We start from the raw sequence: 114878 nt of genomic DNA on the forward strand, positions 1-114878 counted from the left end.
CCTTGCGCAGCACTTCGGTGCGGATCGGGACATCGGATAGCAGGCGTTCGCTGCGGGTGGCGGTGCTGACCTTGACCTGCACGCGGTCCAGCTCGGTCGGCTTCGAGGTGGCGGCCAGTGCAGGCAGCGGCAGGGTCAGGGCAATGGCGGCGGCCAGGGGCAGCCGATGGAAGAGGGGCGTGGCAACGGGCATGAGGGCGTCGTCCTTGGGAGAAGAAAGGCGGCGAGGGCGACCTGGCTGACGCATATGAAAGCAGCGGCTTATGAATATAGCAAGTGCTATATAACGAAGCCGAGGCAATTGCGATTGGGGCGCCAGTCGAGTCAGATCATGCTTGTGTTATAACATTACATAAAAAGACCGCAACCCTGCCGGTGGTCATGTCCATAGGATGGAGTTGCCGTATAGGCGCGGTCGGATCGTCAGCCGCGACGGAATGCGGCGGGGGTACGGGCGCCGACGATGATCATGCGGATCATCGTGGAAATCTGTTCGACCAGTTCCGGATCCTTCTCCGGCGGCAGGTCCATGGCGGTGGCACCCATCGCGAAGACCAGCCGGGTGATGGCCTTGGCCACCAGTTCGGGGGCATGCAGCACGGCGCCATCCAGCGCGGCCAGGCGCACCAGGTCGTGCTGCAGCTCTTCCTCGAAGTAGTGCAGCTCACGCTCGACCGCGTGCTTGAAGTCGTCCGAACCGACCGCGCCTTCGCGCAGCAGTACGTGCAGCAGCTTGTCGTCGGCGCGCAGCTGCTCCATGAAGGTCTCCACCGAGACCCGTACCACGCTGGTGGCGGTGGAGGTGGCGCGCTGGCGGGCCTCGCCGATGATGGTGCGCAGCGAACGGCCGGCTGCATCGATCAGCGCCACGGCCAGTTCGTCCATGTCGCGGAACTGCCGGTAGAAGCTGTTCGGCGCAATGCCGGCCTCACGTGCCACTTCGCGCAGGCTGAGCGTGGACAGGCTGCGGTGCGGCCCGATCAGTTTCAGGGCGGCGGCCAGCAGATCCTCGCGGGTCACCGTACGGCGGGCCGGGCTGTTGGCATCTTCGGGCGTCGACAAGGCGGTGGCGGCGGCCATGGGGGTTCCGGTAGGGCGAGGCTGAATCATACCCAATCCGGTTCAATATACACATGTATACACAGGTGTATGTGCGCCCGTATAGTTCACTCATGAGCGCTGTCGTCCGTCCGTCCCTGTTCTCTCCGTACCGCTGGGTGTCGCCGTCGCTGTTCGATTTCTGGGCGGGCCAGCTCAATCCCCTGTGGACCCTGCGCGAGCCGGTGGCCCGCCTGGTCCGCCGCGAGCCGGCTGGCGAGGGCGCGGCGACCCTGGTCCTGCGCACCAACCGGCACTGGGCCGGCATGCGCGCCGGCCAGCACGTTAACCTCGGCGTCGAGATTGAAGGACGCCTGTGCCAGCGCAGCTACAGCCCCACCGCACTGGGTCGGCGCGAGCTGGCGATCACCGTCAAGGCGATCGACGGCGGCCGGGTCAGCCAGCATCTGGTCAACCATGCACAGCCGGGCGAACTGTTCCGCCTCGATGCCGCCTTCGGCGAGTTCCAGATGCCGGCCGCGGCGCCGGTGCTGCTGCTGGCTGCCGGCAGTGGCATCACGCCGATGCGCAGCCTGTTGCGCGACGCCTGCCAGCGGCCGCTGGCAGCACCGGTGGACCTGTTCTACTGGGAGCGCACTGCTGCCCATCTGCAGTTCCGTGATGAACTGCGGGCGCTGGCTGCGGCACATCCGAACCTGCGCGTGCATCTGCTGGCCACCCGCGAGGGTGAGGCGCCGGCCGCGCGAATTGATACCCATGATCTGCAGGTGGCCGGTGATGACACGCCGCTTGCGCAGCGCCATGTGCTGGCTTGCGGCCCGGACGGCTTCGTTGCCGCTGCGCGCGAACGCCTGGCGCACCAGGTGGCCGGCTTCCAGGCCGAAGCCTTCACCCCGCCGGCGCCGCTGCGCGATGCCAGCAGCGAAGGAGAGGTGTCGCTGACGCTTGCGCGCAGTGGCCGCCAGCTGAGCGTGCCGCGTGGCCGCTCGCTGCTGGAAAGCCTGGAAGCGCATGGCATCAAGCCCAAGCACGGTTGCCGCATGGGCATCTGCAACACCTGCACCTGTGATCGCGTCAGTGGCGCCACCCGCCACCTTCGCACCGGCGACCTGCAGTCCGAAACGGCACAGCCGGTGCGGATCTGCGTGAGCGCACCGACCACCGACCTGACTCTGGATCTCTGAGGACGCCTGCCATGACCCGCGCTACCGACCGTGCCCTGAGCACCGCCGAGATGCATGCCTTCGGTGAGGAACTCGATGCGATCCGCGACCGTGTGATCGGCAGCCTCGGCGCCTCCGATACCCGCTACATCCGCCGTGTGGCTGCCGCCGTGCGATGGTTCGGCGTGGGTGGCCGTGGCCTGCTGTTCCTGGCAGCATTCTCGCCGCTGTTCTGGATGCCGCTGCTGTGGCCGGCCGCGATCACTGGCACGCTGCTGCTGGCGTTGTCGAAGATCCTGGAGAACATGGAGCTGGGCCACAACGTCATGCACGGCCAGTTCGACTGGACCGGCGACCCCAAGCTCAATGGCAACACCTACGAGTGGGATATCGTTGCCACCGCCGACAACTGGCGCAAGACCCACAATTTCCGCCACCACACCTATACCAACGTGCGTGGCATGGACGATGACATCGGCTACGGCCTGCTGCGCATCTTCCCGGAACAGCGCTGGAAGCCGTTCTACCTGCTGCAGCCGATCATCGCGCCGATCTTCGCGCTGCTGTTCCAGTGGGGCGTGGCCGCGCAGGACCTGCGCCTGGGCCGTTGGCTGAAGGGCCGCATCAGTGGCCGTGCGATGTGGATGCAGACCCGCCCGGTGGCGCGGAAAATGGCCCGCCAGGTGCTGAAGGACTACGTGTTCTTCCCGCTGCTGGCCGGCCCGTTCTTCCTCACCGTGATGCTGGGCAACATGGTGGCCAACGGCCTGCGCAACATCTGGACCTACGTGATCATCTTCTGCGGCCACTTCACCGCAGAGTCGGAAACCTTCCCGAAGGAATGCCTGCGCAATGAATCGCGCGGTCACTGGTACCTGCGCCAGCTGCGCGGTTCGTCCAACATCAGCGGCGGCTTCCTGATCAATGTGCTGTCGGGCAACCTCAGCCACCAGATCGAGCACCACTTCTACCCGGACCTGCCGGCCAACCGCTATGCGGCCATTGCCAAGGAAGTGAAGGACATCTGCCGCCGTTACGGCCAGCACTACAACAACGGCTCGCTGCCGCGCCAGTTCGGCCAGGTGGTCTGGCGCATCCTGCGCCACGCGTTCCCCAGCAAGCCGCGCCGCCTGCCGATGCCGGACATCATGTCCGCACCGGCATCGGCCAACGCGGGCTGATCGACTCAGCCCGCCTTCGCCAGGGCCGCCTGTTCGCGGTCCAGGCGGCGCAGGAACACCTGCATTTCCTTGTGTGCCTGCTGGTCACCCTTGCTGCCGGCCACGCTCAAGCCGCGTTGCCATGCTTCGCGCGCCGCCAGCGGCTGGCCACTGGCCAGCCAGGCTTTGCCCAGCAGCTTCCACGCCGCGGAATACTGCGGATCAAGCACCACGCACCGGCCCAGATGGGTGGCCGCGCGCACCGGGTTCCCCGCATCCAGCCAACCCTTGCCCAGGCCGAAGCGCAGCAGCGCGCCGTCCTTGCCGTTGGCAAGCATGCATTCCAGGGCTTCGATGTTCATCCGCGCACCTCCACCAGCAATTCGGTGGGGCCGGGCTGGAAGCGGCCACGATGGAACAGCAGCGGCGCGCCGCCGTTCTCGTGCACTTCGATGATGCGGCCAGCCAGCAGCAGATGATCACCCACCGGCCACTGTGCGTGGCGGGTACAGGTGAGATGGGCGACCGCACCGGCGATGCGTGGTGGGGCATCCTCGTCATCATCCAGCAATGCCAGGCCGTCGAAGCGGTTGCGGACCTGCGGATCGGCAAAGCGCCGGGCCAGCGCTTCCTGGTCGGCCGCCAGCACGCTGATCGCAAAGCGGGTGGCGCGCTGGAAGGTGGACAGGCTCTGCGCATGCAACGCCAGGTTCCACAGCACCAGTGGCGGCTGCAATGACACCGGCACGAACGAATTGATGGTCAGGCCGATGGGTTTGCCCTGCGCATCGCGCGTGCAGACGATTGCCACGCCGGTAGGAAAGTGACCGAGCAGCCGCCGCAGGGCCCGCGGCGGCATCTCGACCGACGGCACCGGGGCCGGGGCGGGGAAAACCCCCGCCCACGGCCCGGCGTACGGCAGCGTTTCGCCGCTCATGAGGCCCTGGCCTGGCGGTAGCGCCGGCCGACCTCGGCCCAGTTGATGATGTTGAAGAACGCACCGATGTAGTCCGGGCGACGGTTCTGGTAGTGCAGGTAGTAGGCGTGTTCCCAGACATCCAGTGCGAGGATCGGGGTGTTGCCGGACAGGCCCACGGCCGCACCCATCAGCGGGCTGTCCTGGTTGGCGCTGCTTTCCACCTGCAGGCGACCATCGCGATCGCTGGTCAGCCAGGCCCAGCCGCTGCCGAAGCGGGTCTGCGCCGCCTTGGTGAAGGCCTCCTTGAAAGCATCGAAACCGCCGAGGTCACGGTCGATGGCGGCGGCCAGTTCGTCATCGGGCGCACCACCGTTGGTGCTGAGCACGGTCCAGAACAGGCTGTGGTTGGCGTGGCCACCGCCGTTGTTGCGGATGGCGCCGCGCTGCGCCTCGGGCACGGCATCGAGGTTGGCGATCAGCGCCTCGACCGGCTGCTCGGCGATGCCGGCCTGCTCGATGGCGGCGTTGAGGTTGTTGACGTAGGCCTGGTGGTGCTTGCTGTGGTGGATCTCCATCGTGCGCGCATCGAAATGCGGCTCGAGGGCGTCATAGGCATAGGGAAGCGGGGGAAGCGAGTACGACATCGAAGCAATCTCCGTGGGGAAGGCCAGAGAGGCTGGCCGTGGGGAGATCGTTATCGCACCTCAACATTGGTTGAGGTCAAGGGGAAGGATTGAAATGCGTGAAAGGGAGCAAGAGCGACGTTGTAGTGCCGGCCACTGGCCGGCAATCAGCGAAGGTCGGGTTGGCGGCCAGCGGCCGGCACTACGAGAACCCGCTTTTCGAACCTCACCGGCGCGCTGATGTGTTGCCCGCGCTCGCAGGAAACCGTCGGGTGGCGGGGGAAGGGGCTGGCCGGGACACGCCGTAAACCCATCCTTGGGGGCTCGATGGCGCCATCCATGGCGCCAACGGTCCCGGCCAGCCCCTTCCCCCGCCACAACCGATATCAACAAAAGCGCCGGCAGACGAACCCGCCGCCAGCGCCTTCATCAACTCAACTCAACCAATCCTTGCACGCGCCATCTACCTGATCGCCGCACGCCTGCTGCATCCGCTGCTGCAACCGCGCCAGCGTCTCCGCGCCCTGGTGCTTGCCGCTCCACGCCTTCAACTGCCCGGCCAGGCGCTCGAAGCGTTGGCGGGTGCGCTGGTGGTAGCCCGACGGCTGTGCCTCCAGCTCGGCGATCAGCGAGGCGGTCGCCTGCTCGATGCGTGGTGCATCGTTCGGTGCCAGCTTCAGCAGGCCTTCCACGTACAGCACGCCCCACTGCACGCGGGTGGCCGGGCCCTGCGCACCGTCGTAGGCACGCTTCAACCACTCCAGCGCACCGGCGGTGTCGCCGCGCTGCTCGGCCAGTTCGGCCAGCTCGGGCATGTAGTAGTACGGCTGTTCGCTGCGCTTCAGTTCCGCCAGCAACAGCGACTCGGCGCCTGCGTCGTCGCCGACCTGGCGTAGTGCGTAGACCGCGCTGCTGATCGTGGCCTGGCGCGCATGCGCATCGGTGGCGGCAGCGTCGGCAGCAGCCACGCGCTGCTTGACCCGATCAACCAGGGCCGCGGGCAATGCGCCCTTCGGCTGCTGCAGGCGGGCCAGCGACACTTCGGTCAACGCACGCGACAATGCGTCGTCGGCGCGGTCGCCGCGCTCGGCGTCTGCCCGCTCCAATGCCACCAGCAGCTGCTGTCCCAGCGTGTTGCTGGTGGCCGGCCCGGCACTGGCCTGCTTGACCAGCTGCACGCCTGCATAGCCCAGCAACTCACGGTTGCGGCGGACTTCGGCGGGCTGCGCCAGCACGGCCTGCAGCAGCTCGCGTACTTCGGTGGGCGAGGCATCGGGCTTTTCGGCCGTTGCCGAGGCCAGCAGAGCGAAGCGGCGCTGCAGGGCAGCGTCGGGTGCGGCCTTGGACAACTGGCGCAGCACATCCTCGCTGCTGCGCTCGCCGGCCAGGCGGTTGGCGTCCACTTCCCAGCCGTAGTCGCCCAGCACCTGCCAGTCTTCTGCGGCCAGTCGGTCCGGCGTTGCCAACGCGGTGGCCAAGGTGGCGGCAACAGCACCGCGGCGGCCTGCGGCGACGGTCAGTGCCCGGGTCAGTTCGGTGGCATCATTGCCGCCGGCCACGCGGGTGATTTCGTTGCGCTTTGGGTCCAGCACGATCAGGGTCGGATAGCCGCGTACGCCGAAGCGCTCACCCCAGGCTTGCGCACCTTCCTCGTCGCCATCCAGGTAGACGGGAACGAATTTGCTGGTCAGCGCGATGAAGGCCGGGTCCTTGAACAGGCCCGCCTTGAGCTGGTTGCACGGTGGGCACCAGACGGCGCCCCAGTACAGCAGCACCGGCTTGCCGCTGTCGGCGGCCTCGGCGAAGGCATCATCGACATCGCCCTGGCGCCAGGCGATTGCCTTGGCCGGCGCGGGCACCTCGGCGGAGTTGGCGATGGAGACCGGGGCCGGGGTGCAGGCGCTCAGCGCCGAAGCCAGCAGCAACATAGAAAGCGCGACGCGCATCGGCAGCATCTCGAAGGGCAGGGTGACAGGCCATTGTAGGAACGGCCGGGGAGCCTGCTGATTCAGTTTGCTTATGACGGGCGTGCCGCAGGGCATGACGCCCGCCGGGCATTGGCCGGCGGATGCCTTCAGGCCGCTGCCCGCACCATCTGCTGATACACCAGCCCATTGAACTCGCCGACGTCGCCGTCCAGCACGAAGCCATAGCGCAGGTAGGTTGGCACTGCATTGAGTGAGGCGCGCACGGTCAGGACCGGCTCGCGCACCTGCGGGAGCACCGCGTCGAACAAAGCATGGCCGATGCCCTGGCCCTGGTAGCCGGGATCGACGAACAGCATCGCCAGGTGCCGGCCTTCCTTCAGTTCGATCACGCCGACGACGCGGCCGTCCTGCTCGGCCACCAGGATGTGGTTGTCGCCCTGCAGGCGCGCGCCGAACGCTTCGGCCGCGGCGACGCTGCCGAAGGTGGCGATGCCGGCCGCGCTGAGCGAAGGTGCGACCGCCGCAGTGAAGGCAGCCAGGCACACCGTGCTGATCGCGGGCAGGTCATCGACGTGGGCAGGGCGGATCGTCGGCATGCAGTGTTCTTCCGGTGGTGGGCGGCGCGTCATCGTTGCCCCATGCCTGCACGCTAAGCTGGCGGCATGAGTGATTTCAATCCCGCGTACGCTGCCTTGTTTCCGCAGCAGGGTCTGAGCCTGGGCCTGATGACGCCCGTGGCGTCGCATGGGTTGGCCGATCCACGTGAGGCGCGACGTATCGCGCGACTGGCCGATGACCTGGGCTTTGCCGCGTTGTGGACGCGCGACGTGCCGCTGATGGTGCCGCAGGGTCCGGACGCGACAACGAGCGCGTTGGACGACCCGTTCCTGTGGCTGGGCATGCTGGCTGCGGCGACCGAGCGCATCGTGGTCGGCAGCGCGGCCATCGTGCTGCCATTGCGCCATCCGCTGCAGGTGGCGAAGTCGGCCTTGAGCCTGGACCGGATCAGCGACGGCCGCTTCGTGCTGGGCCTCGGGTCTGGCGATCGGCCGGAAGAGTTCGCGGCATTCGGCGAATACCTGGAGGGCAGGGCGGCGACGTTCCGTGAGCGCTGGACCTTGTTGCGCGCGGCGTTGTCACCTGAGGCTGAAGAAAGGGCCGAGGTACTGCAGGTAACCGGTGGCTTCGACGTGCTGCCGGCCCCGGCCACGCGCATTCCGATGCTGGTGGTGGGCACTGCGCGGCAGAGCCTGCAGTGGATCGCACGGGAAGCCGAAGGCTGGGCCACCTATCACCGCGAAGAGGCCGCGCAGGAAGGGCGCATCGGCCTGTGGCAACAGGCGCAGGCGCAAGGCGCTGGGCCAGGCAAGCCGTTCGTGCAGTCGATGTTGCTGGATCTGCAGGCCGATCCGCAGGCACCGCCCGAGCCGCTGCCACTGGGCCTGAAGGTCGGCCGCGACGGCTTGCGTGACTACCTGCTGCGCGTGCATGCGCAGGGCGTGGGGCACGTGATGTTCAACCTGGTCGACAACGGGAGGCCGATGGACGCGGTGCTGCGTGAGATCGGGGAGCACGTTCTGCCATACACGCTCCGGTAGGTGTCCACCTTGGTGGACACGCTCCAGCAGTCGAGCACGGCTCGACTCTACATGGCGTTCGCATCTGCGTATCATTCGCATTTGATATCCCGATGCCGGAGCCCCGCGTGACCCAACGTTCCCCCATGCCCCCGACCGGACGCCTGTTCGCCGCGGTCGCTTTCATCGAGGCCGTGACCTGGGCCGGCCTGCTCATCGGCATGTGGATGAAGTACGGCCCCATGACCAACGTGGCGCTGGTGAAGCTGTTCGGGCCCCTGCACGGCGCGGCCTTCCTGGTGTACGTGGCGGTCACGCTGTTTGCGGCGGTGCGCCTGCGCTGGCCGTGGTGGGCCAGTGCCCTGGCCCTGCTGGCGGCCATCCCGCCGTTGGTGACGCTGCCGCTGGAGTGGTGGTTCAAGCGCCGTGGCCTGCTGGGCCTGCGTGCGATGCGCTGAACCCACTGTTGCATGCCCATTCAAGAGAATGGGTATCAAATGCAAATACGAGCCGTTATCATTTGAGGGTGGCATCCGGTCCTGAGTGGGGCGGGTGCCGGGCGGGGCGTGCAGACGCGCCCGGCCAATCCTTTCCTGTTACGGCTGGTGTTTCATGCACGCACGTCCCGTCGTTCCCGGCTTGCCGGCGCTGGTGTTGGCTGCCCTGATCGGCACCATGGCGATGATGTCCTTCGTCGCTGTGATCGGCCCGGTGGTCCGCATGCTCGGCCTGTCCGAGTGGCATGCCGGCCTGTCGGTCACCGCCGCAGGCGTGCTGTGGATGCTGGCCGCGCGCCCCTGGGGCCAGCTCAGCGACCGCATCGGCCGCAAACGCGTGCTGATGCTGGCGATGAGCGCCTACACCGTCGTCTATATCGCGCTGGCGGTGTTCATCGATGTCGCCCTGCAGGCAGTGCCGCCGGTGCTGGTGTCAGTGCTGGTGCTGGTCGGTGCGCGTGGCCTGATCGGCCTGTTCTACGCGGCTGTGCCTCCTACCGCAGCGGCGCTGATCGCCGACAGGGCACCCACCGGACAGCGTGCAAAATTCCTCGCCCGCCTGGGCAGTGCCAACGCGCTGGGCATGGTGCTCGGCCCGGCCGCCGCGGGCTGGCTGGCCTATACGAATCTGTCGCTGGCGCTGTACGTGGCCGCGCTGCTGCCGTTGCTGGCACTGGCATTGCTGGCCTGGCGCCTGCCGGCTACACCGCCCGTGGTGGGCGCGTCCGCACAGCGCCGCACGCCGATGAGCCGCCTCGACGCGCGCCTGTGCCTGCCGCAGCTGGCAGCGTTCATCGCCATGGTCTCGGTGACTATCGCGCAGGTCACGGTCGGCTTCTTCGCAATTGATCGCCTGGGTCTGGATGCGGCGACCGGCGCGCGCATGGCCGGCATTGCACTCACCGCCGTTGGCGTCGGCCTGATCCTGGCGCAGGCGCTGGTGATGAAGCTGGAGGTGCATCCACGTCGCTGGATCGTCCTCGGCGCTCTCATTTCCGGCATCGGCTTCACTTCGGTGGCGGGCGTGCAGCAGGCCTGGCAATTGCCTGCGGCGTATGCGCTGGCTGCGTTCGGCATGGGCTTCGTATTCCCCTCGTTCCAGGCGCTGGCCGCCGATGCGGTAGAGGCGCACGAGCAGGGCGCCGCCGCAGGCACCGTGGCGGCCGCGCAAGGGCTGGGCATGGTGGCCGGGCCGATGCTCGGCACGCTGTTGTATCGCGGCGGGCCAAGCCTGCCTTACCTGCTGGTGGGCGCGCTGCTGCTGTTGCTGTGCGCGCTGGCCGCAGCGCATCGGATGAAGGAGACCCCATGAACGATTCCCTGATGCAGGGCGCGTGGCCGGAGGCTGCGCCAGCACCACAGGAGAGCACCGACGACGCGTCGCTGTTCCTGCTGCAGCATGCCGGCCAGCACGTGCACGCCCGCGGTTGCCGCGCCACGTTGCCAGCCGGTGCACTGGCGACGTTGGCAGAACGCGTTTCGGAGTTCTTTGCCCAGCAGCGTGGCGGCCCGGGCCTGCTGGTTGGCGCGGTGCCGTTCGAGCCGCGTGCCGACGATGCGCTGTACCAGCCCGAGCGCCTGCTGCCGGCGCTGGCACTGCAGCCGCAGGCCGCACCGCCGCTGGCCGGCGCCCTGCGGGCCGAACCTGTGCCGCAGGACTATGCCGCTGCAGTCGCTGCGGCAGTGCAGGCCTTGCGTGCGCCCGAGCAGAACCTGCATAAGGTGGTGCTGGCGCGCAGCCTGCTGGCACGCACCCGCCAGGCGCTTTCTCCGGACGTGCTGCTGGCACGCCTGGGCGCGGATCCGTCGGTGGCGACCTACGCGGTGCCGCTTCCGGTGGAGCTGGGCCAGGCACCGGCCTGGCTGGTCGGTGCGACGCCGGAGCTGCTGCTGCGCAAGCGCGGCGCCGAACTGTTGTCGCATCCGTTGGCGGGTTCCGCGCGGCGCAGTGCCGATGCCGCCGAGGACGGGCGTGCGGCGCAGGCGCTGCTGGCCTCGACCAAGGACCACGACGAGCACCGCCACGTGGTCGAAGCCATCGTCGAAGGCCTGGCACCGTACTGCAGCCACATCGATGCACAGCCGCGCCCGGTGCTGCATGCCACCGCCAGCATGTGGCACCTCGGCACCCGCATCCACGCCACCCTGAAGGATCCGCAGACATCGGCGGCCGAGCTGTTGGCACAGCTGCATCCCACGCCGGCGGTCTGCGGTACGCCGCGGTTGGCGGCGCTGCAGCGCATCCGCGAGCTGGAACCTGTACCGCGTGGCTTCTATGCCGGCGCCGTGGGTTGGTTGGACGCGCAGGGTGACGGCGACTGGTACGTGGCGATCCGCTGCGCGCGCCTGCAGGGCACGCAACTGCGCCTGTATGCCGGTGCCGGCATCGTCGCCGAGTCGCACCCCGAGGCCGAGGTGGCTGAAACCGCAGCGAAGTTCGCTGCCCTGTCGAACGCGCTGGGTGTCCATGAATCCGCGCCCGCCATCGAGCCTGCCGCATGAATGCTTCCGTTGAATCCTCCCGCCTGCCACTGCAGCAGGTGTGGCCCGACGCGCTGGTGGCGCGCTATCGCGAGGCCGGTCACTGGCGTGGCGAGACCTTCCCGGCGTTCCTGCGCGACCGTGCAGAACGCTATGCCGATGACATCGCGGTGGTCGCCGGCGACGTCCGCCTGAGCTATGCACAGCTGTGGCACGAGGCCGGGCGGATCGGCGCCGGCCTGTTGGCGCTGGGCCTGCAGCCAGGGGGGCGGGTGCTGGTGCAGCTGGGCAACACGGCAGGCTTCATCACCACGGTCTGTGGCCTGTTCCGTGCCGGGCTGGTGCCGGTGTACGCGTTGCCGGCGCACCGCATCACCGAGCTGGTGCACTTCGCCAGCAAGGCCGAAGCCAGTGCCTACATCACCACGGCACTGCACGACGGCTTCGATCACCGCGGGCTGGCGCGGGCGCTGCAGGCCGAGGTCCCGGCGGTTCGCCATGTGGTGATCGACGGCGATGCGGCGGAGTTCGTCGCGCTGGAGGCGCTGCAGGGCGATCGCAGCCAGCTGCCGGTCGATCCGGACCCGCAATCGGTAGCGTTCCTGCAGATTTCCGGAGGCAGCACCGGGCTGTCCAAGCTGATTCCGCGTACCCACGACGACTACATCTACTCGTTCCGCGCCAGCAATGACCTCTGCGGCATAGACCGCGACAGCGTCTACCTGGTCGCGCTGCCGGCTGCGCACAACTTCCCGATGAGCTCGCCCGGCTTCTTCGGCGCGCTGTACGCCGGTGCCCGCGTGGTGCTCAGCCCCGGCCCCGGACCGGATGCGGCCTTCCCGCTGATCGCACGGGAGCGGGTGACCTGCTGTGGCCTGGTGCCGCCGCTGGCGTTGCTGTGGGCGCAGGCCGCCGCCACCAGCAGGCATGACCTGTCCAGCCTGCAGGTACTGCAGGTGGGCGGCGCCAAGCTGGTGCCGGAAGCCGCGCGGCGGGTGATCGACGGCCTCGGCTGTACCTTGCAGCAGGTATTCGGCATGGCCGAAGGGCTGGTGAACTACACCCGCCTGGATGATCCGGAAGAACTGATCGTGGCCTGCCAGGGGCGACCGATCAGTCCGGATGATGAAGTGCGCGTGGTCGATGACCATGACCAGCCGGTGGCCGAGGGCGAGGTGGGGCATCTACTCACCCGTGGCCCGTACACCATCCGTGGCTACCACAACGATGCGGTGGCCAATGCGCGCTCGTTCACCGACGACGGCTTCTATCGCACCGGCGACCGTGTGCAGCAGCTGCCCGGTGGCTATCTGGTGGTACAGGGCCGTGCGGGTGACCACATCAACCGCGCTGGCGAGAAGATCTCCGCTGAGGAGATCGAGGACCACCTGCTGGCGCACCCGGGTGTGTTCGACGCCGCCGTGGTCTCCATTCCCGATGAGTATCTGGGCGAGCGCAGCTGTGCGTTCGTGATCGCGCAGGGCGAACCGTTCAAGGCCCAGGCACTGAAGGCCTGGATGCGCGGGCGCGGCCTGGCGGCGTTCAAGGTGCCCGACCAGGTCGTGTTCGTCGACAGTTTCGATACCACTGCGGTCGGCAAGATCAGCCGCCGCGAACTGCGCGCGCAATTGCGTGCGCGTCATCTGCAACAGACAGGAGGAACGCGCTGATGGCGCTGCCCCGTATTACCGACTATCCCTTGCCGACTGCCGCCGAACTGCCGCAGGCGCGTGGCCCGTGGCGCCCGCAGCGCGATCGTGTGGCTTTGCTGGTGCACGACATGCAGTGCTACTTCCTGGCGGCATTCGACGCCGGCAGCACGCCCTTGCGGCCGGCGGTGGACAACATCGTGCGCCTGCTGGCGCACTGCCGCGCGCACGGCATTCCGGTGTTCTACACCGCCCAGCATGGCGACCAGGATCGCCGTGACCGTGGCCTGCAGGCCGATCTGTGGGGGCCGGGCATGCGCCGCAGCGCCGACCACGAACCGATCATCGAGGCGCTGGCACCGCAGCCAGGCGAGCACGTGCTGGTGAAGCACCGCTACAGCGCCTTCCAGCGCAGCAACCTGGAGACGCTGATGCGGGTACGCGGGCGCGACCAGCTGCTGGTGACCGGCGTGTACGCCCATATCGGCTGTACCGCGACCGTGGTCGAGGCCTTCCAGCGTGACATCGAGGCTTTCATCGCCGCTGACGCGGTGGCGGACTTCTCGCGTGCCGATCACGATCAGGCGCTGCACTGGATCGCACGCACCAGCGGGGTGCCGATGACCACCGACCAGCTGCTGGAGGTGCTGTGATGGCTGCCACGGGTGAGGTGCTGGATCTGGAGCGGATGCGTGCCGATGTGGCGCGCGTGCTGGAGTGCACGCCGGCCGAGATCGGTGACGACGACAACCTGATCGACCTGGACCTGGATTCGATGCGCATGCTCGGCCTGGTCCTGGCCTGGGGCAACACCGGTCTGCCGCTGGAGTTCTCGCAGTTGGCCGAACACACCACGCTGCGCCAGTGGTGGAACGTGGTGCAGACGCTGCAGGCCGCGCAGAACGCATGAACGCCGCCGCGCTGGCCACGCCGGTGGCATTGACCGAGGCCCAGGCGGGACTGTGGTTCGCACAGCGGCTGGCACCGGACAACCCGTCATTCAATACCGCGCACGCGGTGTGGATCGATGGCCCGCTGGACGTGGCCGCGTTCGTCGCAGCGGCAGACCAGGCTGCAGGCGAGGCCCAGGCCTTAGCACTGCGCTTTGCCGAAGGGGCCGATGGCCAGCCGCTGCAGTGGCATGACCCCGCACACGTGCCGTTGCTTTCGGTGCGGGATGTGTCCACCGAGGCGGATCCCGCCGCTGCGGCACGCAACCTGATGCACGCCGACCGGCTGAACCCGGTCGATCCCACCCGCGACCGGATCAGTCAGCAGATGCTGCTTGAGCTGGGCGGGCAGCGCTGGGTCTGGTACCTGCGGGTGCATCATCTGGCCACCGATGGTTACGGCATGGCGCTGTTCACTGATCGCGTGTGCGCGTTGTATGCCGGTCGTACCGGTGAGCCACTGCCGGGGCTGACTGGCGTGCTGGCCGATGATGCGGCCTATCGCGCCGACCCGCGCCGCACGCAGGCCGGGCAATGGTGGCGCGAGCACATGCAGGGCGCACCGGCGGGCGTCGGCCTGGCCGGTACGCTCGCGGCCAGTGACGACGCGCTGCGCTGGGTGCAGCCGCTCGATGCGGCATTCCGTGAGCAGTTGCTGCAGGCATCGGTACGTTGGTTGCAGCCCTGGCCGGACGTGCTGGCCGCGTTGTCGGCCGAGTACCTTCGGCGGATGAGCGCGGCCGATGAAGTGGTGCTGGGCGTGCCCTACATGGGCCGGCTCGGCAACGCGTCGGCGCGGGTACCGGCGATGGTGATGAATGTGTTGCCGCTGCGCGTGGCCGCCGGCGAGGGCAGCGTCGAAACCTTTACCCGCAGCCTGGGCCGGCAGCTCAGCCAGGGCCGCAAGCACGGCCGCTACCGCGGCGAGCAACTGCGCCGGGACTTGGGCCTGGTCGGCGCGCAGCAGCGCCTGCACGGCCCCCTGGTGAATGTGCAGCCGTTCTACAAGCCGCTGGCCCTGCCAGGCGTGCAGGCCACGCTGGAGGTGCTGTGCACCGGGCCGGTGGATGATCTGACGCTGGGCTTCCGTGGCGATGGCCAGGCGCTGCTGGATCTGGAGATCGAGGCCAATCCCGCGCTGTACAGTCGCGAGGATGTCGAGGCGCACGCGGCGCGGCTGCTGCATTTCGTGTCCTCGGCACTGCAGGCTGACGATATCGCAGCCGTACCTCTGGCGACGACCGACGAGGTGCAGCAGGTGCTGCACGATTTCAATGCCACCGCGCACGCCCTGCCGGAGACGACCCTGGTCGAGCTGCTGCAGCAGGGCATGGATCGGGACCCGCACGCGCCGGCACTGGTGTTCGGCGACACTACGCTGGACTACGCAACGCTGGAAGCGCGTAGCTTCGCGCTGGCGGCACAGCTGCGGACAATGGATGTCGGCCCGGGCAGCGTGGTGGCGGTGGCATTGCCGCGCTCGCTGGAGCTGGTGATCGCTCTGGTCGCGGTGCTGCGAGCAGGCGCGGCCTACCTTCCGCTGGACCTGGCCCATCCCGATGAGCGGCTGGCACGTATTTTCGCGTCGGCACAGCCGGTGTGCGTACTGGCTGCGGCGGACGTATCGGCGCGCGTGGCCGGCGTACCGGTGCTCGCGCCGGAGCAGTGGACTGCGCTGAGTTTTGCCGCACCGTGGGCCGATCCGGCACCTGACGATGCGGCCTACGTGATCTATACCTCCGGCTCGACTGGCGAGCCCAAGGGCGTGGTCATCGAACACCGTGCCATCGTCAACCGCCTGCTGTGGATGCGCGAGCACTACGACATCCGCGCCGATGACCGCGTGCTGCAGAAGACCCCGGCCACCTTCGACGTCTCGGTCTGGGAGTTCTTCCTGCCGCTGCTGTGCGGGGCCACGCTGGTGGTCGCCGGGCCGGACGCGCATCGCGATCCCACTGAACTGGCGCGGCTGATCCGCGAGCATGGCATCACCACGGCGCATTTCGTGCCATCGATGTTGGATGCCTTCCTCGCTGCACCGGCCTCCGAAGGGCTGCAGCTGCGACGGGTGTTCACCAGTGGCGAGGCGCTGGATGCTTCGTCCCGCGACCGCTTCCACGCGCGTGTGCACGCCGAGCTGCACAACCTGTATGGCCCGACCGAAGCTGCGGTGGACGTCAGCTACTGGCCGGCGTCGGCGCAGGATCGTTCGCGGCCGGTGCCGATCGGGTTCCCGGTCTGGAACACCCGCCTGTACGTGCTGGACGCCCGGATGCAGCCGGTGCCGGTGGGCGTGCCCGGTGACCTGTACCTGGGTGGCGTCCAGCTGGCGCGTGGCTATCTCGGTCGCGATGATCTGACCACCGAGCGCTTCCTTGCCGATCCCTTCCTGACGGGCGAGCGCATCTACCGCACCGGCGACGTAGCACGCTGGCGCCGCGATGGTGCGGTCGAGTATCTCGGCCGCAGCGACCACCAGGTGAAACTGCGCGGCCTGCGCATCGAGCTGGGCGAGATCGAGGCGGCACTGCGCGAGCTGCCTGGCATGGAGCGGGCGGAAGTGCTGCTGCGCCAGGATGCTCCCGGCGAAGTGCGTCTGGTGGCGTATCTGCCGACCGCGCTTGCCGATGCCATAACGCTGCGCAGCCACCTGGCCACGCGCGTGCCGGACTATATGGTGCCCTCGGCGTTTGTCGGCGTGGACCACTGGCCGGTGACCGCCAACGGCAAGCTCGACCGCAACGCGTTGCCGAAGCCTCCGCAACTTGAAGTTGCCGGCTTGGCGCCGCGCACGCCGTTGGAACAGGAGCTGGCGTTGTTGTTCGCCCAGGCGCTTGGGCGTGAGGCGCCGGTGGCAGTGGATGCAGATTTCTTCAGTCTCGGCGGTGATTCGCTGTCGGCGGTGCACCTGCTGCTGGCGATCGAGCAGCGCTGGCGCTGTGATCTGGGTCTGGGTGCCTTGTTTGCGCAGCCCACCGTGGCCGCACTGGCGGTTCGTATTGCCGAGCCTCCCGCGCTGGCCGATCACGCACTGGGGCCGGTGATCGCATTGGCCGCAACCGACGCCGCCGGGCCCACGCCGCTGTTCGTGCTGCATCCGGCCGGGGGGATCGCCTGGAACTACCGCACCCTGGCCCGGGCACTGCAGCCGGCACGCCCGGTGTACGGCCTGCAGTCGCCGGCACTGGACGCCCGGCAGCCGCTGCCGAGCAGCATCGAGACGATGGCCAACGACTACGTACAGCGCGTGGTCGCATTGCAGCCAAAGGGGCCGGTGCACCTGCTGGGCTGGTCGGTGGGGGGCATCCTCGCCCAGGCGATGGCAGTGCGCCTGCATGAAATCGGTCGCGACGTCGGCGAGCTGGTGCTGCTGGACGCGTATCCCAGCGAGTGCTGGCGGGCCGAACCGGAACCCGATCCCATCGCCGCATTGCGGGCATTGCTGGCGATTGCCGGCCACGATCCGGATGCGCATCCGGAACTCGACAGCCGTGAACGCATTCTGGGGTTCCTGCGCCGTGGCGGCAGTGCACTCGGCAGCCTGCCGGATGTGGTGCTCGATGGCGTGGTGCGCGCGGTGACCGGCACCAATCGACTGATCCGCGAACATATTCACCAACCGTTCGACGGCACGCTGGTGCACGTCCGTGCTGGTCGGGATCATCAAGCGCGGCCACAGCTGCAATCGACGTTGTGGCGGACCCACGCGCGCAGGGTGCAGGCGCTGGAACTGCCGTTCCTGCACGCCGAACTGACCGGCCGCGATGCGGTGGCGCAGCTGGCGCCGTGGTTGTCGGCGCGGCTGCGCCACTGGGATGAGCAACAGGAGATCGCAACATGCAGTTGACCGGTTTCGACGGCCGCGTGGCGTTGGTTACGGGTGCATCCGGCGGCATCGGCGAGGCGTTGGTACGGCTGTTGGCCGAGGCCGGCTGCACGGTGGTGGCGACCGATCGCGAGACGCCGCGCGTGGCCGATACCCGGGTGAAGTCGCTCGCACTCGATGTAACCGACAGCGCCGCCGTGGACGCCTTGGTGGATCAGGTCGAGTCCAGCATCGGGCCGATCATGCTGGCCGCCAGCGTGGCCGGCGTACTGCATGTGGGCGGCGTCACCGGGACCACCGACGACGACTGGCGCCGGGTGTTTGCAGTCAATGCCGATGGCGTGTTCCATGTCGGAAGGGCGTTGGCGCGGGTGATGTCACCGCGTCGGCAGGGCGCGATCGTTACCGTCAGCTCGAATGCGGCCGGTGTACCAAGGCACGGCATGGCGGCCTATGCGGCCTCCAAGGCCGCCGCCACGATGTTTTCTCGCTGCCTCGGGCTGGAACTGGCGCCGCTGGGCATCCGCTGCAACATCGTGGCCCCGGGTTCAACACTGACCCCGATGCAGACCGGCATGTGGCTGGACGAGCATGGTGCCGAGCGGGTGATCGCTGGCAACCTTGAAACCTACAAGGCCGGCATTCCGCTGCGCAAGCTGGCCACCCCGGAGGACATCGCGCACTCGGTGATGTTCCTGCTCTCCGAACAGGCCGGGCATGTGGCGATGAGCGACCTGTATGTGGACGGCGGCGCCACCCTGCGTGGGTGAGCTTTTGTAGAGCCGAGCCCATGCTCGGCTGTTCCTTCAGAGATACGGATGCCTGAAGGAAAAGCAGCCGAGCATGGGCTCGGCCCTACAACAAACAGCGGGTTGATCCGGTAGCGGCGGGCCAAGCCCGGCGACGATTCAAGGCAGGGTCAGGCGGTACACCAGCACGCGGTTGTCGTTGTCGTACGGGCTGTCGCAGGCCTGGCCCTGCATGCGGCAGTGGCGGGCGATGAAGTCGTTGTCGTTGCCGATCAGCAGCAGTACGTCGTTCGGGTGCTGCGGGTCCAGCGCCGGCACCACGTCCATGGCTTCCCACTTCTCTGACAGCAGTCCGGCATGTGGGCCGCGCTTTGTGTCCAGGTCCAGCCCGGCACGGGCCAACTGCGGGCGGTCCAGCAGGTTCAGCAGTTCGTCGCTGCGTGCTGGCATGATCTCCGGCTTCAGCGCGGTGTCGGTCGGGTCGGCCAGAACCGAGGCCGTGCCGGTTTCATAAGCACTTTCGGCCAGGTTGGTGGCATCGGCCACATCGACCAGCAGCACCGACTTGTAGACGATCGGGTCATCGCCGTCCTTGCCCAGCCCGTTTCCGTCGCGGGCCAGCAGCAGGAAGCGATGGCCGTCCAGCGCGCGCAGCTCGCTCTGCGCCGCGGTTCGGTCCAGCTTGCCCTTGCCGTCGTGCGCGTAGGCAGGCAAAGCCATCACGTAATGGCCGATCGGCTGCTGTGGCGTTGGCGAGGCCGTCACGTCGTAGACCAGCACGCGGGTGTTGATGCGGCCCGCCGCGTTGCCCTGCGCGCTGTCCTGTAGCGTCGCGCTCTGCAGGGCGACGAACAGGCGGCTGCCGTCGGGTGACAGGCCCATGCCTTCCACGCCCTGGTTGTTGCGTCGGCCGGTCTGCGGTGGTGCCAGCGAACCGAACGCCGGCTTGCCGTCGCGCTGCGGACGGATCGCGGGTGGTGCCACGATCACACCCTGCACCTGGCCCTGCGCATCGAAGTAGTAGACGTTGGCGGTGTACTCGTCGCCGATATAGAAGTGGCCATCTGCGGTGAACTGCAGTGACTCAGCATCCAGCGAGACCTTGCCCGCACCGGCGCCGCTGGCCGGCGAAGGCAGCACCACCTGGCGCTGAGTGACCGTGTGGTCGCCCGGGTCGGCACCGGTGAACGGCTGCCCGTTGAAATCCTTCAGTACCACGCCCTTGTCGGGCACCATCGCCAGCGTGCCAAGCTCGGGCTCTCCCGGGGTAACGTCGATACGCAGCTGCATGCGCTCGACGCGGCCGGCGTAGTCGTAGAACAGGCCGGCCTCGGGATCGTTGCGGCCACGGTCGGGCAGGGTCCACAGCACACCCTCGTAGCCGTTGGCGGTCCGTTTCCAGCTGCCGGGCTGCACCGCCAGCGACGAGAACGAGCCCAGCGTGTCGCCGAGGAAATCCACCGTGCCCGCGGGCAACCGCCCGGCGGCGACCAGACCTTTATCCACGTAAGTACGACCGCCTAACTGCAATGTGCGTGGCGGTGCGCCAGCGGCCTCGTGCGGAGCGGAGTATCCGCTGGCGGAGAGGGTGGCCAGCAGCAGGGCACTAGCAAGCATCGGTGGACTCCAGGCCGTCGATCAGAAGCGAAGGTCGATGGTACCGAACACCTGGCGCGGCGCCGAGGCATGGAACACGTACAGCTTTCCGGCCGGATCGCTGGGCGCGAACACGCTCGAATCCAGGTTGCTGGCGTAGCGCTTGTTGGTCAGGTTGGTCACGTTGAACGACAGGCGCATGCCCTTGGCGAAGCCGACCTGGCCGAAGTCGTAGCCGCCGGCCAGATCGAACACGGTGAAGCCGCCGAAACCCTGGTCGTTGGTGTAGGTGTAGAAGCGCTCGCCGGTGTACTTTCCGCGCAGGCTGGCGAACCAGCCGCTGTCGCGCCAGGTGATCTCGGTGGCCAGCAGCTGCTTGGGCGTATCGGTCTGGATCCTGCCCTTGATCTGCTGCTCGACACCCGCCTGCACGTAGTTGGAGGCATAGGTCGAGCGGTTCAGCGAGGCCGAGGTGTACCAGCTGAAGTGCTCGTTCGGGGTCCACAGCACGGTCAGCTCGGCGCCGCGGCTGTCGACGCCACCGACGTTGTAGAAACGGTTGCCGCAGGTCGGGCCGACCGGCTGGCGCGAGTCGCAGGGGTTGTACTGCAGCAGGCGATTGTCGAAGCGCACGCTGTAGGCCGCGATCGAGGCCTGCACGGTATCGGTGACGAAACGGTAGCCGGCTTCCAGCGAGCGCGACTCTTCCGGCTTCAGGTTGCCCTGCGCATTCCAGGTGGCCTGGCTGACCGCCTGCGGGCCCAGCTTGAAACCGCCCTGGAACATGGCAATGTTCTCGGCGTAACTTGCGAACACTTCGTGGTGCTCGGCCAGGCGGAAGTTGGCGCCGATGCTGGGCAGGAAATTCTTGCTGGCCTTCAGCGAGCCGGTAGCGAACTGGTTGTTGGATGCAGGCGAGATTGGCGTCTTCGCGTCGCCCGGCAGCGCCTGTGCATCGGAGGTGGCATGCGGGCTCTTGGCGCCGAACTCCAGGGTCAGGCGATCATCGAGCAGGCGCCAGGTGTCCTTCAGGAAGAACTGATGGGTCTTCCAGCGCGTGCGCTGGGCGAACACGCCGACGTCGGAGGGCAGGGTGTTCATGCCACTCAGGTCGCGCGGGCCATCCACGGCGGTCTGGTAGCGCTCGGCACTGCTGGTGTTGCGCTCGTACCAGACGCCGCCTTCGATGCGATGTGCACCCAGCTCCCAGTCGAACGACAGCGTGCCGCCATCGCGGTCGATGGTGTAGATGGTGTTGCGGAAGATGATTGGAATCTCCTGCGCCGTGCCCTTGTTCGACCACGCGCCACTGTTCCAGTTGTGGCCTTCGCCGCGATCGTCGTGGTGGTAGGCCAGGGCACGCAGGCTGAAGCCATCGGCCAGGAAGAAATCGCCGGCCAGGTAGTACAGGTTGTCATCGCGCAGGATCTGCCCGGCGGTGAACGCACCGTCGGCATCCTTGTCCGGGCCGCTGCTGTCGCACTTCTTCGCGTTGAAGCTGGCGGTATTGCAGTAGGCCTTGGCCACGGCCTTGTTCCAGTCCGGCGCATAGCCGCCCCAGTCCCAGCCCAGCCCGCGCGACATCTCGTCCTTGGACAGGTAGAAGTAGTCCGCCTGGGTAGTGCGCGAGGTATCGACGAAGCCGGTGATCTGGCCGCGGCCGAAGTTCCACACGCCCTTGGCGTTGAACTGCTTGGTGGTGGATCTGTTGTAGGCGGTCTGGTCGTTCCACAGATCGGAGACGGCATTCATGCCGGAGATATAGCCGGAGAAACCGTTGTACTCGCCGCTGTCCACACGCACGAAGGTGCGGCGGTTGGCATCGCTGCCGAAGGTCTGCACCACGCGGCCGCCGAGTTCCTGGGCCGGGCGGTCGGAGGTGTACGAGATGGTGCCACCGAGGTTGCTGGTGGACGGCGTGCCGAGGCTGCCGATACCCACGGCCAGTTCGGCGCCGGCCATGTTCTCGCTGATCAGCGCACGGTTGATGGTCAGGCCGTTGTAGTTGTTGTACGCGCCATCGCCCAGCGGCACGCCATCCAGCGTGTAGCCGAGGCGGGTGGAGTTGAAGCCACGCAGGCTGAGGGTCATCGACTGCTCGTTGGTGCCCAGCGCATCGGCCGACTGCGCGTTGACGCCCGGCAGCAGGTTCAGGGTCTTCTGCAGGCTGGTACCCGGCGGCAGGATGTCGAGGTTCTCGCGGGTGATGCGCTGCACCTGGCGCGCTTCACCGCTGCCGATCACCGAAACCGCGTCGAGGTCGGTGGCGGACGTGCCATGGGAGGTCGGGGCAGCATCCTGCGCCCAGGCCGCGGGAGCAAGCGCGATCGACAGCGCGGCGGCCAACAAAGTCTTCGTCATGTTGCAGACACTCAGGCAGGCACGAGCCACCGCGCTGGCGCGGAGCTCATGGAATTGAAAAGGGGAGACAAGCGATGCGACTGCAGGCGCTGCACGCGCCGTGGGCCCACGTGAAAATGGTGCGCTAGACAGATGACTGTCTGGTGACACCGCTACACGCGTGGCATGCCGGAGCATGCATTGATATATGCCAACCTTGGTTGGCATGCGCGGCGTCGTTGGTGGAACGCCAACCAAGGTTGGCGTCTACGGGGGCGCCGAACGAGGTCGGCGTCACTGTGCGATCAACCCGCGTTGCGCGGCTTGCGCGTGCGCTTCGGCTTTGCGGTGTCACCACTGCTCACGGCACCGTCCTGCAGCGCCTGCAGCCAGGACAGGGTGTCCACGTAGTCGATGAAATGGCGCAGGTAACCTGGGCTGGTGGCCTGCATCGTGTCCAGCATGCGCTGCACCAGCACCGCCGAGTTCAGCGGGCCGCCGTCAGCCGGAGCCTCGGCGCGCAGCGAGCGGCGCACCTGCAGTTCGCTGCGCAGTTCCGACCACTCGCGCTGTACCTGCTGCAGCATCGGCACCCGCGGGTAATGCGGCAGCGAGCGCGACCCCGCATCGAGGTCGCGCACCAGTGCGCGTAGTCCCTCCAGTGCGGGCGGCTTACTTGGCATCCGGGGCCTTGGGCTTGGGAATCGGCGCGATCTCCACGCGACGGTTGCGTGCGCGTCCTTCCTCATTGGCATTGGAACTGACCGGCTGCTCGCTGCCGAACGCGGCGGCGAACACGGCGTCAGCCGGTACGCCATCGGCAATCAGGGTACGGGTCACGGTCAGCGAACGTTGCGCGGACAGCTCCCAGTTGTCGGCGAAGCGGCGGTTGCCTTCGCGCACCGGCGCATCATCGGTGAAGCCGCTGACCATGAGGATTTCTTCGCGACTGCCCAGATAGGCGGCCAGCGGTGTCGCCAGGCTGCGCAGCAGCTCCTGGCCTTCCGGCTGCAGCTGGTCGGAGTTGAGCGCGAACAACACGCTGCCGCTGATGCCGATGCGGCCATCAACCAGCGTCACACGACCGGCAGCCAGCGGGCCAGCCAGTGCCTGTTCGAGCGTCTGCAGGCGCTTGGCTTCGGCCTGGCGCTGCTTCACTTCTTGGTCCAACCGCTGCGACAGCTCCAGCTGCACCGCGACCACACCCACCAGGATCAGCACGAACGCACCCAGCAGCACCGACATCAGGTCGCCGAAGGCGGCCCAGATCGGGGCGTGTGAGCCGCCATCGACCTCCAGCTCGTCGCTCATGCGCTGCCGGCCTTGCCGCGGCGCGTGGCCAGCTGCTGCAGTTCTTCCATCACCTGCTTCTGCGACAGCAGGCTGAGGTCGACCACCTCGCGCGCCTGCGCCACGTAGTAGGCCAGCTGCTCATCGCTGCGGGCCAGCGAGGCATCCAGAGCGCCGCCAATCTGTTCCAGGCGGCCGGAAAGCTCGGTGGAGGCACTGCCGAACTGCGCGACCGCCTCACCAAAGGTGCTGGCCAACTGGCCCACTTCACCGGCGCTGCCGTTGAGCGCTGCGGCGATGCCGTCCAGCTTCCCGGTCTCGGCGGCGATATGGTCGGTGAAGCGGTTGCCGACGCGCTCCAGCAGCTCGGCCGAACCGCCGACCAGCGCGTCCACGGCGGTGCGCTGTTCGTGCGAGGCATGGTTGATCGCATCGAGCAGGGTCTGCACGGTGGCCAGCAGGCGACCGCGTTCTTCCAGCATTGCGTTGTCACGCACCAGGCTTTCAGAGAGCGTGCTGCGCAGTTCGTTGATGACGTCGGCAGCGGCCTTCGGCGCGGCTGCCGCGGTCTGCAGCAGGGTGGAGACTTCGGCCAGCGTTGCGCTGGCCTGTGCACGACCGTTCTCGCCGATCTGCTGTGCGGTCGCCGCCAGCGTGTCGCAGACCTGCTGCTGCTGCGCAGCCAGGCGCTCGCCATTGGCCTGCAGGCGCTCGGCCAGCTCGGCGGAAACGTGCTGCAAGGCATCGCTCCAGCGTTGCAGGCGCTGTTCGTCGCCGGCCTGCAGCTGCGCATGCAGCGCGGCGTGGGCTTGCTGCAGTTCGGCGCTGACCGCGTCCCAGCGCGCCTGGCGCTGCTGTTCGCGAGTGTCCAGGCAGGCCTGCAGTTCGGCGTGCGCAGCTGCGGCGGCAGCCTGGGCGGCCTGCCACTGCTGCGAGCGCTGCTGTTCGTGGTCCTGCAGCAACGACTGGCTGGCGTCGTGACGCTGCTCCAGTGCCCGCAGCAATGCCTGCGCATGCTCGTCCAGCTGCTGGCCGGCCGCCAGCAGCGCCTGCTGCTGGCGCTCGACCAGCGCGCTGTTCAGTGCCTGCTGCTGCTCGATGGCGGCGCGCCAGGCCTCGGCGTTGCCGTTGGCATCGACCTGCAGGCGCTCGCCGATGCGCGCGACCAGTGCTTCGGCCTGCGTGCCCTGGCCATCGCTGAAGGCCTGCAGGTGCTGGCGCAGATCGTCCACCAGGGCCTGCTGTGCCTGGCTCTGTTCACTCACGACCTTGGCCCAGCTGGCTTCGGTCGCAACGCGGCTGCGCTCGAAACCGTCGCTCAGGCCAGCCAGCTGCTCCTGCACGGCCTGCTCGACGCGGGCGTGCAGTGCTTCGCTGTGACGGGCCAGGCCAGCCAGCGTGGTCTCGGCCATCGGCTGCAGCGCACCGCCGATGGCGGCGGCGCTGGCTTCGGCGCCTTCGCGCAGCGACTGCTGCAGCGAGACCGCCAGACGCTCCTGCAGCGCCTGGCTCTGGGTCAGGAATTCGGCCTGGCCGGCCAGCAGGCGCTCGTTGGCGGCCGTGCTGTGCTGTTCAAAGGTCTGTGTCATCGCCTGCAGGCGGTCGACCAGTGCCGGCAGTGCGGCGGACTGTGCCTGCAGCAGGCGCAGCGACTCGGCGCGCTGCCAGGCCTGCGAGTAGGGATGCAGGTCGCCTGCAATGGCCCGGTCCAGCTGCTGCACGGCCTGCAGCCGATCCCGACGCAGCAGCGCCGCCAGCAGGCCGAGCATGGCCGAGCTGGCCACACCGGCGATCGAGGTACCGAATGCCACCGCCAGGCCCTGCACCGGCGAGGCCAGCGAGCCGCGGATGGCGGCCATGTCGGTCGCGCTCTGCAGGGCCAGTCCGGTGCCACGCAGCGTGTCCATCATGCCCAGCAGGGTACCGAGCATGCCCAGCAGCACCAGCAGGCCGACCAGGTAAGGGGTCAGCACCGGTGCGGGCAGGGCGGTGCGCTCGCCCTCCACGCGCAGGCGCACGGCGTTGCGCAGGCCTACCGGCACGCGCTCCAGCCAGGGGGCGAGGCTTTCCTTCGCGCTGGACAGGTCGTTCAGTGCGGCGCGCAGGCCGTTGCTGGCCTTGCGGTAGCGGTACAGCTCCACGCCACCGGCGATGTAGCAGGCCGCGATGATCGCCGCCACCGCTGCACCCAGCGGATGCACCGAAACGTAGCCAATGCCGATCCAGCACACGGCCAGCAGGCCGACAAGGAAGACAACGACATGGAAAGCAGTTCTGGACATGGTGTTCCGGTCAGTGGGAGCGCAGGGCGTCTTGCAGCCCTTCGATCGGGTGGAAGCGCAGCTGCAGCTCGGCGAGCAGCAGCGTGCGCATGTCATGGCGGAAGGCCGTGCGCCAGCCGGGCTGGCCGTGCACGCGTTCAAATCGGGCGCCGAGCACGGCCGGCGCAGTGGCCAGCAGGCTGTGCTCGCGCGGGGTGAGGGTCTGTTCCATCACCGCATCGACCTCGGCCAGCCGCGCCAGCTCGGGCGAAACCTGCACCAGCTGGTCGCGCAGGCGGCCGCGCAGGCGGCCCGTGGCGGTCTGGATGGCCTGCTGCAGTACCCGGTAGCGCTGGCGCAGCGAGGCGAAGTTGGGTGCGGCGGCAGCTTCGGCCAGGTCCAGCAGGCGCTCGGCCTCGGCATCCTCACTGATCGAGGCGAGCAGGCTGGCGTGCGCCTGGGCGCAGTCGGCCAGTACATCCCCAACCGCTTCGGCGGCTTCACCGGGCTCGGGCAGGCGTCCGCCGAGCGCCCCGGACAGGGCCACGGCACGGCTCCAGTCCACCCACTGGCCGAGGCGATCGGTCAGGGCGGGACTGGTGGCCGGCATCGCGCCGTCGCTGAGACGGGCGAGCAGGCGGAGGAACTCCGGTCCACCCAGGACCGGCTGCGCTGCGTTCGCCATCAAGGGGTGAGGGGCCAAAAACCATTGATTTTACAACCAGATGACCCCGGCTGGATGAAGGCGGGGCGGGGCGGGGGCGCCCGCAGGCGCGACAAGGCTTAGAATGTCCGGCTGCACCCATCCCGTTCGACCCCTGGAGTTCCCCAATGACCGTTGCGCAGTTCTACCCGATCGGCACCCCCGGACAGCCCTGGGGCGACGCGGAACGCGCACAGTGGCGGGCCCGCCAGCAGCGCCGGCGCAGCTACCACGACGACGTGGTGGCCGCGCTCGAGCGCCTGGACGACAGCTTCGATGTGATCCAGTACGGCCAGCTGGACTATGCGCCGGACCATTACCCGCTGTTCGCCGTGGTCAACCACGACTGGAACCCGGCGCTGCCGACCGCGCTGATCACCGGTGGCGTGCATGGCTACGAGACCAGCGGCGTGCACGGTGCCCTGCAGTTCCTGGAGCAGCAGGCGGAGCGTTACCTGGGCCGGCTGAACCTGATCGTGGCGCCGTGCGTCAGCCCGTGGGGCTACGAGCGCATCCAGCGCTGGAACCCGGACGCCATCGACCCCAACCGCAGCTTCCGTGACGGCGGCCAGATCGTGGAAGCCGCCGCCCTGATGGCCTGGGTGGCCGAGCGCAAGCCGAACCTGCTGGTGCACCTGGACCTGCACGAGACCACCGACAGCGACCTGCACGAGTTCGATCCGGCGCGTTGTGCCCGCGACGGCAAGCCATTCGAGCGCGACACCATTCCGGATGGTTTCTACGTGATCGGCAACAGCGAAGATCCGCAGGCCGAGTTCCAGAAGGCATTGATCACCGCCGTGGCCCCGGTCACCCATATCGCCCCGGCCGATGCCGAAGGCAACCTGGTCGGCCTGCCGCTGCAGTCGCCGGGCGTGGTCTGGGGTGAATCGCGTTCGATCGGCGCCTGCGCCGGCTTCACCGACGCGCGCTTTGCCACCACCACCGAGGTCTACCCGGACAGCCCGCGCACCAACCCGCAGGAATGCAACGACGCCCAGGTGGCGGCGGTGTGTGCGGGCCTGGATTTCGCCCTGGCGGCGCAGTAGCGCGCCACGTTCCGGGCAGCGACCGGCATCAGCCGGCGCCTTTCTTTGGCCGGTGAGGTGGCCACAGCCGGCGAAGCCGACGCGCGGCAACCTGCGAACACATCCAGATCGTGCTGGTACACCCCGCTGTTGACCGCGAACAGGCCCAGCAGCGAGTGGAAGAGGTTGTCGTGGCTGTGCGCCCGGTGCAGGGCATTCTGGTGCAGGCAGGCCAGGTCCAGGCCTGCGTTGCGGCTGAATTCCGGTGAGAACCACATCACCATCGGCACCTGGGTCTGCTCGCGCGGGGCGATGAAGTAGGGCGTGCCGTGCAGGTACATCCCGCGTTCGCCCAGCGACTCGCCATGGTCGGACACATAGATCAGTGCGACATCACGCTGGTCCGCATAGCCCTGCAGCAGGTCGATGGCCTTGCCCAGCAGGTGGTCGGTGTGGACCAGAGTGTTGTCGTAGGTGTTGACCAGCGCCTCGTTGCTGCAATGCTGGATCTGGTTGCTGTCGCAGGTCGGGCTGAAAGCCCGCGACGCTGCGGGATACCGTTCAAAGTAGGTCGGCCCATGACTGCCGAGCTGATGCAGCACGATCAGGGCGTCGCCGTTGATGGCATCGATGCGTGCGCCCAACTGGTGCAGCAGCACGTCGTCGTAGCAGGTGCCGTCGGCGTTGACGCACTGGCCGGCCACCTTCAGCGCAGGCATGTCCTCGGTCGGTACGCGTTCGCACACGCCCTTGCAGCCGCCGTTGTTGTTGTTGCGCCAGAGCACGCTGATGCCGGTGCGCTGCAGGATGTCGAGCACGTTCTCCTCGGTTGCGGCGCGCACGTCGTCGTACTGGCCTCGGGTCATCTGCGAGAACATGCACGGCACCGAGATGGCCGTGGCGGTCCCGCATGAGGAGACATCATTGAAGCTGATGACGCCTTCCTTGCGCGAGAGCCGGGGATTGGTCGCGCGTGGGTAGCCGTTGAGCTGGAAGTTCTGTGATCGCGCGGTCTCGCCGACGACCAGGATCACCAGCTTCGGGCGCGGGCCCGGCGCGCGCCGTGCGTCCATGCCAATCGCGCGCAGCGGTTGCTGGCGGGTGCTGTAGAGGCTCTTCAGGTAACCGTGGGTATGCCGCACCACGTTCAACGGCAGCACCTGGTCGCGGATGTAGCGGTTGTTGCGAAGCAATGACGAATAGTCCTTGTAGAACGCAAAGCCGATCGCCAGCAGCACCATCATGGATACCAGGACGTTGACTGGCCACACCAGGAACGAACGTATCGAGCCCGCCCCGCTGGCGGTGCGCACCAGGGCCAGCCCGGTCGCGGGCAGCCCGCCCAGCGCCAGCAGGGTCAACAGCAGTGGCAGCGACAGATAGGCGTTCAGTTCAGCCTGGTTGGTCTCGAACACGTTCTGCACCATGCTGCGATCGATCAGCACGTTGTAGTGCAGCATGAAGTAGCTGCAGGCGGCGCTGACGACAACGAGCAGCACCAGCAGCGGCCTGCGCAGGAACGGCAGTGCCAGCAGTGGCGTCAGCAGCAGGTTGAACAGGCAGAAAAGCACCACCGGCAAGCTGGCCAGGAACAGCACGCTGCGCAGGCTGTTGAGGTCGATCAGCCCCCACAGCGTCTTCCAGAGGGCGATGTTTCCAATCGTGGTGAAGAACAGTGCGGTGGCCCAGACCAGAACGATCGGATGGGGCCGTGGAAAACGGCGGCGTTGACGCACGAGCAGGTTCCGTGGAGCGGGAGTGCGCGCAGTATCGAAACCGCTTTATCAGGAAGTTGTCAGGTTGGGCGGACTAGCCCAGCAGGATCACGCCCCACACCGCGCCCACCATCAACAGTGCGGTGGTCTGCGCGGCGCTGCCCATGTCCTTGGCGTTCTTGGACAGTGGATGCTGTTCCAGTGAGATGCGATCGACCACTGCTTCGATCGCCGAGTTGAGCAGTTCCACCACCAGGCTGATGAAGCAGACCGCCAGCACCAGCGCCCGTTCGAGCTTGCTGATGTCCAGTACGAACGCTGCAGTGATCAACAGCGCGTGCAGGAGCAGCAGCTGGCGGAATGCCGCCTCGCCACGAAAGGTAGCGATGAATCCGTCTCGCGAATGGATCAGGGTGTGGAAGATGCGGCCCAGGCCGGTCTTGCCATGCGGGTACTTGCCGCTGTCCTTGGGGTGCTGCATGCCGTTTCCGCCGTGAAGTGAGCAATCCCCAGCATGTGCACGCGCGTGTCAGGAAACCGTCAGGCGGGCCATTCCAGGCTGAACCGGCATCCCTGCTGCGAGGAGTGCACCGTCATCCTCCAGCCCAGGTGCTCGACGATGCGCTGCACGATGGACAGCCCCAGTCCCTCGCCATTGTGCGGGCTGCCGGGCACGAAGCGCTGGAACTGCTGTGGGTCGATACTTGAGGGCAGGCCGGGTCCGGTGTCGGCGACGGTGAGTGCGGTGTCGTGGAGGGTGATCCTCACTTCGCCCCTTTCGGTGTACTGGCAGGCGTTGCGCAGCAGGTTCCAGATCACGCTGTGCGCCAGATCTGCGTTGGTGTCCAGCACGGCGTCATGCCGGGCATCAAACGCAACGATCACCGGCTTGCCGGAAATCCACGGTTGGCAGCGCTCCATGCAGGATTCGATCAATGGGCGCAGGGCCACCTTGTTGCGCGGCACGGAGCCGGGGGTACGTGAGAGCAGCAGCAGGCAGGACAGCTGGCGCTGCATCTCCTGGGTAGTGCGCAGGATACGCTCCGCGCTGGGGACCAGGTGGCTGTCGGACGGAAGCTGGCAGGCAAGGGTTTCCGCAGCGCCGCCGATGATGGCCAAGGGCGTGCGCAGCTCATGGCTGGCATCGCCGCTGAAGCATTGCTCGCGATGCAGGAACCGTTCGAGCTCATCACTGTGCCGGGCGAAGGCACGGGCGAGTACACCGATCTCGTCGCGGGCGTCCTGACAGGGAAAGGGCTTCCGCCCGCTCTGCACGGCATCGGCCAACTGCGTGATGGGCGCGATGACGTGCGATGCCACCCTGCGACCGATCAGGAAGGCGCCGAGCACGCAGATCGAAATGACCACCGCGGCAAAGGCATTGATCAGGTGTTCCAGGTAGCCATAGGGTGCAGCGTCCTGCAGCAGGTAGTAGCGCTGGCCGCCACTGTCGAACACACGCAGGTGCCACTCGTCGGGTCCTGCTTCGCCGTGGTAGCCCAGGCCGTACTGGCGCAGCACCATCGGCACGCTATGGCTGTCGTACAGCTGGCTGCCCGGGGGCAGGGCGGTGCGCTCGCCACGGGCCAGTGCTGCCTGCAGCTTGTGCACGGCACTGTCCTGGGTCCGGGCGATGACCGCGGCCCTGACCTGGTCGTAGTCCACCTGTTCGGCCAGGACGATGAAGCCCATCGCGCCGGCCATCAGCAGCACGAACGAAATCGTGATGCGGGTACGCAGGGCCAGGCGGCGGTAGAGAGCGGCAGGGGTCACGCCGGCATGCGCCAGCCGACGCTGTGCACCGTGGCGATCAACGTGGTGTCGAAGCTGCGGTCCACCTGCAGGCGCAGCTCATGGATGTGGGTACGCAGCGCGCCGCTGTCCGGTGGCTCGTCGCCCCAGACCAGGTATTCCATCTCCTGCTTGCGCACCACGGCAGGGGCCGCGCGTACCAGGCACATCAGCAGTTTGTGCGACGTAGGCGTCAGCGCGATGCAGCGCCCCTGTCGCCAGGCCTGCGGCGAGCGCGTATCTACCTGCAAGTCCTTCCACGCCAGTACGCTGTCGACCTGACGGCCCTGGGCGCGTCGCACCAGGGCCTTGATCCGCGCATCCAGTTCCTTCAGCGAGAACGGTTTGACCAGGTAGTCATCGGCGCCGAGAGCGAGGCCCTGCACGCGGTCCTCGACCGGATCGCGCGCGGTCAGCATCAGGATCGGCACCGGGTTCTGGAATTCCCGGCGCAGCTTTCGGCACAGCGTCATGCCATCCAGGCGCGGGAGCATCAGGTCCAGCAGGATGGCGTCGTAGTCGTGCTGCGTGGCCCGGCGCAGGCCGCTGGCACCGTCGCGGGCGTCGTCCAGCACGTAGCCGATAGGCTCAAAGAAAGCGTACAGGTTGGCTACGAGCTCGGGGTTGTCTTCGATGATCAGCAGGCGGGTCATGGCGTGCGTCCTTGCGCGTGGCCGAACTGTGCCCGATCCCTGACTGATTGCCAATGCGCATGCTGAATGGTTCGCGGCCTGGGTTCGGCCGCGTCAAGCGACGTTCAATCGGCCGGCATCTTCGGAAACGAACTGCCAGCCGATATCTTCCGGTTTGTCCGAAAAGAACAGGCTCATGTAGGTCGGCTTGTCCTTGTTGATCAACGAGGTGCGGAACGATTCGACCACCTGTTCGATGGCATTCACATCAGCCGATGATGGGCGCTGGCTTGCGTGGGCCGGCAGGCCTGCGGCGAGGCACGCAGCGAGAAGCGCGTTCTGGATTCCGGTGGCTCGCATCGTTCATGACGGCCTTCGTAGGGTGGAAGCGCCACCGGGGCCCCGGCTACAGGGCCCCGGCGCGCTCCGCATTCAACGATGCAGCGCGTCGATGATCAAGCCGGTCGCGATCTCCACCAACAGGTACTCGGTGTCGGACTGGCGCACCCAACGCTGGCCGCGACCCGGATTGCGCAGGTCATAACGCGCGTAATCGTCCACCCAGTAGCGGCGGTCCACTTCGGCCCAGGGCAGGCGGTCGCCACGACGCCAGGCCTTCTTCTGCCAGCCGGGCGGCGGCGCATCACGGTTGTGCGGGCCGCCGGCATGCGGCGGCGGGCCGTTGCCGCGGGCGTGATGCGGCGGGTCAGCGAAGGCGGGGGCCGCAGCCAACGCGGTGGCGGTGGTCAAAGCGATGGCAAGCAAACGTGTGGTCTTCATGGAAGTGCCTCCGTCATGGCCGCAGCATGCGGCGCTGTGGCGGGAATATAGGGCAGTCAGTGTGAATGAATACGGGTTTGGGAGGCACTTTTCTGAACAGACGGCGCGGCCTGCAGCCGCTGCCAGGCAACGGGTCACTGGACCCCGCTCGGGGCTGAATCTGTTGCAGCCCAGCCTCCACCCAACGACAGGAAAAGATCCATCTGCCGGTCAATGCGCTCCGCGCGCGAGACGGCCAATGCGGACTCCGCATCTGCCAGCGCGGCCTGGGCCGAAAGCAGGTCGAGAAAATCGATCCTGCCGAAACGGTAGAGCTGCTGCGCCTGCCCGGCGGCCCGCGCTGCATCCCCACGCGCCTGCGCCAGGCTGCGCTCGCGTTCAAGCTCCTGCGTGCAGGCAGAAAGCGCGGTCTCGGTCTGGCGCAGTGCCTGCAGCACGACGCCGTCAAAGGACGCGAGCGCGGTATCTGCATTGGCACCTGCCGCTGCGACGCGGGCCTTGGCCACGCGGCGGTTGGGCCAGTGCCATGACAGCACGGGACCGATGCTCGCACCGAAGCCGTCGGCCGACAGCAGATGCGCCGGTGTGCCGGCCACGCCCGAAGAGGCGCCCAAGGTGATCTGCGGATAGAGACCCGCCGTCTCGACACCGATCATTGTAGTCGCGGCGGCCAGGCTGCGTTCGGCTGCGCGTACGTCGGGGCGCCGCTGGAGCAGTTGCCAACCATCACCGACCGGCAGCGCCTGCTCCAGCTCCGGGGGGCCTGGGCAGGCTTCGGCCTCCCTGGGATAGTCCGCCGGGAGCCTGCCCATCAATGCGGCCAGTTCGAACAGTGCGGCCTGGCGTTCCGCCAGCAGGTGCGGTATCCCCGCCGCGCTGCGGTTGACGGCGGCACCGGCACGGCTGACATCGAAGTCCGTTCCGCGCCCTCCGGCAGCCAGGCGTCGGGTTGCCTCCAGCGTGGCGCGCTGTATCGCCAGCACCTGCCGGGTCGCAGCGAGCGTGTAATTGCTTGTGCAGATCTGGAGATAGGCACGGGTGACGGCAGCAGCGACGACCACGCGGACCTGGTCGCGTGCCGCAGCGACGGCCTCGGCGTCCGCGTTGGCGGCTTCGTTGCCGCGGCGGATGCCGCCTGCAAGATCCAGTGGATAGGAGAGGTGAAGGCCCAGCGCATACGACTGCGGCGCGGCCGACGCCTGGGTGTAGCCACCGGCATGGGTGAGCGTGCCCGATGCATCCACGTCGGCTTGCACGGCACCGCGCGCGCGGTACTCCAGCACGGTTGCGCTGGCGCGCCGAAGGTTGGCATCGGCGGCGCGCAGGTCGGTATTGGCCGCCAGTGCTTCGCGTACGTAGGCGTCAAGCCGGGGGTCGCCGTACAGGTGCCACCATTGATCTGGTGGCGCGTCCTGGCTGAACGATGCCTCCTGGCCCGAGACGAACGCCCGCGCCACCTGGGGGGAGGCCGCGACCGCATTCGCAGGCAGGTGATAGTCGGGGCCGGATACGCAGGCCGTCATGGGCAGCAGCAGGGCAAGCAGCCCACCGCGTAGTGTTCGCACGCTCACTTGCAGGCTCCCGGTGCCGAGGGTGTGATGGTCACACTCGCAGTGCGACCCACGATCAGGCGGGTATCCGACGGCGCATCATCGATGCGGATGCGTACCGGGATGCGCTGCGCCAGCCTCACCCAGGTATAAGTTGGCGCCACGGCGGGCAGCAGGTTGTGTGTGCTTGAGCGCTGATCGTCGGCAATGCCGGCGGCGATGGTATCCACGTGTCCGCGGACGTCGTGGTTGTCGCCCATCAGCCGGGCCACGGCGGCATCGCCCTCGGTGATGCAGGCCAGTTTGGTTTCCTCGAAGTAGCCCTCGATACGCAGGCTGCCGGTGTCGATCAGCGCCAGTGCCTGCGCACCGGGTTGCAGGTAGTCGCCCGCGTGCAGGTCGAGGTTGGTGATGATGCCATCGGTGGTTGCGCGCACCTCGGTGCGTTGCACGTTGAGCTGGGCAACGCGCTGTTCGGCCCGTGCCTGCGCCAGCGCGGCCAGCTCGGTATCGACCTTGGCGGCATTGCGTTCGCGGGTTTCCGAAGCGACCAGGTTGCCAAGTGCGTTGTCCCGCGCCGATTCGCGGCGGGCCAGCGCCAGCGTGGCATGCGCGCTCCTGACCGCCGCGTCTGCCTTCTCCAGCGTGGCGGCGAAGCGTGGCTGGTCCAGCACCAGCAGCAGCTGGCCGGCACTGACCCGCTGGTTGTCGTGCACCAGCACCTGGGTGACCAGCCCCCCCATGTCCGACGCAACGCGCACCACATCGGCGCGCACCCGCCCATCCCGCGTCCACGGGCGCATTTCGTAACGATTCCAGAGGGAGAACGCGGCAATGGCGGCAAGCGCACACACGCCCAGCGTTGCGCTCCAGCGCCCGATGACAGCAAGCAGGTCTTTCATTTCATTTCTCGAGCAGGGGCGAGAGCCGGATCATCAGCTCCGCCAGGATCACGAACAGGGACAGGCCCACCAGCGGCCGCGCGGCGAACAACCGGTACAGGCCGAGGCTGGCGAGCAGACGTGAGGTCAGCATCGACAGCACCAGCGCGGCGGCGGCCACGGCGAGCAGGCCGGGAATGAGCACGCCATCAATGGAAAGATCAGAGAGCATGCGGTCAGTGCTGATGGGTGAGCGGTGAGGCCAGCAGGTCGCGGCGCAACCCGCTGAGCAGGTGCAGCAGATACCCTCGATCGGCCTCGGCGATGGCTGTTGCGGCCTCGCGCATGCAGTCCAACAACTTCAGAAGATGGGCATCGACACTGCGTGGCGCGTGGGCGCGAACCCTGAAATGTGCGGCGACGCGTTCGACCAGCGCCGCGTGTAGCGCCCGAACGTGCGGGGTGTCCAGGTACTTGTCCAGTGTGCGGAGTTGGCTGGATGCATGTGCCGCACGAACGTCCGCAAACAATGCCCGCAGCTCGTGTACTGCGCTGGAACGGCCCTGCAACCTGGGAGCGAGCAGCCCGATTCGATCCAGCATGCGGCTGAGCCAGGCGCGGGTCACATCACCTCGTCCGGCGGCGTGTCGTGCGATATCCCGACGGATCGAATGCTCCAACCGTGCGCGGTTGCGGCCCGCGTCGGCGGTCTGGAACAGCTGCATGCTGCACAGTGCCACCGTCGTACCCACGAACAGCGCAACGCTGTTGTTGAGTGCGCCGACGATGTTGACCGTTTTGGTCGCGCCCAGGCCTGCGATGATCGGGAAGGTCAGTACCACGCCCAGGGCGGCCATGATGAAGGGCGGCCGGGCTAGGAACGATCCGCACAGCAGCAGCACCGGCGCGAGCGCGGCAATCAGGCCGGTGATATCGGACAACGTGGGGAAGATCAGTAGACCGTAGAGCAGGCCGACGGCCACGCCGATGCACGATCCCACCAGGTAGCGCATGACATGCGGTGCCGGCGCTTCGATCGTGCCGAACAGCACGCACGCCGTGCCGATGATGGATACCGCCGTGGCGCCCTCCGACCAGCCGGTGACGATCCACAGAACGCAGCTCAGCAGGATGCCGGCGAACGCGCCGAGCGCGCTGCGCAGGGCAAGCCGATGATCCCGGTGAAGTACCGCACCCTGCACATGTCGCGCAAGGCGGGCAGGCACATGCCGACGCCAGTCGGGACGGGCAGTGTGCAGTTGCGCCTGCAGCACGCGGCAGTCGGCGTGGGCGAGGTCGAGCTCGGCCTGTTGCGCGGCGAGGCCGGCCTGCAGCAGATCGCGCCAGCCCGTTGCATCCATCGCGCCGGCCTGTGGTGAACGCAGCCGGTCGATGGAATCTTCCACCGCGCTGGACAGCATCAGGACGTCCAGCATCCGGTCGTGCAGGGCGCGCAGGATCTGCACCTGCGCCACGCCGTGGGCGCTGTCGTAGGGCAGGTGGATCGACAGCACATGCAGCTCGAGCAGGTCGGCGGCCACTTTCGAGCGGTCCGTCGCCAGTACCGTGTCCGATGCACCGGCGCGCATGTCCCGTGTCCATCGTTCCGCATCATCCAGCACGGCAGCAACCCGTGCGTGCACGCGCATCGAGACCCGGCGCGGCAGCACCAGCGCATGTACCAGCGTTGCGGCCAGGATGCCGATGGCGATTTCCTGCACCCGCGTGATGGCAATGGTGAACACGTCTCCCGGCACCATCACCGCAGGAAACCCGATCAGGCTGGTGGTATAGCCGGCCAGCAGGAACGCATAGGCACGTGGCGTGCGGTCGAGCATCGCCAGATACAGGCACAGCGCCATCCACGTGGCGAGTGCGGTGCTCAGCACCAGGGGGGCATTGGCGAAACGTGGCACCAGCACGACGGTGGCGACGGCCCCGCCCACGGTACCGAGCAGGCGGAACAGGCCGCGGCTGAGCGTTGCCCCGGAAAAGGGCTGTGACACCAGATAGACCGTGCCGATCACCCAGAACGGGCGATTCAGGCCGACCCTCAGAGAGACATACAGCCCCAGCGACGCGGCGAGCAGGCATTTGAGCGAGAACAGCACCGCCTCCTGGTCGGTCCTGAGGGCAGGGCTTTTCAACCGGGCGAATGCCTGGAACAGGTGGGGAAGAAAAGGTGTGGGGAGGTGCATGCGGGTCATGCTAGTGATCGGCCGCACTGGCGAATTTCGCTACAATGACAACCAATCGCTAAAACCGGTCAATGTGAGAATGGCTCGCATTTCGCTCCCCGGCTTTGACCTGGACCCGGACGAGACCGATCGCCCGGCGGTCGCCAGCCGCCTGCAGGTGGCCGAGCACGACGCGGAGATTCCCGTACATGAGCATCGCAAGGGCCAGCTCATTCTTGCGCTGCATGGGGCGGTGACCTGCGAAGTGGCCAGCGCGTTGTGGATCGTGCCGCCCCAGTGTGGCGTCTGGATTCCGGGTGGCATGCCGCACAGCAATCGCGCCACCGCCAACGCGCGCCTGTGCTATCTGTTCGTCGAGCCCGGCATCGTCGATCTGCCCATGCAGTGCGTGACGCTGGCGATCTCCCCGATGCTGCGGGAGATGATCCTGCACCTGGCCGACGCGCCGCTGGACTACCCGCATGGCAGCCACACCGACCGGCTGGCGCGGGTGTTGCTGGACGAGCTGGTACAGATGCCTGCCGAGCACCTGTCGTTGCCGGTCAGCCATCACCCGAAGGTGCGTGCATTGGCTGCGGCATTGTCGGCTGATCCGGCAGACCGCAGCACCATCAGCCAGTGGGCCGTGCGCCTGGCCCTGGGCGAGCGCACGCTGACCCGGTTGATTGAGCGAGAAACGGGCTTGTCCTTCGGACGCTGGCGGCAGCAGCTGCACCTGCTCATCGCCATTCGTGAACTCGCCGCGGGCGCACCGGTACAACGCGTTTCCGAGACGCTGGGCTATGAGTCGGTGACGGCCTTCATCACGATGTTCAAGAAAGGGCTTGGCCTTTCCCCGGCGCGGTACTTTGCCGTGCGGCTGCGCGGGCAGTAGCGGGGAACAATGGGGGAAGCCGTTGCCCGGAACGGCTACTTCGAGGTGTCGGAGACCGATGGAATCGCGGCCACCACCGCAGCAGGATCCTCGCGCTGGAGGGTGTGGCCGGTTGCCAGGTAGCGGTGCGAGCCGCGCGTGAATCCCGAGAAGAGCAGGGCGCGTGCGGCAGATTGTGCTGGTAGTGATGTGAGCTATGAACACGGACTCCCTGTAGAAGAAGTCATGGGAGCCCGGCGTAGGCCGCTGAATGGCCACGGATGCTTGAATCTGTGACCGGTTACGCGGCTCCACACTTGAACGTGCAAGCGTCTTCAACGATAAAGGCGGCATGTAGCACTGCCGCATACCGGACCAGGGACGATCCGAAGCATGACGCGGGGAACACCTTCGCGTTCTCGTTCCCGCCGGCGCTGTGTTCGTCCAGGAAGGAGAACAGGGATGTTGGAACGACTGAAGACCATTTCGTGTGCCGTGCTGGCGATTGTTGCCGTTGGCTGCATTGCGCCGGCTGTTGTACAGGCGCAGGAAAGCAAGATCACCTGGCGTATTTCCCAGCCCGGCGGCGACGCGACCCAGTACAAAACCCAGCAGGCGGCGGTGGCCGGCATCAAGAATCTGCCGGCGCCCAGCCCCTTCCCGCCGGAGTTCCAGTTCGGCTGGCAGTACGTCGACAAGATCAAGTCGAAAGTCGTGGACTTGAACGGAAATACGTCGATTACCTACTGGATGGGAAAGACGCAGCCCTCCGACCCTGACTGGACTTACTACGGCGCGGGTGATGGTGGCTTCTTGTCCGAAGAGGAAGTGCTGGAAGCGCTCATTGCAGACTTGCAGGACATCAATCCCCAGTGTCCTGGGGAAACTGCTGTGCCGGAAGGAGAATGGGGCCCAACTGCTCCAGGGATGGACGGAATTTCGGAGGTCAGGGAGTACCGGGTCACCGGCATGCTGGGCAGCAATTCGGCGGAGTCTCCGTGCGTGCCCTTCGACGCAGGAACGACAGGGCTTGCTCGCATGCGACGCTTGAACTGCCCGATCCCCTTCACGCAGTGGTCCAACACACACAACGCCTGCGTCAGCGAAGAATTCGTTGCAACCATTACCTCGAAGTCGCAGAAGTGCGACAAGGACGGCGGCAACGGTAGCTGCCCCATGTCCCGCAACGATGCAGCGGCGAACATGAGTCCGATTCCCGACAAGGACCCGGCCTCCAACGGCGGTACCTGCGACGGCAATGTCGGCAACCCATGTGATGTCAAAACGGGCGAGAAGTACGAGATCGCGCCGGACTTCGATCTGGGCTGGATCGCGCTGACGCGCTTCTATCACTCCGGCATCTCCACCTCATCCGGTGGCGTCGGTTATGGCTGGACCCATTCGCTGGGCGCCCACCTGGCACTGGATGGCGTTGACAGTGTGGGCATCATTGAAAGCACTGGTTTCCAGCGTGCATTCAAGAAGATCGGGCAAGCCTATGAGGCGGACGACGACAGTGGCGATCGTCTGGTCCAGAACGGCAACTGGACACTGTACACGGCCGATTCCATCTCTACCTTCGGCGCGGACGGGCGTCTTGCCGCCAAGCGCTTCGCGGATGGCACGTCGCTGACCTACATCTATGACGACAGCGACCGCCTTGCAGCCGTCACCCACAGCAGTGGCCGCACGCTCGAGTTCGTTTACCAGTCCAACGACTATGAGGCGCTGATCAGTTCGGTGCTGGTCGAAGGCATTCCGCTCGCCACTTATACCTACACGCCGCAGAACCAGGTCGCCACGGTGACCTATGCTGGTGGTGGTGTGCGGACGTATCACTACGAGAACCAGGACTTCCCCCAGCACCTGACCGGCATCACCGCCGAGGACGGTCGCCGCTACAGCACCTTCACCTACGATTCCATCGGTCGTGTGATCTCCAGTCAGCATGCCGGCGGTGCCGATGGCGTGACGCTGGCCTACAGCCCCAATGGCGGTGCGGTGGTGACCGACGCGCTGGGGCGGCAGACCGACTACACCCTGACACCCGGAGGCGATAGCGCTCCGTCGCGCAAGGTGACCGGCCTGACGGATTCGCAGGGAACCGTCAGCCGAACCTACTACGACCAGAGTGTCGACTTCCGCCGGCGTCTGAATACCTACACCGATCGCCGCGGCATCCAGACCAAGCACACCTATGCGCAGGGCACCGATCCGGTGAGCGGTCGTGCCGTCAGCATCCATACCGTGACCGAAGCGGTCGGCTTTCCCGAGCAGCGTGTGGTGACCACGGCGCGCGACGTCGAAACCAATGCGGTACTGACCACCCGGATCGGTAGCCGCGAAACCCGCACGGCCTTCAATTCCCGACGCCAGCCGACGGCCAACACCGTGACCGACACCGCTTCCGGTCAGACGCGCATCACCAACTACACGTACTGCGAAGCCGCTGATGTGGCAGCGGCAGGCAGCTGCCCGGTGGAGGGGCTGCTGAAGAGTGTGGATGGCCCGCGCACGGATGTGGCCGATGCCGTTACCTATGCCTATTACTCGGCGGATGATGCAGGGTGCGCGACGGGAGGTGCCTGCACCTATCGCAAGGGCGACCTGCGCAGCGTGACCAATGCGCTGGGCCAGACGGTCGAGACTCTGGCCTACGACGCTTTCGGACGGCCGTTGTCGGTCAAGGATGCCAACGGCGTGGTCACCGACTACACCTACCATGCTCGCGGCTGGCCAACCTCGGTCACCGTACGTGGCGCGACCACTGCCGAGAATCGGGTCACCCAGATCAGCTACTGGCCGACCGGCCAGGTGCAACAGATCACCGAGCCCGACGGCAGCAGCGTTTCCTATGTCTACGATGCGGCGCTGCGCTTGACCGATATCGAGGACAACGCGGGCAACACGATTCACTACACGCTGGACAATGCCGGCAATCGCCTCAAGGAAGACACGCTCGATGCAGGCGGTACCCTGCGCCGTACCCTCGCACGGACGTTCAACACACTCGGCCAGCTGACCGCACTGAAGGACGCAGGCAACCACGCTACCGGCTTTGCCTACGATGCTAACGGCAACCCGCAGACCGTGACCGACGCCCTGCAGCGCGTGACCAGCCAGCAGTACGACCCGCTGAACCGCCTGGCCCAGACCTTGCAGGACGTGGGTGGCGTGGCCGCCGAGATCCGCAGCCAGTACAACGCGCTGGACCAGGTCACCCAGGTCACTGACCCGAAGGGCCTGCATACCACCTACGCCTACAACGGATTCGGTGACCTGACCGGGCAGGTCAGCCCGGACAGTGGCGCCAGCAGCTTCACCGTGGACGCCGCCGGCAACCGCAAGACGGCCACCGATGCACGCGGCATCACTGCCACCTATCACTACGATGCACTCAACCGCCTGATCGGCATCGCCTACCCGGACCCCAATCTGGACGTGGGCTACAGCTATGACGTGGCGCCGGCCGCCTGTGCCGCCGACGAGCGCTTTGCCAAGGGCCGCCTGGGGCAGGTGCTGCACGCCAATGGCAGCACCCAGTACTGCCATGACCGCTTCGGCCAGGTCACCCGCAAGGTGCAGACCGTCAATGGTGTGGCCAGCACCCTGCGCTATGCCTACAGCAAGACGGGTCGCTTGACCGCGTTGACCTACCCCGACGGCAGCGTGGCCGACTACGTGCGCGATACCCAGGGCCGCATCAGCCAGATCGGCCTGACCCGCCCCGGCCAGGCGCGCCAGATCGTGGTGAACAACGTGACCTATGCGGCCTTCGGCCCGGCGACCGGCTGGACCTATGGCAATGGCCGCCAGCTGCAGCGTCCGCTGGACCTGGACTATCGCCCGCAAGCGGTGCATGACCCGGCTGCAGGCGGCCTGTCGCTGGGCTATGGCTATGATCCGGTCGGCTCGATCACTGAGCTGAAGAATGGCGCAGGCTCGACGGTGCTGGCCAAGTACGCCTACGACACGCTGGGCCGACTGACCCAGACCCAGGACGGCGCGACCGGCACGCCGATTGAAACCTATGCCTATGACGCCACCGGCAATCGCACTGCGCTGACCACCTCAGCAGGCACCGCCAGCTACACCTATCCCGCAACCAGCCACCGGCTGACCGCCGTGGATGGCGAGGCGCGCAACCATGACGCGGTGGGCAACACCACCAGCATCGGCGGCAAGACGTTCACCTACAACGATGCCAACCGCATGAACGCCGTGAAGCAGGGCGATGCCGTGCTGGAAAGTTATGCCTACAACCACCGCGGCGAGCGCGTGCTGCGCACCCCAGCCGGTGGTGCGGCTCAGATCACCCTGTACGACGAGGCCGGGCAGTGGCTCGGTAACTACTCGGCCACGGGCCAGGCGCAGCAGCAGGCCATCTGGCTGGACAACTATCCGGTGGCGCTGATCAACACGCCGGCTACCGGCGTGCCGGAGCTGGCCTACGTGCAGCCGGATCATCTGGGCACGCCGCGCGTGGTGATCGACCCGGTGCGGAATGTCTCGATATGGGAGTGGAGCAACAAGAGCGAGGTGTTCGGCAACCAGATTCCGAGTCTTGATCCGGATGGCGATGGTGTGGCGTTCGAGTTGGCGCTGCGCTTCGCCGGGCAGCAGGCGACGGATGCGAGTGGGCTGTTCTACAACTATCGGAGGGAATACGACCCGGCAGTGGGGCGGTATACCCAGAGCGATCCGATTGGGTTGATGGGTGGACTGAACTCGTTCGCGTATGGAAGCGGAGATCCCACTGGCCGTGTCGATTCGCTAGGCTTGGCCGATAAAAAATACATACCTCAGGCCGTACCTGTTTCACCGGAGTTGCAGGCGGTCGGAAATCGGCTCCAGAGGCTGGCAAACCAAGCAGCGTCCACCATCGACGCCACCTGTGGATGGCGTTGCTCACTGCCTTGGATACGCGGAACGCTCATCCATAGTGAGTTCAAGCGCCTGGTGGATACCACATGCCCGACGTCTCAGTATGCGACTGAGGTGAGCTACGCTGGCCGTAGGGTTGTTAGGTATGGGTACCCGGGGTCCTCACGGGCGGACGCTGTGTACGGCCCAGTTGATGCACCTCAAGCCATCTTCGATCTGAAGACTGGTTGGGCTTACATCTCCTGGGATCAGTACAATAAGTACGTCAAGAATCTCCCCGAGGGAACTCTCGTGGTGGAACTTAAGCCTGAAGGCCGTTGATAAGATGAACAAGCGATACATTTGCAGCCTTCTGCGGAAAAGGTCCGGCCTGATCGGCGGGTCAAGCGGATATTTTTTCCGAAGTGACTATGACTATGTGGCACAAGGAATTGTTCTGGAGTTCGTCCCAAGGGGGCTCTATGTATGGAATTTTGTATTTCCATTGTTTGACTCCTTTGGGCCGCATCTTTCCTACAGCAGCCGAATCGCGGATCGGCCGTTTATCGGAAGGGATCAAATGGCAGACGATGATGTGGTTGAGAGCATTCTTTCATCGATCGAGCTGCGAAACGTTATTGAAGCGAAGTCTTCAATGACCTTGATGGAATTTGCATCATTTCTCGAGACGCGGGGCTTGAGAGGTGCTCACGCTCATATCAATCATGCAACTGCATTGGCGCTATTGGGGAAGACGGATCTAGCGCTGAAGTTGCTGAAGGAACTAGTCCCGGCGTTGGATGATCATGATCTGAAACTTTGCGATTCTCTAATAGTGGCCCTGAATCTTGGAGTTGAGGCGGTCAAATCGATGCTGGACGTGGTGAAGGAGAAGAATGTTAAGAAGCTGGGCGGCGCCTGATCCAAAGGTTAATCGTCCAGTGTTTCCCGGGTAGCCATCAGCCGCCAAGTGCCTGCTGCGTCTCGAACTTTATCGGGGCGGCTCGTCGCTGGAGCGGTGGCGCTGTCTTGGGTTCTAGAACATCTCGATGTGCAGGGCGACGTTTGCGCGTGTCTCGTCGTGATTGCTTTAGATCCTCTGCTTTGTATGTTCCCGCTACTGTCGCTGGAAGAAGTTCTCCATCGATGCGTTGTCATGGCTGTTTCCTATCCGGCTCATGCTGCACAGGATGTCTGCTCGCGCAGAACGCTCTGCCAGTTTTACTGGGTGAAGAGCGAATTGAGTTCGCCAGGGTTGACGATAACGAGCCGGGACTTGCTGATCTTCTTGATCGTTGGAAAGCGGTCGGCTATCCGCTGTCCGGCCTGAAGTGTTTCCGTATCGAGACCCGCTCGACCGGAAGCGTCATTCTCATCTACGCCAAGACATGGCGGATCGAGCATCTGCTGATGGCGGGCGCGGTGCTCTGAAGGACATCCCGTGCCCAGATTCCTCACCCCCGACGAGGTCTCCCTCATCCACAGGCTGCTGCCTGGGGCGACCGAGCTGTCCGAACGGTTGTTGAAGGATCTGGCGCTAGCCCAGGTGGAGGACGTGGAGGTCGTCGGATTTGGGGGTGTAGTGTTCCTGTCCAGCACGACCCAGGTCTTCGGAAGTGACATTGCCACGGCGATGCTTGCCGATGCCGACGGCGTGCCGGTGAGAGTCACCCTGTGCCTGGACAATCACGATCAGCTCTTCGAGCTGGAGCTGTGGAAGGCGGACTTCTCACCGATCATCGGCGTCGATCTGAGGGGCGCTTTCAGCGAGCATTGACGCCTGCTGAAAGCGTTCCTCGCTTAAGGGCGTTGCGCATCGCGCTCACCCTTCGGGCTGCAACCGCCCCACCGCCTGCGCGCACAACGACTGGCAGGCCTTGACCAATCCCTCCATCACCCGGTCGCCCACGTACTCTTCCGGTTCGCCGTTCTGCCGGGTGCGTTCCGCCGCCAGTAGCATTTCCAGCACCACCCGCAACCCGCTCAACGCGCAATCGGCATCGGCCAGGGCCAGGCAGCGCCCGGGCAGCTGATGCCGCTCCGGCCAGGGCTGTCCGTCGGCCGCCGCACCGGAGCCGATGCGGTGGAGATTGGCAATGAAGGTGTTCCTGTCCACCGCAGGCGCAGCCTGTGGCGAACCGTCGTCGCCGGCGGTGCTGCGGTAAGCGTGCAGATGCGGGAAGTCCGATTCGTTCATGGCGAGGCTCCGTGCAGGGCAATCGGTAGCCGCCACCCGAAAGGTGGCGGGCGGTACGTGGTTCGAATCCGGGTTGGCCTCAAGCCGGCGGGCGCGAACGCCCCCAACGCACCGCCCGCCATAGCCGGCAGTCGGATTGCCAGCCGGCGCCACGCATGGTGACGCCGGCTGGCAAGCGCACTTACTCAAGGCCAACACGGGATTCGAAGCCCGGCCACCCTTTTCCGGTGGCACGCCATCTGAGCCCTTGGCGCTGTGCAATGCCAATCAGAAGAGTTGCAAACATCACTCGATTGGAGACGCTTTCGGCATTCTCCCACGCTGTTAAGCACTGCCAGCACAGGCTGGCGCGGTGATCCGCCCGCACCGTGCAATCTGCGACAGGTGTCGAGGTTGGAAGGAGGAAGGGGGCGGGTGGGGAGGGGCGATGGCGACAGGGATAACAGGACCGGTAGCGCCGGGCCACGCCCGGCGAGCCGACGGCGCATGAACATGGAGGATTCCGCCGGGCATGGCCCGGCGCTACCGATTCCGTTGTTCCTTGACGTTCCCAGCCACCAAGCGCAGGCTTGTTCAGCACGTTTCCTAAACAGAAGGAGACTTATGACCGCGACCGCTTCGCTGCACCCAACCCCCGACACTCAGGGCCGTTCCCGCCTTTGGAGTGTTTTCTGGCTGCAGGGCGTCATTCCCAGCAATATTCTGTGGGCGGTGGCCCTCTGGGCCCTGGCCAACCAGCGCACCCCGCTGCTGCTGGGGGTATTTGCCGTGCTGCTGCTCTATACCGGCTGGATCATCCCGGCGGTCTGGCGGGCGGCGCCCGCCGCGCACAACCCCAACCTGGGCGTGGCGGCGCGCGGGCTGACCGTGGCCTGGGGGCTGAACACTGTGCTGGTGATCTTCTTTCTGACCTTGCAGCTGGTGGCTCAATAGAACTGGACAGGCTCGCCGCCCCGGTCGAAGGCGGCGAAGCGGCCGATCTGACCGTCGTGGATGGCGTTGACCATCAGCTTCAGCGGGCGCGCGGCTTCGTCGCTGTTGGGTGCGAAACCACCTCTGCCATCCAGTGCCGCCACGAACACCAGGTCCCAGTCAATGCCGGTGGTGGTCGACTCGGCCGCCAGCGCCTGGAAGCTGGGCACCTCGTCCGGCAGCTTGTCCACGCACAGCACCGGCGACAGGGTGCCGCCCTCGCGGCGGTCATGCCGGTCGCGCTGGTCACCGGTGGGCGATTCGGGCAGCTCGGCGCGCACGAATACGAACAGCAAGCGTTGCGGTTCAGCCTGCTGGCCGGCGGCATGCAGCAGTTGCTGGAAATCGTTCATCATCATGAGGGTTGTCACACGCCCGCTGCACGGAAAGCCGCATGCTGCCATAACGCCTGCCGCGCGGGGCCGAAGACGATTGATTTAAGTCATGCCCATGGAACTGAAGGCCGCGTACCCTGGCAATCGTTCCAGCAGGCGAGGGTATCCGGGCCGTTCCGGGCACAGGCAAGACGGTGGAGCAACAAGGTGGACCAGCCATGAGCCAACTCACCGACGGTTTCGGACGCAGCTTTCCGTACCTGCGCCTGTCGTTGACCGAAGCCTGCAACTTCCGTTGCAGCTACTGCCTGCCCGACGGTTACCAGGCCGATGGCCGCCCGCGCTTCCTGCAGGTGGATGAAATCGCGCGCCTTGTGCGTGCGTTCGCGGCGCTGGGCATGAGCAAGATCCGCCTGACCGGCGGCGAGCCCAGCCTGCGCAAGGATCTGGACGAGATCATCGCCACCGTGGCGGCAGTGCCGGGCATCCGCAAGGTGGCCATCACGACCAATGGCACGCTGCTGCCGCGGCGCCTGCCGGGCTGGCACCGGGCAGGCCTGACCGCGCTGAACGTGAGCATGGACAGCCTGCAGCGCGAACGCTTCAGGACCATCACCGGGCATGACCGTCTGCCGGAGATCGAACAGGGCCTGGCCCTGGCACAGGCACTGGGCCTGCCGGCGATCAAGCTCAACGCGGTGCTGCTGCGCGGCCTGAACGACGACGAGCTGCCGCAGTGGATGGACTACCTGCGTGACCGCCCCTTCAGCGTGCGCTTCATCGAACTGATGCGCACCGGCGACAACGAAGCCTATTTCCAGCGCCACCACCTGCGCGCCGACGTGGTGATCGAGCAGCTGCTGGCGGCTGGCTGGCACGAACGGCCGCGCGCCGCCGATGCCGGTCCGGCGCGCGAGTTCGGCCACCCTGACCATCGCGGCAGCATCGGCATCATCGCCCCGTATTCACGCGACTTCTGCAAGGGCTGCAACCGCCTGCGGGTGACCGCCAAGGGCGACCTGCGGCTGTGCCTGTTCGGCGAGTTCGGCGTGCCGCTGCGCCCGCTGCTGCAGAGCGACGATGACCATGACGCACTGCTGGCACGCATCACCACACAGCTTGGCCTGAAAGCGGCCGGGCATGGACTGCACCAGGGCCAGACCGGGCTGACCCCGCACCTGGCCTCCATCGGAGGATGAGCAACACGATGAGTGGGGAATTGAATGCGGCCTTCCATATGGCCGATGTCCGCAACAAGCGCATCACCCGCCGACGTGCGGTGGCGGTGGGCGAGCTGCATGCCGGTCCAGTGGCCTATCCGCTGATCGTCGAGCGCCGCCTGCCCAAGGGCGATGCGCTGGTGATGGCCGAGATTGCCGGCCTGCAGGGCGCCAAGATGGCCTCGATGCTGATGCCGCTGTGCCATCCGCTGCCGCTGGAACTGGTGCAGGTGTTCTGCGCGCCGGTACCGGAACGGCAGGCGATCCGCGTGTGGTGCGAGTGCGCCAGCGAGGCGCGCACCGGCGTGGAGATGGAGGCACTGGCCGGCGTCAACGCGGCGCTGCTTACCCTGTACGACCTGAGCAAGCCGGTGGAACCGGCCCTGCGCATCGAAGGCATCCGCCTGCTGTTCAAGGAAGGCGGCAAGCGCGGTGTCTGGCTGCACCCCGACGGCATGGACGATGCCGAGCGCACGCGTTTCAAGCCGCGTGCGCCGAAGGGCCTGGAGGGCGCGGCCTGCGCGGTGATCACGCTGAGCGATCGCGCCAGCGACGGCACCTATGAGGATATCTCTGGCCCGACCCTGGTGACCGGCCTGAAAAAGCTGGGCGGCGAGGTGGTGGCCGCTGAGGTGTTGCCCGATGGCATCGAGCCATTGGCGGGCCGCCTGCAGGCCTTGGCCGCCGAGGGCGTGCGCCTGTGCCTGTGTACCGGTGGTACCGGGCTGGGCCCGCGTGACCTGACCCCGGAGGCGCTGCGTTCCCTGAACGCGCGGCCGGTACATGGCCTGGCGCAGATGGTGCGGGCACTGAGTGCACAGCACACGCCGATGGCCTGGCTGAGCCGCGCCGAGGTGGTGCAGCTGGGCAACATGCTGGTGTTCGCGCTGCCCGGCAGCCCGAAGGCGGCGGCGCAGTGCCTGGACATCCTGGCGCCGGTACTGGGCCATGCCCTGGCGATGGTCGAGGGTGGTGGCCACTGATGATTGCCTACAGCGAAGCCCTGCAGCACCTGCTGGACGCAGCCACGCCGCTGCCGGCCGAGCGCCTGCCGCTGCATGAGGCCGGCGGCCGTACCCTGGCCAGTGACATCCACAGCGGGCAGTCGTTGCCGCCGTTCGACAACTCGGCGATGGACGGCTTCGCGCTGCGCGCCAACGGCGCGGCGTTCGAGGCCGGTACCGAATTCGCGGTGCAGGGCTGGCAGGCGGCCGGCGATGCCGGCGCCGAAGGCGGCGAGGGTGCATGGGAAATCATGACCGGTGCACGTATGCCGTCCGGGCTGGATACGGTGGTGCCGGTCGAGAACGTGGAGATCCTCGCCAGCGAGGAGGGACGCCCGACCCGCATCGCCTTGAAGGCATCGGTGAAGCCGGGCCAGCATGTGCGCCTGCGCGGCCAGGACGTGAGCGAAGGCGAGCGCGTGCTGCAGGCCGGGCAGGTGCTGGATATCAATGCGCGCACCCTGCTGCATGCCATCGGCGTGGGCCAGGTGGCGGTGGTGGCGCGGCCGAAGGCGGCAGTGATCGCCACCGGCAAGGAGTTGGTGACCGAGGCGGCGCAGGCGCTGGAATCCGGCCAGATCCGTGACAGCAACCGGCCGTATCTGGTCGGCCGCCTGCAGGCCGCCGGTGCCGAGGTGGTCTGGCAGGGCGCGGTGGGCGACGACGTGGCCGCGTTCAATGCGGTGCTGGATGAAGCGCTGGCCGCTGGCGCGCAGGTGCTGATCAGCACCGGCGCGGTGTCGGCCGGGCGCTACGATTTCGTTCCCGATGCGCTGCGCGGCCGTGGTGCGCGCATCGTCTTCCACAAGGTGGCCATCCGCCCGGGCAAGCCGCTGCTGTTCGCGGTGCTGCCCAATGGCGCACTGTACTTTGGCCTGCCGGGCAACCCTGTGTCGGCGGCCGTGGGCCAGCGTTTCTTCGTCGAGCCGGTGCTGCGCCGCCTGTTGGGGCTGGCGCCGGAGCTCATGTTGCAGCTGCCGCTGCAGGCCGACGTGCGCAAGCCGCCGGGCCTGCGCTTCCACGCGCGTGCGCGGGTGGAAATGGATGGGCAGGGGCGCCTGAGCGCGCGCGTGCTGTCCGGGCAGGAGTCGTTCCGTTTGATGTCCATGCTGCAGGCCAACGCCTGGGTGGTGCTGGAGGCCGAGGGAGACCTGGCCAGCGCTGGCACCTTCGTGCGCGTGCAAGGCTGGGGTCACCACGAACCGGTGCAGCTGGTGAGCCAGGAGTCATGATGAAACAGGTGAATCTGCAGTTGTTCGGTGCGTTTTCCGATCTGGATGCCAGCCGCGAGATCGCCGTGGATGTGGCCGGTGGCACCGTGGCCGATCTGCGCCAGGCGCTGCGCGAGTTGCTGCCGGTGCGTTGGCCGGGTTTCCGTGCCGGCCTGCTGGATTATTCGGCGTTCGCCGACCAGCAACGCGTGCTGCGCGACCACGAGGCGCTGCCCGACGATGGCCGGGTGGCGATCCTGCCGCCGGTGAGCGGGGGCTGAGCGATGAGCGGGAAGATCATCGCGAAGGTGGTGGACCGCGCGCAGGCGGCGATCGATCCGGCCGAGGGCATCGCCGCGGTCTCCGATCCAGGCTTCGGTGGCATCGACGTGTTCATCGGCAAGGTGCGCGACGTCAACATCGGCCGGCCGGTGACCGGGATCACCTACGACCTGTTCGAGCCGCTGGTGTTGAACGAGTTCAAGCGGTTGGCCGCCGAGGTCGAGGCGACGTTTGGCCCGAAGCTGATACTGTATGTGGCCCATGCCAAGGGCCGGTTGGGCATTGGTGATGTGGCGGTGGTGGTGGCCGCCGGCAGCCCGCACCGGGACGAGGCGTTCCGCGCCTGCCGGCAGTTGATCGAGGTGGTCAAGCACCAGTGCCCGATCTGGAAGCAGGAGCATTACGAGGACGGCGACAGCGCGTGGAGCGAGGGTTGCAGCCTGTGTCACGTGGACAGCGAACCCGGACATGCCGATGACCATGCGCATGATCATCAACATTGATGCCGACGCAGCCACGCATGGCGTGGCTCTACTGCGATGAGCATCAACGGCATCGTACTGGCCGGTGGCCTGTCCAGCCGGATGGGTCGCGACAAGGCACTGCTGCCGTGGCAGGGCCGCACGCTGCTGGAACACATGCGTGGCCTGTTGATGCAGGCTGGCGCCGAACGGGTATGGGTAAGCGGTGACTATCCGACCTTCGGTGGCATCCCCGATCAGGTTGCGCGCTGCGGCCCACTGGGAGGGTTGCACAGCGTGATGCAGCAGATGCCCGACAGCCCGGCCTGGGTGGTAGCGGTGGATACGCCGTTGCTGGCGCCACGGCTGCTGCAACGGCTGGCTGCCGAGGGGCGGGGCGCGTGCACGATCTTTGACGGGCATCCCTTTCCCATGCTGTTGAATGTGGACAATGCCACTCGTAGCGTGCTGGCCGCGATGCTGGATGATGCGGAAGGGCCGCGCTCTGTACAGGCGTTCCAGCGTCGCCTGCAGATGCACGTGCTGGCGCTTGAAAGCGTTGACGAAGCCTGCCTGGTCAACTGCAATACCCCCGAACAATGGGAGGATGTTGCGTCATGAAAGTGCAGTTGCAGGACCAATCGGTACGGCTTCGCCTGGATGAGGCCGAACTGGCGCGCCTGCTGGCCGGTGAATCGGTCGAGAACATGACCCGCTTCGGCGGTATCGAGGGCTGGGGCATGGCGGTGTCGCTGCATGGCGGCGATCAACCGGTACTGCTCGATGGTGGCACCTTCTGCCGCCTGGTACTGCCGCGCTCGGCAGTTGAGGCCTTGGCGGCACGGCTGCCGTGCCGGGATGGCCTGCCATTCGACATTGCCCTGGAAGATGGCAGCCAGCTTCAGCTGCAGTTCGATGTAGACGTGCGCGATAGCGTGCGCCAGCGCGGAGTCACGCGCCGCAATACCGCTTCATCGATTTGACATTTGTCAGGGGCAGGGTGGAAACCGGCTCCTGATTGATCCAGATCAACCCCGTCGTAGTTGCTGCACGGCCTAATGGCTGCATGACGACGGGTCACAACTTGAAAGCAATACCCACGTCATTCCACAGCCTTGGAGCCATGTATGACCGTCGGTAGCGATCCTGTTGTCCGCAGCACTGCCCGTCCGGGTCGCGTCATCAGCGACTGGACGCCGGAGGACCCCGGCTATTGGGAGCGCACCGGCAAGCGGGTTGCCACCCGCAACCTGGTCATTTCGATCCCCTCGCTGCTGCTGGCCTTCTCGGTCTGGGTGCTGTTCTCGGCGGTGTCGATCAGCCTGCCGAAGATCGGCTTCAACTTCAGTACCGACCAGCTGTTCTGGCTGGTGGCGCTGCCCAGCCTGTCCGGCGCAACCCTGCGCATCTTCTATTCGTTCGTGATCCCGATCTTCGGCGGCCGCCGCTGGACCGCGCTGTCCACCGCGTCGCTGCTGGCGCCGACGCTCTGGCTCGGCTTTGCGGTGCAGGACCCGGCCACGCCGTACTGGGTGTTCGTGGCCATCGCGATCCTGTGTGGCTTCGGCGGCGCGAACTTCTCGTCGTCGATGTCCAACATCTCCTTCTTCTACCCCAAGCAGAAGCAGGGCCTGGCGCTGGGCCTGAACGCCGGCCTGGGCAATGTGGGCGTGTCGGTGGCGCAGGCGGTGATCCCGCTGGTCATCACCGTAGGCGTGTTCGGTGCGCTGGGTGGTGCACCGCAGCCCGCGGTGGAGGGTGGGGCACCGCTGTTCCTGCAGAACGCCGGCTTCATCTGGGTGCCGGCCATCGCGCTGTGCGCCATCGCGGCCTGGTTCGGCATGAACGACCTGACCAGCGCCCGCTCGTCGTTCTCCGAGCAGGCGGTGATCTTCCGCCGCAAGCACAACTGGCTGATGTGCTGGTTGTACATCGGCACCTTCGGTTCCTACATCGGTTTCTCGGCCGGCTTCCCGATGCTGGTGAAGAGCCAGTTCCCGGACGTGAACCCGCTGGCCTACGCCTTCATCGGCCCGCTGCTGGGCGCGCTGATGCGTTCGGTGGGCGGCAGCATGGCCGACCGCTGGGGTGGCGCCCGCCTGACCTTCTGGGTGTTCGCGCTGATGATCGCGGCGGTGTTCGGCGTGCTGCACTTCCTGCCCAGCCATGGCCAGGGCGGCAACTTCCATGGCTTCCTGCTCAGCTTCATGGCGCTGTTCGTGCTCAGTGGCATCGGCAACGGCACCACCTTCCGCATGATCCCGGTGATCTTCCGCACCCTGCATGAGCGCTGGTCGGCCAACGACAACGCCGAGGGCAAGGCCACGGCCGCACACCAGGCCAGCATCGAGTCGGCCGCGGTGGTCGGTTTCTCCGGTGCGATCGGTGCCTACGGCGGTTTCTTCATTCCCAAGAGCTACGGCTCGTCCATTACGTTGACCGGCAGCCCCGACATGGCGCTGTACGGATTCGTTGTTTTCTATGTCACCTGCCTGGCCGTGACCTGGTGGTGGTACTACCGGCGCGGTGCCGAGACACCCTGCTGACGACATGAAAACGCACCGCAGCCAGATGACACACACAGCCACGATGCCGATGTCCGCAAAGGGAGATCCCCGATGAGTTATTTCCTCGATCGCTTGCAGTTCTTCAAGCGTGACCCCCAGACCTTTGCCGATGGCCATGGTTTTGCCAAGAGCGAGGGCCGCGACTGGGAAAACAGTTACCGCGCCCGCTGGCAGTACGACAAGATCGTACGTTCCACACACGGCGTGAACTGCACCGGCTCCTGCAGCTGGAAGATCTACGTCAAGAACGGCCTGGTCACCTGGGAAACCCAGCAGACCGATTACCCGCGCACGCGCCCGGACCTGCCCAACCATGAACCACGTGGCTGCCCGCGTGGCGCCAGCTATTCCTGGTACCTGTACAGCGCCAACCGGCTGAAGTACCCGCTGATCCGCGGCACGCTGCTGCGCCTGTGGCGCGAAGCCCGCAAGAGCAAGGCCCCGGTCGATGCCTGGGCCAGCATCGTGGAGGACAAGGAGAAGGCGCGCTCGTACAAGACCCGCCGCGGCATGGGTGGCTTTGTGCGCCTGCAGTGGGAAGAGGCCAACGAGATCATCGCCGCCTCCAACCTGTACACGGTGAAGCAGTACGGCCCGGACCGCGTGGTCGGGTTCTCGCCGATTCCGGCGATGTCGATGGTGTCCTACGCTGCCGGTGCGCGATACCTGTCGCTGCTGGGTGGCGCCTGCCTGTCCTTCTACGACTGGTACTGCGACCTGCCGCCGGCCTCGCCGCAGATCTGGGGCGAGCAGACCGACGTGCCCGAGTCGGCCGACTGGTACAACAGCCGCTACATCATCGCCTGGGGTTCGAACGTGCCGCAGACGCGTACGCCCGATGCGCACTTCTTCACCGAGGCGCGCTACAACGGCACCAAGACGGTGGCGATCTGCCCGGACTATTCCGAGCTGGCCAAGCTGACCGACCACTGGCTGCACCCCAAGCAGGGCACCGACGCGGCGCTGGCCTTTGCCTTCGGCCATGTGATCCTGCGCGAGTTCCATGTCGATTCGCCCTCGCAGTATTTCCAGGACTACTGCCGCCAGTACTCGGACATGCCGATGCTGGTGCGCCTTGAGCGCCGCGACGATGGCCGCCTGGTGGCGGGCCGCTTCCTGCGTGCCAGTGAGCTGGGCGGGCTGGGTGAAGCCAACAACCCGGACTGGAAGACCCTGGCCTACGACGAGAACAGTGGCCAGATCGTGGTGCCCAATGGCTCCATCGGTTTCCGCTGGGGTGAAAAGGGCCGCTGGAACATCGAAGAGAAGGCCAGCAATGGCGCCGACACACGCCTGCGCCTGAGCTTGTCCGACGCCAACGACGGCATCGAGGCGGTGAGCTTCCCTTACTTCGGTGGCATTGAAAGCGATGGCTGGACTGCCGCGCCGGCCGAAGACGTACTGGACCGAAACATTCCGGTGCGCCGGCTGGCCACGGCCGATGGCGGCGAGACGCTGGTGGCCACGGTCTACGACCTGCTGCTGGCTCAGTACGGCGTGGACCGTGGCTTTGGCGGCGGCAACGTGGCATCGAGCTTCGATGACATGGTGCCGGGCACGCCGGCGTGGCAGGAACGCATCACCGGCGTGTCGCGCGCCCAGGTGATCGAGATCGCCCGCGAGTTCGCGCGTACCGCCGACAAGACCCATGGCCGTTCGATGATCATCGTCGGCGCGGGCATGAACCACTGGTTCCACAACGACATGAACTACCGCGGCCTGATCAACATGCTGATCATGTGCGGTTGCGTGGGCCAGACCGGTGGCGGCTGGGCGCATTACGTGGGCCAGGAAAAGCTGCGCCCGCAGACCGGCTGGCAGCCGCTCGCGTTCGGGCTGGACTGGAGCAAGCCGCCGCGCCATATGAACGGCACCTCGTTCTTCTACTTCAACACCGGGCAGTGGCGCTACGAGAAGCTGCAGGTGGACGAGCTGCTGTCGCCGCTGGCCGATGCCAGCAAGTACGGCGGCAGCCTGGCTGACCTGAACCTGCGCGCGGTGCGCATGGGCTGGCTGCCGAGCACCCCGCAGCTCGACCGCAACCCGCTGCAGCTGGTACGCGAGGCCGAAGCGGCCGGCGTGGCCCCGGCGGACTACGCGCTGGGCAAGTTCAAGGACGGCTCGCTGGACTTCGCCTTCGCCGACCCGGACGCCAGCCAGAACCACCCGCGCATGATGTTCATCTGGCGCTCGAACCTGCTCGGTTCGTCGGGCAAGGGCCACGAGTACATGCTGCGGCACCTGCTGGGTACGCGCCACGGGCTGCAGGGCAAGGACCTGGGCGAAATGGGCGCAGTGAAGCCGCAGGAGGTGAAGTGGCGCGACCAGGCGCCGGAAGGCAAGCTGGACCTGCTGGTCACGCTCGACTTCCGAATGTGCACCACCGCGCTGTACTCGGACATCGTGCTGCCGACCGCGACCTGGTACGAGAAGGACGATCTCAATACCTCGGACATGCATCCCTTCATCCACCCGCTGTCCAAGGCGGTGGACCCTGCGTGGGAATCGCGCAGTGACTGGGACATCTTCAAGGAGGTGGCCCGCACCGTGAGCGAGATGGCGCCGGGCGTGCTGGGCGTGGAGAAGGACCTGGTGCTGGTGCCGACCCTGCACGACACCCCCAACGAGCTGGGCATGCCGTTCGGCGTGGCCGACTGGAAGAAGGGCGAGTGCGAGGCCATTCCGGGCCAGACCATGCCGTCGATGACGGTGGTGGAGCGTGACTACCCGAACCTGTACCGCAAGTTCACCTCGCTCGGCCCGCTGCTGGACAAGCAGGGCAACGGCGGCAAGGGCATGAGCTGGGATACCAGGCACGAGGTCGAGTTCCTCGGCAAGTTGAACCACACCGTGCACGAAGAAGGCGTAAGCCAGGGCCGCCCGGCCATCTCGACCGCGATCGACGCGGCCGAAGTGATCCTGCACCTGGCGCCGGAAACCAACGGCCATGTGGCAGTGAAGGCGTGGGAATCGCTGGGCACCTTCACCGGGCGCGAGCACACCCACCTGGCCGTGGGCAAGGAGCACGAGGCGATCCGCTTCCGTGACATCCAGGCACAGCCGCGCAAGATCATTTCCTCTCCGATCTGGTCGGGCCTGGAAGACGACAACGTCAGCTACAACGCCGGCTACACCAACGTGCACGAGCTGATTCCGTGGCGCACGGTGACCGGTCGCCAGCAGTTCTACCAGGACCACGAGTGGATGATCGACTTCGGCGAGGCCTTCATGAGCTACCGGCCGCCGGTCAACACGCGCACGGTGGAGCCGCTGCTGAACCAGCGCCCGAACGGCAACAAGGAGATCGTGCTGAACTGGATCACCCCGCACCAGAAGTGGGGCATCCACAGCACCTACAGCGACAACCTGATCATGCAGACACTGTCGCGTGGCGGCCCGATCGTGTGGATCAGCGAGGACGACGCGCGCAGTGCCGGCATCGTCGACAACGACTGGATCGAGCTGTTCAACGTCAACGGTGCGATCGCCGCCCGTGCGGTGGTCAGCCAGCGCGTGATGCCGGGCATGGCGATGATGTACCACGCCCAGGAACGCATCATCAACGTGCCGGGCTCGGAGATTTCCGGCACCCGTGGTGGTATCCACAACTCGGTGACCCGCATCGTGCTCAAGCCGACCCACATGATCGGTGGCTACGCGCAGCTGGCCTATGGCTTCAACTACTACGGCACCTGCGGTACCAACCGCGATGAGTTCGTGATCGTGCGCAAGATGGACAAGGTGGATTGGCTAGATGGCGAGGCCGTACCGGCCGCCGCCAAGGAGGTGGTGTGATGAAGGTCCGTGCACAGATCGCGATGGTGCTGAACCTGGACAAGTGCATCGGCTGCCACACCTGCTCGATCACCTGCAAGAACGTCTGGACCTCGCGCGAGGGTGTCGAGTACGCCTGGTTCAACAACGTTGAAACCAAGCCGGGCATCGGCTATCCGAAGGAATGGGAGAACCAGGAGAAGTGGAACGGCGGCTGGGTGCGTACCGGCAGCGGCAAGCTGGTGCCACGCGCTGGCGGTCGCTGGCGGATGCTGGCCAAGATCTTCGCCAACCCGGACCTGCCGCAGATCGACGATTACTACGAGCCGTTCGACTTCGACTACCAGAACCTGCACACCGCCAAGGACAGCCAGCACCAGCCGACCGCGCGGCCGCGTTCGCTGATCAGTGGCGAGCGCATGCAGAAGATCGAGTGGGGCCCCAACTGGGAGGAGATCCTCGGTTCGGAGTTCAGCAAGCGCTCGCGCGACTACAACTTCGACCAGGTGCAGAAGGAGATCTACGGCGCCTTCGAGAAGACCTTCATGATGTACCTGCCGCGTCTGTGCGAGCACTGCCTGAACCCGGCGTGCGTGTCGGCGTGCCCATCAGGCGCGATCTACAAGCGCGAGGAAGACGGCATCGTGCTGATCGACCAGGACAAGTGCCGTGGCTGGCGCATGTGCGTGTCGGCCTGCCCGTACAAGAAGATCTACTACAACTGGAAGAGCGGCAAGTCGGAGAAGTGCATCTTCTGCTATCCGCGCATCGAGATGGGTGAGCCGACCGTGTGCTCGGAAACCTGCGTGGGCCGCATCCGCTACCTGGGCGTGATGCTGTACGACGCCGATCGCATCGCCGAGGCCGCCTCGGTGCCGGCCGAGAAGGACCTGTACCAGGCCCACCTGGACATCTTCCTGGACCCGAACGATCCGGCGGTGATCGCCGCCGCGCGCAAGGAGGGCATCCCGGACAGCTGGCTGGAGTCGGCCAAGCAGTCGCCGGTGTACAAGCTGGCGATCGACTGGAAGCTGGCGCTGCCGCTGCACCCGGAATACCGCACGCTGCCGATGGTCTGGTACGTGCCGCCGCTGTCGCCGATCCAGTCCGCCGCCGAGCGTGGCCGCGTGGGCATGAGCGGCGAGCTGCCGGACGTGGCGTCGCTGCGCATTCCGATGCGCTACCTGGCCAACCTGCTGACGGCCGGTGACGAGGCGCCGGTGGTACGCGCGCTGGAGCGGCTGATGGCGATGCGTGCCTGGCGCCGGGCCAAGAACGTGGACGGCGTGGAAGATACCGCCGTGCTGGAACAGACCGGGCTGAGCATCGCCCAGGTGGAAGAGATGTACCGCTACTTGGCCATCGCCAACTACGAGGACCGTTTCTTGATTCCGACCGGCCACCGCGAGTACGCCAACGACGCCTTCGGCGAGCGCGGCGGCTGCGGCTTCACCTTCGGCAACGGCTGCAATGGTGACAGCCCGGCCGACCTGTTCGGCCAGCGCAAGACCACCACCTTCGTGGTGGACAAGGGCCCGAACCACCGCCGCAAGGAGGTGGTGTGATGAGCGTGCTCAAGCTGGTCGGGGTGCTGCTGGACTACCCCCGTGAAGAACTGTGGCAGCACGGCGAGGAACTGCTCGCCGCCTGCGACGCCCCGGCGTTGAATGCCGCCCGCCGCCAGCAGCTGCGCAGCTTCGTGCAGCAGCTGCTGGCCACCGATGCGCTGGATGCGCAGGCGGCGTGGCTGGCCAGTTTCGATCGCGGCCGCTCGATGAGCCTGCTGCTGTTCGAACACATCCATGGCGAGTCGCGCGACCGCGGCCAGGCCATGGTCGACCTGGTCGAAACCTACCGCCGCAACGGCTTCGAACTGGATGCGCGGGAGCTGCCGGACTACCTGCCATTGCTGTTGGAGTTCCTGGCCCATCGCCCCGGCAGCGAGGCCCGCGAGTGGCTGCACCACATCGGCCATATCGCCGGGATGCTGGCGGCGCGTGCCGCCGAGCGTGAGCTGCCGCACCGGGTGCTGTTCGAGATCCTGGTCGAAGCCGGTGACGGCAAGGCCGATCTGCAGGCGCTGCGCCAGCGTGCCAGCGAGGAAGTCCGCGACGATACCGCCGAGGCCATGGATCGCTTGTGGGAGGAGGAGGCGGTGCGCTTCGGCGCCGAAGCCCCCGCCGAAGACTGCAAGCCGCCCGTGCGTTCGCCGGCCCGTCCTTCGCATCGAGAGGTCCAGCCATGAGTTACTCCCTGCATCAATTCGCCTTCCAGTACTACCCGTACATCGCCGTGGCGGTGCTGCTGATCGGCAGCTGGGCCCGCTATGACAAGGCCATGTACACCTGGCGAACCGGCTCCAGCCAGATGCTGTCGGACAAGGGCATGCGGATCGGCAGCAACTGCTTCCACATCGGCATCCTGGCCATCCTCGGTGGCCATCTGGTCGGCCTGCTGACCCCGCACGCGGTGTACGAGCACTTCATCACCTCCTCGCAGAAGCAGATGCTGGCGATGGTGGTTGGTGGTGTGTTCGGCGCACTGTGCTTCATCGGCATCAGCATCCTGCTGGTACGCCGCCTGTTCAACGCGCGCGTGCGGGCCACCGGCAGCTTCGGTGACACCCTGGTACTGGTGCTGCTGTTCGCGCAGCTGTGCCTGGGCCTGTACAGCATCCGCATCTCGTCCGGGCACCTGGACGGCGGGGTGATGGTGCAGCTGGCCGAGTGGGCGCAGCACATCGTGACCTTCCGTGCCGGTGCTGCTGATTACATCGAAGGCGTCAGCTGGGTCTACAAGATGCATATCTTCCTGGGCCTGACCCTGTTCCTGATCGCGCCGTTCACCCGCCTGGTGCACGTGTGGAGCATTCCGATCAGCTACCTGTGGAGGCCCTACCAGGTGGTGCGCCGCCGCCAGGCCACGCTGCGCTACGGTCCGCGGGAGTAAGCCATGGGCAGCCTGCCGAAATTCCTGCCGATCACCGTGATCGACTCCGCTGCGCCGGTTCCCGCCGAGGCGCATTCGCACCACCATGACGCGGCAGCGCAGGGGCCGCGCTCGCTCGGGCAGCCGGCACCGTGCCGGCTGTTCGTGGACGAGACCGCGATCAGCGAGGCTGACATCGCCCGCGAGATGCAGCACCACCGGGCGATGCGCCCGGAGCAGTCACGTGCTGAAGCGGCACGTGCACTGGTGGTGCGTGAGCTGCTGCGCCTGGAAGCGCAGCGGCTTGGGCTGCAGGCGCCGGAGGGCAACCGGGTAAGCGACGAGGAAGTGCTGATCCAGCAACTGCTGGAAGATGCGATCGAAGACCGCGTGCCGACCGATGAAGACTGCCGGCGCTACTTCGAGCAGAACCCGGAGCGCTTCCACTCCCCCGACCGCGTGCGCCTGCGCCATATCCTGCTGGCTGCGCCGGCCGATGATGTGGCCGGGCGCTTTGCCGCACGCACCGAGGGCGAGCGACTGGTCGGGCTGCTGAAGGAGTCGCCGCACCTGTTCGCCGATTTCGCCCTGCGCCATTCGCGATGCCCATCCAGCAGCGAGGGCGGCGACCTGGGCTGGTTGCAGCGTGGGCAGACCACGCCGGAGTTCGACCGCCAGGTGTTCCGCCTGCGCGAGGGCCTGGCCGGTTTCCCGGTGGAATCGCGCTGGGGCTACCACGTGGTCTGCGTCGATGCCCGCGAGCAAGGCCACCCGCAGCCGTTCGAAACGGTGCTGCCGCAGCTGCGTGACTACCTGGAGCTACAGGTACGGCAACGCGAGGTGCAGGCCTACCTGCTGCAGCTGCAGGAGCGCTACCCGGTGCGCGGGCTGGATGAGATCGAAGCCGAAGCGGATATCGGCTGAACCCCCTTGAACGAGGAAAATTCATGAACCAGGCCCTTGCCCCCGCCAGTGCCGGGCAGCAGCAACGTGCGCTGTGGCTGAGCACGTTCGCCTTCACCGTGTGCTTCGCGGTGTGGATGATCTTTTCGATCATCGGTATCCAGATCAGTCAACAGCTCGGATTGAATGACACCCAGTTCGGCCTGTTGATCGCCACGCCGGTGCTGACCGGCTCGGTCAGCCGCGTCTTCCTCGGCATCTGGTCCGACCAGTTCGGTGGCCGCAAGGTGATGGTGCTGGTGATGCTGTGTGGCGCAGTGGCCACCTGGATGCTGACCTACGCACAGACCTACACCCAGTTCCTGATTGCCGCGCTGTGCGTGGGCATCGCCGGCGGTAACTTCTCGGTGGGCGTGGCCTACGTCTCGAAGTGGTTCCCGGCCAGCAAGCAGGGCACCGCACTGGGCATCTTCGGTGCCGGCAACATTGGCTCGGCGGTGACCAAGCTGCTGGCGCCGCTGGTGATGGTGGCGGCCGGCTGGACCATGGTCGCCAAGGTCTGGGCCGTTGCGCTGGCAGTTACCGCGGTGCTGTTCTTCCTCTTCAGCAAGGAAGACCCGTCGCTGGAGCAGCGCCGCCGCGAGGGCGTGAAGCCGGTCCCGTTCGCCGAGCAGATGGCGCCGCTGAAGAACCTGCAGGTCTGGCGGTTCTCGCTGTACTACTTCTTCGTGTTCGGCGGCTTCGTGGCGCTGGCGCTGTGGCTGCCGCACTACCTGGTGGGCGCCTATGGCATGGACGTGGGCCACGCCGGCATGTTGGCGGCGTGCTATTCGATCCCGGCCAGCCTGTTCCGCGTGGTCGGTGGCTGGATGTCGGACCGGATGGGCGCGCGCCGGGTGATGTACTGGACCTTCGGCGTGTCGGCCATCTGCACCTTCCTGCTGGCCTACCCGGATACCGAGTATGTGGTGAAGGGCATCCATGGCCCGATCCACTTCCATCTGGCCATCGGGGTGGTGATGTTCACCGTGCTGGTGTTCGTGCTGGGCTTCTTCATGTCGTTGGGCAAGGCCGCGGTCTACAAGCATATTCCGGTGTACTACCCCAGGCACGTGGGTGCGGTGGGCGGCGTGGTCGGCATGATCGGTGGCCTGGGTGGCTTCATCCTGCCGATCGTGTTTGGCGCGCTGAATGACGCGGTGGGCATCTGGAGCAGCTGCTTCATGCTGCTGTTCGTGCTGGTGGCGGCTGCACTGGCGTGGATGCACTTTGCGATCCGTCGCATGGAACGCCGCCACTTCCCGCAGATCGACCGCGAAACCGATCTGCCCGAAGCCATCGATGCGGCCGCCGCCGAGCGGGTGCGCGGCGGGTGAAGGTGTTTGCCGGCCAGCGGCCGGCACTACCAAATGGTGGGTGAAGTGGTAGTGCCGGCCGCTGGCCGGCAGCAACCATCAGATGCGCCGCGCTTGATTTCAATCAGGGCCACGCGAAGAGGAACGCCCGAAGATGTCTGCCATGAGCTTCCACGTTGACGAGAGCGAGGACACTGCGCTGCAGGCGGCATTGCTGCGGCAGCCCCGGCACGTGCTGTTTCCGCCGGCTGACCAGTTCAGCACCGGCTTTGGCGAAAGCGGGTGGCGCGCCGCCGTGCGCGCCAGCAACGAGCACCTGATCCCGCGTGGCTTGACGCTCGGCTTCCAGGCCGGCCGTGGCGGACGCGATGCGCCACCGCAGGCGTATCTGGATACCCTGCTGCTGGCGCTGCGGCTGCAGGCCGACGCGCTGGCCGAGGACCGTGAAGTGGTGGCGATGGTGCTGCAGCTGGGGCTGGCCGAGACGTTGCCGCCGCCGCAGCTGGGCCAGCTGCTGGATGCGGTGCCGCAGCACCTGCGCACCGTGGCGCGGCCCCAGGTGGAGGTGCGGCTGGACGCAGGCAGCGCGCTGGCGCCGGCGCAGCTGCGTGCGGTGGGCTGCACCCGCTTGAACGTGATCGATCGTGCCGATGCACCGGGGCCGACCCTGCTGGCACAGGCGCGACAGGTGGGCTTCACCGCGCGCTACTACCAGTTGCGGGTACCCGGCAGCGAGGACGCCGGCTTCATTGAACGGCTGCACGAGGTGCTGGCCGAGGCGCCGGAGCGCATCCTGCTGCCGGCGCCGTGTGCGCTGCCGGAACATCCCTCGGCCGTCCATTGGCTGCAGGCCTGGCGCCTGCTGCGCGCTGCGGGTTACGAACCGATTGGTGGCGATCACTATCAGCGCGGCGATCTGCCGAACCCGCACGGTCCGGGCGATGGCCAGCGCCATTGCGATCTTGCCGGTGTGCCACGCCGCGACCGCAGCGATTTCATCGGCCTTGGGCTGTCCGCCTGCAGCCAGATCGGCGAGGTGTTCTACCGGCTGGAGGACGAACTGGGCGAATGGCGTGCGCGGCTGCAGGCCGGGCACATGGGCGTGTCTGCCGGGTTGATCCTGTCCGAGGACGAGCGGTTGGTGGCCGAAGTGGCGCAGAGCATCGCCTGTGACCACGCCCTCGATGCGGCTGCCTTCGAGTGGCGCAACGATGAACCGTTCGAGGAATGTTTTGCCGACCAGCTGCCCGCGTTGTCGCCGTTGCTGGCACGCGGCTGGGCGCAGTGGGATGCGCGCGTACTGCGCCTGGCCGAAGAAGGGCGCCTGCTGTGGCGTATGATGGCCGCATGCTTCCGGCCGGCGGCCGCCATCGCTTGAGTCTTGCACCGATGTCTTCAATTCCGCCTTCGCAGGGCCGTCTCGGCCGGGCCACACCCAACCCCGCCGCCGCCGATGATGGCGACGCACTGCACTTCTGCAGCACCTGTGCGTTCTCCGACGCATGCATGTCGCAGGGTTACGACAAGACAGCACTGGGCGATCTGCACGTGCTGGTGGACCATGTCGGTCCGTTCCATGCGGGTGACTACATTTTCCGCGCTGGCGAATCGTTCGATTCGATTGCTGCGGTGCGCGCTGGCATGGTCAAGACCTTCGTCGATGACAGCCAGGGCAACGAGCAGGTGCTGGGCTTCAGCCTGCCGGGTGAAGTGATCGGCCTCAACGCGATCCACGGTTCACGCTTTCCCTGCAATGCGGTGGCGCTGGACACCGTGCACCTGTGCCGCATCTCGTTCCCCAAGCTCAGCCTGTTGGCCACCCGCATGCCGGGGCTACAGGCCAAGCTGTTCAGCCTGCTCAGCGCGGAGATCGGCAAGGTCGCGACCCTGGCCGCCAACCACCGTACCGAAGAACGCATGGCTGCGTTCCTGCTGGACATGTCCGAGCGCTACGCGCGGCGCGGCTTTTCCGCAACGCGCTTCAACCTGACGATGGCGCGTACCGAGATCGCCAATTACCTGCGGATGGCGCCGGAAACCGCCAGCCGCGTGCTGCGCCGCCTGAGCGATGATGGGATCATCGCGGTGAAGCAGCGCGAGATCCTGCTGCTGCAGCCCGAGCGCCTGGCAGCGCTGGCGGTGGCCGACGAATCCGATCCGAACTGAACCTGGCCGGGAGCCGACGATGAAGCGAGCTGGACTGTTGTTGCTGGGCCTGCTGGCCACGGTGCCGGCCTGGGCGGCCGAGCTGACGGTGTCGGCGGCATCAAGCCTGACCGAGAGCTTCCGTGAACTGGGCGCGGCCTACGAAAAGGCGCACCCGGGAACCAAGGTGGATTTCAACTTCGCCGCCTCCGGCGTGCTGCTGCAGCAGATCAGCCGCGGCGCACCGGTGGATGTGTTCGCGTCGGCCGATGAAACCACGATGGACCAGGCCGAACAGCAGGATCTGCTGGCGGCCGGCACCCGCGAGGTGTTCGCGGTGAACGCGCTGTGGGTGGTGGTGCCGCCGCAGGCCAAGGCGGCGCCGCGTACCTTGAAGGACCTGGCCGGTGCTGGTGTGCAGCGCATCGCACTGGGCAACCCGGACAGCGTGCCGGTGGGCCGCTATGCCAAGGGTGCACTGGAAGTGGCGGGCCTGTGGCCGTCGGTGCAGGGCAAGGCCATCACCACGCAGAACGTGCGCCAGTCGTTGGACTACGTGGCACGCGGTGAAGTGGATGCCGGCTTCGTCTATGCCACCGATGCGCAGGCGATGCCCAACCGCGTGCGCCGTGCCTTCGCGGTGCCGGTGGCAGGGCGCATTGCCTATCCGCTGGCCGTGATCAAGGCCAGCCCACAGCAGGCGGAAGCCAGGCGCTTCACCGCCTTCTTGCGTTCGGCACAGGGCCAGGCGATCCTGGCCAAACACGGGTTCGGCAAGCCCTGAGGCATGGATCTGGACTGGAGCGCATTGGGGTTGTCGCTGAAGGTGGCTGGCTGGGCCACCGCGATCAACCTGGTGCTGGGCGTAGCACTGGGCGCGCTGCTGGCGCGTCGGCGTTTTCCAGGCCGTGAGCTGCTGGATTCGTTGCTGACCTTGCCGATGGTGCTGCCGCCGACGGTGCTGGGGTACTACCTGTTGGTGCTGATCGGCCGCAATGGCCCGATCGGCGCGTGGCTGCAGTCGTGGTTCGGTATCAACCTGGTGTTCACCTGGCAGGCTGCAGTGATCGCTGCGGCGGTGGCTTCGCTCCCGCTGGTGTTCAAGCCTGCGCGCGCGGCGTTCGAGGAAGTGGACGGGCAGTTGGAACAAGCCGCACGCACGCTCGGTGTGTCCGAAGCCGCGGTGTTCTTCCGCATCACGCTGCCGCTGGCTTGGCGTGGCATTCTTGCCGGTCTGTTGCTGGCGTTTGCACGCGCGATGGGCGAGTTCGGCGCGACGCTGATGGTGGCGGGCAGCATTCCCGGCCGGACGCAGACGCTGTCGATTGCCATCTACGAGGCGGTGCAGGCCGGTCAGGATGGCAGGGCCAATGCGCTGGTGATCCTGACCTCGGTGGTCTGCATCGTGATCCTGTTGCTGGCTGCGCGGCTGGTGGGCGGACGTCGCCGGGAGCTGCGTGATGTGGCTTGACCTGCAGGTGCAGCGCCGCCTGCGGGCGGCCGGCCAGGATTTCGTGTTGGACGTATCGCTGCAGTGCACGCAGCGCCAGGTGGTGCTGTTCGGACCCTCGGGTGCCGGCAAGAGCCTGACGCTGAAGGCGGTGGCCGGGCTGCTGCGGCCCGGGCAGGGACATGTGCGCGTGCAGGGGCAGACCTTGTTCGATGCGGCCAACGGCGTGGATCTGCCGCCGCAGCGCCGCCGGCTGGGCTACGTGTTCCAGGATTACGCGTTGTTCCCGCACCTGAGCGTGCGCCAGAACGTGGCGTTCGGGCTGGAGCGCGGGTGGTTGAATCCGCGCGCGCGCCAGCGCTTCGATGCGGTGGAGCAGTGGCTGCACGCATTCCGCATCGACACGGTGGGCGATCTGCTGCCCTCGCAGGTCTCCGGTGGCCAGCGCCAGCGCACTGCATTGGCGCGCGCCCTGGTGACGCAGCCGCAGGCGCTGCTGCTGGATGAGCCGTTCTCCGCACTGGACCACGACCTGCGCCAGCACCTGCGCCAGGAGCTGGAAACCGTGTTGGACCGGACCGGCATCCCGTTGTTGCTGATCAGCCACGACCCGCAGGACGTGGCCATGTTCGGCCAGCAGGTGGCGCGCGTGGTCGACGGCCGCATCGTCGGCGATTGACCTGCACCTGTAGAGCCGAGCCCATGCTCGGCTGCTCTGCGCGACACCGCCAACAGCAGCCGAGCGTGGGCTCGGCTCTACAGGATCAACGGATCAATACAGTTCACAGTGCGTGCGGCCTTCATTCCGCAGCGCGTCCCATTGCCCTGCACCCGCGACGGCATCGATGGCCTCGCGCACCGCGCCTTCCAGGTGGCGCTTGCTGCCGCACAGGTACAGATGCCCACCGCGGGCCAGGACGTCGCGCACTTCGCTGGCGCGCTGCTGCAGCACATGCTGCACATAGACCTTTTCGGTGCCATCGCGCGAGAACGCAGTATGCAGGCCGGCCAGCACGCCACGCGTGTGCCAGTCCTGCAGCTGGTCGCGGTACAGGTAGTCGTGCTGGCGATGCTTCTCGCCGAACACCAGGTGCACTTCACGTTCGCAGGCGTTGGCCTGCAGTTCCTGCATCAGGCCCATCAAGGGCGCGATGCCGGTGCCGGTGCCGACCAGCAGCAGCGGTGCCTCGCCGGTATCGGGCAGGTGGAAGCCGGGGTTGGAGCGGCAGTACACACGGGCATGGTCGCCGCCATGCAGCAGGCTGCCGGTGGCAGTGCCGACGCGTTCGCGGCCGCGCAGGGTGTAGCGCACTTCGCGCACGCATAGGCTCAGCTGGTCGTCGCACGGGTGCGAGGCGATGGAATAGGCGCGCGGCAGCCGCGGTGAAAGCAGTTCGCGCAACCGGGCCAGCGGCACGCTGTCCGGCGTGGCGTGGTCCTGCAGCACATCCAGCAGGTCCAGGCCGTGCAGGTAGGCGTCCAGTTCGCGCTTCTGGCTGACCTTCAGCAGGCCCTTCAGTACCTCGCTACCGCCGAGCTTGACCAGTTCGCGCAGCACGCCCTTGCTCAGCAGGCGCAGCTCGCGGTCGTGCAGGGCGGCCACGGCGGCCGTGTCGCCGTACCAGGTGGTCAATGCCTGCAGCAGGGCAGGGTCGTTCTCGGGTACCACGTGCAGGGTGTCGCCCGCGCGGTAGGCCATGCCACTGCCGGCAATGTCCAACTGCAGGTGCCAGGCGGCCGGGTCGCTGCTGTTCAAGCGGCGACGTTCGAGAATGGGGGCGGCAAAGGCATTGTCTTCGCCATAGGCGGTGACCTGCAGGCGCAGGTCCTGGCCAGCGCTGAGGTCACCATCCAGCACCTGGCCCAGCACCGGCTGCCATTGCTGGAAGAACTGCTCGTAGCCCAGATCGGCGTCCACGCGGTGCAGCAGCGGCTGGGCCTGGCGCTCGCTTAGTGCTACATCCAGCGCCTTGGTGAAGCCGCAGAAACTGGGGTAGCCGGTGTCACCCAGGCCGAACACCGCATAGCGCAGGCCGCGCAGCGTCGGGGTCTGGCGCAGTGTTTCGAAGAACTGCTCGCCATTGGCCGGCGGTTCGCCATCGCCGAACGAGCTGGAGATCGCCAGCAGCACATCGCCGTGGCCGAGACTGGCCACGTCGATGTCGTTGAACGGGAGCACCTGCGGCCCGTGCGGCTGCAGGTCCGCGCCCAGGCGCTGGGCCAGGGCGCGGGCGTTGCCCGACTCGGACGCGAAACCCACCAGCAGGCGGCTGAAGGGCGTACTGGCCGGGAGGGCGTTCACGCGGCCTCGTAGAAGTCGTCGAACTTTTCCTTGCTGAACTCGACCAGGTCGTAGTTCTGCATCAGGTCGTTCACCACGCGGCGGATGCTGATGTACGAGGTGATGTTGCCGTCGGCGTCGAACAGCGGCTGCACGGTGGTATCGACCACATAGAGCACGCCGCCCTTGCCGAGGTTGGGCACGATGCCGGTCCAGGTCTTGCCGGCCTTGATGGTGTCCCACATGTCCTTGTAGACCGCCTTGGGCACATCCGGGTGGCGCACGATGCTGTGCGGCTGGCCGATCAGTTCCTCGCGGGCGAAGCCGGTGAGCGTGCAGAACAGGTCGTTGGCATAGGTGATATTGCCCTGCAGGTCGGTGGTGGAGATCACCATGACGTTCTGCATGGCGTTCAGAAGCTGGACGTTGTCGGGGGTGTAGCTCATCGCAGGGTCCTTGTGGATGCCGGTAACGCCGGCGTGTTCGGGTCCTGCATAGAAATACGCCCGCGCGGCGGCGGGCGGTTTGACATTGATCAAGTGGGTGATGCGATGGCCTGCGACCGGGTGTCGCAGGGAGATGCCATGTAGAACCGAGCCCACGCCAGAGCGAGCGCCTCAGCCCATCAGATAGCGCAGCACCCCGGCCGAGACCACGCCGATCAGCACCGTCGGCAGCATCGACAGCCGCGTGGCGGCCAGCAGGGTGATCGCCAGCGCGGCGAGGTCGGCGGGCTTGTCGGCGACGAAGTCCGGGGCGATCACCGAGATCAGCACGCAGCCCGGCGCAGCTTCCATCACCGTCACGGCGCGCCTGCTCAACGTGCGGTTGCGCAGCGCGAGGAAGCCGACGATGCGGGTCAGGTAAGTGGCGGCGGCCATCAGCACGATGGTCAGCACCGAGGTCCAGTGGATCAGTCCATTGAAGATCATTCCGCGTCCTCCGCCAGCAGCCAGGCGGCCGCCAGGCCGGCCAGTGCGCCGCTGGCCACGTACCACGCGCCCGGGATCAGCAGGTAGGTGGCGGCGGCCACGATCAGGCTGACCAGCCACGGCCGTGCTGCCTTCATGCCCTGCCACATGCCGCGCAGCAGCACCAGGAATACCGCAGGGAAGGCCATGTCGAAACCGTAGGCATGGATGTCGCCCAACATCGGGCCGACGATCGCGCCCAGTGCCGTGCAGGCCACCCAGACCGTGTACAGCCCTGCCGAAACGCCCAGGTAATAGGCCAGGCTGAAGCCGAGCGCACGGCGGCGCGCATCGGCAACCCCCATCGCCCAGCTTTCGTCGCACATGAAGAACAGCGCCGGCAGCACCCGGCGGCGCGGCAGATGCTGCAGCAGCGGAGCCAGGCTGGCGCCCATCAGCAGGTGGCGGCTGTTGACCAGCGCGGTGATCGCCACGATCAGTGCGATATGCGGCGGCGAGGTCCACAGTTCGACGGCGGCGAACTCCGAGCCGCCAGCGAAGTTGAGGCCGGTCATCAGTGGCACTTCCAGTGCGCTCAGGCCTTTCTGGGCCGCCTGCGCGCCGAGCACCAGGGCGAACGGAATGAAGCCGATCATCACCGGCACGGCGGCACGCAGGCCGCGCAGGAATTCGGCACGCGGGGCGGTATCGCAGGTGTCGGGCAGGGGGAGGGTGGTACGGGCGTCCATCGAACGGCACAACAAGGTGGGGGTGGCCCATGCTAGCGGTCCAATCGCGAAATCGGGTTGCGTTGATGCCACTGGATTCCGGATGATTGATATTTCATGCGGCCAGAAGTGACAAGGGCGAAATTGCATGCAGTATCAACTCGACAACCTCGATCGGCGCATCCTCGACGCCCTGCAGCGCGACGGCCGCCTGCAGAACCTGGAGCTGGCCCGGCTGGTCGGGCTGTCGCCGTCGGCCTGCCTGCGGCGGGTACGGCTGCTGGAGGAGGGCGGCTACATCGACCGCTACGTTGCCCTGCTGAATGAGGCCAAGGTGGGCCGTGGCTTCACGGTGTTCGTGCGGGTCTGGCTGCGCGGGCAGGACGAGGACACCACCAACCACTTCATCAACAGCATCAAGTCTTTCCCGGAAGTGCTTGAATGCCATCTGATGGCGGGCGACTGCGATTTCCTGCTGCGGGTGGCGGTGGCGGACCTTGATGCCTACCGGCAGTTCCAGATGCAGCACCTGAACCGGATTGCCGGGGTGCAGAACACCAAGACCGAGATTCCGATGCAGCGGATCAAGCAGACGACCCAGTTGCCGCTTTGAGCGGTGGGGTTTGCGGCCGGGTTGCACCCGGCACCCGCGGGTAGTGCCGGCCGCGGGCCGGCAACCTCAGGAGCAACAGCAACAGCAACAGCAACAGCAACAGCGATGCTCCGTGGGGCGGCGGGGCGGTGTGGCCAGGCAGGACACGCCGTAAACCCTTCCTTGGGGGCTCGATGGCGCCATCCATGGCGCCAACGGTCCTGCCTGGCCACACCGCCCCGCTGCCTGACAGTTCCCCGCGATCTGTCGGGGTTGGATCCCGTTGCTTCGCAATGGGCTCTGACCCCCATGCGGAGATAGCGTGGTCTGTTCGATTCACTGATTCCTGATGCGTGACTGGCTCTACGGAGCCTGGCTCGACGCCAGGCTGTGGGCGGCGGTCATCGCAATGACATGTGCCCCCGGTACGGTTTGAGCCCGCTTGCGGGTCGCGCGCGGGCCGGGGTTCCGGTCGTGGTGCGCGTCCACTGCAGCTGCTGTCGCTGCCGAGGGTCATGTGTTCTACGTCAGGGGGCTGAATGGACACCATGCGGTCAGAACTTGGAAGGTGGCCATCGCCGCATGGCTGCTGCTGTCCTTTGCCGCTGTCGCGCAGGACGCTGTTCATGCCTACGACATCCCTGCGCAGCCGCTGGAACAGGCGGTCGAGCGCTTCAGCGTCATCAGTGGGTGGTCAGTGATGTACCCGGGCGATCTTGCCGCAGGCCGCAGCAGCCATGCGCTGCGCGCCAGCCTGGCGCCGCTGCCTGCGTTGCAGGTGCTGCTGCAGGACTCCGGTATCGAGGCCGAGGTGATCGGCGAGCAGCGCGTGGTGCTGCGCCGGGGCGCGCCCTCGGCCGCTGAATCGGGTGTTGGCGCCGAACTTCCCGAGGCCGAACGTCGGCGTCGCTACGGCGGCCTGCAGCAGCGGCTGCGTGCGGCGTTCTGTGACGACCCGGAGATCGCGCCCGGCCGCTATGCCGCGACGCTGCGCTTCCGCATCGACGGCGCGGGCCAGGTGAGCGAGCCCGAGCTGCTGTCAGGCAGTGGCAGCGCCCGCCGCGATGCGCGCCTGCTGCAGGCGCTGCAGGGCCTGGTGCTGGCGCCCGATGCCGCTGCGCTGCCACAGCCGGTGACGCTGCAGATCCGTCCTTCCGGCACCGACCACGACTGTGGCCGGCGCGCGCCCCTTCCATGACTTCAAGGATTCGAACATGAGCAACGGTACGGCTGGGGCAGTTGACCTGATGGACCACCTTCTGGGTGCCTACGATGAGTTGAAGCGCCGGCTGGTGCGCAAGCTGGGCTCGGAAGAGCTGGCTGGCGACGCGTTGCAGGACACCTGGATGCGCCTGAGCGCGCGCCGTGACCGCCTGGACGCCGTGCAGAACCCCGCGGCCTACCTGCTGCGCATGGCAATGAACACCGTGATCGACCGCCAACGTGCTGACCACCGCCTGCTGAGCCTGGAGGAGGTGGATACGCTGATGGACATGGCCGACCCGGCACCCGGCCCGGCGCAGGCGGCCGAACTGGACTTCGCGCTGGAAGACATGGTCGGCCTGCTGCAGCGCATGCCCGAGCGCCGTCGCCGCATCCTGCTGGCAATCCGCGTCGATGGCCTGCAGCAGCGCGACGTGGCCGACCACCTCGGTGTGTCGCTGCGGCTGGTGCAGCGTGAGCTGAAGGCGGCCCAGGACTACCTGGCCGAGCGCAGCGGGCAGGGGCGCCAGGTGCGGTTCTGAGCGACGGCATCCGTCTACACTTTGACGCCGAGCAGAACCCCGCAGCGTGCGGGTCCGGCATGAGCCCCCATGGATCCTGACGATCGCCCGCAACGCCCGTTGGATGCCGTTGAGCGTCAGGCGCACGCGTGGGTGGTGCGGCTGACCTCGGGCGAGGCGACCGCCGCCGACGGGCGCCGGTTCCGCGCGTGGTGCGAGTCCGACCCGCGTCATCGTGAAGCGTTCGGACGTGCGCGCCGGCAGTGGGAGCAGGTGCGGCTGGCCGGCGAGCAGCTGCCCGCCGCCGCGCGCCAACCGGTCGCGCCGTCGCCGGCCCAGCGCTGGAGCCGGCGTGCCTTCCTGGGCGCGGCGATTGCCGCGCCGGCCAGTCTGGTGGTGGTGGCGGCGATCCGTCCGCCGCTGGGATTATGGCCCTCGGTGACGGCGATGGCGGCCGATTTCCACACCGGCACCGGTGAACGGCTGCAGATTGCACCCTTGCCGCAGCTGAAGATCGAACTGGATACGCAGAGCAGCCTGCGCCGCCGCGCGGACACGCAGGGCGAAGGCTTCGAGCTGGTGCAGGGCCAGGCCGCGATCGAGACCCAGGCCGGCCTGCGCCTGGCGTTGTTCGCGGGCCCGGGCTGCGTGATTGCCGATGAGGGAGCGGTGCGCCTGGACGTACGCAACACCCATGGCCAGGTGCGGGTGACCTGCCTGCAGGGCAGTGCCCGCATCGAGCATCCGCAGGGCCGGCTGCAGCTGCAGACGGGCCAGCAGACCCAGTACGGCGAGCGCCTCAGTGGTGTGGTGACCGAGGCCGTGGCGTCGGAAGTGAGTGCGTGGACCGAGGGCATGCTGGTGTTCCGCCGCGCACCGCTGCGCGAGGTGGTGGAGGAGATCAACCGTTACCGCCGCGGCAAGGTACTGCTGGGCGAATCGGCATTGGCGCGCGCACCGGTCAGCGGTCGCTTCCGCATCGATGATCCGGACGCGGCACTTGAGCAGCTGCGACTGACGATGTCGCTGGATCTGCGTCGCTTTCCGGGTGGCATTGCCGTCCTTGGATAGATGAAGACGCTGGCCGTGCGCACCGCGCAGGGCTGTTGCAAGCAAGGAGAAGCCAAGGATGCGCAACGAGACCATCGGCGTGCTGGATCTGCGTCGCAATCTGTCGGCGTTGCTGGAAACCACGCAGCGACGGCCGTTGATGGTGCATCGCTATGGCTCGCCATGGGTGTGCGTGGTGTCCGATGCGCAGTGGCAGCGACAGGCGGTGCTGCTGGACTTCGATCCGCAGTCGCACCCGCTGGCGATGCTGTTGCGCCTGCAGCAGCAGGTGTTGCCACTGGCTGAAACCGGTGCGTTGCCGCCTGCAGCGCTTGCTCGTGCGCTGTTGCTGATGGACATGCATGGCATCGGGGATCTGGCGCAGCTGCATGAGCAGGTGCTGCACCATCGGCTGTGGCACTGGTTCGTGGCCGGTACCCACGGTGTGATGGACAGCTGGCAATTGCCGGCGCTGCGCGTTGCGATGGGGTCATGGTGCGATGACGCGGAGATGACCGATGCGCTGGCCGCGTTCGCCGCGCGCAGCGATGTGGCGATACTGGCGCGCCGTTGCGGGTGCGACGCACCGCGACTGGAGCGCGAAGCCTGCAGGCAGATGACGCTGCGATGACGTTGGCGATGAAGCGCCACGCAGCGCACAGAGCTGCATGTGCGCTGTCGCTTCACCTGCCTTGCTGACGTCTTCTCCAGAGTACGGCGCACCACGCGTCGCGGAGCACGGGCGGCGCCGATGGCAGACAGTCGCAGGATCAGCATGCTGGAGCTGGATCGTCACCTGAGCCAGTCACTGGAGCAGGCGCGGCATACGCCATTGAACGTGCAGCGCTATGGGCACTCCTGGGTCTGGGTGCTGTCCAGTGACGCCTGGGCAGATGCGGCGCGCTGGGCGGCATTGGATGGTAGTGCGCACCCACTGGTGGCGCTGCGAAAAGCCATCGATCTGCAGCTGCGGCCCTGGCCCGAAGTGGCCATGAGCCTGCTGCCGCTTGATGCAGGCGATGCGCGGCTGCTGCAACGCGCGGCCCTGCTGGTGGTCATGCGCGATCTGAATAGTGCCCAGCGCGTGTACGACGACCTGCGCTATCACCAGGCCTATCGGATGTTCATCGGCCTCGATCATGGAACAGCGTGGTCGCCGATGCAGTGCGTGCGGCTGCTGCAGGCCTGTGCGCACCCATTGCTGCGCGGCTGCATCGACGATGCGCTGGCCGGCGTGCCGCGGCACCTGCTCGAGTCTGCATGTGCGCCGGCTGCGCGTGTTGCGCCCGTACAGGCACACGCGCAGCGAATTGCCGGCGGATGTTTATCGTACTGACACATGCACCGCTGACCATGGCGCAGCGGTCTCTTCCAGGATGACGAGGGCGGAACAATGGCAACGCAGGTTCGTGGTCGCAAAGCTCGGCAGAAGGGTTTCAGCCTGATCGAGATCATGGTGGTGGTGGTGATCATCGGCATCCTCGCCGCGCTGATCGTGCCGCGGTTGATGGACCGTCCGGACCAGGCGCGCGTGGTGGCGGCGCGCCAGGACATCGCCGCATTGATGCAGGCCTTGAAGCTGTTCAAGCTGGACAACGGTCGCTATCCCAGTGCCGAGCAGGGCCTGCAGGCACTGGTGAAGCCCCCGCAGGGCGGTGGCACGATGCCGGTCACGCCCTATCTGGATCGCCTGCCCAATGACCCGTGGGGCCATCCGTACCAGTATCAGATACCTGGCACCCACGGCGACGTCGATGTGTTCTCGCTAGGCGCGGACAGCAAGCCCGGCGGCGACGCCGGGAACGCGGACATCGGCTCCTGGCAGCTGTGAGGCAGGCCGATGTCAGCCCGGATGCGTTCTGTTTCGAGTGTCCGTCAACGTGGCATGGCGGTGATCGTCGCCCTGCTTGTGGTGGCACTGGTGGCGGTGATTGCCACGGCACTGCTGACCCGGCAGTCGGCGCAGCTGCGTGCGCTGCGTGGTGACCAGCTACGCGCGCAGGTGCGCATGGCGGTGGACGCCACGCTGGAGCGTGCGGCGCAGCAGCTGCGTGAGGATGTAAAGGAACAGCTGACCACGGTGCGCAGCGGGCGCTGGGCGCGCCCGTTGGAACTGCAGGCGCCGTTGCCGGTGCAGCTGCAACTGGTCGATGCGCAGTCGATGTTCAACCTGCGCAACCTGCTGGCACATGGCAGGCCGGACCCCGAGGCGCGGCGCGCGTTCATCGCGTTGTGTGCTGCACAGGGGCTGGGCCAGGGTGCCTGCGCATCCGCAGCGGACCACATCCAGGCGCGCCTGCGCGACGGTGACATCCAGGCACAGGCCCCACTGCCGCGCGAATCACTGATCGCGCAGGCACTGGCCGGAGCCGATCCGGTGGCACTGCAGGCGCTGGCGCGACGCACCGTGGTGCTGCCGGCGCAGACCCTGGTCAACGCCAATACCAGCGACCTGAGCGTTCTGCAGGCGGTGACGCCTGCGGTCGAGCCCGCACGGCTGCAGGCGCTGCTCGGTGAGCGCGACGGCGGTCATTGGCTGCTCAACCGCGGCGACATCGCCAATCGACTTCAACTGAGCAACGAACAGATGGCCGTGCTTCCCCTGGGTATCCATAGCGAGTGGTTCCTGGCCGTCGGCCAGGTGCAGGCTGACGGCAGCGCGGTTGATTTTCGCGCGCTGCTCTGGCGCGAGTACCGCGACGATGGCGTGCGTGTGCAACGCGTGTGGACGAGGATCGGCGCATGACCGTGCAGCTTCGGGTGCGCTTGCCGGCGCTTGAGCGTCTGCGCGCCGACAGCGCGGTGGACTGGGCGCAGCTGCACAAGGGCGAGGTGCTGGCTCACGGCCGCGACATGCTGGCGGCGCTGGGCCTGCGCCATCCGCAGGCTGCGGTGCATGCCTGCCTCGATCCGAACGACCTGATCCTGCTGGAACTGCAGTTGCCACCGTTGTCCGGGCGCCGTCTGCAGTCGGCGCTGCAGGGTGAGGTGGAGGCGATGCTGCTGGATGACCTGCAGGAGGTAGCGCTGGCCCACGGTGTGCAGGCGACGGACGGCACGGTTCCTGTGGCCTGGCTGGGCCAGCAGGCGCTCCTGCAGGCGCAGCAGCTGCTGGCTTCGTGTGCACTGCGGTTGCAGGCGCTGTATCCGACGCCGCTGCTGCTGCCCTGGCAGGACGGTCATGCCACGCTGCAGGTCAGCGGCGAGCACCTGCTGGTACGCAGCGGGCGCGACCGGGGTTTCGTTCAATGGTATGGCGGACGTGATGCCTGTGCGGTGATGCAGGCGTTGGCAGTGCGCCTGCAACAGGCCGGCATGCAGGCCGTGCAGTGGATCGATGGTGTGCCGCCGACGTGGCCGGACAGCCTGCCGGCCACCGCCATCCCCCATGAACGGCAGGCCTCTGGCCCCTTGCCAGGCTGGTCATTGCCGCTGCCCGGGGCGAGCCAGAAAGCGCCGCGGCTTGCGATCGGGCTGGCATTGGCGGCGATGTTGCTGGCCGCGCTCGGTCTGCAGCTGCAGGTCTCGCGGTGGCGAAGTGAGGGCGAGGCCCTGCAACAGGACATGGCGCGCCAGTTCAGCGCACGCTTCCCGGAGGTCACCGATGTGGTGGACCCGGTGTTGCAGGCGAGGCGAGCACTTGCGGTGCCACCGCCGGCGCCGCCATTGCCGCCGCTGCAGCGCCAGGTTGCCAGCACGCTGCAGGCGGTCCCGGAGCTGGCGGGGCAGGTGCGCAGCCTGCATTACCAACCGGGCCAGCTGGACATGGAGCTGGATGCCGACGCCCAGGCATTGGCCGATGATCCACAGCGACTTGAGCGCTGGCAGCAGGCAGTGCAGGCGCAGGGCCTGCAGCTGGCGCGCGAAGCCGGTGGACGCCTGCGGGTGAACGGGGCTGGACAGTGACCACCCGAACCTTGCGACTGGGCGAGGGACTGGCAGGCCTGCAGCAACGCTGGCAACGCCTGCCACCGCGCGACCGGCTGATGCTGTGGGTGATGGTGGTGGCGCTGCTCGCGGCGGGTCTGTGGATGTTGTGGCTGGAGCCGCTGCTGAAGCAGCGCACGCACTGGCAGGCCGAGCTGCCGCGGCTGCAGGCACAGGCGCGTGTACTGGCACCACTGCTGCAGGCACGCGAGCGCCAGCAGCAGACGCAGGGGCAGCGCCCGACGATGGCCGGGTTGCGTGATGGAATCAAGTCGGCCGGCCTCGCCGACGGACTGCATATCGAAGCGCGCGACGGGCGTTGGCACCTGCAGGTGCACGCGGTGCCCGCTGACGCGCTGTGGAACTGGCTGCTGCCCGTGCTGGCCGATCCGGCCATCGAACTGCAGCAGCTGCAACTGACACGCACAGGGGATGCGAACATGCCGGCGGCGCGGATTTCCGGAAACATCGTGATGGCGCTCAACGTGGGTGCCCATCCATGAGGGCGATGCGCAGCCTTGCCTGCAGTACCGCACTGGCCTTGATCGTGTGCATGGCCCACGCACCGGCGTCGGTGCTGGCGCAGGACGCCCGCGATGAGCCGGTGCAGTTGAACCTGGTCGACACCGATATCGGTGGCGTGTTGCGCATGGCCGCACGCTTCACCGGCCGCCAGTTCCTGGTCGACCCACGGGTGACCGGCAAGATGACAGTGGTTTCCGATGGCCCGGTCAGCCGTACCCAGGCCTACCAGTTGCTGCTGGGCGCACTGCGCATGCGTGGCTTCGCCGTGGTAGAGAACGGCGGCGTCAGCCGGGTGGTGCCGCAGGCCGATGCCAAGCTGTTGGGAGGACGCGTCGGCACTGGTGGTGCCAGCGGTGAGGTGACCACCCGCACCTTCGCGCTGCGCTACGAGAACGCAGCGGCGCTGGTGGCGGTGCTGCGTCCGATGATCAGTCCGGACAATCCGATCACCGCCAATCCAGGCAACAACACCCTGGTGATCACCGACTACGCCGACAACCTGGAGCGCATCGCACGGGTGATCGCCAGCGTCGATACGCCGGCCGGCATGGACACCGATGTGGTGAAGCTGCAGCAGGGGATTGCCGTTGACGTCGCGGCGATGGTCGCGCCGCTGCTGGATGCGCAGGGCGCCGAGCCCACCCAGAAAGTGGTGGTGATGGCCGACCCGCGCAGCAACAGCGTGCTGCTGCGTTCCAGCAGCCCCGAGCGCACCCGCCTGGCGCGGCAGCTGGTGGAGAAGCTGGACCGCGCGCAGGACGAGTCCGGCAACCTGCATGTGGTCTACCTGCGCAATGCCCAGGCCAACCAGCTGGCCGGTGTGCTGCGTGGCGTGGTGGCCGGGCAGAGCGATGCACCAGCGATGGGCAGCAATGAAGGCATCACGCCACTGCCGGGTGACGCCAATCGTTCCCCGCCAACGCAGCCGTTGCAGCCGCAGCAGGCCAAGACCGGAGGCAATGCGCTGGAATCGCAGCGGCTGGACCCGAGCCGGCGTGACCCGATCGACGCAGGAAGCACCGGCTTCAGCCAGAACGGCATTTCGGTGCAGGCGGACGTGGCCACCAACACCCTGCTGATCTCGGCACCGGAGCCGGTGTACCGCAACCTGCGGCGTGTGATCGACCAGCTCGACCAGCGCCGTGCACAGGTGCTGGTGGAAAGCCTGATCGTGGAGGTCAACCAGACCGACGCGGCTGAGCTGGGCGTGCAGTGGATGCTGGGCAATGGACGCACCTTTGGTGGCACCCACTTCGGTGGTGCCACCGGCGGCAGCGGGCTCAATACCGGCGCGCGTACCACGCTGGACGTGCTGCCCAAGGATGGCCTGAAGATCGGCGTGATCGACGGCACCATCAACCTGCCCGGTGTCGGCCAGATCCTCAACATGAAAGCGCTGGCCAACGCGCTGCAGAGCAAGGGCGGCGCCAACATCCTGTCCACGCCGAACCTGATGACGCTGGACAACGAGGCAGCCAGCATCATGGTCGGCCAGACCGTGCCGTTCGTCAGCGGCCGCTACGTCACCGACGGCGGTGGTGGCAGCAACAACCCGTTCCAGACCATCGTGCGCGAGGACGTGGGCCTGAAGCTGCGGGTGCGCCCGCAGATTTCCGAGGGCGGCACGGTGAAGCTGGACATCTACCAGGAAGTCAGCAGCATCGACGCGCAGAGTGCCAACAGTGCCGCCGGCATCATCACCAACAAGCGAGCGCTCGATACCAGCGTGCTGCTGGACGATGGCCAGATCATGGTCCTGGGTGGCCTGCTGGAGGACAACGTCAGCCATGGCCGTGATGCGGTGCCGGGCCTGGGTAGGATCCCGGTGCTGGGGGCGCTGTTCCGCAGTGATACGCGCAAGCGCTCCAAGACCAACCTGATGGTGTTCCTGCGCCCGCACGTGGTGCGTGACCCCGCCGCCGGCCAGCGCCTGACCCGCGACCGCTACGACTACATGCGCAACGCGCAGGCCAGCGCGCAGCCGGTACAGAGCTGGGCATTGCCGGCGCTGTCGGCACCACAGCTGCCGCCGCAGGACCTGTCTGTACTCGGCCAGGGCAATGCGCGCGACGGGCAGGGCCAGCCGCTGCAGAACACCAGCCTGGCAGCGTTGTATCCGGCCGATGACGGCAATGCGCAGCTGGTGCAGTTCGCGCAGGGGCTGGACCCGGCACGTGCCAGCCAGGGCGTGGCGCAGGTGCGGGCACTGGGCCTGCAGGCCTATGCCGAAGCGACGCCGGGCGAGAGCGGGCAGCGCCTGCGCGTGCGACTGCCGCGCGATCCGGCGACGCTGGACCCGGCATTGCAGCAGCTGCGCGGGCTGGGCTACACGCCGGAACTGGTGATCGGGCCGTGAGCGCCGCCGCGCCGCTGCCGTACGCCTGGGTGCGCAGCCATGGCGTGATGCTGTCCGAGGCCGGTGGCGAACCGGTGCTGCTTGGCACCGCCGACACCGCGGCGTGGGCCGTGGCCGAGCTGCGCCGCCGGCATGGCCCGCTGCCGTTCCATGCGCTGGATGCGGCGACCTGGCAGCAGCGGCTGGGTGAGCAGTACCGTGACGGCGGTGATGCCGCTGCCGTGGTCGGTGCCGCCGAAAGCGAAGTCGACCTGGACCGGTTGATGCAGGACATGCCGGAGGTCACCGATCTGCTGGATGCGCAGGACGATGCGCCGGTGATCCGCATGATCAATGCGCTGCTGGCACAGGCTGCACGCGATGGCGCCAGCGATCTGCACATCGAGCCGTTCGAGACCCATTCGGTGGTGCGCTACCGGGTGGACGGCACGCTGCGCGACATGGTGCAGCCCCGGCGCGCACTGCATGCGGCGCTGGTGTCGCGCATCAAGATCATGGCCCACCTAGACATCGCCGAGAAGCGCCTGCCGCAGGACGGGCGCATCGCGATCCGTGTGGGCGGCCGGCCACTGGATATCCGTGTCTCCACGGTGCCGACGGGGCATGGTGAGCGTGCTGTGCTGCGCCTGCTGGAGAAGGATGCCGGCCGGCTGCAGCTGCAGCGACTCGGCATGGCCGATGACACCCTGGCCACGTTTACCGGGTTGATCCGGCAGCCGCACGGCATCGTGCTGGTCACCGGGCCGACCGGCAGCGGCAAGACCACGTCGCTGTACGCCGCACTGGGCCAGCTCGACAGCAGCACCAGCAACATCCTCACCGTGGAAGACCCGGTGGAGTATGACTTCGCCGGCATCGGCCAGATCCAGGTCAACGCGCGCATCGGCATGAGCTTTGGCACCGCGCTGCGCGCGATTCTGCGTCAGGATCCGGACACCATCATGATCGGTGAGATCCGCGACCTGGAGACCGCACAGATTGCGGTGCAGTCATCGCTGACCGGCCATGGCGTGCTGGCGTCCCTGCACACCAACGACGCGATCTCGGCGGTGACCCGCCTGGCCGATATGGGCGTGGAGCCGTTCCTGCTGGCTTCGTCGCTGCGCGGCGTGCTGGCGCAGCGGCTGGTGCGGCGGCTGTGCACGCAATGCCGGCGTGCCGAGGTGGACGGCGAGGGTCGCACCGTATGGCGCGCGGTGGGCTGCGCGGCCTGCGCCAACAGCGGCTATCGCGGACGCACCGGCATCCATGAGTTGTTCGTGGTGGACGACCGCGCGCGCGCGTTGATCCATGAAGGGCAGGGCGAGCCTGCGCTACGAGAGGCGGCACGGCGTGCCGGCATGCGGACCCTGCGACAGGACGGCCAGCGCTGGGTCGACAGCGGGGTGACCACGCTGGAAGAAATCCTGCGCGTCACCGGCGACGACTGAGGTCTGCATGGCACTGTTCGACTACCAGGCTGCCAACGCGCAGGGCCGCATCGAGAAGGGCCAGCTGGACGCCGACAGCCCGCGCGGAGCGCGCCAGCTGCTGCGCGGGCGCGGTCTGACCCCCGTGCAAGTGAGTGCGGCGCGCAGTGCCGGCAGTGGTTGGGGCGCTCGGCGGCTGTCCGCCAGCGAGCTGGCCTGGGCTACGCGCCAGCTGGCCAGTCTGCTGGCCGCCAGCCTGCCGTTGGAAGGCGCATTGAGTGCGGTGATCGAGCAGGCCGAGCGCCCGCACGTGGCCCAGGCACTCACCGCGGTACGCGCCGACGTGCGTGCCGGCCAGCGCCTGACCATGGCATTGGCCGCGCGGCCGCGCGATTTCCCACCGATTTATCGGGCACTGGTGGGGGCAGGTGAAGACTCCGGCGACCTGGCGCGAGTGATGGAGCGCTTGGCCGACTACATCGAAGAACGCAACGCGCTGCAGGCCAAGGTGCTGACCGCCTTCATCTACCCGGCGGCGATCAGCCTGGTATCGGTGGCGATCGTGATTTTCCTGCTCAGCTACGTGGTGCCGCAGGTGGTGACCGCGTTCGTGCAGGCGCGGCAGACGCTGCCGATGCTGACCCAGGTGATGCTGGCGGCCAGCGCCTTCGTGCGCAGCTGGGGCGTGTGGGTAGGGCTGGGCATCGCTGCGCTGGTGGTGGCGTGGCGGCTGGCGCTGCGCCGGCCCGAGTTGCGCCTGCGCTGGGACGCGATGCTGCTGCGGCTGCCGATGATCGGGCGCTTCGTGCTGGGGGTGAACAGTGCGCGCTTCGCCTCGACACTGGCGATCCTGCTGGATGCGGGCGTGCCGCTGCTGCGCGCGCTCGAAGCTGCCCGGCAGACGCTGAGCAATGCACTGCTGGCGCGCTGTGCCGATGATGTGTCCGCACGCGTGCGCGAAGGTGCGGCGCTTGGCTCTGCGCTGAAGGTGCAGAAGGTGTATCCGCCGATCCTGGTGCATCTGGTAGCCAGTGGCGAAAAAACCGGTTCGCTGGCGCCGTTGCTGGATCGCGCCGCACAGACCATCTCGCGCGAGATCGAGCGTCGCGCGATGGCACTGACCGCGCTGCTGGAGCCGACCATGATCCTGGTGATGGGCGGCGTGGTGCTGACGATCGTGCTGGCGGTGCTGATGCCGATCATGGAGATGAATCAGCTGGTGCAGTGATGCGCAAAGCGCAACACGGGTAGCGCCGGGCCATGCCCGGCGAGCGCGCAGCACGGCGTGCCTTCGATTCTCCACACAATCCTCCACACCTTTTTCCGATCTTCCACAGGTTTCTTAAGCGGCCTGTCATCGGCGCGGACCAGCATGGACACGTCGCCGCAGAGTGGGCTGGGAGGCCCTCGGCGGCAGCAGGCGTGTAGTGACCGTTCCTCCCTTGGTGTTTCCCTTCGCAGTAAACCCTTCAGGAGAAGATCATGAACAAGTACAAGACCCTGGCCGCGCTGGTTGCCACCGCGCTGCTGGCCACTGCCGGTGCCGCTTCGGCCCAGACCGCCGTCACCGGCGGCGGCGCCTCGCTGCCGGCCGACCTCTACAAGGGTTCGGCTGACAGCATCCTGCCGGCCAACTTCAGCTACGCCGTGACCGGCTCGGGTACCGGCAAGAAGGCCTTCCTGGAAAACAACTCGGCGCTGTTCTCCACCACCGGTACCGTGCACTTCGCCGGTAGCGATTCGGTGCTGAGCAGCACCGAGCTGAACACCTACAACAGCACCTACAACGTGTCCGGCGATGCCAACCGCTACGGCGCCCTGGTGCAGATCCCGTCGGTAGCCACCTCGGTCACGATTCCGTTCAACAAGGCCGGTTCGGCCGTTGACCTGTCGGTGACCCAGATCTGCGGCATCTTCTCCGGCAAGATCACCAGCTGGTCGAGCATCGACAGCGCCCGCAGCGGTGCCATCCAGGTGGTCTACCGTGGCGAGAGCAGCGGTACCACCGAGCTGCTGGCCCGCTTCCTGACCAGCGCCTGCAAGCCGGCCGACGTCTCCGGTACCGCGCTGAAGCTGACCAATGGCGTGCCGGCTTTCTCGGTGCAGTCGACCTTCGCCAACCTGTTCACCACGGTTCCGTCGAACTTCGTCGCTGCCCCGGCCACCGGCGGCACCTCGGTGTACAACGCCGTGTACGCTGCCGATGGCCGCATCGGCTACGTCGGCCCGGACGTGATCCCGAGCCTGACCGACGCCACCAAGGTCGCCAAGGTCAAGGGTTTCTCGCCGGACGAAGTGAGCGTGCAGGCGACCTTGGAAACCGTCGCTCCGCCGACCGATGCCGCCGCTGAGAACCCGGCCAACTGGGTGCCGGTGTTCGGCAACCCGAACGCGGGCTACCCGATCGCGGGCTACACCAACTTCGTGTTCGGCCAGTGCTACAAGAACGGCACCGTGGGCGCCAACATCCGCGGCTTCCTGACCCGCCACTACGGCAGCACGGTGATCAACGGCGTGGAGCAGGGCCCGAACGACGCCGCCATCCGCGCGCACAAGTTCATCCCGCTGACCAAGGCTTGGCGTGATGCGATCCGCACCCGCTTTGCGACCGCCACCAACGCCGGGGCCGTGAACAACCCCAGCACCTGCTCGGGCATCGGCCGTCCGCTGTAACTGCGATTGCTTTGGTAGTTGCAGGAAACGTACAAGGGCGCCGGCAGCAATGCCGGCGCCTTCTGCGTATGTCCGCTGCATGACAGTGATGCGCCTGTCGCCTTCACGCCGCCGCCACCGTCTATGAGGTGCAGGGCGTGCCTGGTGCAGGCCCATCCGTACACGCCGCCGCCAGCGCGGCCCATCAGGTTGACGAGGTCCCCGATGTCGCACCCGCATTCGCCCACCGCCCGTTTCCCTGCTGCCCTGTGGCGCAGCCACCCGATGGCCTGGGCCGTCGCAGTGGCCCTGGGCAGCGTGGTGGCTCCGGCCACTCAGGCCCAACAGGCGTTCAGCCCCGGCTGGTTCGCCGAGCGCGGTGCGGCGCAGGGCGCGGCCGCACAGAGCGGGCGCATGCCCAATGGTGTGCCGATCCAGTTCCAGCTACCCGCGCAGCAGCAGGATGCGGCACGGCAGAAGCTGCAGCAGTCGATCGACAACCTTGGTACGGCCGCGCAGGCCATCGCCCTGCAGCAGCGCCTGCAGGAACAGGCACGGCAGGCGCGCCGCGAGGCGGGATTCGTAGTGGCCGATGGCCTGGGCAAGGATGGCCTGAAGGTTGACGAGAATCCGTTGACGCGTGGCTGGATCAATGCGCGCGACGCGATCCAGTCGCAGGCGGCCGACGGGCGGGTGCTGGTCAACATCGAGCAGACCGCCGACCAGGCGATCCTGAACTGGGAAACCTTCAACATTGGTGGCAACACCACACTGAATTTCCTGCAGAACCCCGACTGGGCCGTGTTGAACCGGGTCAATGATCCCGCCGCAAGGCCCAGCCAGATCCTTGGCCAGCTGAAGGCCAATGGCACGGTGTTCGTGGCCAACCGCAACGGTGTGGTGTTCGGCAACAACAGCCAGGTCAATGTCCGCAATCTGGTGGCAGCGGCCGCACGCATCAGCGATGCGCAGTTCCGCGAGCAGGGCCTGTACAGTGCCGACGCGAACACCTCGGCGCTGACCGACGCCGTGGGCAAGGTCATGGTCGAACGCGGTGCGCGCATCACCACGCACGAACCGACCACGGCTACACGGGGCGGCGGTTATGTGATGCTGGCTGGCCACAGCGTGGAAAACGCGGGCCAGATTGAAACCCGCAAGGGACAGACCCAGCTGGCCGCCGGTGACAGTTTCGTGATCCGTCGCGGCGTGGGAACCGCCCAGAACACCGCGTCCACCACCCGCGGCAATGAGATTGCCCCGCGCTTCGTCGCTGACAGCACGGCGGGCAGTGTTCGCAACAGTGGTCTGATCCAGGCGCGCGAAGGCGATGTCACGCTGGCCGGCCGCACCGTCGAGCAGGCCGGCGTTGCGGTTGCGACCACCACGTTGAACCAGCGCGGTACGGTGCACCTGTTGAACTCGGCGTCCGATGCGGCCGGCAGCGTGACCCTGGCCGCCGGCTCGACCACGGCAGTACTGCTGGAAGACGATGGCAAGAGCACGGCGCTGGACAGCCAGCGCAACGCGCTCATCAAGGAATCGGCCGAGCAGGACAAGCTGCGCGGTTCCAGCAACAGTGGCACCTTCGACAATCTCTCGCGCCTGCAGGACCGCCGTGAGCAATCCCGCATCGAAGTCGTCTCCGGCGGCGATGTGAACTTCCAGGCCGGTTCGCTGGCGGTGGCCACCGGCGGCCAGGTGATCGCCGACGCCAGCCGGCGCAGCTATCTGGATGATGGCGCGCGCGTGGACGTCTCCGGTGCGGTGGGTGTGCAGGTGGCGATGGAAAGCAACAACGTCAAGGTGAAGGTGCAGGGCAATGAGTTGCGCGATTCGCCGGACAACCGTGACAGCGGCAAGCTGATCAGCAGCGAGGTGTGGATCGACCGCCGCCAGTTGACCGAAGTTGCCGCCGGTACCGGCGGTTATGAAGGCACGCGCTGGTATGCCGGCGGCGGCCTGCTGGAAGTGGGTGGCTACCTGGACAATCAGGGGCATTCGATCAGCGAATGGGCGGCGCAGGGCGGCACCGTCCAGCTGGCAGGCAAGGAAGTGGTCAGCCACGCCGGTTCGCGCATCAATCTGGCCGGTGGCAGCCTGGATGTGCAGTCCGGCGTGGTGCAGCAGAGCTGGCTGCGTGGCCGCGACGGGCAGTTGTACCGGCTTGATGATGCACCGGCCGAGATGCTGTACGACGGTCTGTACCAGGGCTATGAAGTGAAGCAGGAGCGGTGGGGGGTGACCGAATCGTTCCGCAATCCGCTGGTGGCACCCACCCAGCGTTTCGACAATGGCTATACCGTGGGACGCGATGCTGGCCGCCTGTTGATCTCGGCGCCCACGGCCGTTCTGCAGGGCCAGGTGGATACGGTGGCCTTCCAGGGCGCACAGCAGACGCGCCGGCCCGATCAGGAGCAGGAGGGCTACGCGCAGGCACAGACGGCGGCGGCCCGCAACGCCCAGCTCTGGCTCGGGCGTTTCGACAACAGCGGGCGCAGCGCGGTGTTCGACTCGAATGTCCGCATTGGAGCGCTCCAGGCCGACACCCGGCCGTGGACGCTGCAGGCGCCAGTCGGGGAAGCACAGCGCAATACCGTGTGGCTGGACAGTGAGGTGCTGAGCGCCCAGCGATGGGGGCAGGTGGACCTCGCATCGGCCGGTCGTATCGACCTCGACGGCACGCTCAGGTTGCAGGAGGGCGGCCGGCTTGGACTCACCGCAAGCCGCGTCAACTTTGGTGGAACGGTGCAGATTGCCGGCGGGCAGGTGGAAGCCGGAAATCTGCTTGCGGCGCTTGGCGGGCCCACGGCATTGCTGACGTCCGGACGTGGTGCGGTGGATGTTGCGGCCGGCGCACGGATCGATCTTGGCGGCGGTTGGGGCAACGCGCTTGCTGCGCCGGATGGCGGTCCCGCACAGGCGTGGATCGACGGCGGACAGGTGCGCTTCAACAGCAGCCACGACATCCATGTGGGCGAGCGGGCCGCGATTCTGGTCGATGCCGGCGGCGCGATCGATGCCAGTGGCAAGGGGCGCGTAGGCAAGGGTGGCAGTGCCAGCCTGCTCGCGGCCAGCACCGAGGTTGGCACTGACGGCAGCGGACGGATCCGTATCGGCGAGGACGCACGCTTCAGCGCGCTCGGCAACGGCAGCGGCAACTTCACGTTGGCAACCGGCGGTGTGGTGTCCATCGGCGCGCCTGGCACGGATGCATCGGCGGCGTCGTTGCGATTGCAGCCAGCACTGTTCAGGAGTGGCTTCGCCGGCTATGACATCGCCGGTCACAACGGCTTGACGGTTGAAGAGGGTACCCAGCTGCAGGTCGAACGACCGGCGCTGCGCCTGGCCGAGGGCGCACAGCAGGCACTGGCCCGCGAGCAGGGCGTTCAGGCCTGGACGCCGTCGCTGTATGAGGCGGATCCGGCCAGCGGGCGTGTATCGCAGCGCGGCGGCGCGAGCTTGGCACTGCGCGCAGGGCATCTGCTGTCCACGGCCGATCTGCGCGTTGGCAAGGGTGCAAGGATCGAGGTCGATGCCGGCCAGTCGATCGAACTGTTCAGCGCCGGCAACCTGGACGTGGCTGGCGGTCTGAAGGCGGCCGGCGGCCGCATCCGCCTGGATGAGGCATTCGATCCGTCGGGCGTACGCGGCGATGCACGCCGCGAGCGCCAGTGGACAATCGCTGAAGGCGCACTGCTTGACGTGAGTGGCGATAGCGTTTCCCTGCCCGACGCGCGCCGGACATTGCGCGGACAGGTGCGCAAGGGTGGAACGATCGAGATCGGGGGGGCGCTGGACTGGGAAGACCAGGACAACGTACGCCACCTGCCGCCCGATACCTTCGTGGTGGTGGAGCGCGGTGCGCGGCTGGACGCGTCCGGTGCTTCGGCGCTGCTGGACATTGATGGCAGCGGGCGCACCCGGGTGGACAGCGATGGCGGCAGCATCGTGCTGCGCGCGGGCAATGCGCTGTACCTGCAGGGCGAACTGGACGCAGCAGCGGGCGGCGACGGCGCGCGCGGCGGCACCCTCGGTGTTGCCTTTGGGGGCGGCACCTACGGCAGAACGGCATTGGGCAAGGACGTGCTGGCGCCGCGGGTGATCTCGCTGACCCAGCACGCCGCGCAGACGGCGGACCTGCCTGCACGCCTTGAGTACGGCCATGCGGCACTGTCGGTGGAGCAGATCGAGGCCGGTGGTTTCGATCATCTGGCCCTGTTCGGCGACCTCCGCGCCCAGGGAGATGTCAATCTGCGCATGGACCAGAGCCTGCGCATCCATGGCATGAATGAGCGCGCCCTGGGGTTTGCGGAAGGCAACAGCGAGGGCAGCCGCCTGTTGCTGAGCGCGCCCTACGTGCGCCTTGCGCAGGGACGCTGGTGGCAGCCGGCGGGGGAGGGCACGCTGCGGCCGGTCGAGGCGCGGTTCGACGAAGGGAAGCAACATCGTTTCGATGTGAAGGCGAACCTGATCGACCTGCGCGACGTTAGCTGGCTGGCGGGCTTCGACCATGTCAACCTGGACAGCCGTGGCGACATCCGCCTGCTGGCACCGGGAGCCAGCAGCGCCCAGGAAACTTCGTTGTCGTCCCCGGGTTCGATCGATATCAGTGCAGCCCGTCTGTACCCGGCGGCCCGGGCGCGCGGGCGCATCGTCGCTGGCGTTGCGGACATCGGTCCGTCGGGACAGCCTGCCTGGCAGAACCCGGAAGCTGTATTGCGCATCCACGGCGTTGGCAGTGCCACGCAACCGGCACCGGATTCGGCATTCGGCCGCCTGGAACTGGTCGCGGCGACGGTGGTGCAGGGCGGCAACGTGCAGGCGCCGTGGGGCCGCGTCCAACTGGGTGGCGGTGAAAGAAACACCAATCGCGCCAGCCGCGTCGACCTGCTGGGTGGCAGCGTGACCTCGATCAGTGGCGCCGGCCTGGCGCTTCCGTTTGGCGGTACCGTGGACGGTGTGACATGGCGCCGGAACGGCGCCGAGTTCGATGTGCTGGTTCCTGGATCGATCGATGCCCCGATCGGTGTGGATATCGTCGCCAACGCCTTCAACGGTGCCGCAGGCAGCATCGTGGATGTCTCCGGCGGAGGTGAGTTGACCGGCGCTGCGTTCGTCGCCGGGCGCGGTGGCTCGGTCGATGTCCTGCGGCATTCGTTGGCGGATGCCAATCCACGCTATGGCTTCAGTCGCGCGGGCAATGCGGTCTACGCAATCGTGCCGGGCCGAGCGGACGTGCAGGCACCGCTGGCGACCGGTGACGGCAGCGTCGATCCCCGTGTCGGCCAGGAGATCGTCATTCCGGACGGCGTGCCTGGACTCCCGGCGGGAACCTACACGTTGCTGCCGGCGAACTACGCATTGCAGAAGGGCGCATTCCGCGTCGAGATCGGCGCCGAGAGCGCGATGGGCAACGTCTCGCCGGTGGCGACCGGCACCGGCTCCTGGCGCATCAGCGGGCACCGCGCGCAGGGCCTGGGCGGGGCGGTGTCGCCGTTGCTCACCGACCTGGTGCTGACACCAGCGGAGGCGGTTCGCCGCCACGCCGGCTACAACGAAACCTCCTACAACGCGTTCGTGCACGGCGTGGCCGAGCGGCGTGGCGAAGCGCTGCGCTGGCGGACGGTGGATGCCGGGAGCCTCAACCTGGTGTTCGGTGAAGGCGCAGGACGGTCGGGTACCCCGGCGGCAACCTTCCTCGGCCTGTCCCGCTTTGGCGCCGGCAGCAGTGACGGGCTCGGCGGCACGCTCTCGGTCAATCTGCGTGTCTCCAATGGTGCAACGCTGGAGATCGCCAGCGAGGGCGCCGATGCCGCCAGCGGGCGCGGCGCTACCGTCTCCGATACCACGCTCAATGCATTCCGTCCGGTAACGATGCTGATCGGCGGCACGCTGCGGCGCGATGCAACCACCTATGCGCTGGAGGGCGGCGCACAGCACATCGTGGTGCGCAACGGCGTCAACCTGACGGCGCAGGAAGTGCTGCTGTCGGCCGCGTTCGGAGGCAGGGGTATCCTGGTCGAGCAGGGCGTTTCGATCGACACCCTGTCCCAGTCGGGCCCGTCGAGCGTGGCGCAGCCCACGGCGCCCTACCTGGTCGCGGGCGGCCTGCTTGCCGTGTCCAACCAGCGCCTGACGGCGCTCAGTGCACAGGGCGGAAGTGCCGGCGGGCCGGTAGCGATCGACATCGGCGGTTGCGAGGCGGACTGCAGTGGGCAGACCCGCTTGCTGTCGGCGGGCAGCATCAACGTGGTCACCGACGGCGCCTTGAACATGGGTGACTCGCTGAGCTATGGCACGCGCCAGCTCGGCCTGGGCATGTCCGCACTCAACCTGGGCAGCACCGAGGCCATTGCGATGGCGTCGGCGGCCGGCGGCCTGCCCACGGGCATGACCATGAACCAGGAGGTGCTGCAGCGGTTGCTGCGCGGAAACACCGCCATCGGCGCTCCCGCACTGGAGGCGCTCAGCCTGACCGCGCGTGATGCCATCAACGTGTTCGGCAGTGTTGACCTGGATACGCGCGATGGCGCGACCGGTCGCAGCAGCCTGCGCAATCTGGTGCTGGGTGCGCCGGCCATCCACGGCTATGCTGCCGCCACCGACCGCGCGCGCATCTTCGCCGACACGCTGGTCTGGGATGGGACATTGGCCGGCACCGACCTGCCCGGCGGCGAGCTGGCACAACCGCCCGGCGAGGCGATGGTGGGCCGGCTCGGCCAAGGGCAGCTGGAGATCAATACACGGGTGCTGGAACTGGGGCGTGCGCCGTTCACCCGCCCCAACTCGTCTGTGGCGGCCGGTCGCCAGGTGCTCGGCTTTGCCGGCGTTACCCTGGCAGCGTCGGACCGCATGCTGTTCTCGGGCAAGGGCAGCCTGGACGTCTTCCAGCGCCAGGGCGACTACGTGGCAGGCAGCGGCTGGCAGTTCAGCGGCGGCGCGCTGGATATCGTCACCCCGCTGCTTACGGGTAACGCGGGTGCGCAGCTGGCAATCCGCAATGGCGGTACGGTGCAGCTGCGCGGCGCCGCGGCGACCGCGGGCAGCGATGCGTTGGGTGCGGAGTTGTCCATCACGGCCGAACGCGTTGTGATCGACAGCAGGCTGGCGCTGGCGTCCGGCAGGTTTGAGGCCAACGCACGCCAGGGCGTGGTGCTTGGCAGCAATGCAGTGCTGGACATGGCAGGGCGCAAGGTCAGCCTGTTCGACGTGGACAAGTACAGCTGGGGCGGTGACGTGGCGCTGTCGAGCCGCGAAGGTGACATCGTTGCCGACGCGGCGTCGCGGATCGATCTTTCCGCCCGCAACAACCGCGGCGGCCGCTTGACCGTTGCTGCGCTGGGCCCGCAGGGCGGCCGTGTCGATCTGGCAGGTTCGTTGCTTGGCGGTGCCAGCGGCCGCTACGACGCCGGTGGCACCGAAGTGCCCTATGACGGTGGCGAAGTGGTGGTGCGCGCACGCCAGTTGCAGGACTTCTCCGGGCTCAATACACGGCTTACCGCCGGTGGTATTACCGGTGGCCGGACCTTCCAGTTGAGCGAAGGCGACCTGGTGATCGGCGATGAGGTGAAGGCCCGCAACGTTGATATCAGCGTCGATGGCGGCAGCCTGCAGGTCAATGGCCGCGTTGATGCCAGTGGCGAACAGGTCGGCAGCATCCGCCTGTCCGCCCGCGACGTGCTGCGTATCGATGGCACATTGGACGCGCATGGCAGCGCCTTGCGCGTGGACAGCTACGGCAAGATCATCGACAGCCCGAACCGGGCCATGATCGAACTGACCTCGGCCAACGGCAGCCTGCAGCTGGGTGCGGCTGCCTCGATGGACCTGCGCGCCGGCACGTCGGTGGCCACCGGTAGCGGGCCGGGCCAGAACGACGGCCGCGCACGCGGCAGCGTCAAGCTCAACGTGCCCCGCGTGGGCAGCAACGATGCAGCGATCGAGGTGGCCAGCGGCATCCGCATCGCCGGTGCCGGCGACGTGCAGGTCAACGCCTTCCGCAGCTATGATTCGGCGCCTTTGGCCAGCGCTCCGGACGTGCATGGCCATCGTCCGCAGGTGATCAACCAGCAATGGTTGGATACGGTGGTGGATCCGGACAACAGCCAATGGATGAACGCCGCGCTGGCCAATACCGGATTGCAGCAGCGCATCTCCGCACTGGGCAGCTATCGCCTGCGCCCCGGTGTGCAGATCATGGCGCGAACCAGCAGTGACAACCCGCGCGGTGATCTGGTCGTGGCCGGTGATATCGATCTGTCCGGCTACCGCTACGGACCGCAGTCGAACCGGGCCGATCCTGCGCGCCGTGGCTTCGGTGAGTCGGCCGCGCTGGTACTGCGTGCCGAGGGCGACGTCAATGTCTACGGCAGCATCAACGATGGGTTCGCGCCACCGCCTGCCAATCCCGATGAAGACGGCTGGGTGTTGCTGGAAGGACGCAGTGCGGGTTCACCGAACACCGCGTTTGGCGGTGACCTGATCGTGCCGGGCGAGGGTGTCCAGCTCCAGGGTGGCACCGAGTTCCGCGCCGGTGCCACGCTGAATTATGCGCTGCCCTTCGAGGCGGTAACCCTGCCGGCCGGAACCGTGCTGCCGGCGGAGATGGTGTTGTCCGGGCCGCTGCTGCTGCCGGCCGGTACCGTGCTGGGCGCGGTAGTGACCACAGACAGCGGACAGGTGATGGTGGCCGGCACCGTGCTGGCACAGGCGCTGGCGTTGCAGTCCGGTGCCCGACTGGGTGCCGGTTTCCGCCTGCGCACGCCGGCGCCGTTGGCCGCACAGGTGTGGCCGGCCGGCGTCGCCCTGCCCGTGGCGATGAAGCTTTCAGGCGCGCTGAACCTGCATGCCGGTGCGATCATCCCGTCGATGACCAAGGTGGAGCTGCCAGGCGATGCACCGGTGAAGCTGCGGGCGGCCGATGCCAGCGGACGCCAGGGCCGCAACTGGGCGCTGGCGGCCATGCTGCCCGAAGGCACCACCTCGTGGGACCTGACCGCGGTGGCCGGTGCTGATACGACCGCCGCCGATCCGCGTACCCGGCGCTGGGGGAGTGACGGCAGCATCGTGCTGGCCGACAGCCACTACAGCACCATCGGTACGGTGACCACGACGACGGAATGGAAGGGCGACCGCGTGATCACCGTGGATGGCTCGCTGGATCTATGGGGCGATGAGTCGTGGGTCGGAAAACCCGTAGCGGATCTCGCTCGGGAGCTTGGCATGACCGAGAGCGATGTCTGTGATTCCGGACCCTACTGCGGTCCGGCCCCGCGCCTGGTCGACAAGGAAGGCTCGCTGGCATGGTGGGGCGATGAATCGTGGGTCGGCCGCCCGGCTACGGAACTCGGGGCCGAGATGGGCATGTCGGAGGAAGAAATCTGCGCGGCGATGGGCTACTGCTATGGCGGTGGCACGTTGACTGAAGTCACGACCTATGGCAAGCGCCTGGGTGCACCGGCCTGGAGCGTCCTGCGCACCGGCAAGGGTGACCTGGCGCTGCTGGCCGCGCAGGATGTGCGCATGAAGTCCGGTTTCGGTGTGTACACCGCAGGTGCGCCGACGGCGCTGGGTGATGGCCGTGACACGCAGTTCACCCCGGGGCGGGCCCCAGTGCCCAGGAACACCGCGCTGCTGGGCCCGGTCCAGGCGTCCGGCCGCTACGATGCCGCCATCGCCACTTACCAGGCGTGGTATCCCGACCAGGGTGGCAATCTGCACGTGCAAGCGGGCCGCGATATCACCGGTGATACCTGGAGCGCGCGCGCAGAGGCGGGCACGCCGCAGCGCGACCAGGCCGGGCATTCCAGCGCCGCGGTGGGCAACTGGTTGTGGCGCCAGGGATCGGGCACGACTGCTGGTGTAGTGCAGAGCGCAACCAGCTGGTGGATCAATTTCGGTACCTACAGCACGGTGGGCCCTGAGCTGGATGCGACGCCTCGCCTGGTCGGCTTTACCGGTTTCGGCACGCTGGGCGGCGGTAATCTGTCCCTGGAAGCAGGCCGCCACTCGGGCGTGATCGCGCCGATGGGCAATGCTCTGGGATTGTTGACGGCGCCCCATTCCAGCGCGATCGTCGCGGCGGTCGGGTCGACCGGACGGGTCAGCAACGGTGAACTGCATCTGACGGGGGGCGGAGACCTGACGCTGCGAAGCGGCGGAGCGGTCAACCCCGGCCTGCGCGCAAGCGCGCAGCAGCCCGAGGGTTTCCAGCAGGATCTGGATCTCAACGGCACCGTGACCAATCTACGCGGCAGCACGCTGCTGCAGGCGGCGCGCATCGGCGGTCTCAGCGCGATACAAAGCAGCTACGGCACGTTGGGCCTGCACAATCCGTTCGTGGCCGACGCACCCGTTGCGATGGCCGGGCCGGTGCTGGTGCTGGGCGATTCCACCGCCCAGGTGCAGGCGCGCGGCGATGTGGTACTGGGTAGTGCCGCCGATCCCGGCCGGGTTCCCGTGGCCAATTTCAACGATATCCTGCTGGAAGGGGGCGGCCACGCGTCGGGCACAAGCTGGTTCTCGCTGTGGACGCCGCGCACCGCGCTCGACCTGTTCTCCGCAGGCGGAAATCTCTCGCCGGGCCTGGTTGGCACGCAGCACACGACCGGCAGCAACCAGGGTAGGGAGGTGATCAGGATCAACCCCAGCAATGGCGATGCCTATCTCAACTACTGGTTGTATCCCTCCCGGTTCACGGCCATCGCGGCCTCCGGGAACATCAATCTCGCCAGTCTGCGCAGTGGCAGCGTGCCCGATGCCCAGGACGTCATCGTGCTGGCGCCCTCGGCGTCGGGTCGGCTGGAGGTATTGGCGGGAGGATCGATCCTGGCTACCGACCGGGCCACTCAGATTGTGCGCTCAAGCAGTGATGCCCGTGTCCCCGGCCCATTCAATCCCGGCTTCATCGCGCAAGGCCCCGGAAACGCGGGAACCGTGCGCAGCAATGTACCCGCGGACGGGAACGGCGCCAGTCCTGGCACTACGCTGCCGTACTTTGCCTTCGGTCCCAATACCGCGCTCGGCGTGCTGTTGCCAACCACACCGACCGTGGCCAGCCGGTTCTATGCAGTGGCCGGCGATATCATCGGGCTGGGAAGCGGCGACAGGCGGCAACTGTCGCGCAATGCCGAGAACGGCGCGCGTACCGTATTCGACTGGTACGAAGCAGGCTCGGCGGTACAGCTGCGCGCCGGTCGCGATGTGATCGGCGCGGATGTCACCGCGCTCAACACCAGCGGTACCGATATCAGCGGGATCGAAGCGGGCCGGGACATCATCCGCAGCAACCTGACGGTTGCCGGCCCCGGCAACGTCGAAGTGAGTGCGGGCCGGCAGCTGCGCCAGGAAGAGGCCGGAAGCATCGTGAGCCTGGGCGGCGTCGTGCAAGGCGATGCCCGTCCCGGCGCCAGCATCGCAGTGACTGCCGGCAACCAGGGCATTGATTTCGATGCACTGCGCACGCACTACCTGGATCCGGCCAACCTCGCCGATTCCTCGCAGTCGTTGGCTGCGCAGCCGGGCAAGGCGGTGAAGATCTACGACAAGGAGTTGAGGGAGTGGCTGCAGCAGCGCTTCGGTCTGGCGGTTGATGGCGCCGAGGCCCTGGCAGCATTCGACCGGCTGCCGAAGGAACAGCAGCGCATCTTCCTGCGCCAGGTCTACTACGCCGAACTGCGTGAAGGTGGCCGCGAGTACACCGATGCCGAAGGTCCGCGTTTCGGTTCTTACCTGCGCGGCCGCGAGGCCATCGCCACGCTGATGCCGGACAAGGATGCGACGGGGGCGACGATCCAGCGCACCGGCGACATCCTGATGTACGGAGGCTCCGGCGTGCGTACCGAAGCCGGCGGCAACATCGAGCTGATGGCGCCGGGCGGACAGATCGTGGTGGGTGTGCAGGGCGTGGTGCCGCCGGCCAGTGCCGGGCTGGTGACCCAGGGGCAGGGTGACATCCGTCTGTTCAGCCAGGACAGCGTTCTGCTGGGGCTGTCTCGGGTGATGACAACGTTCGGCGGAGACATCCTGGCCTGGTCGGAGCAGGGTGACATCAATGCCGGTCGTGGTTCGCAGACTACGTTGTTGTACACGCCACCGCGTCGCGTCTATGACGGCTGGGGCAACGTGATCCTGTCGCCGCAGGCCCCGGCCAGCGGTGCAGGCATCGCAACGTTGAACCCCATTGCCGAAGTACGACCGGGCGACGTCGACCTGATCGCGCCGCTGGGCACCATCGACGCGGGCGAAGCGGGTATCCGCGTCTCGGGCAACATCAACCTGGCCGCGCTGCAGGTGCTCAACGCCGCCAACATCCAGGTACAGGGTGAAAGCAAGGGCCTGCCCGTGCTGGCCACGGTGAACGTCAACGCGCTGGCCTCGGCCAGTGCAGCAGCCAACAGCGCCAGCCAAGCAGCACAGGATGTGATGCGCAAGAGCCAGGATGATGCGCGGCGCAACCAGCCATCGGTGATCAGTGTGCAGATCCTCGGTTTCGGCAGCGGCACCAGCAGCATCAACCCGCCGGTGCGTGGCAATACTGCCAACGCTGGCTATGACGCCAACAGTGCATTCCAGTTCCCGCAGGCAAGTCGCGACGAGGGCACGCAGCGCCGGTAGGCCTCTTGCAATCGTGCCGACCAACGGTCGGCACCCACCGTAGATTCACGCCAAACGTGGATGCGATCGGGACGGAAGAACGGACAGCATCGGGCCAGCCGCCACGGAGCGGTGGCGGCCCCAGCCAGGACGGCACGGAGGGCAGGGAGCGGCCATCAGCGGTGAGGACCACCGACACGGCGCCGCCGGGTGCAGGAGTGCGCCCGGCGGCAGGCGGGGGGATCCATGCAATGCGCGGATTCCGGAGCCAACAACAATGCCGACCAACGGTCGGCACCCACCAAGGCACGGTCGGCACCCACCGTAGATCCACGCCGTGCGTGGATGCTTTGCCTGGGAAGAATCCTACAGCTCCAGCACCCGCCGGTAACTCAACGGCCCACGCCCATCGCGCAGGCCCAGCCGCAGTTCCAGCCCGGTGGCCGGCAGCACTTCGCCTTCGCTCGGCAACGGCGCCCAGCCGGCACCGGGCTGCCATGCCCGCACCTCGAACCGCTGTACCTCGCGCGCCACGGCAATGCCCTTCGACAGATCCGGCGCCGGCAACGGATACTGGTCCGTAGCCGTACCACTGGCCCGCCACAGCGTATTGCCTTGTCGCCACCAGCGTACCCGCTGCCAGTGCAGCCCATCGCTGCCGACACTGCGGGTGATCTCCAGCGCGAAGCTCCCATCCGGATGCCGCTCGCTCACCAGCGAAGGCGGCAGCAGCCGCTGCGGTTGATCGGCCGGCCGCACTGCACCATTCATCAACGCATCGTCTGCGCGCATTTCGATATCACGCTGGAACTGCTGCAGCACGCGCAGCGCCGTCGTGGTCTCGGCATCGGCCTGGCGCAGGCGCTGGTCGCTGTTGGCCACGCTGTCGAGCGCCCGCCAGCAGATCAGTGCCAGTACGCCCATGATGGTGATCGCAATCATCACCTCGATCAGGGTGAAGCCGCGGACGGCGCGCCTCATTGCGCCGCCGTCCATGGCAACTGCATCCGCGCCAGCGACTGCCGAGGAGCGTCCTCGGCAACCACACTCAGTTCCACCTGCGGCTGGCCATCGTTGCCCGTGCCCAGATGCTGAAGCACCAGGAAGCTGCTGCGCCCCTGCACACAGCGTTGCCGGGCATCCTGCGGTGCCTGTCCGCTCAGGCGCAGTTCCTGCCAGCGATCCTGCGCACACAACAGTGCCAGGCGACGATCACGCAGCCGTGACTGATCGTCGGTCGCCACTGCCACCGAGCGCATCACCGCCGCCAGTGCAATCGATACGATCGCCAATGCGATCAGCACTTCGATCAGGGTGAATCCGCGCGCCGCCTGCTTCATTGCACGACCTGCAACTGTCCGCTGCCATCATCACGAAGGCGCAGTTTGCGACCCTCCAGCGACAATCCAAGCTCCCAGGCGATACCGATCCACTCCGGGCTCAGCTCAATGGGGTTGGCGGGCTGCACCGCAATGCCCGTTGCCTGCCACTTCTGCGGACGCAGCAGATCATCGTGTTCAACGGTCACCCAACCGCTGCCTTCGCGGCGGCTGAAACGATAGCCGTTGGCGTCGGCCTGCCAACGCAGGGGGCGGCCATCGATGCGCGCCTCATCGCGCGCCACCTGCAGGCGCTGCGCCAACCGCTCGGCTTCCTGCCGCAGCTGCCGGCCCGGGTCGAGCAGGCTGCCCAGGCCCAGCCCGATTCCGGCCGTGCAGATGCCGATGATCACCAGCACCACCATCAGTTCCAGCAGGGTGAAACCACGCGGCACGCGCTGCATCGACGTTGCCTCCTGTCCGGGTCGATACCTGCCAGCGTAGGCCGGCATGATGAAACAAAAGCGTCAGCCACAGCTGCTAGCGTGGGCGGACACGAACGTGGCGGTGGTGCGGAACATGGATGGCAGGCGCTGGGATCGCAATCGCATACTGACCCTGCTGGCGGCGACGCTGCTGCTGGCCGTGGTGGCCTATTGGGGTGTCACCCTGTCTGCCGTGGCGCCAGCGGCCGCGGCCAGCGAGGCGAAGGCCGTGGCGCCGGTACGGCCGATGTTCGATGCAGTGGCTAGCCTGCCGCTGGTGCGGCTGCTGTCCCCCGGTGCAGTGCAGACCGAGGTGGTGGTGCTGGGCGTGATGGCCGGTGACCATGCGCCATTGGCCCTGCTCTCGGTGGATGGACGCCCGGCGGAAGCGTATGCGCCCGGCCAACGACTCGGACCCTGCACGGTGCTGGCCAGCATCAGTGCCAGCGCGGTGGAACTGAACCAGGCCGGGCAATCGCGCAGCCTGCCGGTGCCCGAGCTGCCGCCGGTGCCGAGCGATGGCATCGTGCCGGCCGCACTGTAGAGCCGAGCCTACGCTCGGCAGCTCCTGCGCGGCATCGCCGATGAATGCAAAGACAGCCGAGCATGGGCTCGGCTCTACAAAGGCGCTGGCTCAGCGCGCCGGACGCTGCGGTACTACCGAACGACCAAAGGCATCGCCCATGCGCTGTCGTGTGCCTTCCAGGTTGTACTGCATCAGTTGGTTGCCGGGCTGCCGCATCAGGCGTTCGGCCTCCGGCAGCGCCGGTGATTTCGCCGTTTTCGATGCCGGCGCAAGTTTGCGCTGCAGGCAGTCCCAGGCCGGAATACGCTCGCCATTGACCTGTACTTCGATACAGGGCGCGGCGCCTTCCTGCTTCTTCGCCTCGTCGGCGCGAAGCGGGGCCAACACCAGCAGCAACGCAAGGGTGAGGGCAGCGCGCAGTTCCACCATCAATGATTCACGCATCTCGAATCTCCCGCAGCAATCGACGTTCTGCAATGAAGACGTGTGGCGAAGGCAGGGTCCGCCTGCGTGCGTTGCGGCGCTGTCAAAAGATGACAGTGCTGTCATAAAACTGTTGGCGGTTTTGACGCGACGTGCACGTCCTGTTGGTAGACCCACGCGCCGCTCCATGGCCATTACCTTCGATACGACGCGATGCCTTCGATGACTCCTGTTCCGTGCCGAGCCGTCCGCCTTCCCTTGCGCCTGCATCCCTTGGTGCTGGCCCTGGCCGCGATGCCGCTGCCGTTGTTCGCGCAGGAGGCAGCGCCTGCGCCCAGCGTGAACATCAATGAATACATCGTGCGCGGCAATACCGTGCTCGATCCGCGCCAGATCGAGCGCGCGGTCGAGCCCTTCCTCGGCCCGGGAAAGACCCTGGCCGATGTCGAGAAGGCACGCGATGCAGTCAATGCGCTGTACCAGCAGGCGGGCTACCAGTCGGTCTACGTGGAGCTTCCCGAGCAGCAGGTCAGTGGTGGCGTAGTGCTGCTGAAGGTACAGCAGACACCGATCGGCCAGCTGCGGGTCGTGGGAACGAAGCACGAATCGCCCGAGCGCATCCGCGAACGCGTACCAGCGCTGGCGGAAGGCAAGGTGCCGGACTTCGACCAGGCCCAGAAGGAACTGACCGCGCTGAATGAGGGCGGGCGTCGCCAGGTGATGCCGCTGGTGCGCGAAGGCCAGGTGCCGGGCACGATGGATGTGGACCTGCAGGTCGAAGAAAAGTCGCCGTGGCGTGCCAGCGCGTCACTCAACAACGACCACAGCGCCGACACCGAGAAGCTGCGCCTGAGTGCATCGCTGGCCTACGACAACCTGTGGAAGCGCGGGCACAGCGCCAACATCGGCGTGTATCTGGCACCGGAAGACACCAAACAGGCCAAGGTGTTCTCGGCCTCGTACACGATGCCGTTCGAAGGCACGCCGTGGAGCCTGGAAGCGTCCGGCTACAAATCCGACAGCCGCGTGCTGAACGCGGGTGGGCAGGTGGGTACCGGCACCGGTACCAACGTGATCGGCAACGGTCACTCGATCGGCCTCAAGCTCAACTATCGACTGGCCGGCAGCAGTCAGTGGTGGCGCCAGCTCAGCCTTGGTGTGGATTTCAAGGACACCGAGGAAGATACCCAGATGGGCAAGGACAGCCTGAAGACGCCGTTGAAGTACGCGCCTATCACGCTGGCCTTCGTGGGCGTGCGCCAGGGCGAGCAGGATCAGCTGAGCATCAACACACAGCTGGTGGCCGGCACCCGCCGCCTGTTCGGCTACGGCAGCGACGCCACCGCCTTCGGCCAGAAGCGCTATTGGGCCGACCCGAGCTTCGTGGCCTTCAAGGCCGACGTGGCCAACACCCACACCTTCGGCAACGACTGGCAGTGGTACGCACGTGGCTCACTGCAGGTGACCGACGCGCCACTGGTGTCGGCCGAGCAGTTTGCCGCCGGTGGCATGTACACCGTGCGCGGCTATCTGTCGGCCGAGGCGATCGGCGACTACGGCGGCCTGGCCAGCCTGGAATGGCGCACCCCGGCGTGGTCGCTGTGGAGCGGCACTGATCTGCGCGTCTACAGCTTTGCAGATGCGGCCTACCTGCGCCTGCGCCAGCCGCTGCCCGAACAGCGTGACAAGTACAACCTGGCCTCGGTCGGCCTGGGCGCGCAGATGCGCCTCGGCGAACACCTGCAACTGCGCCTGGACTACGCCTGGCCTTATGCCGATGGCCCGGTCACGCGCAAGGACGACCCGCGCCTGCATTTCAACATCAGCACCAGTTACTGACCCTTCCCTTGAACATGCGTTCTCCGGAGACCCTTCGCATGGACCGTTTGCTTTCCCGAGTGTTGTTGCTGCTGGCCGCGCTGGTTGCGCTGCCGGTCGCTGCGGCCGATGCCAATTGGTGGCAGGTCGAATGGAAATACCGCAAGCCGATCACCGTCGACGCCGGCCCGCAGGGCGCGGGCCTGGCCGGTGACCCGGGTCGCACGCCGCTGCTGCTGCGCCTGCATACCGGCAACTTCGGTTTCGACGGCACCCAGGACGCGGGCAACGACCTGCGCTTCGTCTCGGGTGATGGCCGCACCGTGCTGGCCCACCAGATCGAACAGTTCGATCCCAGGCTGGGCCTGGCCCTGGTCTGGGTGGACGTACCGGCGGTCAGCGCCGCAGCACCGCAGACGATCTGGATGTACTACGGCAACGAGAAGGCCCCAGCCAGCGGCAATGGCCAGCAGGTGTTCGACCCGGACTACACGCTGGTCTACCACTTTGCCGAGGCCAATGCGCCGGCCCGCGACACCACCGCCTATGGAAACAACGCCGGGGCCGTGGCCCCGCCGTCGGAAGGCTCGGTGATCGGCCGCGGCGTTCAGTTGGGCGCAGCCCCGCTGCCGCTGCCGGCCAGCGCATCGCTTGCGCAGGAGGCGGGCGCGCCGCTCACCGTCTCGGCCTGGATCAAGCCGGGCAGCAACAACGCCGCACAGGCGATCTACGCCCGTCGTGACGGTGCTTCCGAACTGGTGCTGGGCATCGAGAACCGGGTGCCGTTCGTGCAGCTCAATGGCCAGCGCAGCACGCCGGCACAGCCGATTCCGGAAGGGCAGTGGGCGCATGTGGCGCTGACTGCGGAGAACGGCGCTCTGCAGCTGTACCTCAATGGCCGCGTGGTCGCACAGCTGAGCGGCGAATTGCCGGCGCTGGGCACCGCTCCGGTGGTGGGCGCCGATGCTCCTGGCGCGGTGCAGCCGCTGGCCAATTTCGAGGGCGCACTGGATGAGCTGCGTATCTCGCGCGTGGCACGACCGGCGGCACTGCTGCTGGCCGATGCCACCGCACAGGGCGCCGATTCGCGCTTGATCAGCTACGGTGCCGACGAGCAGTCCGCCGGTCAGAGCCACTTCGCCTTCATCCTCAAGGCAATGCCGTTCGACGCCTGGGTGGTGGTGGCGATCCTCGGCCTGATGATGCTGCTGTCGTGGGCGATCATGATCGCCAAGGGGCGCCACTTCGGCCGTACCAGCAAGGCCAATGCGGTGTTCACCGAGAGCTTCGGCAAGCTGTCCGGCGTGCCGCTGCGCACCCTGTCCGACATGGACCGCCAGGGCAAGGCGCCGGCCGCGATGCACGACGGTTCGCTGTGGCGGATCTACCAGGTGGCCATCGATGAAATGCAGCAGCGCCACCAGCGCGATGGCAACAGCGGTTACCTCAGTGGCGCCACCATCGCCGCGATCCGCGCCTCGATGGATGCGGTGATGGTGCGCGAGCAGGAAGCGATGGCACGGCGCATGAACTGGCTGTCGACCACCATCGAAGGCGCGCCGTACGTGGGCCTGTTCGGTACCGTGATCGGCATCATGCTGGTGTTCGTGGTGGCGGCAATGGCCGGCGCGGTGGACATCAATTCGGTGGCACCGGGCATGGCCGCGGCGCTGCTGTGTACCGCAGCCGGCCTCGGCGTCGCGATTCCGGCGCTGTTCGGCTACAACTACCTGGGTGCACGTGCCGAGGCGATCGGCGCCGACATGGCGGTGTTCATCGACGAGTTCGCCGCGCGCCTGGCCGAAGAGCAGGACGGGCGCGGCCCGGCCGCGGTCCAGGGCTGAGGGGCGCGCCATGGGCCAGAAGGCGAAGTTCGGCATCAAGAAGCGCGAGAAGGGCATCAACGTAACGCCCTTCGTCGACGTGCTGCTGGTGGTGCTGGTGATCTTCATCCTGACCAGCAACGCCTCCATCCCCGGCATCGAGGTGAACCTGCCGAAGGCCAGCAACAGCGTGGCGCTGGAAAAGCCGAAGACCAAGGCGATCACCATTGACCCCAGTGGCCAGGTGTTCCTGGATGCATACCCGGTGACGATGGCCGAGCTGGAAGACCGCCTGCGCACCGAGCGCGCGACCACGCCGGATTTCCCGGTGATCGTGCGCGGTGATGCGCAGGTGCAGTACGCCCGTGTGGTCGAGGTGCTGGACCTGCTGCGGCGGCTGGAGCTGGCCCAGGTCGGGCTGGTCACCGGCAAGGCGCAGGGCTGAGGCATGACGGCCCATCAATCCCCTCGGCCGGAGCCCGGCATGCGCGGTCGCCAGTTGCTGGTGACCATTGCACTGGTACTGGCCGCCTTGCTGGTGCTCGGCATCGCCGTGTGGTGGATGCTGTTCAAGGACACCGCCAGCACCCGCCGGCCGGTGGTGCAGCCGCCGATGCTGGCATTGCCGCCCCCCCCTCCGCCGCCGCCACCGCCGCCGGAAAAGCCACCGGAGCCGGAGACGCCGCCGGAAGAAGCGATGCCAGAGCCGGAACCTCTGGATCCACCAACGCCGGCTGAAGAGCCAACGCCAACGCCGGACAACGCCGACCCGGTGACGATGAATGCTGATGCGCAGGCCGGCGGTGACAACTTCGGTATCCAGTCCGGCAGTGGCGGCGGCTCGTCCGGCGTCGGCCGCGGTGGTGCCGGCAATGCCACCTACGGGCGCTATCTCGGCTACCTGATGCAGCAGGCGATCTCGCGCGACGACAAGGTCAAGCGCCTGGCGTTCCAGCTGCAGGTGAATGTGTGGCTGTCCAACGATGGCCGCCTGGAAAAGGTCGAGCTGGTGCGTGGCAGTGGCAACGAGGAGGCCGACGCGGCCGTGCTCGATGCGCTGCGACGCATCGGCAAGGTCGACCAGGCACCGCCGCCGTCGCTCGATTTCCCCGCCCGCGTGCTGATCCAGGGCCGCCGGCCCGGGGCCTGATTCCCGACCTCCGTGATTTCCCTTCTTTCGATGAGAACCGTGATGAACGACCACGTCCGCGCACGAACCGACTCCCGCTGCTCGCGCCCGGCCAGACGGGCGCTGCTGTGCTGCGCCGTGCTGCTCAGCCTGGCCGCCCCGGCCGGTGCGATGGCCGCCGAAACCACCATGGTCAAGCTGATCAAGGGCCTGATCGCCAGTGGCGCGCTGAAGCCCGAAGACGGCCAGGCATTGCTGGTGCAGGCCGAGGCTGAAGCAGCGGCCGCTTCGCGCACTACGACCACCGCACCTTCGGCCGCCAGCGGTGGCGTGGCCCTGGAGGCCGGCGACGTGCGCGTGCCCTACGTGCCGCAGAGCGTGCGCGACGGCATTCGTGACGAAGTACGCCAGGACGTGATGGCGCAGGCCAGGTCCGAGGGCTGGGCGGCACCGAACGAAGTGGCTGAGTGGACCAAGCGCATCAAGGTCACCGGTGACATGCGCGTGCGCAGCGAGTCGCGCTTTTTCTCCGAACGCAACAGCGACATCGTGAGCAACTGGTCGTCGATCAATTCCGGCAACGGCTTCGACACCAACACCAACACCAACCTGCAGCTGCCGCCGCTGCTGAACACCCGCCAGGACCGCCGCAACCTGTGGCGCATCCGCGCTCGCCTGGGCATCGAGGCGACCATCGGCCAGCACACCACGGCCGGCGTGCGCCTGGCCAGCGGCAGCAGCAATGGCCCGGTGTCAACCACCGAACAGCTGGGTGGTGGCCTGAGCAAGAAGGACGTGTGGCTGGACCAGGCCTGGCTGGCCTACAGCCCGGCCGATTGGGTGACGGTGCGCGGCGGCCGCTTCGGCAATCCGTTCTGGACCAGCGATACGCTGTTCTCCAACGACCTGAACTTCGACGGCCTGGCCGCCAACCTGAAACACGACTTCAACGGGGGAGATCTCGAGCTGTTCGGCAACCTTGCGGTGGTACCGCTGGAGTACACCTCCGACAGCTCGCCCAGCCAGAGCCGGGTCAAGACCCCGAACGAGAACAAGTGGCTGTCCGGTGCACAGGTCGGCATGAACTGGCGCTTCAACGACGACAATGCGCTGCGTGCCGCACTGGGCTACTACGATTTCAAGAACATCAGCGGCCGCCTGTCCTCGCCGTGCGCGCTATATGCCGGCGCGGTGGGCTGCGATACCGACTGGTCGCGCCCAGCGTTCATGCAGAAGGGCAATACCCTGATGCTGATCCGCGACATCGCGCGCAATCCGCTGGACCCGGCCAACACGCCGACCTCGCAGTATGTCGGCCTGGCCTCGGCATTCCGCCTGGCCACGCTCAACCTGCGCTGGGATACGCAGCTGGCCCAGGGCATCGGCCTGCGCCTGGATGGCGACTACATCCGCAACCTGGCCTACGACAAGCAGGCCATGTTCAGCCGCGCCAACAACGGCATCGTCAACAACTACGGTGCCGGTGGCGCCGCCAGCATCGATACCTTCCGCAGTGGCGACACCGCCTGGATGCTGCAGGCCACCTTCGGCGCCACTGACCTGAAGGAGAAGGGGCAGTGGCAGGCGCTGCTGGGCTACAAGCATATCGAGGCCGATGCGCTGCCGGACGCGTACAACGACCCGAACTTCCACCTCGGCGGCACCAACGCCCGTGGCTACTACGTGGGCGGCGCCTACGCGCTGGATGCGCGCAGCTGGATCAGCGGCAAGTGGATGGCGGCCAAGGAAGTGTCCGGTGCTCCACTGTCGATCGACGTGTTCCAGCTGGAGTTCAATTCCGGGTTCTGAGTGACGGCGTGATGTGGATCACGTAGTGCGTGGCGGGGGCGCAGTGATGCGCCCGTCTAGGGAAAGGAGACCACGCGTTGCACATAAGGAGGAGTGGATGAGCCGTCGCAAGCTGTTTGAAAGTTCCGAACCGTCCAGTCGATCGCTGGGCATCGGCCCGGCCTATGTCTCGGTGGAGGGGCTACGCCAGCACTTGGCGGAGTTCCTGCTGTATGCAGGCCGGCCGGTGGTGATCATGCGCGGGCGCAGCGAAGTGGGTTACTTCCTGCCGGCGCGCTGCTGGCGCCAGCGTGACGACGATCCGCTGGCGGCGGCCGCCGCCGACCAGCTGTTGGACGCGGCCGGGTTCCAGGCCGAGGATATCCAGCAGGTGGAGCAGGAATTCAACGCGATGCGCCAGCGCACCGTGCTGCATTCACGGCGCTGAGTGGCCGCCGGGCATGGCCCGGCGCTACCCGATGGCCCCGCGCCGCTCCGGTAGCGCCGGGCCATGCCCGGCGAGCGTCGTCTGTAGATCCACGCCATGCGTGGATGGGGTTACGCTGCAGCCCCACGCTCACTGGAGATGCGTGCACCTTCGCGCATCACCAGGGTCACCGGGGTCTTTTCCACCACCTCCAGCAACCGCTGCCACTGCGCATCGCTCAGCTCGGCACTGGCATGCAGCACGCGGTGCACGTGGAAGCGTCCATCCGCGTCACGTTCCGAGCGCAGCTCGGCATGGAACTCGCCCAGTTCCCAGCCCTTGCGCTGCGCGTACATGCGCAGGGTGATGGCGGTGCATGCCGCCAGCGAGGCCAGGTACAGGTCGAACGGTGCGAAACCCTTGCCCTGGCCGCCCAGCGAGGCGGGCTCGTCCGCATCCACATCGAAGCTGCCATTGCTGATGTGGTGCAGGTAGTTGTCGGCGGTCGAAACAATGCGTGCGTAGGCCATCGGGATCTCCTGTTGTCTGTAGGGCCGAGTCATGTTCGGCCAATCCCACTGTGGCGTCGAGCCATGCTCGGATCTGCCCTGCATGGATGATGTGGGCGGCGGCGGCTTGCCGCCTGCGGCCCGGCAGCCCACAATCCACGTCCGGACCGTCGCCATCACGCCCATCATTCCCCGGTCCGGCCTTGGCACCTATGTCTCCCAATGCCCTGGCGCTGGTCGAACTGCTGATCCGCGAGCGCCGTGCGCTGTCTCGCTTCATCGCGCGCTACCTCGACCCGGCCAGTACCGAGGACACGCTGCAGAACCTGTACCTGAAGGCCAGCAGCGTACCCGGCGATCCGCCCATCCTGGAGCCGCGCGGCTATCTGTACCGGATGGCCTATCACCACGCGCTCAACCGCAGTCAGGCCGACGCCCGCGAGCGGCGCGCAATGGCCGCGTACGCCACCGACATGGCCGATGCAGGCCACGACGGTGAGGCACAGGCGCTGGACCAGGCACAGCTGCGCGAGATCACCCAGACCATCCTTGCCTTGCCGGCGCAGGTGCGCGAGTGCTTTGTGCTCAATCGATACCTGGGCCTGAGTGAGCGCGAGATCGCCACCCGCCTCGGCATCTCCAAGAGCGTGGTGGGCAAATACGTGCTGCGCGCGGCGCTGCTGATCCAGCAGCACCAGCAGGGAACACGCCGATGAGCTGCGATTGCCGTGGGCAGATCGCGCCCGCCGTTGTCACAACAGGAAAGCGCACCCGTTCGCGGTGCGGCAGGCCACAACCATGACCACGTCCGAACCCTCGCCGCGTCGGGCCAGGCAGGCGTTGCGCTGGGTGATCCGGTGCAGTGCAGGCCCGCTGCCGGAACGCCAGCAACGAACCCTGCAGCGCTGGCTGCGGGCCGATCCGCAGCATGTGCTGGCCTGGCGCCAGCAGCAGGCATTCTGGCGGGGGCTGGATGCCGCCGGGCCGGAGGTGCTGGCCGCGCTGCCCGAACTGACCGAAGACCGCCAGGGGCTGCGCCCGATCGCGCCACGCCGCCGACTGCCGTGGCTGCTGGCCAGTGCTGCCGCCGTGGTCCTGATGGTTGCCGCGGCGCCGCACGCGCTGCTGCTGGCACGCAGTGACCTGCACAGCACCGATGCACCGCGCATGGTGCAGTTGGAGGACGGCAGCACCGCGGTACTCGACGCCGGCACCGCACTGGCGATTGAATTCGATGGCCAGCAGCGCCATCTTCGTCTGCTGCGCGGCCAGGCCTGGTTCCAGGTAGCGCACGAGGCGCGCCCGTTCCAGGTGGAGGCGGCGGGCGGCCAGATCCGTGACATCGGCACGGCCTTCAGCGTGTCGATGCAGGACACCACGGTCCTGACCCAGGTCAGCGAGGGCGGGGTCGATGTGCGCCCGGGTGATGGCAGTGTGCAGCGCCTGCATGCCGGACAGGCACGTGTGTTCCGTGACGGTCGCTGGCTGCAGCCGATGCAGCTGGAAGATGCCGCGACCATGGCGCCGTGGCGGCGTGGCGAGGTAGTGATCGACGATCAGCCGGCCGCGCAGGCCATCGCCGATCTGGCGCGCTACCGTCGTGCTCCGGTCTGGGTACTGGGCGGGCAGGGCGCGAGCGTGCGGGTCAGTGGCCTGTTCCAACTGCAGCAATCGGAGACCGCCATCAATGCGGTGGCCGCGCAGGCAGGACTGCGTGTGCAGCGCTTGCCCGGCGGAGCGCTGGTGGTGTGGTGAGGTGCCTGCGGCACAGCGCACAGCGCCCCACATGGAAAAAAAACATGAAAAAACCGTGGGCACTCGCTGTGCCCTGCTGTCTATAGAGGTATAGCCAGAGCGAAACACCGTTTCTCCTCAAGCCAGACATGCCACCGGCACTGGATGTGCCCGTGGTTCCGCCACGCTTGAGGAGTTCCTGTCCATGCCGTCCACGGCATCCGCCTGTCATCGTCGCGCCACCGTCCTGGCTCTTGCCATCTCCACCGCATTGCTGCCGCTGGCCTGGGTGCCGGCCGTGCAGGCGCAACCGGTGGTCGTCGCACCGTTGCGCCAGTACACCATTCCGGAACAGCCCCTGGCCGACGCCGTGCGTGCCTTTGGTCGCCAGGCCGATGTGCAGGTGGTGTTCCGCAGTGACCTGGTGGAGGGCCGCCGCTCCAGTGCAGTGAGTGGTGAGTACAGCCAGATGCAGGCACTGCAGCAGCTGTTGCGCGGCAGCGGCGTGCGTGCACAGCGCGGCATGGACGGTACCTGGAGCCTGCGGGCCGCAGCGGAGGCGGGTGAGGGGGACGGGGTGCGGGTGACCAAAACACTGGACGTGGCCGGCCGCCTGCAGTCGGAAGGGGGCGAGGCGCGTGATCGGCGCGGCTACGATGATGTGTTCGCGCTGGACCTGACCACGGCGTATTCGGGGCGCGACCGGGTGGAGCGCTATCGCGGCTCCAACCCGGCCGACGTGGTAAAGGATCTGGTCGGTGTGTTCAGTGGCGATGCGCGCAACAGCGGCGCGCTGGACATCAACATCCGCGGCATCCAGGGGCCGGGGCGGGTGCCGGTCAGCATCGACGGTGGCGAACAGGCGCTCACGGTCTGGCGCGGCTACAACGGCGTCAGCAACCGCAATTACATCGATCCCAACCTGATGGGTGGCATCCAGGTCATCAAGGGGCCAGGGCTGGTGCGCGATGTGCACAGCGGGATCGGTGGCGCGCTGGTGATCAAGACCATCGACGTCGATGACATCGTGGAAACGGGTGAGCGCTTCGGCGGGGAGCTGAAGATCGAAGGCAGCAGCAATGCGGTGGCGCCACGCCTGCCGCGGCTGCACACCGGCGAGGATTACCGCACCGTGCCGGGGTTCCCGCAGGGCTCGCCGAACTCGCCCTACGACGACCGCACCCTGGTGGTGCCGGTGAAGTCGCGCAGTGGCAACAACCCCCTCGATGGCGAGGACCAGGCCTGGCGCCTGGCGCTGGGCGTGCGTGGCGACAACGTCGACCTGATGGCCGCCTACGCCTGGCGCAAGCGCGGCAACTACTTCTCCGGGACCCAGGGCAGCGCCTACTACGACCAGGACCGGCGCGAGCAGTTCGAGTACCAGGGCATCGACTACATCACCACGCTGGCGCGCTACTTCAAGCCCGGCGATGAAGTGCCCAATACTTCCAGCGAACAGGAGTCCTGGCTGGTCAAGGGCAGCTGGCAGATCAACGATGACCAGCAGTTGAAGGCGACCTGGCGGCGAACGCTGTCGCACTACGGCGAGATCATGCCGTCGCGCATCCTGTCGGCACCGGACTATGGGCGCATCCAGTGGCCGCTCAGCCGGGTTGCGTCCGATGCCTGGAACCTGGAGTACCGCTTCCAGCCGGCCGGCAGCCGCTGGCTGGACCTCTACGCCAACCTGTGGCGCACAGAGACGGACAGCGATACCTACACCGCAGGCGGCTTTCCAAACTTCGCCCCGGGCAATCCGGACTGGAATGCCGGCGCCAGCCCGATTCTGCGCAACACCGCGCTGGCAAATGCGAGCAACGACCGGACCGGCCTGACCCTGAGCAACCGCTTCGCCCTGCATTCGACCCTGGACCTGACCGTGGGCGGCAACTGGCAATACGAGAAGCTCGGCTCGCGTGACCCGTATTTCGGCCCGTCCGACGGCTGGCGCATGTACCCGCGTGCCGGCCGTCGCCAGGAGGGCGAGGGCTACCTCACGCTGGAATGGCGTCCGGTCGACTTCCTGACCCTCAATGCCGGCGTGCGTTACAGCCGTTACTGGGCGTTCGACGACTTCCTGCAGGCCCACCCGGAACTGCAGACGACCTCGATCGTCCCGCGCGAAGCGCAGTACCGGGTGAATGAACTGCCACCGCGGCCGGACAGCCTGCAGGGCGAGATCGACGCACTCGAGAGCGAGCGGGAATTCTGGGACAGCATCGGCATGGGCTGGATCGTCGATCAGTCGCTGGCCGACCTGCTGCGCAAGTACGAGACACCCAGGGAGGTCCAGCACGGCATTCCCTGGTTGCCCGATGCAAACGGCAACTACAGCCGAGCCACCAATCCCTGCCTCAACGGCCAGGTCGCCGCCATCCCCGGGCTGCTGCCGATGGTCCTCGGCACCGACATCCGCTGCAGGATCGGGGGCGGGGCGATGCAGTCGGTGGCCGGGCGCAACGAACGGCACCGCGATCACGCCTGGTTGCCGACGTTCTCGGCGACGGTGCGTTTCTCGCCGGCCGCTCGTGCCTATCTGCGCTACAGCGAGGCGGTGCGCTTCCCCAGCATGTTCGAAAGCACCATTGCGTTCTCCAGCAGCCTCAATCCGCTGTATCCACTCAAGCCGGAGCATGCCTACAACTACGAGCTGGGGTACGTGCACAACCTTTCCGGGCTGTTCGGCAACACCGCCGATGCCGACGTCAAGCTGGCCTACTACGTGCACAAGACCCGCAATGTCATCGAGCGTGATGCGTACTTCATGTTCGACAACATCGACAAGCAGACCATCCGCGGCATCGAGCTGCAGGCGCGCTTCGACAACCGGCGCTTCTTCACCGATCTGGGCATCAGCCGCATCCTTGAAAACGAAGTCTGCGATGAAAGCTCGGCGGTACGGCTGGATGCGGACCAGGGGCGGGTGCCCAACTGCGTCCAGGATGGCTTCGTCAGCGGCTATCTGCTGACCCAGGCCACGCCGAAGCTGTCGGTGAACTGGTCACTCGGCACCCGCCTGTTCGATGAGCGCCTGGAGCTGGGCAGCCGCATCGTGCACTACCAGCGGCACGACAATCCGGACCTGCAGGCCTACCGCGACCGCCTGATCGCCGGGGGCAGCAGCCTGCTCTGGCAGAACGTGCCCTTCACCTGGGGAAACATCACCACGGTGGATGCCTACGCCCGCTGGCGCTTCAACCAGCACGCCAGCGTCGAGCTGGTCGGCAGCAATCTCGGCAACCGCTATTACGTCGACCCGGCAACACGCTCAACGCTTCCGGCACCGGGCCGCACGATCAAGCTTGGCATCACCGCGCGCTTCTGAGTCCGCATTCGACAGGGAGAATCAACCGTGAAACAGCCCCGCACCCTTGTACTTTCGATCGGCCTGCTGGCTTCCATGCCGGTCATGGCTGCCGACATCGCTGGCGGGCAGAGCCCGGCCAAGGACGGCGTCCATTACATCAACGCAGGCGAATCGACACTCAATGCCGGTCCGCACCGTTCCGGTCGCGCAGGCGTTTCGTTGGGGCCGTATGCCAACGCGGCGCGAGTGGACGTGGCCAGCCTGGTGCCCTACGCCACCACGGTGGTGCGTGGCGCAACCACGGTCCGCACGCTGGGCCCGGACGCAGGCCTGCCGTTCGCCACCGCTGGCGTGGGCCACTTCAGCTTCGTGCAGGTGGGCAATGCAGATGTCTGGTTCGGTGAATGGTCATCCAGCGGCGCGCAGGCGGGCTTCAATCACCGCCAGGTGTTCTTCGTCGGTGACCGTGCCGGTACTTCGCTGCCAGCAGGCATCGTGACCTACACCTTGGCTGGCATCAACCGCTTTGATGGCAGCGGCGTGCTGGAAGGTGCACTGCGGGCGAATTTCGATACCGGCACCGTCACCGCCGGCCTGGTCGGGACCGGATACAGGCTCGCCGCGAGTGGCACGCTGGATCGCGCCACCGGTGCGTTCAGCGGTTCGGCCATCGCCAATGGTTCGATCATCGGTACCAGCAGCGGCCAGTTCTTCGGCGCCGGTGCCAGTGCGGTGACCGGCATCGCAACCTTTGCCGGCAACAGCCAGTTCGATACGTCCTTCGGCGGTCAGCGCAACTGATCCGCCGCCGTTCCTTTTTGTGTTGTACCCGTAGTTCCCTCAACCCAAGGAGCAATACCATGAAAATGATCAACCGTTCCCTGTTGGCCGTCGCCGCTGCACTGGCCCTGGCCGGCACTGCGCAGGCGGCCGACATCGTCGGCGCTGCCAGCCCGGCGACCGATGCGCAGCTGTACGTCAAGGTGGGTGCGTCGGAAGTCAACGGCGGCCCGCACTCGGCCGGCAAGGCCGGTATCGGCGTTGGCACCGTGTCCAATGCCAAGCCGGTCGATTTCCAGGGCCTGGCGGCCTACTCGGCCCCGACCACCGTCAATGGTGTCACCGTACGCACACTGGCCATGCCGATCACCGGTACCCCGGGCAGCCATTCCGGCATGGGCCACTTCAACTTCGTCAAGGTCGGCAGCGGCGATGTGTGGTTCGGTGAGTGGTCCAAGGATGGCGCCGCTGGTGGCTTCAACAACCGCCAGGTCTATTTCGTCGGTGACCGTGCCGGCACCACGCTGCCGGCCGGCGTGGCCACCTACAGCGTGGCAGGCCTGAACAAGTTCAATGGCAGCAACCTGCTGTCGGGTACCTTCCGCGCCAACTTCGGCAATGGCACCCTGCTCGGTGGCCTGAGCGGTGGCGGCCTGTCGATCAACGTCAACGCCAACATCAACAGCGCCAACGCCTCGTTCGCCGGCACCGCCACCGCCAACGGCAGCGTTGCCGGCACCACCCAGGGCCAGTTCTTCGGCGCCAACGCGGCCACCCTGGCCGGTATCGCCACCTTCAGCGGCAACAGCCAGTACGACACCGCCTTCGGCGGCAGCAAGAACTGATCGCCACGCCCCTGACGGGGCAGGGCAGGGACAAGCCGCGATCCGCCAGTCCCTGCTTCGGCCCGCTGCATGCACCACCACGGATCGACCATGCGCCATTCCATTTTCCTTGTCGTACTGCTGTTGGCTGCCACCGAGGTGCGCGCCCAGCAGGACGATCTTCGTCGTGTGCTTGAACAGGGCACCGAACTGCGCCACCAGCAGCAGGACCAGCAGCGCCTGCAGCAGGCCGAGTCGGAGCGGCCGACCATCACCATCGACGGCCAGACGCTGCGCGTGGAGCGCACCGTCGATGATCTTGGCCAGGCCCTTTACCTCTCTCTGCAGCATCAGCAATGGCAGGCCGCCGCTGCGTTCCTCGATGAGTACATCGAACTGCCGGGGCATGACCCCCTGCTGCGCCACTATGCGCAGGGGGCGCTGGCGCGGGTGGCAGGCGACCATCGTCGCGCGGCGATGGAGTACGAAGCGCTGCTGGCGGCGCAGCCGGATTTCCTGCCGGCCCGCCTCGAGCTGGCACGTGTCTATGCGGAAGACCAGCGCGATCGCGATGCGGCCGCGCTGTTCACAGCCATCGCTGCAGGCATCAATGCCGATGATCCGGCCACGGCCGGCGTCCGCGCGCGCGTGGACGGTTACCTGAGTGCCCTGCAGGCGCGCCAGCGCTGGAAAGGCGCGCTGTCCGCCGGCCCGGCATGGAGTGACAACATCAACCGCAGTTCGGCCAGTCGCACCTGCCTGTTCGGCGTGGGCGACGCCTGCATCATCGAACGGAAACTGCCGGACGCCCAGCGCGCGGCGGGCCTCGACTACGACGCCAGCCTGGAACGGCGCTGGGTGCTCGGCGGGCATCATGGGCTGTACGTGCGCGGTCTCGCCTTCGGCCAGGCATGGCGCGGGCACAGTGCGTACAACGAGCTCAATGCCAACGTGCAGGCGGGTTACAGCTGGCGTAGTGCACGGCAGACCGTGATGCTCGCCCCCAGCTATGACTACCAGGCCCTGGGCAACCATGCGCTGCAGGGCGGCAGCGGCGTGCACGCGGAATGGCAGTACGCCCTGGATGCACGCAGCCTGCTCAAGCTGGAGGCTGACTGGAAGCGCCAGCGCTATCGCCAGCAGGGCCTTGCCAGCAACTACGACGGCGAGCTGGCATCGCTGTACGCCACCTGGTTCCGCGCGCTCAATCCACGCTGGACGGTCTTCGCCGGGCTGGATGTCACCGACAGCAGCGCAGCCGACGCGGCCAACGGCTTCCGCCAGCGCGGCCTGCGGCTGGGCGCGGCGCGGCAGTGGAGTGGCACCACGGCCACCGTATTCGTGTCGCTCCGCCAGCGCGACTACGAC

At 67.0% G+C, this 114878-nt stretch carries 97 protein-coding genes and 3 pseudogenes (2 of these 100 only partly in view); 64 read left to right on the plus strand and 36 right to left on the minus strand.

Annotated features, from left to right (window positions below; translation table 11 throughout):
• Together AC5QAH_RS03965 and fabR are read right to left on the minus strand one after the other, a co-directional pair.
• Window positions 1-193, minus strand: partial view of a TonB-dependent receptor plug domain-containing protein gene (locus AC5QAH_RS03965; protein WP_272773643.1) — the start only. 1967 nt of this gene lie to the left of the window's left edge; 193 of the gene's 2160 nt are visible here — the first part of the coding sequence; its start codon is at window positions 191-193; its stop codon lies beyond the left edge, outside the window.
• Between the two features lie 230 nt (window positions 194-423).
• On the minus strand, window positions 424-1080 hold the full coding sequence (fabR, locus tag AC5QAH_RS03970) for an HTH-type transcriptional repressor FabR (protein ID WP_019336273.1): 657 nt from the start codon (window positions 1078-1080) through the stop codon (window positions 424-426).
• A 92-nt stretch (window positions 1081-1172) separates the two neighbouring features.
• Between fabR and AC5QAH_RS03975 the strand changes: the two genes are divergently transcribed.
• On the plus strand, window positions 1173-2243 hold the full coding sequence (locus AC5QAH_RS03975) for a ferredoxin reductase (protein WP_313411590.1): 1071 nt from the start codon (window positions 1173-1175) through the stop codon (window positions 2241-2243).
• 11 nt (window positions 2244-2254) lie between these two features.
• On the plus strand, window positions 2255-3403 hold the full coding sequence (locus AC5QAH_RS03980) for a fatty acid desaturase family protein (protein ID WP_010485207.1): 1149 nt from the start codon (window positions 2255-2257) through the stop codon (window positions 3401-3403).
• A 5-nt stretch (window positions 3404-3408) separates the two neighbouring features.
• Here AC5QAH_RS03980 and AC5QAH_RS03985 read toward each other — a convergent pair whose 3' ends face one another.
• The 5 genes from AC5QAH_RS03985 to AC5QAH_RS04005 all read right to left on the minus strand — a co-directional run bounded on the left by AC5QAH_RS03985 (window position 3409) and on the right by AC5QAH_RS04005 (window position 7448).
• On the minus strand, window positions 3409-3744 hold the full coding sequence (locus tag AC5QAH_RS03985; protein WP_019336271.1) for a tetratricopeptide repeat protein: 336 nt from the start codon (window positions 3742-3744) through the stop codon (window positions 3409-3411).
• Entirely contained in the window at window positions 3741-4319 is a 579-nt protein-coding gene (locus AC5QAH_RS03990) for a flavin reductase family protein (RefSeq protein WP_021204258.1), read from the minus strand. Before AC5QAH_RS03990 ends, AC5QAH_RS03985 begins: the two co-directional genes overlap by 4 nt.
• A complete protein-coding gene (locus tag AC5QAH_RS03995) occupies window positions 4316-4945 on the minus strand; it encodes a superoxide dismutase (protein WP_049480884.1) in 630 nt (209 codons plus the stop codon). Before AC5QAH_RS03995 ends, AC5QAH_RS03990 begins: the two co-directional genes overlap by 4 nt.
• 413 nt (window positions 4946-5358) lie before the next feature.
• On the minus strand, window positions 5359-6879 hold the full coding sequence (locus AC5QAH_RS04000) for a thioredoxin family protein (RefSeq protein ID WP_272773640.1): 1521 nt from the start codon (window positions 6877-6879) through the stop codon (window positions 5359-5361).
• A gap of 119 nt (window positions 6880-6998) precedes the next feature.
• Complete coding sequence (locus AC5QAH_RS04005) at window positions 6999-7448, minus strand: GNAT family N-acetyltransferase (protein WP_049455092.1); 450 nt, start codon at window positions 7446-7448, stop codon at window positions 6999-7001.
• Window positions 7449-7514: 66 nt separating this feature from the next.
• Here AC5QAH_RS04005 and AC5QAH_RS04010 point away from each other — a divergent pair, with 66 nt between their 5' ends.
• The 9 genes from AC5QAH_RS04010 (at window position 7515) to AC5QAH_RS04050 (ending at window position 18602) form a co-directional block, all read left to right on the plus strand.
• A complete protein-coding gene (locus tag AC5QAH_RS04010; RefSeq protein ID WP_049455093.1) occupies window positions 7515-8450 on the plus strand; it encodes a TIGR03571 family LLM class oxidoreductase in 936 nt (311 codons plus the stop codon).
• A 125-nt stretch (window positions 8451-8575) separates the two neighbouring features.
• Entirely contained in the window at window positions 8576-8887 is a 312-nt protein-coding gene (locus AC5QAH_RS04015) for a DUF3817 domain-containing protein (RefSeq protein WP_049455094.1), read from the plus strand.
• Window positions 8888-9041: 154 nt separating this feature from the next.
• The gene (locus AC5QAH_RS04020) at window positions 9042-10238 is read left to right on the plus strand and encodes an MFS transporter (protein ID WP_021204252.1); all 1197 of its coding nucleotides are present in this window, start codon (window positions 9042-9044) and stop codon (window positions 10236-10238) included.
• Entirely contained in the window at window positions 10235-11428 is a 1194-nt protein-coding gene (locus AC5QAH_RS04025) for an isochorismate synthase (protein WP_313411597.1), read from the plus strand. The genes AC5QAH_RS04020 and AC5QAH_RS04025 overlap by 4 nt, the downstream gene beginning before the upstream one ends.
• Window positions 11425-13077, plus strand: a complete 1653-nt coding sequence (locus AC5QAH_RS04030; protein WP_313411599.1) for a (2,3-dihydroxybenzoyl)adenylate synthase — start codon at window positions 11425-11427, stop codon at window positions 13075-13077. The genes AC5QAH_RS04025 and AC5QAH_RS04030 overlap by 4 nt, the downstream gene beginning before the upstream one ends.
• A complete protein-coding gene (locus AC5QAH_RS04035; protein ID WP_241874021.1) occupies window positions 13077-13709 on the plus strand; it encodes an isochorismatase family protein in 633 nt (210 codons plus the stop codon). Before AC5QAH_RS04030 ends, AC5QAH_RS04035 begins: the two co-directional genes overlap by 1 nt.
• Window positions 13709-13966 carry a phosphopantetheine-binding protein gene (locus AC5QAH_RS04040; RefSeq protein WP_046986169.1) on the plus strand — a complete coding sequence of 86 codons (258 nt, stop codon included), beginning with the start codon at window positions 13709-13711 and terminating at the stop codon, window positions 13964-13966. The genes AC5QAH_RS04035 and AC5QAH_RS04040 overlap by 1 nt, the downstream gene beginning before the upstream one ends.
• Window positions 13963-17853, plus strand: coding sequence for an enterobactin synthase subunit F (locus AC5QAH_RS04045; RefSeq protein WP_495232105.1), 3891 nt, complete (start codon window positions 13963-13965; stop codon window positions 17851-17853). Before AC5QAH_RS04040 ends, AC5QAH_RS04045 begins: the two co-directional genes overlap by 4 nt.
• Window positions 17844-18602 carry a 2,3-dihydro-2,3-dihydroxybenzoate dehydrogenase gene (locus AC5QAH_RS04050; RefSeq protein ID WP_049480895.1) on the plus strand — a complete coding sequence of 253 codons (759 nt, stop codon included), beginning with the start codon at window positions 17844-17846 and terminating at the stop codon, window positions 18600-18602. The genes AC5QAH_RS04045 and AC5QAH_RS04050 overlap by 10 nt, the downstream gene beginning before the upstream one ends.
• A 138-nt stretch (window positions 18603-18740) precedes the next feature.
• Here AC5QAH_RS04050 and AC5QAH_RS04055 read toward each other — a convergent pair whose 3' ends face one another.
• From AC5QAH_RS04055 to AC5QAH_RS04080, 6 genes are all read right to left on the minus strand, one after another.
• Entirely contained in the window at window positions 18741-20198 is a 1458-nt protein-coding gene (locus AC5QAH_RS04055; protein WP_495232106.1) for an esterase-like activity of phytase family protein, read from the minus strand.
• A gap of 21 nt (window positions 20199-20219) precedes the next feature.
• Window positions 20220-22538, minus strand: coding sequence for a TonB-dependent receptor (locus AC5QAH_RS04060; RefSeq protein WP_071305341.1), 2319 nt, complete (start codon window positions 22536-22538; stop codon window positions 20220-20222).
• Window positions 22539-22822: 284 nt separating this feature from the next.
• Complete coding sequence (locus tag AC5QAH_RS04065) at window positions 22823-23200, minus strand: DUF2894 domain-containing protein (protein WP_019337837.1); 378 nt, start codon at window positions 23198-23200, stop codon at window positions 22823-22825.
• Complete coding sequence (locus AC5QAH_RS04070; RefSeq protein WP_043396365.1) at window positions 23190-23828, minus strand: OmpA family protein; 639 nt, start codon at window positions 23826-23828, stop codon at window positions 23190-23192. The genes AC5QAH_RS04065 and AC5QAH_RS04070 overlap by 11 nt, the downstream gene beginning before the upstream one ends.
• Entirely contained in the window at window positions 23825-26089 is a 2265-nt protein-coding gene (locus AC5QAH_RS04075) for a DUF802 domain-containing protein (protein WP_495232107.1), read from the minus strand. Before AC5QAH_RS04075 ends, AC5QAH_RS04070 begins: the two co-directional genes overlap by 4 nt.
• Before the next feature lie 10 nt (window positions 26090-26099).
• Window positions 26100-26753, minus strand: coding sequence for a DUF3348 family protein (locus AC5QAH_RS04080; protein ID WP_495232108.1), 654 nt, complete (start codon window positions 26751-26753; stop codon window positions 26100-26102).
• 146 nt (window positions 26754-26899) lie between these two features.
• Between AC5QAH_RS04080 and AC5QAH_RS04085 the strand changes: the two genes are divergently transcribed.
• Complete coding sequence (locus AC5QAH_RS04085; RefSeq protein WP_010485250.1) at window positions 26900-27820, plus strand: M14 family metallopeptidase; 921 nt, start codon at window positions 26900-26902, stop codon at window positions 27818-27820.
• Here the strand turns inward: AC5QAH_RS04085 and eptA are convergent.
• The 10 genes and pseudogenes from eptA to AC5QAH_RS04135 all read right to left on the minus strand — a co-directional run bounded on the left by eptA (window position 27724) and on the right by AC5QAH_RS04135 (window position 37355).
• On the minus strand, window positions 27724-29535 hold the full coding sequence (eptA, locus tag AC5QAH_RS04090; RefSeq protein WP_313268643.1) for a phosphoethanolamine transferase EptA: 1812 nt from the start codon (window positions 29533-29535) through the stop codon (window positions 27724-27726). The genes AC5QAH_RS04085 and eptA overlap by 97 nt on opposite strands.
• 73 nt (window positions 29536-29608) lie before the next feature.
• A complete protein-coding gene (locus AC5QAH_RS04095; protein ID WP_019659912.1) occupies window positions 29609-29995 on the minus strand; it encodes a diacylglycerol kinase in 387 nt (128 codons plus the stop codon).
• Between the two features lie 59 nt (window positions 29996-30054).
• Window positions 30055-31287, minus strand: coding sequence for a HAMP domain-containing sensor histidine kinase (locus AC5QAH_RS04100; RefSeq protein ID WP_019659911.1), 1233 nt, complete (start codon window positions 31285-31287; stop codon window positions 30055-30057).
• Window positions 31284-31958 carry a response regulator transcription factor gene (locus AC5QAH_RS04105; protein ID WP_019659910.1) on the minus strand — a complete coding sequence of 225 codons (675 nt, stop codon included), beginning with the start codon at window positions 31956-31958 and terminating at the stop codon, window positions 31284-31286. Before AC5QAH_RS04105 ends, AC5QAH_RS04100 begins: the two co-directional genes overlap by 4 nt.
• Window positions 31959-32075: 117 nt before the next feature.
• Window positions 32076-32297: pseudogene (locus AC5QAH_RS04110) on the minus strand (nuclear transport factor 2 family protein); the annotation flags it as partial.
• Between the two features lie 72 nt (window positions 32298-32369).
• Window positions 32370-32717 carry an RcnB family protein gene (locus AC5QAH_RS04115; protein ID WP_021204235.1) on the minus strand — a complete coding sequence of 116 codons (348 nt, stop codon included), beginning with the start codon at window positions 32715-32717 and terminating at the stop codon, window positions 32370-32372.
• Between the two features lie 134 nt (window positions 32718-32851).
• The gene (locus AC5QAH_RS04120; RefSeq protein WP_495232109.1) at window positions 32852-34288 is read right to left on the minus strand and encodes an efflux transporter outer membrane subunit; all 1437 of its coding nucleotides are present in this window, start codon (window positions 34286-34288) and stop codon (window positions 32852-32854) included.
• Entirely contained in the window at window positions 34285-35169 is an 885-nt protein-coding gene (locus tag AC5QAH_RS04125) for an HlyD family secretion protein (protein ID WP_126559792.1), read from the minus strand. Before AC5QAH_RS04125 ends, AC5QAH_RS04120 begins: the two co-directional genes overlap by 4 nt.
• Window position 35170: 1 nt before the next feature.
• Window positions 35171-35380, minus strand: coding sequence for a DUF1656 domain-containing protein (locus tag AC5QAH_RS04130; protein ID WP_005409927.1), 210 nt, complete (start codon window positions 35378-35380; stop codon window positions 35171-35173).
• Window positions 35381-35384: 4 nt separating this feature from the next.
• Entirely contained in the window at window positions 35385-37355 is a 1971-nt protein-coding gene (locus AC5QAH_RS04135) for an FUSC family protein (RefSeq protein WP_262102517.1), read from the minus strand.
• Window positions 37356-37425: 70 nt separating this feature from the next.
• On the opposite strand from AC5QAH_RS04135, the gene AC5QAH_RS04140 reads away from it, so the two are divergent.
• A complete protein-coding gene (locus AC5QAH_RS04140) occupies window positions 37426-38220 on the plus strand; it encodes an AraC family transcriptional regulator (RefSeq protein WP_262102659.1) in 795 nt (264 codons plus the stop codon).
• A gap of 35 nt (window positions 38221-38255) precedes the next feature.
• Here the strand turns inward: AC5QAH_RS04140 and AC5QAH_RS04145 are convergent.
• A pseudogene (locus tag AC5QAH_RS04145) lies at window positions 38256-38390 on the minus strand (alpha/beta fold hydrolase); the annotation flags it as partial.
• A 271-nt stretch (window positions 38391-38661) separates the two neighbouring features.
• On the opposite strand from AC5QAH_RS04145, the gene AC5QAH_RS04150 reads away from it, so the two are divergent.
• Both AC5QAH_RS04150 and AC5QAH_RS04155 read left to right on the plus strand, forming a co-directional pair.
• Entirely contained in the window at window positions 38662-43404 is a 4743-nt protein-coding gene (locus AC5QAH_RS04150) for an RHS repeat-associated core domain-containing protein (protein WP_224328224.1), read from the plus strand.
• Between the two features lie 4 nt (window positions 43405-43408).
• Complete coding sequence (locus AC5QAH_RS04155; RefSeq protein WP_224328223.1) at window positions 43409-43984, plus strand: hypothetical protein; 576 nt, start codon at window positions 43409-43411, stop codon at window positions 43982-43984.
• Window positions 43985-44021: 37 nt separating this feature from the next.
• On the opposite strand, the pseudogene AC5QAH_RS04160 reads toward AC5QAH_RS04155, so the two are convergent.
• A pseudogene (locus AC5QAH_RS04160) lies at window positions 44022-44283 on the minus strand (IS3 family transposase); the annotation flags it as partial.
• A 220-nt stretch (window positions 44284-44503) separates the two neighbouring features.
• Here AC5QAH_RS04160 and AC5QAH_RS04165 point away from each other — a divergent pair.
• The gene (locus tag AC5QAH_RS04165) at window positions 44504-44839 is read left to right on the plus strand and encodes a DUF6984 family protein (RefSeq protein ID WP_197597706.1); all 336 of its coding nucleotides are present in this window, start codon (window positions 44504-44506) and stop codon (window positions 44837-44839) included.
• 45 nt (window positions 44840-44884) lie between these two features.
• Here the strand turns inward: AC5QAH_RS04165 and AC5QAH_RS04170 are convergent, their stop codons facing one another.
• Window positions 44885-45259, minus strand: a complete 375-nt coding sequence (locus tag AC5QAH_RS04170) for a hypothetical protein (protein ID WP_049455111.1) — start codon at window positions 45257-45259, stop codon at window positions 44885-44887.
• Window positions 45260-45862: 603 nt separating this feature from the next.
• Between AC5QAH_RS04170 and AC5QAH_RS04175 the strand changes: the two genes are divergently transcribed.
• Complete coding sequence (locus AC5QAH_RS04175; protein ID WP_010485292.1) at window positions 45863-46192, plus strand: hypothetical protein; 330 nt, start codon at window positions 45863-45865, stop codon at window positions 46190-46192.
• Here the strand turns inward: AC5QAH_RS04175 and AC5QAH_RS04180 are convergent.
• Window positions 46186-46590, minus strand: coding sequence for a hypothetical protein (locus AC5QAH_RS04180; RefSeq protein ID WP_019337817.1), 405 nt, complete (start codon window positions 46588-46590; stop codon window positions 46186-46188). The genes AC5QAH_RS04175 and AC5QAH_RS04180 overlap by 7 nt on opposite strands.
• 194 nt (window positions 46591-46784) lie before the next feature.
• Here AC5QAH_RS04180 and moaA point away from each other — a divergent pair, with 194 nt between their 5' ends.
• The 19 genes from moaA to AC5QAH_RS04275 all read left to right on the plus strand — a co-directional run bounded on the left by moaA (window position 46785) and on the right by AC5QAH_RS04275 (window position 66545).
• The gene (moaA, locus tag AC5QAH_RS04185) at window positions 46785-47765 is read left to right on the plus strand and encodes a GTP 3',8-cyclase MoaA (RefSeq protein WP_008265266.1); all 981 of its coding nucleotides are present in this window, start codon (window positions 46785-46787) and stop codon (window positions 47763-47765) included.
• A gap of 8 nt (window positions 47766-47773) precedes the next feature.
• Window positions 47774-48769 (plus strand): bifunctional molybdenum cofactor biosynthesis protein MoaC/MoaB, encoded by a 996-nt coding sequence (gene moaCB / locus AC5QAH_RS04190; protein ID WP_071305329.1) that lies wholly within the window; start codon window positions 47774-47776, stop codon window positions 48767-48769.
• A complete protein-coding gene (locus AC5QAH_RS04195; protein WP_049455113.1) occupies window positions 48769-50022 on the plus strand; it encodes a molybdopterin molybdotransferase MoeA in 1254 nt (417 codons plus the stop codon). The genes moaCB and AC5QAH_RS04195 overlap by 1 nt, the downstream gene beginning before the upstream one ends.
• Complete coding sequence (locus AC5QAH_RS04200) at window positions 50022-50282, plus strand: MoaD/ThiS family protein (RefSeq protein WP_017354494.1); 261 nt, start codon at window positions 50022-50024, stop codon at window positions 50280-50282. Before AC5QAH_RS04195 ends, AC5QAH_RS04200 begins: the two co-directional genes overlap by 1 nt.
• A gap of 3 nt (window positions 50283-50285) precedes the next feature.
• Entirely contained in the window at window positions 50286-50786 is a 501-nt protein-coding gene (locus tag AC5QAH_RS04205; protein WP_217013496.1) for a molybdopterin synthase catalytic subunit, read from the plus strand.
• 36 nt (window positions 50787-50822) lie between these two features.
• A complete protein-coding gene (mobA, locus tag AC5QAH_RS04210; protein ID WP_019659889.1) occupies window positions 50823-51365 on the plus strand; it encodes a molybdenum cofactor guanylyltransferase in 543 nt (180 codons plus the stop codon).
• Window positions 51362-51727 carry a DUF7009 family protein gene (locus AC5QAH_RS04215; RefSeq protein WP_010485308.1) on the plus strand — a complete coding sequence of 122 codons (366 nt, stop codon included), beginning with the start codon at window positions 51362-51364 and terminating at the stop codon, window positions 51725-51727. Before mobA ends, AC5QAH_RS04215 begins: the two co-directional genes overlap by 4 nt.
• 144 nt (window positions 51728-51871) lie before the next feature.
• A complete protein-coding gene (locus AC5QAH_RS04220) occupies window positions 51872-53290 on the plus strand; it encodes a NarK family nitrate/nitrite MFS transporter (RefSeq protein WP_019337810.1) in 1419 nt (472 codons plus the stop codon).
• A 72-nt stretch (window positions 53291-53362) separates the two neighbouring features.
• On the plus strand, window positions 53363-57106 hold the full coding sequence (locus tag AC5QAH_RS04225; protein ID WP_495232110.1) for a nitrate reductase subunit alpha: 3744 nt from the start codon (window positions 53363-53365) through the stop codon (window positions 57104-57106).
• A complete protein-coding gene (gene narH, locus AC5QAH_RS04230) occupies window positions 57106-58650 on the plus strand; it encodes a nitrate reductase subunit beta (RefSeq protein ID WP_495232111.1) in 1545 nt (514 codons plus the stop codon). The genes AC5QAH_RS04225 and narH overlap by 1 nt, the downstream gene beginning before the upstream one ends.
• The gene (gene narJ, locus AC5QAH_RS04235; protein ID WP_010485312.1) at window positions 58650-59330 is read left to right on the plus strand and encodes a nitrate reductase molybdenum cofactor assembly chaperone; all 681 of its coding nucleotides are present in this window, start codon (window positions 58650-58652) and stop codon (window positions 59328-59330) included. Before narH ends, narJ begins: the two co-directional genes overlap by 1 nt.
• On the plus strand, window positions 59327-60034 hold the full coding sequence (gene narI / locus AC5QAH_RS04240) for a respiratory nitrate reductase subunit gamma (RefSeq protein WP_010485313.1): 708 nt from the start codon (window positions 59327-59329) through the stop codon (window positions 60032-60034). Before narJ ends, narI begins: the two co-directional genes overlap by 4 nt.
• Window positions 60035-60037: 3 nt before the next feature.
• Entirely contained in the window at window positions 60038-60937 is a 900-nt protein-coding gene (locus AC5QAH_RS04245; protein ID WP_495232112.1) for a peptidylprolyl isomerase, read from the plus strand.
• A gap of 23 nt (window positions 60938-60960) precedes the next feature.
• Window positions 60961-62292: an MFS transporter gene (locus AC5QAH_RS04250; protein WP_010485315.1), complete on the plus strand. Its 1332-nt coding sequence runs from the start codon at window positions 60961-60963 to the stop codon at window positions 62290-62292.
• A 142-nt stretch (window positions 62293-62434) separates the two neighbouring features.
• Window positions 62435-63649 carry an oxygen-independent coproporphyrinogen III oxidase gene (locus AC5QAH_RS04255; RefSeq protein WP_019337806.1) on the plus strand — a complete coding sequence of 405 codons (1215 nt, stop codon included), beginning with the start codon at window positions 62435-62437 and terminating at the stop codon, window positions 63647-63649.
• 11 nt (window positions 63650-63660) lie between these two features.
• Window positions 63661-64437 carry a helix-turn-helix domain-containing protein gene (locus tag AC5QAH_RS04260; RefSeq protein WP_010485317.1) on the plus strand — a complete coding sequence of 259 codons (777 nt, stop codon included), beginning with the start codon at window positions 63661-63663 and terminating at the stop codon, window positions 64435-64437.
• Between the two features lie 19 nt (window positions 64438-64456).
• A complete protein-coding gene (modA, locus tag AC5QAH_RS04265; protein WP_049455116.1) occupies window positions 64457-65200 on the plus strand; it encodes a molybdate ABC transporter substrate-binding protein in 744 nt (247 codons plus the stop codon).
• Between the two features lie 3 nt (window positions 65201-65203).
• Window positions 65204-65887 carry a molybdate ABC transporter permease subunit gene (modB, locus tag AC5QAH_RS04270; RefSeq protein WP_049455117.1) on the plus strand — a complete coding sequence of 228 codons (684 nt, stop codon included), beginning with the start codon at window positions 65204-65206 and terminating at the stop codon, window positions 65885-65887.
• Entirely contained in the window at window positions 65877-66545 is a 669-nt protein-coding gene (locus AC5QAH_RS04275) for an ATP-binding cassette domain-containing protein (RefSeq protein WP_019659884.1), read from the plus strand. The genes modB and AC5QAH_RS04275 overlap by 11 nt, the downstream gene beginning before the upstream one ends.
• Before the next feature lie 93 nt (window positions 66546-66638).
• On the opposite strand, the gene AC5QAH_RS04280 is transcribed toward AC5QAH_RS04275, so the two are convergent.
• The 4 genes from AC5QAH_RS04280 to AC5QAH_RS04295 all read right to left on the minus strand — a co-directional run bounded on the left by AC5QAH_RS04280 (window position 66639) and on the right by AC5QAH_RS04295 (window position 69807).
• A complete protein-coding gene (locus AC5QAH_RS04280) occupies window positions 66639-68168 on the minus strand; it encodes a flavodoxin domain-containing protein (protein WP_495232113.1) in 1530 nt (509 codons plus the stop codon).
• Window positions 68165-68593 carry a PAS domain-containing protein gene (locus AC5QAH_RS04285; RefSeq protein ID WP_010485321.1) on the minus strand — a complete coding sequence of 143 codons (429 nt, stop codon included), beginning with the start codon at window positions 68591-68593 and terminating at the stop codon, window positions 68165-68167. Before AC5QAH_RS04285 ends, AC5QAH_RS04280 begins: the two co-directional genes overlap by 4 nt.
• Window positions 68594-68764: 171 nt before the next feature.
• On the minus strand, window positions 68765-69079 hold the full coding sequence (locus tag AC5QAH_RS04290; RefSeq protein ID WP_010485323.1) for an AzlD family protein: 315 nt from the start codon (window positions 69077-69079) through the stop codon (window positions 68765-68767).
• Window positions 69076-69807, minus strand: coding sequence for an AzlC family ABC transporter permease (locus AC5QAH_RS04295; protein WP_010485324.1), 732 nt, complete (start codon window positions 69805-69807; stop codon window positions 69076-69078). Before AC5QAH_RS04295 ends, AC5QAH_RS04290 begins: the two co-directional genes overlap by 4 nt.
• 127 nt (window positions 69808-69934) lie before the next feature.
• Between AC5QAH_RS04295 and AC5QAH_RS04300 the strand changes: the two genes are divergently transcribed.
• From AC5QAH_RS04300 to AC5QAH_RS04370, 15 genes are all read left to right on the plus strand, one after another.
• Window positions 69935-70399, plus strand: coding sequence for an Lrp/AsnC family transcriptional regulator (locus AC5QAH_RS04300; protein WP_005413654.1), 465 nt, complete (start codon window positions 69935-69937; stop codon window positions 70397-70399).
• 496 nt (window positions 70400-70895) lie between these two features.
• On the plus strand, window positions 70896-71576 hold the full coding sequence (locus AC5QAH_RS04305; RefSeq protein WP_191849485.1) for a TonB C-terminal domain-containing protein: 681 nt from the start codon (window positions 70896-70898) through the stop codon (window positions 71574-71576).
• A gap of 16 nt (window positions 71577-71592) precedes the next feature.
• On the plus strand, window positions 71593-72123 hold the full coding sequence (locus AC5QAH_RS04310; protein ID WP_019337777.1) for an RNA polymerase sigma factor: 531 nt from the start codon (window positions 71593-71595) through the stop codon (window positions 72121-72123).
• A gap of 69 nt (window positions 72124-72192) precedes the next feature.
• Window positions 72193-73173, plus strand: coding sequence for a FecR family protein (locus AC5QAH_RS04315; protein WP_495232114.1), 981 nt, complete (start codon window positions 72193-72195; stop codon window positions 73171-73173).
• A gap of 58 nt (window positions 73174-73231) precedes the next feature.
• Window positions 73232-73783, plus strand: a complete 552-nt coding sequence (locus AC5QAH_RS04320; RefSeq protein ID WP_495232115.1) for a hypothetical protein — start codon at window positions 73232-73234, stop codon at window positions 73781-73783.
• A 120-nt stretch (window positions 73784-73903) separates the two neighbouring features.
• Window positions 73904-74488: a hypothetical protein gene (locus AC5QAH_RS04325; protein ID WP_272773604.1), complete on the plus strand. Its 585-nt coding sequence runs from the start codon at window positions 73904-73906 to the stop codon at window positions 74486-74488.
• A 57-nt stretch (window positions 74489-74545) separates the two neighbouring features.
• A complete protein-coding gene (gspG, locus tag AC5QAH_RS04330) occupies window positions 74546-74983 on the plus strand; it encodes a type II secretion system major pseudopilin GspG (protein ID WP_272773602.1) in 438 nt (145 codons plus the stop codon).
• Window positions 74984-74992: 9 nt separating this feature from the next.
• Window positions 74993-75898 (plus strand): type II secretion system minor pseudopilin GspK, encoded by a 906-nt coding sequence (gene gspK / locus AC5QAH_RS04335; RefSeq protein WP_100445913.1) that lies wholly within the window; start codon window positions 74993-74995, stop codon window positions 75896-75898.
• Complete coding sequence (gene gspL / locus AC5QAH_RS04340; RefSeq protein ID WP_495232116.1) at window positions 75895-77058, plus strand: type II secretion system protein GspL; 1164 nt, start codon at window positions 75895-75897, stop codon at window positions 77056-77058. Before gspK ends, gspL begins: the two co-directional genes overlap by 4 nt.
• Window positions 77055-77582, plus strand: a complete 528-nt coding sequence (locus AC5QAH_RS04345; RefSeq protein ID WP_019659865.1) for a type II secretion system protein M — start codon at window positions 77055-77057, stop codon at window positions 77580-77582. The genes gspL and AC5QAH_RS04345 overlap by 4 nt, the downstream gene beginning before the upstream one ends.
• Window positions 77579-79960 carry a type II secretion system secretin GspD gene (gene gspD, locus AC5QAH_RS04350; RefSeq protein ID WP_495232117.1) on the plus strand — a complete coding sequence of 794 codons (2382 nt, stop codon included), beginning with the start codon at window positions 77579-77581 and terminating at the stop codon, window positions 79958-79960. The genes AC5QAH_RS04345 and gspD overlap by 4 nt, the downstream gene beginning before the upstream one ends.
• Window positions 79957-81390 carry a type II secretion system ATPase GspE gene (gspE, locus tag AC5QAH_RS04355; protein WP_049480961.1) on the plus strand — a complete coding sequence of 478 codons (1434 nt, stop codon included), beginning with the start codon at window positions 79957-79959 and terminating at the stop codon, window positions 81388-81390. The genes gspD and gspE overlap by 4 nt, the downstream gene beginning before the upstream one ends.
• Before the next feature lie 7 nt (window positions 81391-81397).
• The gene (gspF, locus tag AC5QAH_RS04360) at window positions 81398-82597 is read left to right on the plus strand and encodes a type II secretion system inner membrane protein GspF (RefSeq protein ID WP_241888142.1); all 1200 of its coding nucleotides are present in this window, start codon (window positions 81398-81400) and stop codon (window positions 82595-82597) included.
• A 254-nt stretch (window positions 82598-82851) separates the two neighbouring features.
• Entirely contained in the window at window positions 82852-84042 is a 1191-nt protein-coding gene (locus AC5QAH_RS04365; protein WP_010485337.1) for a substrate-binding domain-containing protein, read from the plus strand.
• 204 nt (window positions 84043-84246) lie between these two features.
• Window positions 84247-96639: a filamentous hemagglutinin family protein gene (locus tag AC5QAH_RS04370; RefSeq protein ID WP_495232118.1), complete on the plus strand. Its 12393-nt coding sequence runs from the start codon at window positions 84247-84249 to the stop codon at window positions 96637-96639.
• A 345-nt stretch (window positions 96640-96984) separates the two neighbouring features.
• On the opposite strand, the gene AC5QAH_RS04375 is transcribed toward AC5QAH_RS04370, so the two are convergent.
• From AC5QAH_RS04375 to gspH, 3 genes are read right to left on the minus strand one after another with little or no spacing between them, the layout of a single operon-like run.
• Window positions 96985-97599: a prepilin-type N-terminal cleavage/methylation domain-containing protein gene (locus tag AC5QAH_RS04375; protein WP_010485341.1), complete on the minus strand. Its 615-nt coding sequence runs from the start codon at window positions 97597-97599 to the stop codon at window positions 96985-96987.
• Window positions 97596-97958, minus strand: a complete 363-nt coding sequence (gene gspI, locus AC5QAH_RS04380; protein ID WP_010485344.1) for a type II secretion system minor pseudopilin GspI — start codon at window positions 97956-97958, stop codon at window positions 97596-97598. The genes AC5QAH_RS04375 and gspI overlap by 4 nt, the downstream gene beginning before the upstream one ends.
• The gene (gene gspH, locus AC5QAH_RS04385) at window positions 97955-98401 is read right to left on the minus strand and encodes a type II secretion system minor pseudopilin GspH (RefSeq protein ID WP_010485346.1); all 447 of its coding nucleotides are present in this window, start codon (window positions 98399-98401) and stop codon (window positions 97955-97957) included. The genes gspI and gspH overlap by 4 nt, the downstream gene beginning before the upstream one ends.
• Window positions 98402-98516: 115 nt before the next feature.
• Between gspH and AC5QAH_RS04390 the strand changes: the two genes are divergently transcribed.
• Window positions 98517-98966, plus strand: coding sequence for a general secretion pathway protein (locus tag AC5QAH_RS04390; protein ID WP_019337764.1), 450 nt, complete (start codon window positions 98517-98519; stop codon window positions 98964-98966).
• 90 nt (window positions 98967-99056) lie between these two features.
• Here the strand turns inward: AC5QAH_RS04390 and AC5QAH_RS04395 are convergent, their stop codons facing one another.
• On the minus strand, window positions 99057-99392 hold the full coding sequence (locus tag AC5QAH_RS04395) for a hypothetical protein (protein ID WP_010485349.1): 336 nt from the start codon (window positions 99390-99392) through the stop codon (window positions 99057-99059).
• A 201-nt stretch (window positions 99393-99593) separates the two neighbouring features.
• On the opposite strand from AC5QAH_RS04395, the gene AC5QAH_RS04400 reads away from it, so the two are divergent.
• The 6 genes from AC5QAH_RS04400 to AC5QAH_RS04425 all read left to right on the plus strand — a co-directional run bounded on the left by AC5QAH_RS04400 (window position 99594) and on the right by AC5QAH_RS04425 (window position 106377).
• On the plus strand, window positions 99594-101210 hold the full coding sequence (locus AC5QAH_RS04400) for a ShlB/FhaC/HecB family hemolysin secretion/activation protein (RefSeq protein WP_224328212.1): 1617 nt from the start codon (window positions 99594-99596) through the stop codon (window positions 101208-101210).
• Window positions 101211-101248: 38 nt separating this feature from the next.
• Complete coding sequence (locus tag AC5QAH_RS04405) at window positions 101249-103033, plus strand: DUF2341 domain-containing protein (protein ID WP_010485353.1); 1785 nt, start codon at window positions 101249-101251, stop codon at window positions 103031-103033.
• Between the two features lie 10 nt (window positions 103034-103043).
• Window positions 103044-103457, plus strand: coding sequence for an ExbD/TolR family protein (locus tag AC5QAH_RS04410; RefSeq protein ID WP_005409874.1), 414 nt, complete (start codon window positions 103044-103046; stop codon window positions 103455-103457).
• 39 nt (window positions 103458-103496) lie between these two features.
• Entirely contained in the window at window positions 103497-104162 is a 666-nt protein-coding gene (gene tolA, locus AC5QAH_RS04415) for a cell envelope integrity protein TolA (protein WP_019659853.1), read from the plus strand.
• 42 nt (window positions 104163-104204) lie between these two features.
• Window positions 104205-105950, plus strand: a complete 1746-nt coding sequence (locus tag AC5QAH_RS04420; RefSeq protein WP_495232119.1) for a putative porin — start codon at window positions 104205-104207, stop codon at window positions 105948-105950.
• Window positions 105951-106047: 97 nt separating this feature from the next.
• Window positions 106048-106377 (plus strand): hypothetical protein, encoded by a 330-nt coding sequence (locus AC5QAH_RS04425; protein WP_005416760.1) that lies wholly within the window; start codon window positions 106048-106050, stop codon window positions 106375-106377.
• A gap of 110 nt (window positions 106378-106487) precedes the next feature.
• Here the strand turns inward: AC5QAH_RS04425 and AC5QAH_RS04430 are convergent, their stop codons facing one another.
• Window positions 106488-106886 carry an OsmC family protein gene (locus AC5QAH_RS04430; protein WP_010485361.1) on the minus strand — a complete coding sequence of 133 codons (399 nt, stop codon included), beginning with the start codon at window positions 106884-106886 and terminating at the stop codon, window positions 106488-106490.
• A gap of 191 nt (window positions 106887-107077) precedes the next feature.
• On the opposite strand from AC5QAH_RS04430, the gene AC5QAH_RS04435 reads away from it, so the two are divergent.
• The 6 genes from AC5QAH_RS04435 to AC5QAH_RS04460 all read left to right on the plus strand — a co-directional run.
• A complete protein-coding gene (locus tag AC5QAH_RS04435) occupies window positions 107078-107581 on the plus strand; it encodes an RNA polymerase sigma factor (protein ID WP_010485363.1) in 504 nt (167 codons plus the stop codon).
• A gap of 82 nt (window positions 107582-107663) precedes the next feature.
• A complete protein-coding gene (locus AC5QAH_RS04440) occupies window positions 107664-108620 on the plus strand; it encodes a FecR family protein (RefSeq protein WP_495232120.1) in 957 nt (318 codons plus the stop codon).
• Window positions 108621-108804: 184 nt separating this feature from the next.
• Window positions 108805-111924: a TonB-dependent receptor domain-containing protein gene (locus AC5QAH_RS04445; protein WP_049455126.1), complete on the plus strand. Its 3120-nt coding sequence runs from the start codon at window positions 108805-108807 to the stop codon at window positions 111922-111924.
• 27 nt (window positions 111925-111951) lie between these two features.
• Complete coding sequence (locus AC5QAH_RS04450; RefSeq protein WP_053092027.1) at window positions 111952-112707, plus strand: Slam-dependent surface lipoprotein; 756 nt, start codon at window positions 111952-111954, stop codon at window positions 112705-112707.
• Window positions 112708-112766: 59 nt separating this feature from the next.
• Window positions 112767-113531 (plus strand): Slam-dependent surface lipoprotein, encoded by a 765-nt coding sequence (locus AC5QAH_RS04455; protein ID WP_019659846.1) that lies wholly within the window; start codon window positions 112767-112769, stop codon window positions 113529-113531.
• A 90-nt stretch (window positions 113532-113621) separates the two neighbouring features.
• Window positions 113622-114878, plus strand: partial view of a surface lipoprotein assembly modifier gene (locus tag AC5QAH_RS04460; protein ID WP_224328206.1) — the 5' portion only. The gene runs 198 nt beyond the window's last position; only the first 1257 of its 1455 coding nucleotides appear in the window; its start codon is at window positions 113622-113624; its stop codon lies off the right edge, out of view.

Source organism: Stenotrophomonas sp. YJH_SMC_43 (assembly GCF_059372535.1).

Excerpts from the sequence above, each read along its gene's own strand:
- narI (WP_010485313.1), top strand. The coding sequence starts at position 59,327 with ATGAGTTACTCCCTGCATCAATTCGCCTTCCAGTACTACCCGTACATC.
- AC5QAH_RS04310 (WP_019337777.1), top strand. The coding sequence starts at position 71,593 with ATGAGCAACGGTACGGCTGGGGCAGTTGACCTGATGGACCACCTTCTG.
- AC5QAH_RS04025 (WP_313411597.1), top strand. The coding sequence starts at position 10,235 with ATGAACGATTCCCTGATGCAGGGCGCGTGGCCGGAGGCTGCGCCAGCA.
- fabR (WP_019336273.1), bottom strand. The coding sequence starts at position 1,080 with ATGGCCGCCGCCACCGCCTTGTCGACGCCCGAAGATGCCAACAGCCCG.
- AC5QAH_RS04455 (WP_019659846.1), top strand. The coding sequence starts at position 112,767 with ATGAAAATGATCAACCGTTCCCTGTTGGCCGTCGCCGCTGCACTGGCC.
- moaCB (WP_071305329.1), top strand. The coding sequence starts at position 47,774 with ATGAGTGGGGAATTGAATGCGGCCTTCCATATGGCCGATGTCCGCAAC.
- AC5QAH_RS04440 (WP_495232120.1), top strand. The coding sequence starts at position 107,664 with ATGACCACGTCCGAACCCTCGCCGCGTCGGGCCAGGCAGGCGTTGCGC.
- AC5QAH_RS04000 (WP_272773640.1), bottom strand. The coding sequence starts at position 6,879 with ATGCTGCCGATGCGCGTCGCGCTTTCTATGTTGCTGCTGGCTTCGGCG.
- AC5QAH_RS04410 (WP_005409874.1), top strand. The coding sequence starts at position 103,044 with ATGGGCCAGAAGGCGAAGTTCGGCATCAAGAAGCGCGAGAAGGGCATC.
- AC5QAH_RS03980 (WP_010485207.1), top strand. The coding sequence starts at position 2,255 with ATGACCCGCGCTACCGACCGTGCCCTGAGCACCGCCGAGATGCATGCC.
- AC5QAH_RS04105 (WP_019659910.1), bottom strand. The coding sequence starts at position 31,958 with ATGACCCGCCTGCTGATCATCGAAGACAACCCCGAGCTCGTAGCCAAC.
- AC5QAH_RS04060 (WP_071305341.1), bottom strand. The coding sequence starts at position 22,538 with ATGACGAAGACTTTGTTGGCCGCCGCGCTGTCGATCGCGCTTGCTCCC.
- AC5QAH_RS04035 (WP_241874021.1), top strand. The coding sequence starts at position 13,077 with ATGGCGCTGCCCCGTATTACCGACTATCCCTTGCCGACTGCCGCCGAA.
- gspI (WP_010485344.1), bottom strand. The coding sequence starts at position 97,958 with ATGAAGCAGGCGGCGCGCGGATTCACCCTGATCGAAGTGCTGATCGCA.
- AC5QAH_RS04095 (WP_019659912.1), bottom strand. The coding sequence starts at position 29,995 with ATGCAGCACCCCAAGGACAGCGGCAAGTACCCGCATGGCAAGACCGGC.
- AC5QAH_RS04170 (WP_049455111.1), bottom strand. The coding sequence starts at position 45,259 with ATGAACGAATCGGACTTCCCGCATCTGCACGCTTACCGCAGCACCGCC.
- AC5QAH_RS04295 (WP_010485324.1), bottom strand. The coding sequence starts at position 69,807 with ATGGACGCCCGTACCACCCTCCCCCTGCCCGACACCTGCGATACCGCC.
- AC5QAH_RS04300 (WP_005413654.1), top strand. The coding sequence starts at position 69,935 with ATGCAGTATCAACTCGACAACCTCGATCGGCGCATCCTCGACGCCCTG.
- narH (WP_495232111.1), top strand. The coding sequence starts at position 57,106 with ATGAAGGTCCGTGCACAGATCGCGATGGTGCTGAACCTGGACAAGTGC.
- AC5QAH_RS04055 (WP_495232106.1), bottom strand. The coding sequence starts at position 20,198 with ATGCTTGCTAGTGCCCTGCTGCTGGCCACCCTCTCCGCCAGCGGATAC.
- AC5QAH_RS04135 (WP_262102517.1), bottom strand. The coding sequence starts at position 37,355 with ATGACCCGCATGCACCTCCCCACACCTTTTCTTCCCCACCTGTTCCAG.
- AC5QAH_RS04260 (WP_010485317.1), top strand. The coding sequence starts at position 63,661 with ATGTCTTCAATTCCGCCTTCGCAGGGCCGTCTCGGCCGGGCCACACCC.
- AC5QAH_RS04215 (WP_010485308.1), top strand. The coding sequence starts at position 51,362 with ATGAAAGTGCAGTTGCAGGACCAATCGGTACGGCTTCGCCTGGATGAG.
- AC5QAH_RS04005 (WP_049455092.1), bottom strand. The coding sequence starts at position 7,448 with ATGCCGACGATCCGCCCTGCCCACGTCGATGACCTGCCCGCGATCAGC.
- AC5QAH_RS04320 (WP_495232115.1), top strand. The coding sequence starts at position 73,232 with ATGCGCAACGAGACCATCGGCGTGCTGGATCTGCGTCGCAATCTGTCG.
- AC5QAH_RS04045 (WP_495232105.1), top strand. The coding sequence starts at position 13,963 with ATGAACGCCGCCGCGCTGGCCACGCCGGTGGCATTGACCGAGGCCCAG.
- AC5QAH_RS03975 (WP_313411590.1), top strand. The coding sequence starts at position 1,173 with ATGAGCGCTGTCGTCCGTCCGTCCCTGTTCTCTCCGTACCGCTGGGTG.
- AC5QAH_RS04150 (WP_224328224.1), top strand. The coding sequence starts at position 38,662 with ATGTTGGAACGACTGAAGACCATTTCGTGTGCCGTGCTGGCGATTGTT.
- AC5QAH_RS04070 (WP_043396365.1), bottom strand. The coding sequence starts at position 23,828 with ATGAGCGACGAGCTGGAGGTCGATGGCGGCTCACACGCCCCGATCTGG.
- AC5QAH_RS04370 (WP_495232118.1), top strand. The coding sequence starts at position 84,247 with ATGTCGCACCCGCATTCGCCCACCGCCCGTTTCCCTGCTGCCCTGTGG.
- gspK (WP_100445913.1), top strand. The coding sequence starts at position 74,993 with ATGTCAGCCCGGATGCGTTCTGTTTCGAGTGTCCGTCAACGTGGCATG.
- modB (WP_049455117.1), top strand. The coding sequence starts at position 65,204 with ATGGATCTGGACTGGAGCGCATTGGGGTTGTCGCTGAAGGTGGCTGGC.
- AC5QAH_RS04085 (WP_010485250.1), top strand. The coding sequence starts at position 26,900 with ATGACCGTTGCGCAGTTCTACCCGATCGGCACCCCCGGACAGCCCTGG.
- gspG (WP_272773602.1), top strand. The coding sequence starts at position 74,546 with ATGGCAACGCAGGTTCGTGGTCGCAAAGCTCGGCAGAAGGGTTTCAGC.
- AC5QAH_RS04375 (WP_010485341.1), bottom strand. The coding sequence starts at position 97,599 with ATGAGGCGCGCCGTCCGCGGCTTCACCCTGATCGAGGTGATGATTGCG.
- narJ (WP_010485312.1), top strand. The coding sequence starts at position 58,650 with ATGAGCGTGCTCAAGCTGGTCGGGGTGCTGCTGGACTACCCCCGTGAA.
- AC5QAH_RS04015 (WP_049455094.1), top strand. The coding sequence starts at position 8,576 with ATGCCCCCGACCGGACGCCTGTTCGCCGCGGTCGCTTTCATCGAGGCC.
- moaA (WP_008265266.1), top strand. The coding sequence starts at position 46,785 with ATGAGCCAACTCACCGACGGTTTCGGACGCAGCTTTCCGTACCTGCGC.
- AC5QAH_RS04125 (WP_126559792.1), bottom strand. The coding sequence starts at position 35,169 with ATGAAAGACCTGCTTGCTGTCATCGGGCGCTGGAGCGCAACGCTGGGC.
- gspH (WP_010485346.1), bottom strand. The coding sequence starts at position 98,401 with ATGCAGCGCGTGCCGCGTGGTTTCACCCTGCTGGAACTGATGGTGGTG.
- AC5QAH_RS04020 (WP_021204252.1), top strand. The coding sequence starts at position 9,042 with ATGCACGCACGTCCCGTCGTTCCCGGCTTGCCGGCGCTGGTGTTGGCT.
- AC5QAH_RS04395 (WP_010485349.1), bottom strand. The coding sequence starts at position 99,392 with ATGCGTGAATCATTGATGGTGGAACTGCGCGCTGCCCTCACCCTTGCG.
- AC5QAH_RS04030 (WP_313411599.1), top strand. The coding sequence starts at position 11,425 with ATGAATGCTTCCGTTGAATCCTCCCGCCTGCCACTGCAGCAGGTGTGG.
- AC5QAH_RS04290 (WP_010485323.1), bottom strand. The coding sequence starts at position 69,079 with ATGATCTTCAATGGACTGATCCACTGGACCTCGGTGCTGACCATCGTG.
- AC5QAH_RS04315 (WP_495232114.1), top strand. The coding sequence starts at position 72,193 with ATGGATCCTGACGATCGCCCGCAACGCCCGTTGGATGCCGTTGAGCGT.
- AC5QAH_RS04435 (WP_010485363.1), top strand. The coding sequence starts at position 107,078 with ATGTCTCCCAATGCCCTGGCGCTGGTCGAACTGCTGATCCGCGAGCGC.
- AC5QAH_RS04400 (WP_224328212.1), top strand. The coding sequence starts at position 99,594 with ATGACTCCTGTTCCGTGCCGAGCCGTCCGCCTTCCCTTGCGCCTGCAT.
- AC5QAH_RS04420 (WP_495232119.1), top strand. The coding sequence starts at position 104,205 with ATGAACGACCACGTCCGCGCACGAACCGACTCCCGCTGCTCGCGCCCG.
- gspL (WP_495232116.1), top strand. The coding sequence starts at position 75,895 with ATGACCGTGCAGCTTCGGGTGCGCTTGCCGGCGCTTGAGCGTCTGCGC.
- AC5QAH_RS04405 (WP_010485353.1), top strand. The coding sequence starts at position 101,249 with ATGGACCGTTTGCTTTCCCGAGTGTTGTTGCTGCTGGCCGCGCTGGTT.
- AC5QAH_RS04285 (WP_010485321.1), bottom strand. The coding sequence starts at position 68,593 with ATGAGCTACACCCCCGACAACGTCCAGCTTCTGAACGCCATGCAGAAC.
- AC5QAH_RS04220 (WP_019337810.1), top strand. The coding sequence starts at position 51,872 with ATGACCGTCGGTAGCGATCCTGTTGTCCGCAGCACTGCCCGTCCGGGT.
- AC5QAH_RS04050 (WP_049480895.1), top strand. The coding sequence starts at position 17,844 with ATGCAGTTGACCGGTTTCGACGGCCGCGTGGCGTTGGTTACGGGTGCA.
- AC5QAH_RS04250 (WP_010485315.1), top strand. The coding sequence starts at position 60,961 with ATGAACCAGGCCCTTGCCCCCGCCAGTGCCGGGCAGCAGCAACGTGCG.
- AC5QAH_RS04140 (WP_262102659.1), top strand. The coding sequence starts at position 37,426 with ATGGCTCGCATTTCGCTCCCCGGCTTTGACCTGGACCCGGACGAGACC.
- AC5QAH_RS04115 (WP_021204235.1), bottom strand. The coding sequence starts at position 32,717 with ATGAAGACCACACGTTTGCTTGCCATCGCTTTGACCACCGCCACCGCG.
- AC5QAH_RS04205 (WP_217013496.1), top strand. The coding sequence starts at position 50,286 with ATGAGCGGGAAGATCATCGCGAAGGTGGTGGACCGCGCGCAGGCGGCG.
- AC5QAH_RS04325 (WP_272773604.1), top strand. The coding sequence starts at position 73,904 with ATGGCAGACAGTCGCAGGATCAGCATGCTGGAGCTGGATCGTCACCTG.
- AC5QAH_RS04365 (WP_010485337.1), top strand. The coding sequence starts at position 82,852 with ATGAACAAGTACAAGACCCTGGCCGCGCTGGTTGCCACCGCGCTGCTG.
- gspF (WP_241888142.1), top strand. The coding sequence starts at position 81,398 with ATGGCACTGTTCGACTACCAGGCTGCCAACGCGCAGGGCCGCATCGAG.
- gspD (WP_495232117.1), top strand. The coding sequence starts at position 77,579 with ATGAGGGCGATGCGCAGCCTTGCCTGCAGTACCGCACTGGCCTTGATC.
- AC5QAH_RS04155 (WP_224328223.1), top strand. The coding sequence starts at position 43,409 with ATGAACAAGCGATACATTTGCAGCCTTCTGCGGAAAAGGTCCGGCCTG.
- AC5QAH_RS04010 (WP_049455093.1), top strand. The coding sequence starts at position 7,515 with ATGAGTGATTTCAATCCCGCGTACGCTGCCTTGTTTCCGCAGCAGGGT.
- tolA (WP_019659853.1), top strand. The coding sequence starts at position 103,497 with ATGCGCGGTCGCCAGTTGCTGGTGACCATTGCACTGGTACTGGCCGCC.
- AC5QAH_RS04180 (WP_019337817.1), bottom strand. The coding sequence starts at position 46,590 with ATGATGATGAACGATTTCCAGCAACTGCTGCATGCCGCCGGCCAGCAG.
- AC5QAH_RS04255 (WP_019337806.1), top strand. The coding sequence starts at position 62,435 with ATGAGCTTCCACGTTGACGAGAGCGAGGACACTGCGCTGCAGGCGGCA.
- AC5QAH_RS04195 (WP_049455113.1), top strand. The coding sequence starts at position 48,769 with ATGATTGCCTACAGCGAAGCCCTGCAGCACCTGCTGGACGCAGCCACG.
- AC5QAH_RS04225 (WP_495232110.1), top strand. The coding sequence starts at position 53,363 with ATGAGTTATTTCCTCGATCGCTTGCAGTTCTTCAAGCGTGACCCCCAG.
- AC5QAH_RS04245 (WP_495232112.1), top strand. The coding sequence starts at position 60,038 with ATGGGCAGCCTGCCGAAATTCCTGCCGATCACCGTGATCGACTCCGCT.
- AC5QAH_RS04275 (WP_019659884.1), top strand. The coding sequence starts at position 65,877 with ATGTGGCTTGACCTGCAGGTGCAGCGCCGCCTGCGGGCGGCCGGCCAG.
- AC5QAH_RS04040 (WP_046986169.1), top strand. The coding sequence starts at position 13,709 with ATGGCTGCCACGGGTGAGGTGCTGGATCTGGAGCGGATGCGTGCCGAT.
- AC5QAH_RS04200 (WP_017354494.1), top strand. The coding sequence starts at position 50,022 with ATGAAACAGGTGAATCTGCAGTTGTTCGGTGCGTTTTCCGATCTGGAT.
- AC5QAH_RS04430 (WP_010485361.1), bottom strand. The coding sequence starts at position 106,886 with ATGGCCTACGCACGCATTGTTTCGACCGCCGACAACTACCTGCACCAC.
- AC5QAH_RS03995 (WP_049480884.1), bottom strand. The coding sequence starts at position 4,945 with ATGTCGTACTCGCTTCCCCCGCTTCCCTATGCCTATGACGCCCTCGAG.
- AC5QAH_RS04075 (WP_495232107.1), bottom strand. The coding sequence starts at position 26,089 with ATGTCCAGAACTGCTTTCCATGTCGTTGTCTTCCTTGTCGGCCTGCTG.
- modA (WP_049455116.1), top strand. The coding sequence starts at position 64,457 with ATGAAGCGAGCTGGACTGTTGTTGCTGGGCCTGCTGGCCACGGTGCCG.
- AC5QAH_RS04390 (WP_019337764.1), top strand. The coding sequence starts at position 98,517 with ATGGATGGCAGGCGCTGGGATCGCAATCGCATACTGACCCTGCTGGCG.
- AC5QAH_RS04130 (WP_005409927.1), bottom strand. The coding sequence starts at position 35,380 with ATGCTCTCTGATCTTTCCATTGATGGCGTGCTCATTCCCGGCCTGCTC.
- AC5QAH_RS04080 (WP_495232108.1), bottom strand. The coding sequence starts at position 26,753 with ATGGCGAACGCAGCGCAGCCGGTCCTGGGTGGACCGGAGTTCCTCCGC.
- AC5QAH_RS03990 (WP_021204258.1), bottom strand. The coding sequence starts at position 4,319 with ATGAGCGGCGAAACGCTGCCGTACGCCGGGCCGTGGGCGGGGGTTTTC.
- AC5QAH_RS03985 (WP_019336271.1), bottom strand. The coding sequence starts at position 3,744 with ATGAACATCGAAGCCCTGGAATGCATGCTTGCCAACGGCAAGGACGGC.
- AC5QAH_RS04175 (WP_010485292.1), top strand. The coding sequence starts at position 45,863 with ATGACCGCGACCGCTTCGCTGCACCCAACCCCCGACACTCAGGGCCGT.
- AC5QAH_RS04065 (WP_019337837.1), bottom strand. The coding sequence starts at position 23,200 with ATGCCAAGTAAGCCGCCCGCACTGGAGGGACTACGCGCACTGGTGCGC.
- mobA (WP_019659889.1), top strand. The coding sequence starts at position 50,823 with ATGAGCATCAACGGCATCGTACTGGCCGGTGGCCTGTCCAGCCGGATG.
- AC5QAH_RS04425 (WP_005416760.1), top strand. The coding sequence starts at position 106,048 with ATGAGCCGTCGCAAGCTGTTTGAAAGTTCCGAACCGTCCAGTCGATCG.
- AC5QAH_RS04445 (WP_049455126.1), top strand. The coding sequence starts at position 108,805 with ATGCCGTCCACGGCATCCGCCTGTCATCGTCGCGCCACCGTCCTGGCT.